Origin of the sequence: Mycobacterium paraffinicum (genome assembly GCF_025822865.1) — a bacterium.
In the GTDB taxonomy this organism is placed as follows: Bacteria; Actinomycetota; Actinomycetes; order Mycobacteriales; family Mycobacteriaceae; genus Mycobacterium; species Mycobacterium paraffinicum.
The window spans coordinates 1-109,697 of record NZ_JACKUR010000031.1 but is presented as its reverse complement, the minus strand read 5'-3'; the positions used below and the strand labels follow the sequence as shown (position 1 = coordinate 109,697).

The following is a 109,697-nucleotide window of genomic DNA, read 5'->3' as shown; positions in this document are numbered from 1 at the left end:
TGGTGTTTGATTTTGGGGCGCTTCCGCCGGAGGTTAATTCGGCGCGGATTTACGCCGGTCCAGGGTCGGGGTCGTTGATGACCGCGGCGTCGGCGTGGAATGCGATTGCCGCGGAGTTGCAGTCGGCGGCGTTGAGCTATCAGAACGTGGTGACTCAGCTTGCCAGTGAGGAGTGGGCGGGCACGGCCTCGGCGACGATGGCGGCCGCGGCGACGCCGTATGCGGAGTGGCTGGCCACCACGGCGGCCCAGGCTGAGCAGGCGGCCGTGCAGGCCAGCTCGGCGGCGGCGGCCTATGAGGCGGCGTTTTCCGCGGTGGTGCCGCCGCCGGTGATCGCGGCCAACCGTGCGCTGGTGCAGCAGTTACAGGCGACCAACGTGATCGGGCAGAACACCGGGGCGATCGCGCAGTTGGAGGCCCAGTACGGCGAGTTTTGGGCGCAGGATGCCGGCGCGATGGCCAACTACTCGGTGCAGTCCACGGCGGCGACCAAGGGCATCACGCAGTTCCAGGCCGCGCCCAAGGTCACCAACGATGCGGGCACGGCCACCCAGTCCAGCACGGTGGCCAACGCGGCGGCCAACACCTCGGCCAGCAACACGGCCAACACCGTGCAAAAGGCGGCCACCACCGCCACCACGACCGCGGCCCCACAGGCCGCGGCGGCCGCGACGACGACCGACCCGCTGCAAGAGCTGTGGTTCCTGCTGACCGGCCAAACCACCATCCCGACCAACCTGGGAGCGGCCGTCAACGGCTACAGCCCGTTCGCCAGCCTGTTCTATAACACCGAGGGTCTGCCCTACTTCAGTACCGGTATGGCCAACACCTTCACCCAGATCTCCAAGACGGTGGGGTTGATCGGCGGTGCGGCTCCCGCGGCGGCCAAGGCCCTGCCCGGCCTGGGTGGACTCGGTGGCCTGCTCGGCGGCGGTGCCGGCGCGGTGCACCCGGCCGCCGCCATCGGCGGCGCGGCCTCCATCGGTGGCAAGTTGTCAGTGCCGGTGGCCTGGACCGGCGGCCCGGCCGTGCCGGCCATGGGACACACCGCCATCCCGGTCAGCGCCATCAGCGCCGCCCCCGAAGGAGCCGGNGCGCGGCCTCCATCGGTGGCAAGTTGTCAGTGCCGGTGGCCTGGACCGGCGGCCCGGCCGTGCCGGCCATGGGACACACCGCCATCCCGGTCAGCGCCATCAGCGCCGCCCCCGAAGGAGCCGGNGGCCCGGGCAACCTGCTCGGCGGCATGCCCCTGGCCGGCATGGGCACCGGCACCCACGCCGGCGCCGGACCCCGCTACGGCTTCCGCCCCACCGTCATGGCCCGACCCCCCTTCGCCGGATAGATCACACGCGGTGGAACCACGGAGCCGGCGTAAGCGACGAATGGACATGGACGCAGTCACGCCCCGCGGTACCGCTCGCCGCCCGCCCATCCCGGCCGAGAGGACCTAATGCCTCCGCTCAAGGGACTCAAAACCCTTTCGGAGAGGCCCGGTCGTCGTGGATGCTGTAGGCGGTCGCCGACCGTGTGGAAGGAGTTTGCGAGCAACGAGATCTTATTGCGAACCGCGGTGCCACAGCGGCTGGGAAAGGTCCACCAGCAACTTTGCCTGCCGGGTCCGTCACAGTTTGCTGTGACGCGACCGAAAGGTGCTGCGATCCAGGTCAGGCGCTGTTACTGTGGCGTTACCAAAAATGAATTCGCCGTACCGTCAAGTGAACAGTTGCAAACAGGCGGCTTCCGAAAGAGCTTCAGGGGTCGCGGTCATCTACTCTCTGCAGAGTCGGGGATTGAACTAGGAGGGAACCAAGTATGTCGTTCGTGACCACACAGCCCGAGGCTCTGGCTGCGGCGGCCGGAAACTTGCAGGCCATTGGCTCAACGCTGAGCGCTCAGAACGCGGCTGCCGCCGCCCCCACGACCGGGGTGGTGCCCGCTGCTGCCGACGAGGTGTCGGCGCTGACGGCGGCGCAGTTCGCGGCGCACGCGCAGATGTACCAGGCGGTTAGCGCGCAGGCCGCCGCCATTCACGAGGCATTCGTGAACACGCTGTCGACAAGTTCTGGCTCGTACGCTGCGACCGAGGCAATCAACGCAGCTGCCACGGGCTAGTCGGTTGGCGGTTGACGGTCTGGGACAGGACGTCTTCGACGTGGAATCCCACCTGACCGCCCAGCTACCGATGATCTCGGGGGCTGACGGCCGGACAACTCAAACGCCGGAGTTCGGGTTTGACGTCCGTCTCACCGTGTTAGTGCAACCGGTGGCCGCCGGCTGACGGGAAGGGGGGATCATCCTTTTGCATTCGGCTCGGCGGCTCGCCAGCGCGTGACCGGTCCGGCCATCGTCGTAACCACCGCAATTATCTGAGTACTCACTTAAAAAGGAGACAGCCACATGGCAACACGTTTTATGACTGACCCGCACGAAATGCGGGCGATGGCGGGCCTGTGGGCGTCCTCGATGAACATCGCCGGCTCCGGCTGGAGCGGTCAGGCCCAGGCCACCTCGTACGACACCATGGGTCAGGTCAACCAGGCCTTCCGCAACATCGTCAACATGCTGCACGGAGTCCGGGACGGACTGATCCGCGACGCGAACAACTACGAGCAGCAAGAGCAGGCCTCGCAGCAAATCCTCGGCAGCTAGCGTTTAAAACCGCGGCTGCGTACCATTCCAGACATTAGGAGAACACCGTTATGACAATCAATTACCAGTTCGGCGATGTCGACGCCCACGGTGCCTTGATCCGCGCCCAGGCCGCGTCTCTGGAGGCTGAGCACCAGGCCATCGTTCGCGATGTGCTTGCTGCGGGTGATCACCCAGTTGGGTCGCAACTTCCAGGTGATCTACGAGCAGGCCAACGCCCACGGGCAGAAGGTGCAGAGCGCCGGCAGCAACATGGCCAGCACCGACAGCGCCGTTGGGTCCAGCTGGGCCTAACCCCAACTTCAGGCGCGGCAGCACACCACAGATCGGTGTGCTGCCGCGTCCTGCGGTTACCGTGCACTTTGAACCCTTGAGGTATTGATGGATCAGCAGACCGCCCGCACCGACATCACCGTTAACGTCGACGGTTTCTGGATGCTCCAGGCCCTCCTGGACATCCGGCACGTCGCGCCCGAATTGCGGTGCCGGCCATTTGTCTCTACCGACTCGAGCGACTGGCTCAACGAGCATCCCGGCATGGCGGTGATGCGCGAGCAGGGCATCGTCGAAAACGATCAGGTGAACGAACATGTGGCCGCTCGGATGAGGGTGCTGGCCGCGCCGGACCTCGAGGTCATCGCCCTGCTGTCGCGGGGCAAGCTGCTTTACGGCGTGGTCGACGACGAGAATCAGCCACCCGGGTCGCGCGACATCCCCGACAACGAGTTCCGGGTGGTGCTGGCCCGACGCGGCCAGCACTGGGTGTCCGCGGTGCGCGTTGGCGGCGACATCACCGTCGACGACGTCGCGATCGCGGACAGCGCCTCGATCGCGTCCCTGGTGCTGGACGCGCTCGAGTCGATACACCACGCCGAGCCCGCGGCGATCAATGCGGTCAATGTGCCGCTGGAGGAAATGCTGGAAGCCACGAAGTCGTGGCAGGAGTCCGGCTTCAACGTGTTTTCCGGCGGCGACCTGCGACGGATGGGCATCAGTGCCGCCACCGTGGCCGCGCTGGGACAGGCCCTTTCCGATCCCGCGGCCGAGGTCGCGGTGTACGCGCGTCAGTACCGGGACGACGCGAAGGGCCCCAGCGCGTCGGTGCTGTCGCTCAAAGACGGTTCCGGCGGCCGCATCGCGCTGTACCAGCAGGCGCGGACGGCCGGGTCGGGGGAGGCCTGGCTGGCCATCTGCCCGGCGACCCCCCAATTGGTGCAGGTGGGCGTCAAGACGGTGCTGGACACCCTTCCCTACGGCGAGTGGAAAACCCACAGCAGGGTCTGACATTCGACGAAACATAAAGTTCACCAATGTCTTTGCACTCAACATGCGGTTGAGAAGCCAACACGGCATACTTCTCTAAGAGATTCAGCAAATCTCAAACCACTGTCACCAAGGTTTTAATCGCGAGGCGGGGTAGATGGAATTCGGATTGGTCGAGCTGCACTTTCCCGGCGGCGGCAGCGCCCCGGAAAGCGGGCCGGCGCAGGCTCCCGCCCGGCTGGCGGCACGGGGTTACACATTCACGACGGTAAGGGGTTCAGGGCGATGACTGCGGTAGTTGAAGCGCTACAGCCTGACGTTGAGGGAATTTCGCAACCTCGGGCGGTCGTGGTCGGCGTTATGGCCGGGGCGGGCGTACAGATCGGCGTCCTGCTGGACGCCAACGCCCCCGTCTCGGTGATGACCGAGCCGCTGCTGAAGGTGGTGAACGGCCGACTCAGGGAGCTCGGCGAGACCCCGCTGGAGGCCACGGGCCGCGGCAGGTGGGCGCTCTGCCTGGTGGACGGCAGCCCGTTGCGGGCCACCCAGTCCCTGACCGAACAGGACGTCTACGACGGCGACCGGCTGTGGATCCGGTTCATCCAGGACACCGAGCATCGCTCGCAGGTCATCGAGCACATCTCCACCGCGGTCGCGGCAAACCTGAGCAAGCGGTTCGCCGCGATCGATCCCGTCGTTGCGGTGCAGGTCGGTGCGTCGATGGTGGCGGCCGGGGTTACGGCCGCGTCCGGCTTGTTGCTCTGGTACCGCTGGCACCACAACTCCTGGCTGCCGACGGCGTACTCCGCGGTGATCGCCGCGGTGGTGCTGGGCGTCTCCCTGATGCTGCAGATGCGGGCCCGCACCCAGCAGGATCGCCGCATCGCCGACATCATGCTGGTGAGCGGCCTGGCGCCGCTCACCGTCGCCGCCGCGGCGGCGCCGCCCGGTGGAGTGGGGTCCCCACACGCGGTGTTGGCCTTCGGCGTGCTCACCATCGCCGCGATGCTCGCCCTGCGTTTCACCGGCCGCCGGCTGGGGCTCTACACCGCGCTCATCACCATCAGCCTGGTCACGGCGATCGCGGCCCTGGCGCGAATGGTCGCGATGACCAGTGCGGTGACGCTGCTGACCAGCGCCGTTCTCGTGTGCGTGCTGGTCTATCACACCGCGCCGGCGCTTTCGCGCCGCCTGGCCGGCATTCGTCTGCCGGTGTTCCCGTCGGCGACCAGCCGGTGGGTGTTCGAGGCCCGGCCGGACCTGCCGACCACCGTGGTGCGCTCCGACGGCGGCCCGCCGGTCCTGGAGGGACCCGCATCCGTGCGCGACGTCTTGGTGCAGGCCGAACGCGCCCGCTCCTTCTTGACCGGCCTGCTGGTCGGGCTGGGCGTCTTGATGATCGTCTCGCTGGCGGCCTTGTCGGATCCGCACACCGGCCAACGCTGGCTGCCGCTGTTGCTGGCCGGCTTCAGCGCCGGGTTCCTGATGCTGCGCGGACGTTCCTACGTCGACCGCTGGCAGGCGATCACCCTGGCCGTGACGGCCGTCCTCATCGTGGGTGCCGTGGTGGCGCGGTACGCGCTCGTGTTGCAGTCGCCCCTGGCCGTGTCGATCAGCGCGGCGATCCTGGTCCTACTGCCGGCGGCCGGCCTCACGTCCGCGGCCGTGGTGCCCAACACCATCTACAGCCCGCTGTTCCGCAAGTTCGTGGAATGGATCGAATACCTCTGCCTGATGCCGATTTTCCCGCTGGCATTGTGGTTGATGAATGTCTATGCAGCAATCCGCTACCGGTAGTAGCAAGGTGTGGCGAGGGCGCGCTTCCGCTGCGGCCCTCGCCGCAATCTTGCTCGCCTCAGGAGCATTGGCCGGGTTACCACCCGCTTATGCGATTTCGCCGCCGACGATTGATCCCGGCGCGGTGCCGCCCGACGGTCCGCCCGGGCCGTCGGCGCCGATGAAGCAGAATTCATACTGCACCGAGGTCGGCGTGCTGCCCGGCACAGATTTCCGGTTGCAGCCGAAGTACATGGACATGCTGAACCTGCAGGAGGCATGGCAGTTCGGCCGCGGCGCCGGCATCAAGGTGGCCGTCATCGACACCGGTGTAAGCCCCCACCCGCGGTTTCCGCGCCTGATCCCCGGCGGTGACTACGTCATGGGCGGCGACGGGCTGTCGGACTGCGACGCCCACGGCACGATCGTGGCCTCGATGATCGGCGCCGCGCCGGCCAACGGCGCCGGAGTGCCACCGGCCGCGCCGCGCCGGCCCGTCACCATCCCCACCACTGAACCGCCACCGAAAGCGCCGCCGCCCCAGACGGTGACGTTGTCGCCCTTGCCCCAGACCGTCACGATGGTTCCGCCTTCGCCGACTGAGCAACAGCCGGCTCCGGGACCGTTCGGGCTGCCACCGCCGCCGCCCGCGCCCGCAGGTCCACCGCCGGGACCGCCGCAGGGCGGCCAGGCCCCGGCCGGCAACCACGGTGGCGGCACGGTGACCATACCCAGCTACTCCGGTGGGAGCCACGTGGTCGGTGTCGACAACTCGCGCGGCCCGCGCCCGCTGGATCCGCCGCCCAGCCCGCCACCTCCACCGCCGGCACCGCCGGCACCGCCCTCGGCTGGTCCGGACGCCTTCAGCGGTGTCGCCCCGGATGTGGACATCATCGGGATCCGCCAGTCGAGCCAGGCCTTCGGCCTCAAGGACGCCTACACCGGCGACGAAGATCCGCAGACTCGCGCGAAGATCGACGGCGTCCAGACGATGGCCCGGGCGATCGTGCACGCCGCCAACATGGGCGCGCAGATCATCAACATCTCGGACGTGACCTGCATGAGCGCGCGCAACATCGTCGACCAGCGCGCGCTGGGTGCCGCGGTGCGTTATGCGGCGGTCGACAAGAACGCCGTGATCGTGGCCGCGGCCGGTGACACGAGCAAGAAGGACTGCAAGCAGAACCCGGCGCATGATCCGTTGCAGCCCAACGATCCTCGCAACTGGAATTCCGTCACCACCGTCGTGACGCCGTCCTGGTTCAGCGACTATGTCCTGACAGTGGGCGCGGTCGACGAGGATGGCCGGCCGATGACCCAGGGCAACCAGGGGCAGGCATCGACGAGCGTGGCCGGTCCCTGGGTGGGCATCGCCGCGCCCGGTACCGACGTCATCGGGCTATCCCCCCGGGACGACGGCGTCATCAACGCGATCGACGGGCCGGACAACACGCTGCTGGTCCCATCCGGCACCAGCTTCTCGGCCGCGATCGTGTCCGGCGTCGCCGCCCTCGTTCGCGCGAAGTTCCCCCAGCTGTCGGCGTACCAGGTCATCAACCGGCTGACCCGAACCGCCCGCGCGCCGGCGCGCGGCGTGGATAACCAGATCGGGCACGGCGTCGTCGACCCGGTGGCGGCACTGACGTGGGACGTCCCCGAAGGGCCGTTGAAGCCGCCGCAGCAACTTTCGGCGCCGCTGAACATACCGAAGCCCGTCCCACCGCGGGATATGGTGCCAGTGTGGGTGGCCGCCGGAGGCTTGCTCGGGGCGTTACTGATCGGTGGGGGCGTGTTTGGAACGGCGATGCTGATGAAGCGATCGCGGAAGCAGCAATAAGGGCGGAGCAGCAACTGTCATGAAAGCTCAGCGCAGGTTCGGTTTGTCATTGTCGTGGCCGCGGGTCACCGCGGTCCTCCTGGTCGACGTCGCCATCTTGGTGGTGGCCAGCCACTGCCCGGAGTCCTGGCAGGGCACCTATCGCATCGCGTTCTGGGTGGGCGTCGGGCTCGCGGCGTTGATCGCCCTGTTCTCGCTGATCACCTACCACGGCGTGACGGTGACATCGGCATTGGCCACCTGGCTGTGGGATTGGTCCGCCGACCCCGGCACCGCGCTGGGCGCCGGCTGCACGCCGGCGCTCGACTACCAGCGCCGCTTCGGGCGCGACAAGGTGGGCGTGCGCGAATACGAGGGCCAGCTGGTCTCGGTCGTCGCGGTGAACGGGGACGACGACGACCAGTCGTCGCGCCACCGGCACCGGACCTCGCCGCCCACCCTGCTGGTGCAGGCGGTGGCTGATGGCTTGCGGCAGTTCGACATTCACCTCGACAACATCGACATCGTGTCGGTGAAGGTGCGCCGCGGCGGCAACGCCGCCGAGCTGTCGAAGCTCGACGACTGGGGCCCCGAGGAGTGGGAGGTGGCGAACGGAGAGCCTTCCTCGTACGTTCGCCGCACCTGGCTGGTGTTGCGGATGAACCCGCAACGCAACATCGCCGCTGTGGCGGTCCGCGATTCGCTGGCTTCGACTTTGGTGGCGGCCACCGAGCGGCTGGCACAGGATCTCGATGGACTCACTTGTGCCGCAAGGCCGTTGACCGCCGAGGAGATCACCGAGGTCGACCGCGCGGTGCTGGCCGACCTGGAGCCCACCTGGAGCCGGCCCGGCTGGCGCCACCTCAAACACTTCAACGGCTTCACCACCAGCTTCTGGGTGACGCCCGCCGACATCACCACCGACACGCTCGACGAGCTGTGGCAGGCGGACACCGTCGCCACCGTGCTGACGGTCCGGCTCACCGCTCGCGCGGGCCGGCCGCAGGTCTCGGCCTGGGTGCGCTACCACACCGAGAGGCGGCTGCCCCGGAACGTTTCGTCCGGCCTGAATCGCCTCACCGGGCGCCAGTTGGCCGCGGTCCGCGCCAGCCTGCCCGCCCCGGCGACGCACGCCTCGCTTGTCTTGCCGTGCCGCGCCGTGCGTGACGACGACGAGCTCACCCTGTCGGTCGGTCAGCTGCGGGAGAGCCCGGCGGGCGTGCCTGTGGCGCAATGACACGGCCCCAATCGACCGCTGAGGGCGCCCGCAACGCGATGGTCGCCGGCCTGCTGGCATCGGGGATATCGGTCAATGGGCTCCAGCCCAGTCACAACCCGCAGGTGGCCTCGCAGATGTTCGCCACGGCCAGCAACCTGGACCCCGGGATGTGTGATGCCTGGCTGGCGCGGTTGCTGGCGGGGGAGCGGAGCATCGAGGTGCTCGCCGGTGCGTGGGCGTCGATCCGCACGTTCGGATGGGAGACCCGCCGGCTAGGGGTCACCGAGTTGCACTTCCGTCCCCAGGTCTCGGATGGCTTGTTCCTGCAGCTGGCCGTCACCAGCGTCGAGTCACTGGCGTGCGCTTACGCGGCCGTGCTGGCCGAGGCCAAACGCTACGAGGAGGCGGCGGAACTACTCGACGGGGTCGAGCCGCGCCAACCCTTCGAGCAGGAGCTGGTCGACTATGTGCGGGGCATCCTGTATTTCCGCACCGGGCGGTGGCCGGATCTGCTCAACCAATTCCCTGAGGGCAAGGTCTGGCGTCAGCCCGAACTGAAGGCCGCTGGAGCGGCCATGGCGACGACGGCGCTGGCGTCGCTCGGCGTCTTCGAGGAGGCGATCCGACGGGGCCAGGACGCGATTGAAGGGGACCGCGTTCCGGGAGCGGCCAATATCGCCCTCTACACCCAGGGGATGTGCTTGCGGCACCTGGGCCGCGAAGAAGAGGCCGTCGAGCTGTTGCGCCGGGTGTATTCGCGGGATCCGAAGTTCAGCCCGGCCCGCGAAGCGCTGGATAACCCGAACTATCGCCTGGTCCTGACCGACCCGGAAACCATTGAGGCGCGCACAGATCCGTGGGACGCGGACAGCGCGCCGACCCGGGAGGAGACGGAGGCCGCGCGCCACGCCGAGGAGGCCGCTAGGTACCTGGCCGAGGGCGACGCCGAGCTCAACGCGATGCTGGGCATGGAACGCGCCAAGCGGGAAATCAAGCTCATCAAGGCGACGACGAAGGTGAACCTGGCCCGCGCCAAGATGGGCCTTCCGGTGCCGGTGACCTCGCGCCACACACTGCTGCTGGGTCCGCCCGGGACCGGTAAGACCTCCGTGGCGCGGGCCTTCAGCAAACAGTTGTGCGGCTTGACGGTGCTGCGTAAACCGGTGGTGGTCGAAACCAGCCGCACCAAGTTGCTGGGCCGGTACATGGCCGACGCGGAGAAGAACACCGAGGAGATGCTCGAGGAAGCCCTCGGCGGGGCGGTCTTCTTCGACGAGATGCACACGTTGCACGAGAAGGGCTACCAGCAAGGTGACCCGTACGGCAACGCGATCATCAACACGTTGCTGTTGTACATGGAGAACCATCGCGACGAGCTCGTCGTCTTCGGTGCCGGTTACGCGAAGGCGATGGAGAAGATGCTGGACGTGAATCAGGGTCTGCGGCGGCGGTTTTCGACCGTGATCGAGTTCTTCAGCTATACGCCCGACGAGCTGGTCGCGTTGACCCGGTTGATGGGCCAGGAGAACGAGGACGTCATCACCGAGGAAGCGGCGCATTCCCTATTGCCTTCGTACACCAGGTTTTATCTCGACGAGAGCTACTCCGAAGACGGCGACCTGATCCGCGGCATCGATACGCTCGGCAATGCCGGTTTCGTGCGCAATGTGGTCGAAAAGGCCCGCGATCACCGCAGTTTCCGTCTGGACGACGACGACCTGGATGCGGTGCTGGCGAGCGACGTCACCGAGTTCAGCGAACGCCAGCTCCTGCGGTTCAAGGAACTGACCCAGGAGGACCTGGCCGAGGGCCTCAGCGCGGCGGTCGCCGAGAACAAGACGACATAGGTCGCGCGGCGAAATCACCTCGGCTTGTTGCTGCCCGGGCCGCGACTGACGCCGAATCAGCCTTCCGCAGGGTTCTGCGGCGGTGTCCGGTTTAGCCGGGTTTCTCCGCCGTGAGCAACCGGCGCGGCAGTGGACCGCGATACGGATGCCATCCGCCCACCCGGCTCGGTGACGGTGGCCCTCCACCGGTTTTCTACTGCAAACTGCCTTTGAAGAAGAGGGCACGTTCAGCAACGTCATAGCCGACGCAGCGGAGTCTCCAAGCGTCGCCCAAACCGTCGATGACCAGGCCAACAGGGCCTCCCAGGAAACTGCCAGCAGCTAATCAGCGGCGCGGCAGAGTAGCCCATCTACCCTTCGTGTGGGTGAACAGTAGGGGAACGCCATGACAATCGGCTATCAGTTCGGCGCAGGTGGGCGTGCAGCCACTTGGCGTCCAGGCGGCGTCGCTGGTGACCGAGCGTCACCCTCGTTCGCGGCGTACCGGCGGCGCGAGGCTGCCGCGACGGTGCGGGCCCGGTGGGCCGCCCCGGTTGGGTCGCAGCTTCGGGGTGATCCAGCAACGGCCAGTGCCTCACGGGCAAACGTTCTCGACCACCGGCAGCAACGCGGCCAGCACCGACAACGCCGTCGGTTTCGGTTGGGCGCAGTTGTGTCCCGATCGGGCTGACACGCTTGCTCTGAGCTTGCTGGTTTAATACGCGGCCGACATCGCGCATATGCTCCATATGCGTATTTCTGCTGTCTTGCCATATGGCGATAGGAGGGATTCAGCGCTTCCAATCCATCCTGCATTCCACTGGAAATCAATTTAGCGCGATCGACAATAACGTCGATCCGGAGGACTTCCATTGCCAGAATTGGCGGTTTGCGCGTGGCGCTAAACCGTTGCCTAGCTGTGCCTTAACGTCGACTACCTGGGTGTATGCAAAATCACATACAGATAGCTGTGCCTTGGAGTTCTCACAACAGCCGATGGCGGCGTGACATTTGCTTTTTACAGTTTGTTACGCGGAGGGAACGCGGCCCGAAATGCGTCACCGACACAATGCTCCTATATTCATGGCGGGTTGAGGCGCGCAATCTTCGCGGGAATTTCAGTTCGGGAAGGAATGGTCTGTTGTTTGAAGTATGTGGAATGAGCTCGTGGCTTCAAAAACGGATCTGATGGATTTCATTAGAACCTTGCCGCGGTTGCGGCCGAGGCAGCAAAGCCGCGCCTACCCTGGCGGCCACCTGAGGGAGGGGAGGTAGTCGATGTTGGACTTCGGAGCGCTTCCGCCGGAGATCAACTCGGGGCGGATGTACGTCGGTGCGGGGTCGGGTCCGCTGCTGGCCGCTGCGGCGGCGTGGGACGAATTGGCCGCGGAGCTGCAGGCCACCAGCGCCTCGTACGGGTCGACCATCGAGACGCTGGCGTCGGGGCCATGGACGGGTCCGTCGTCGATAGCAATGGCCGCCGCCGCCGCGCCATACGTCGCGTGGATGAACGCCACCGGCGCTCAGGCGGAGGAGGCCGGTGCCCAGGCCAAGCTGGCCGCGGGCGCCTACGAGACGGCGTTCGCGGCCACGGTGCCGCCACCGGTGATCGCGGCCAATCGCGCACTGCTGGCAACGCTCATCGCCACCAACATCCTCGGCCAGAACACCCCGGCGATCGCCGCCACCGAAGCCCAATACATGGAGATGTGGGCCCAGGACGCCGCCGCGATGTACGGCTATGCCGCGTCATCGGCGACCGCATCCCAACTGACACCGTTCGCCGAGCCGCCGAGGACCACCAACGAGTCGGCCGGCCCGATGCAGGCGGCCGCAGTCACGCAGTCGGGTGCGCAATCCAGCTCCAATACGGCCTCTCAGCTCAGCACGCTGCAACCCCTGCTGAACGCCGGCAACGTCGCGGCGGCCAACCCTACGACGGGGACTGGAATCACCACTGGAATCGGGCAAAACCTCGACTACTGGAACAACATCTGGTCGGTGCTGACGGGCCCGTATTCGCCCCAGTCATGGAGCAGCGTCCCGGGTGGCCCCTTCCTGTCGTTCGGTCAGGCGTACGCCTGGGGCCAGAACGGCCAGAGCGCCGCGGCCTATTTGTCCGGCCCGAAGGCGATCTCCGGGGCGCTGGCGCCGCTGACCAACGGACCCAGCGCTGTTCGCCCCATGCTGAGTTCCGCCGTCGGACCGGTTTCGGGCTCAATGGGCAAAGCGCCCCTGGTCGGCAGCATGTCGGTACCGCAGGGCTGGACGGAGGCGGCGCCGACCATCCGCACCGTCGCCCAGGTGATGCCGACCAACCTGGCTGCCGCCCCGGCCGCTGCGCTGGCCGGCGAAGAGGGCGTCTTCAGCCAAATGGGTCTGTCCAGCTTGCTCGGGCGGGCCGTCGCCGCGAGCGCAACCCACCCCATGAGCGGAAGTGCCGCCGCAGCGGCCAGCTCGCTGGGCGGTGCCGTAGCCGAGGCCGATCCGGCCGCCGCCACCATCATCGTGATCCCGTGCATCGAGGAGTGACCGCCATGAACACACCGCACCCCGCTCCAGCACCGTCCACCCAGTCGCCAGCCACCAGGTAAGGGGTCACAGATGTTTTACGGAGCCTTTCCGCCGGAGTTCAATTCGGGCCGGATGTATGCCGGTCCGGGACCGGAGTCGTTGGTGGCGGCCGCAACCGCGTGGGAGCATCTGGCCGCGGAGTTGCAGTCCGCGGCGTCGGCCTATTCGTCGGTGGTTTCGGGCCTGGCCACCGGGCCATGGGTGGGCCCCTCATCAATTGCCATGGCCTCGGCGGCAGCACCCTATGTGACCTGGATGCAGCAGGCCGCGACCCAGGCCCAGGAAGCCGCCACTCAGGCCAACGCGGCGGTGGCCGCGTACGAGGCGGCGTTCGCCGCGCACGTGCCGCCGCCGGTGATCGCGGAGAACCGTGCCCTCTTGGCGCAGCTGATGGCGACCAACCTGTTCGGGCAGAACACTGCCGCGATCGCGGCCACCGAGACCCAGTACAGCGAGATGTGGGCCCAGGACGCCGTGGCGATGGACAGCTACGCCACCTCGTCGGAGGCGGCCTCGAGGTTTACGCCGTTCTCGGAGCCGCCCGCGACCACGAACACCGCCGGCACGACCATGCAGGCGGCCGCGATCAGCCAAAGTGCCGGCACCTCCGCCGGCAATGCCGGGTCAACGGTCAGCGCGGCAGCCAACTCGCTGACCACGACCGCGACAGCGGGCAACCCGATACTGGCATGGCTCTCGCAGCTCGCCACCCAGTACAACACCACCATCACCACCTTCTTGAAAGGCTTCGGCACAACTCCAGGCGGCACCCCCTTGATCACGGCCATGTACAACGCGGTCAAGGTGCCACTGGGCCTGACCACACAGTTCAACGACGTCGGACTGCTGATCAACTTCCCCCTGTCGCAGTGGCTCAAGTTCGCCCCACCCGCCGCCTACGGCGCGCTACCGAAGGATGCGCTGGGCGCCGGCCTGGGGGCGCTGGGCTTCGGCCGGGGCACGCTCTACGACGCGATCACCCCGACGGCGGGCTTCGCGCGTGGCACGTTGGTGGGGCAGTTGAGCGTTCCGCCCAGCTGGGCCTCGGCCACCCCGGCCATCCGAACGGTTGCCGCCGCACTGTCGGCCGCGGGACCCGAGGCGGTGCCGGCGGCCGCGCTGGGCGAGGGCAGCCTGTTCAGTTCGATGGGAATGGCGGGGATGTTGGGCAGCGCCCTCGGCGCCGGGGGGCCCACCGTGGTGGGCGCCGGCGTGCGCAACCGGATGAAACCCATCAAGGACCTCAAAGACAAGCAATCGCCGGAACAGCTGAAGCGTCTGGTCGCGCAGATTTCGGAGAAACCCGAAACCGTGCAGCACCACAACGTCGACCAGGAAGGTCTCGACGCCCTGCTCGAGCAGCTGGCGAAGAAACCCGGCATCCACGCCGTGCACCTGAAAAAGGGCGACAAGTCCAAAGTCCTGCCCGCTGATGCCCAATTGGGTTAGCGACCAACATGATTCAACCCTCTGCAGCTACGCGCAAGGAAGGCGAGCAATGAAACGGTTACTGGTTCTACTGGGCTTCCCCGTCATGATCGGCCTGGCAGCACCGGCATACGCCGATCCTCCACCCGTGCCGGACGGCGATGACGGGGCGTTCCTCGCCGCCCTGCATACGGCCGGCTTCGGCTTCGCAAGTCCGGATGCGGCCGTCGGGGCGGGCCGGGCGGTGTGTTCGTGCCTGAACAATGGGGAATCGGGCTTGGAGCTGGTCCATGATGTGAAGATGCACAATCCGGGCATGGACATGGAGATGGCTTCCAACTTCGCCATGATCTCCGCGAAATACTACTGCCCGCACCAGCTCAGCAAGGCCTGATCGGGGCGGGGCCCCCGGCTGTATTGCACTGGACAACAAGCTATTTCGCTAAGACGAGCCAGTGCTGCAGTCGGCGTCACGCCATGAGACAATCACCGGTTATGAGGTTGCTGCTGGCGCTGATCGCCGTTCCGGCCGCGATCATGCTCGCCGCGCCCGCGCACGGCGAGCCGGATGCGGGCGGCGTCGACGAGGCGAGCTTTCTCGCGTCGCTGCGAAGCGCGGGCATCACCTACAAGACGCCGGAGGCGGCGGTCCAGTTCGCCCAAGCGGTGTGCACTGCAATGGGCAACGGCGAGTACGGCCCCCAGATGGTCAACGATTTGAAGGGCCAAAATCCCGGGCTCACTACGGAACACGCCACGTCGTTCCTGGGGATCGCCGCGAAATTCTACTGTCCCCAGCAACTGAACAAGAGCTAGCCTGGCGTCGGCCATAACGGGAACCGTTTGGCGGCGCACGGGTTTCGCACGCATGGACGCAACGCATCCGGTTCGGCTCGGGGCCACCTGCCGTTCACCTGAGAGTGATTAGCTCCGCCGGTGCTGACCCGGGGGAAGGAGTGCCGATGGAGACCACGCTGAGCGTCGCCGACTTCGCGCTTCGGCTGGCCGTCGGCGTGGGATGTGGCGCCCTCATCGGCCTGGAGCGGCAATGGCGGGCGCGCCGGGCCGGCCTGCGCACCAACGCGCTGGTCGCCGGCGGCGCGACGCTGTTCGTCCTCTATGCCGCCGCCACCGCGGACACCAGCCCAACCAGGGTCGCGTCGTACGTGGTGTCCGGCATCGGATTCCTCGGCGGTGGCGTGATCCTGCGCGAGGGCGTCAACGTCCGGGGCCTCAACACCGCGGCCACCCTGTGGTGTTCTGCGGCGATCGGCGTCCTGGCGGCGTCGGGACACCTGGTGTTCGCGCTGATCGGCACCGGGACCGTCATCGCCATTCACGTGTTCGGGCGCCCCCTCGGCCGGCTGATCGACCGCGACAACACCGGCGACGAAGACGAAAGTTTGCGGCCCTACCTGGTGCAGGTGGTCTCCCGCCCGAAACACGAGCAGTACGCGCGCGCTCAGATCGTGCAGCACGCGAGCGGCAACGACATCACGCTGCGCGGCATCCATACCGGGCGGTCCGGCGACGACGAGGTCACGTTGTCCGCGCACCTACTCATGGACGGCGACGCCCCGTCCCGGCTGGAGCGGTTGGTGGCGGAGCTGTCGCTGCAGCCGGGGGTTCGCGCGGTGCAGTGGTACGCCGGCGACGAAGCGCAATCGGACCGTTAGGGGCGTGACTGCAGCTCCGGCGCGGCCGCGGCCAGGAGGTCGGCACGGTTCCCGGTCAGCGGCGGGTAGATGCGCCGGGTGTTGATCGTCCGCTTCGTGGCCTTGGCCCGTTCGCCACTTGACACCAGCAGCCGATCCCAACCTTCGGTGTAAACCGCGCCGGCCGGTCCGAGGTCGAGAACCGTTACATACCAAGGGATTCGGAGAGCCAGCAGCGGCTCGCCGAACAGGTCGCTGATCACGTTGTAGCCGGCGTAGCGTCCCATCGGGCGGCCGTGTTGACACGACATCACCGACAGGTGGTCGTCGTCCATACGGGCGGCGGCGACGTCGCCCGCGGCAAAAATTGCGGGGACGCCGATGACCCGCAGAAAGTCGTCGACGGGCAGCCGCCCCAGGCGGTCGCGCGCCACCGGCAGCTGCTCGGTCAGCGAGCTGGCACACATGCCGGCACACCACACCACCGTGGCCGCCGCCAGGTGTTCACCCGAGCTCAGCGACACGCCGCGCTCGCTGATCGCGGCGACGCCCACGCCCGCCCGGGTCTCGACGCCGTTGGCCTGTAGCGCGGATTCGATCACCGGACGCGCCGAGGTGCCCATGTCGGAACCGATGCGGCTTCGATCCAACAGCACGACTCGGGGAGTGACGTTGCTCCCAGCGAACAGCCGCCGCAACCTGTCCGGTAGCTCGCACGCCACTTCGATGCCGGTCAGACCCGCCCCGACCACGACGACGGTACCCGCCGCTGCCGTCGGGGAACCGTCGGCGAGCCGAAGCAGATGGTCCCGCAACGCGACGGCACCGTCATAGGTGTCGACGTCGAAGCCGAACTCCCGCAGACCCGGTAGAGCGGGTTTGCGGACCTGACTGCCCGAGGCCAGCACCAGGCGGTCGTAGTCGTACGTCACGCCACCCGCTGTGGCGACGGTGCGAGCGTCGGTGTCGATCGCGGTCACCTCGGTGGCGACATGTGCCACACCGACGGGGTCGAGCAGTCCGGCGAGCGGGATGCGGCATGGGCGCAGGTCGGCCTCGTAATTGCGCACGCGGACGTCGTGGAAGGGTTGGGTGGCCAACACGGTGATGGCGACCGCGCCCGTCGGGATCGCCAGCTCGTCGAGGCGGCGGGCTGCGCCGAGCGCCGCCCATAATCCGGCAAAGCCCGAGCCGATCACCACCACAGCGGTCAACTGCTCAACACCTCGCGTCGTTCGGCCCCGTCACCCCAGTGTGGGCCGCATGTCGAACCAAGGCGACGCGCCTGTCCGGCGGGTCGTCGTAGTCTTATGCCTGTGAGTGCGCTCTCAGGTTTCGTGTCCGCGCTGCCCCCGCAGATGCGGGATCCCGTGCTGCTCGCCATTCCCTTCTTCCTGTTGCTGTTGACGCTGGAATGGGCCGCGGCCCGAAAGCTGGAGAGCATCGCCGAAAATGCGCGGCCGGTTTCCGGCGCATACCTCACGCGCGACTCGCTGGCCAGCATTTCGATGGGGCTGGTCTCGGTGGGCACCACCGCCGCCTGGAAAACTCTGGCCCTGTTCGGCTACGCCGCGATCTATGCCTATGTGGCGCCCTGGCACCTTTCGGCGGCCCATTGGTACACCTGGGTCATCGCCATCCTCGGGGTTGACCTGCTGTATTACGCCTATCACCGGATCGCGCACCGGGTGCGGCTGATCTGGGCGACGCACCAGGCCCATCACTCCAGCGAATACTTCAATTTCGCGACCGCGCTGCGCCAGAAGTGGAACAACAGCGGCGAAATCCTGATGTGGGTGCCCCTGCCGCTGCTGGGGATCCCGCCCTGGATGGTGTTCTTCAGTTTCTCGATCAGCCTGATCTACCAGTTCTGGGTGCACACCGAGCGGATCGACAAGCTGCCCCGGCCCTTCGAATTCGTCTTCAACACCCCGTCACATCACCGGGTGCACCACGGGATGGACCAGATCTACCTCGACAAGAACTACGGCGGAATCCTCATCATCTGGGACCGGCTGTTCGGCAGCTTCCAGGCCGAGTTGTTCCGCCCGCACTACGGCCTGACCAAGCAGGTCGACACGTTCAACATCTGGAAGCTGCAGACCCGTGAATACGTCGCGATCGCCCACGACTGGCGTTCCGCGACCCGGCTGCGCGACCGTCTGGGCTACGTCTTCGGCCCGCCGGGCTGGGCCCCGCGCACCGCGGACCGCACCGAGGCCGCCGTTTCCCTGGCGACTTCTCCGTAACGCCCGCGGCGGACGCCGCGAAGACTTCTGCGTAACGGAAAGTCACGCCGTAATCTCAAATCGGTCGAGATTCGGCCCCGGACGGATCGGAGTTGATGGTGCGTCGCCTGGCAATGCGAGCGTTCACCGCGTCGATCACCGTGGCCGCGCTCGCGCACTGGATGCCGCCTGCGCCGGCCAAAGCCGACCCCGTCATGGTCTATCCGGGCATGGAGATCCGCCAGGACAATCGCGTCTGCACGCTGGGCTACGTCGACCCCAACCTCAAGATCGCATTCACCGCTGGGCACTGCCGCGGCGGCGCGGGCGTCGTCACCGACCGGGGCGGGGCCGTCATCGGCCGCCTGGCCGCCTTCCGGGACAACACCCCCAGCGGCACGACGGTGGCCACCGACCAGTTGATCACCGACTACGAGGCGATCGTGCTGGACAACGGCGTGATGGCAAACAACGTCCTGCCGGGCGGGCGTCCACTGATCTCGAATCCGGCGGCGGCGCTCGCCCCCGGACAGGCGATCTGCCACTTCGGCGTCAGCACCGGCGAAACCTGCGGGACGGTGGAGAGCGTGAACAACGGCTGGTTCACCATGTCGCACGGCGTGCAGAGCCACAACGGCGATTCGGGCGGCCCGGTGTACCTGCCTTCCAGCGCCGGTCCGGGGTTGCTCGTGGGGATCTTCAACAGCGTGTGGGGGGATTTCCCGGCGGCGGTGTCGTGGCGCGCCACCTCAGAGGAAGTCCGTGAGGACCTCGCTGTGACGCGCGGGGGCGCCCGCTAGGCGATTCAGCGGGCCTCGTCCGCCCCCGACAGGGCGAAAACCGGGATCGTGGGTGCGACGGCGCGGAACTCCTCGTCGGTGCTGTCCGGGGTCAGCCCGGCAACGTAGTCCTTGACCTGCCAGTACCAGCGTTCCAGATAGCGTCGCAGCAGTTCCGGTTTGGCCGTGTCGGCCACCTCGCTGACCCGTGCGCGGCGGCGGCGCCAGCGCGGGCCGGTTTCGACGATGCCCGCAGCCCGGACGTTGCGGGCCCACTGGGTGTTGCCGCGCGGTGAGACCAGGTAATCCACCCCGTCAACGGTCAGCAGATTGATGACGACCGCCCGCGTCTTCCCACTTTTGCGCCCGCGCACCCGCAGCGCATGGGTGCCGGCGATGCTGACACCCATCTCGGCAAGCCAGCGGATCACCGCGTTGGCGGCCCGCACGACCCCGCTCGGTTCTTCGTATCGGGTGGACATGTCGCATCCTCTCTCGCCAATCGTTGAGAGCAGTGCTCTCTCAACCGGGGACGTTGCCACACTCCTGGCCAGAAAGCAAGAGCGGTGATCTCGGTTGTGCCAGACTGACCGCGTGGGCAAACGCCAGGAGACCCGGCAGCAGATCGAGGCGCGCATCATCCAGCTCGGTCGCCAGCAGCTGGTCGACCGCGGTGCGGCCGGGTTGTCCGTGCGTGCGATCGCCCGCGACCTCGGCATGGTGTCGTCGGCCGTGTACCGCTACGTGTCCAGCCGCGACGAGCTGCTGACCTTGCTGCTGGTCGACGCCTACTCGGACCTGGCCGACGCCGTCGATCGCGCCCGCGAGGCGGTCGGGGACCTTTGGAGCGACGATGTCATCGCCATTTCCCGGGCGACACGGGAGTGGGCCGTCGCGCACCCGGCCCGCTGGGCCCTGTTGTACGGCAGCCCCGTGCCCGGTTATCACGCACCGCCCGAGCGCACCGTGGCCGTGGGAACCCGGGTGGTGGCGGCCTTCTTCGACGCCGTGGCGTCCGGCATCGCGACCGGCGACATCAGGCTGACCGATACCGTTGCGCCCCAACCGATGTCGTCGGACTTCGAGCGGATTCGCCAGGAGTTCGGCTTTCCCGGCGATGATCAGGTGGTCGCCAAGTGCTTCCTGTTGTGGGCGGGGGTGCTGGGTGCGATCAGTCTCGAGGTGTTCGGGCAATACGGCGCCGATACCCTGACCGACCCCGAGGCGGTGTTCGACGCGCAGCTTCGGCTGCTGGTGGACGTGTTGAGCCAACATTGACGGCCGGGCACGGCCGCCGGCCGGAATTAGAACATGTTCACCCAGCCCGCGGAGCGCGGAAGCCGCTCGCCATGGCAAAGTTTTCGCGGGCCTTTCTGGCTGCCGAGCAACTGGACTATCCTGCGAGGCGATGACCCTTCCCGTTCAATCGCCAACGCAGATCGCGTGGGTTACCACCGACCTCGATGCGACCGAAACCGCCCTCACCGGCTTGTTAGGAGTGCGCAAATGGGTCCGCATACCCGACGTGCACTTTGCTCCGGAATCCTGCAGCTACCGTGGCAAGCCAGCCGATTGCGTCGCCAGCATCTCGCTGAGCTATCTCGGCGACATGCAGTTGGAACTGATCCAACCCATCCGCGGGGAGAACATCTATAGTGACTTTCTGCGCGAATCCGGGCCCGGTCTGCACCACATTTGCGTGGAGGCCGAGAACCCCGGTCAGTTCGACGCGGTGTTGGCCGAGGCCGTGGAATTCGGCGCCGCGGTCGTGCAGCAAGGCGTGATGCCCGGCGGGATTCAGTTCGCCTATGTGTCAGCGCCGGAGGCGGCGGTGCCGTTTGTTGAGATCGCCTACATCCCGCCCGAAATGAGGGCGTTTTACGACTACATCAAACAGGAGCAGCGATGAGCCGTCCCAGCGACGATGCAGCACGCAGCGATGAAAAGGAGTGGCGCCAGTGAGCACGGAGATACCGGCAACGGTCAGCGCGGACGACGTGACGTCGTGGTCAGATGACGTCGACGTGGTGGTGATCGGCTTCGGCATTGCGGGCGGCTGCGCCGCCGTCAGTGCGGCGGCCGCCGGGGCGAAGGTGCTCGTCCTGGAGCGCGCCGCGGCGGCGGGCGGCACGACTTCGCTTGCCGGGGGCCACTTCTATTTGGGTGGAGGAACGGCGGTTCAGGAGGCCACGGGCCACGCCGACTCTCCGGAGGAGATGTACAAGTACCTGGTCGCCGTGTCCCGGCAGCCGGATCACGACAAGATCCGCGCCTACTGCGAGGGCAGCGTCGAGCACTTCAATTGGCTGGAAGACTTGGGTTTTCAATTCGAGCGCAGCTACTTTCCGGGCAAGGCGGTCATCCAGCCCAACACCGAGGGCTTGATGTTCACCGGCAACGAGAAGGTCTGGCCCTTCTTGGAGCAGGCGGCGCCGGCGCCGCGCGGCCACAAGGTGCCCGTGCCCGGCGACACCGGTGGCGCCAGCATGGTGATCGATCTGCTGCTGAAGCGCGCCGCGAACCTGGGCGTGCAGATCCGGTACGAGACGGGCGCGACCGAACTCATCGTCGACGGTTCGGGCGCGGTGAGCGGTGTCATGTGGAAGCAATTCTCCGAAACCGGTGCGATCAAGGCAAAGTCGGTGATCGTCGCTGCCGGGGGATTCGTGATGAACCCGGAGATGGTAGCCAAGTACACCCCCAAGCTGGCCGAGAAACCGTTCGTGCTGGGCAACACCTACGACGACGGGCTGGGCATCCGCTTGGGCGTATCGGCCGGCGGCGCAACCGAGCACATGGACCAGATTTTCATCACGGCTCCGCCGTACCCGCCGTCGATCCTGTTGACGGGCATCATCGTGAACAAACTGGGACAGCGCTTCGTCGCCGAGGATTCCTACCATTCCAGGACTTCCGGGTTCATCATGGATCAGCCGGACAGCGCGGCGTTCCTCATCGTCGACGAGGCGCACCTGGAGCACCCCAAGATGCCGCTGGTCCCGCTGATCGACGGATGGGAGACCGTCCCGGAAATGGAAGCCGCACTTGGCATTCCGGAGGGCAACCTGGTCGCGACGCTGGACCGTTACAACGCCAACGCCGCCCGCGGCGAGGACCCCGACTTTCACAAGCAGCCCGAATTCCTTGCGGCGCAGGATCACGGGCCGTGGGGGGCGTTCGACATGTCATTGGGTAAGGCGATGTACGCCGGTTTCACCATCGGCGGGCTCGCCACATCCGTGGACGGCGAGGTGCTGCGCGAGGACGGCACCGTCGTGCCGGGCCTGTACGCGGCCGGGGCGTGCGCGTCCAACATCGCCCAGGACGGTAAGGGCTACGCCAGCGGCACGCAGCTGGGGGAGGGCTCGTTCTTCGGGCGCCGCGCCGGAGCGCACGCGGCCCGAGGGGCTGCGGGAGTGTAGGCGCGCTAAGACCCAGCGCCGGAGCGCACGCGGCCCGGAACCGCTAGACGCGCGCGGGTTCCTTCTTCTCCTCCACGGGTCCCAGCCGCCACGGCCCGCCGCCGAGCAATTGCAGCTCTTGTTCGTGGTGCTGCTCGACGGTGGGCCGATGACTGACGCTGACCACCACACAGTCCGGCAGCTCGGTCCGCACCAGCTGGTACAAGGCGAATTCCAGACCCTCGTCCAGCGCGGAGGTGGCCTCGTCCAGGAAGACCGCTTTGGGTTTGGTGAGCAGGATGCGCGCGAAGGCGACACGTTGCTGCTCGCCCGGGGACAGCACCTTGGCCCAATCCCGCTCTTCGTCGAGCCGGTCCAGCAGTGGCGCCAGCGCGACTTTGGTGAGCACCTCTCGCAGCTCGGCATCGGAGACCTCGTCCGGCGAGTTCGGGTAGCACACCACGGTGCGCAGGCTGCCCAGCGGCACGTACGGCAGCTGCGACAGGAACATCGTCGCGTTGTCGCCCTGCGGACGGCAGAGCGTCCCGGACGCGTACGGCCACAACTCGGCCAGACTGCGCAGCAGCGTGGTCTTGCCGGCACCGGAACGCCCGGTGATCACCAGCGAATCGCCCTCGGCGAGTTGAACATCGAGCGGGTCGATCAGCCGATCGCCGGCGGGCGTGCGCACCTCGATGTCGCGAAGCTCGACGGGCGCCTCCTCGCTCGGCTTGACCAGGATGGTCGGCAGCGCGCGGCCCTTATCGTTGGCGTCGACCAGCCCGTGCAACCGGATGATCGACGCGCGGAAGGCCGCGAACGCGTCGTAGTTGTTGCGGAAGAACGACAGCGAATCCTGAATATTGCCGAAGGCCGTCGCGCTTTGCCCAACGTCGCCGAAATCGATCCGGCCGGCGAACAGGCGCGGCGCCTGAATCACCCACGGCAGCGGAACGATTGCCTGCGACACCGACCAGTTCCAGCCGTTGAAGATGATGGTCCGGCGGACGAACTTGCGGTAGTTGTCGATGATCGGAGTGAAGCGCCGCCACAGTTGCGCGCGCTCCACTCGCTCGCCGCGGTAGAAGCCCACGGCCTCTGCGGCATCGCGCAATCGAACCAGGGCGTACCGGAACGCGGCGTTCAGCTTCTCGTTGTTGAAGCTGAGCCAGATCAGCGGATGGCCGAGCCAGATCGCCACCAGCGTGGCGATCAGCACGTAGATCAGGACGGTCCAGAACATCGCCCGCGGGAGCTCGACGCCCAACACGTTCAGGTTGCCGGACAGATTCCACAGGATCGCCGCGAAGGAGATCACCGAGGCCACCGCGTTCACGGCCCCGAACAGCAGGGTGCTGCCCGTCCCGTTCGAGGGGATGTTCGGCGTACCGCCCGCATTCGCGGTGAAGATGTCGATGTCCTGCTGGATGCGCTGGTCGGGGTTGTCGATGGTGTGGTCGATGAACAGGTCCCGGTAGTAAGCCCGGCCGGCGAGCCAGTCGTCGGTGAGATTGGCCGTCAGCCACATGCGCCAGGCGATGATGAACCGCTGCGTCAGGTAGATGTCCACCATGAACCGGATGACGTACAAGACCGCCAGCACGCTGAAGATCGCGATCGACATCCAAAAGCCGTGTATCCCGGACTGTTTGACGTTTTCGTCGTCGGCCGCGAGGCCCTGCACCGCCTTTTGTACCGCGGTGTACAGGTCGTTGCCCTGGTAGCTGAGCAACACCATCAGCCGCACGGACAGGAGTACGGACAGCAACAGCACGGCCAGCATCGCCCACACCCGCACGCTGTGCGCGCCGACGAAGTAACCGCGCGTGATCCGCCAGAACTGCTGGCCCCAGGGCGTGAGGTACCTGAAGGCGACCAGCACGATGAACAGCACCACCGCGCTGACGACCCACGCGATGGCTACCCACCGCAGGGAATCCACGGTGGCCGTCGACCAGTCGATCGACGGCTTGAACGGCTTCGGGCCCATGGTCGCTATCTCCTCGGGGTCGAGCTGGTGGACGCTGCCGGAACTTCAAATCCTCCGGCGAAGGTACCCGAAGGATCTGGATAGGCTGCGGTTATGAGCACCGACGCCGTCTCCACACAAACATTGCACGCCGGCCGGCTTATCGCGCGGCGCCTGCGCGCCAGCGGTGTCGACACCGTCTTCACCTTGTCGGGTGGCCACCTGTTTTCCGTTTACGACGGCTGCCGCGAGGAAGGGATTCGGCTGATCGATACCCGTCACGAGCAGACCGCGACCTTCGCCGCGGAAGGGTGGTCGAAAGTGATGAGGGTGCCCGGCGTCGCCGCGCTCACCGCGGGGCCGGGCGTCACCAACGGCATGAGCGCGATGGCGGCGGCTCAGCAGAACCAGTCACCCCTGGTCGTTTTGGGCGGCCGCGCGCCCGCGCAGCGGTGGGGCATGGGCTCGCTGCAGGAGATCGATCACGTGCCGTTCGTGGCGCCGCTGGCCCGCTTCGCCGCCACGGCGCAGTCGGCCGGCGACGCCGGCCGGCTCGTCGACGAGGCGTTGCTGGCGGCGGTCGGCGCCCCGTCGGGCGTCGGCTTCGTCGACTTCCCCATGGACCACGTGTTTTCCATGTCCGAGGATCACGGCCGCCCCGGCGCCCTCACCGACCTGGCACCGGGGCCCACTCCCGACGGCGACGCGCTGGGTCGCGCCGCCGGCCTGCTCTCGGCGGCGCAGCGGCCGGTGATCATGGCCGGCACCAACGTCTGGTGGGGACACGGGGAGGCGGCGCTGCTGCGCCTCGCCGAGGAACTGCAGATCCCCGTGCTGATGAACGGCATGGCCCGCGGCGCGGTGCCCGCGGATCACCCGTTGGCCTTCTCCCGGGTGCGCGGAAAAGCGTTGGGGGAGGCCGACGTTGCGCTGATCGTCGGCGTGCCGATGGACTTCCGGCTCGGCTTCGGTGCGGTGTTCGGGCCACAAACCCGGCTCATCGCGGTGGACCGGGCCGAACCCGAGCGCAAACATCCCCGCCCGGTTGAGGCCGAGCTCTACGGCGACCTGCTGTCGACACTTGCGGCGCTGGCCGCCGGCGGCGGGACCGATCACCAAGACTGGATCGACGAACTCCGAACGTCCGAGACGGCGGCACGCGGCAAGGAAAAGGCCGAGCTGGTCGACGACCGCGTCCCGTTGCACCCCATGCGGGTGTATGCGGAGCTGGCGCCGATGCTGGACCGCGATGCGATCGTCGTCATCGACGCCGGCGACTTCGGGTCCTACGCCGGACGGGTGATCGACAGCTACCAACCGGGCTGCTGGCTGGACAGCGGCCCCTTCGGCTGCCTCGGCTCGGGCCCCGGCTACGCCCTGGCCGCCAAGCTCGCCCGCCCGGACCGTCAGGTCGTCCTCCTGCAGGGCGACGGCGCCTTCGGCTTCAGCGGCATGGAATGGGACACCCTGGTTCGGCACAACGTGCCCGTCGTCTCGGTGATCGGCAACAACGGAATCTGGGGGCTGGAAAAGCACCCCATGGAGGCGTTGTACGGCTATTCGGTGGTGGCGGAACTGCGTCCGGGCACCCGCTACGACGAGGTGGTGCGTGCCCTGGGTGGCCACGGCGAGCTGGTCTCCGCGCCGGCCGAGCTGCGGCCCGCGCTGGAACGCGCCTTCACCAGCGGCCTGCCCGCCGTCGTCAACGTCCTCACCGACCCCACCGTCGCCTACCCACGCCGCTCGAACCTGGCCTGAGGGCCGGACGGGCGGCGTGTCGCGCCCCGCGGCGGCGGTCCGCGGTTCGCGTACCGTTGACCTGTGCCAAAGACCTCCCGCGCGCAACCCGGCGGCCTGAGCAGCCGATTTTGGCGACTGCTCGGCGCCAGCACGGAAAAGAACCGCAACCGATCCCTTTCGCAGGTCACCGAGTCGTCCGAGTATGACGAGGAAGCCGCCGGCCTCACCGACGAGCAGCTTCGCAAGGCCGCCGGTCTGCTCAAACTGGGCGATCTCGCGGAGTCCGAGGACATCCCGCAATTCCTCGCGATCGCCAGGGAGGCGGCCGAACGAGCGACCACGCTGCGCCCGTTCGACGTGCAGCTGCTCGGTGCGTTGCGCATGCTCGCCGGCGACGTCATCGAAATGGCCACGGGCGAAGGCAAAACGCTCTCCGGAGCGATCGCGGCTGCGGGCTACGCCCTGGCCGGCCGGCACGTCCACGTGGTGACCATCAACGATTACCTGGCCCGCCGTGACGCGGAGTGGATGGGCTCGCTCATCGAGGCAATGGGGTTGACGGTCGGCTGGATCACGGCCGAGTCGACGAGCGAGGAGCGCCGCGCCGCCTATGGCTGCGACGTCACCTATGCCTCGGTCAACGAGATCGGTTTCGACGTGCTGCGCGATCAACTCGTGGTCGACGTCGACGACCTGGTGTCGCCGAACCCCGACGTGGCCCTGATCGACGAGGCCGACTCGGTGCTCGTCGACGAGGCGTTGGTGCCGCTGGTGCTGGCGGGGACCACGCACCGGGAAACGCCGCGGCTGGAGATCATCAAGCTGGTCGGCCAGCTGAAACCGGACACCGACTTCGAGACCGACGCCGACAGCCGCAACGTCCATCTGACCGACGTCGGGGCGCGCAAGGTCGAGAAGGCGCTCGGCGGCATCGACCTCTACTCCGAGGAGCACGTCGGCACGACCCTAACCGAGGTCAACGTCGCGCTGCACGCGCACGTGCTGCTGCAGCGCGACGTGCACTACATCGTCCGCGATGACGCTGTGCACCTGATCAACGCCGCCCGCGGCCGCATCGCCCAACTGCAGCGCTGGCCGGACGGCCTGCAGGCCGCCGTGGAGGCGAAGGAGGGCATCGAGACCACCGAGACCGGGGAAGTGCTGGACACGATCACGGTGCAGGCACTGATCAACCGCTACGAAACCGTGTGCGGCATGACCGGCACCGCGCTGGCCGCCGGGGAACAGCTGCGTCAGTTCTACAAGCTCGGCGTGTCCCCAATTCCGCCGAATGAGCCCAACATTCGCGAAGACGAGTCCGATCGCGTCTACATCACTGCCGCGGCCAAGAACGACGGAATCGTCGCCCACATCGCCGAGGTGCATGAGACCGGGCAACCGGTACTGGTCGGCACGCGGGACGTGGCCGAATCCGAGGAACTGCACGAACGGCTGCTGCGCCGGGGCGTGCCCGCGGTGGTGCTCAACGCGAAGAACGACGCCGAGGAAGCCGAGGTCATCGCCGAGGCCGGCAAGTACGGGGTGGTGACGGTGTCGACGCAGATGGCGGGGCGCGGCACCGACATTCGGCTCGGCGGCTCGGACGAAGCCGACCACGACAGGGTCGCCGAACTCGGCGGGCTGCACGTGGTCGGCACCGGACGGCATCACACCGAGCGGCTGGACAACCAGTTGCGCGGCCGCGCCGGACGACAGGGCGACCCCGGCTCTTCGGTGTTCTTCTCGAGCTGGGAGGACGACGTCGTGGCGGCCAACCTCGACCACAACAAGCTGCCGATGGAAACCGACGAGGACGGCCGGATCGTCAGCCCCAAGGCGGCCGGGCTGCTCGACCACGCCCAGCGCGTCGCCGAGGGCCGGATGCTCGACGTGCACGCCAATACCTGGCGCTACAACCAGCTGATCGCCCAGCAGCGCGCCATCATCGTCGATCGGCGAAACACGTTGCTGCGCACCGCAAGCGCGCGCGAGGAGCTCGCCGAGCTGGCGCCCAAGCGGTACAAGGAGTTGTCGAAGGACATTCCCGAGGATCGCCTGGAGAGGATCTGCCGGCAGATCATGCTCTATCACCTCGACCGCGGCTGGGCCGATCATCTGGCGTACCTCGCGGATATCCGCGAAAGCATCCACCTGCGGGCGCTGGGCCGGCAGAATCCGCTGGACGAGTTCCACCGGCTGGCGGTCGACGCGTTCGCGTCGCTGGCCGCGGATGCGATCGAGGCCGCGCAGCAGACGTTCGAGACGGCGAACGTCCTCGAGGAGGAACAGGGCCTGGATCTGTCCAAGCTGGCCCGTCCCACCTCGACGTGGACCTACATGGTCAACGACAACCCGTTGTCCGACGACACGCTGTCCACGCTGAGCCTGCCCGGCGTCTTCCGCTAGGTCGTCGACGGCGGGCGCCGAACGTGCGTCCAGCCGCACACCGGGGACCGAGTGTGCGTCCAGCCGCGCACTCGGCGTTCGACTAAGGTCACGGCTTATGGAGCCGGCGCTTCCGCCCAACCGGGTGCTGACGGTCCCCAACGCGCTGAGCGCGATCCGCCTGGTGCTCATCGGAGTGTTCGTCTACGCCCTGCTGGTGGCGCACGCCAATGGGTGGGCGGTCGGGATCTTGATGTTCAGCGGTGCGTCCGACTGGGCCGACGGCAAGATCGCCCGACTGCTCGATCAGTCGTCGCGGCTCGGCGTTCTTCTCGACCCGGCGGTCGACCGCCTCTACATGGTCTGCGTTCCCGTCGTGATGGCGCTGAGCGGGATCGTGCCGTGGTGGTTTGTCGCCATCCTGCTGGTGCGCGACGGGCTGCTGGCCGCGACGCTGCCGCTGCTGTGGAGCCGCGGGCTGTCCGCGCTGCCCGTCACCTACATCGGGAAGGCCGCCACGTTCGCGTTGATGTCCGGTTTTCCGCTGGTGCTGCTCGGGACGTGGGACGCCCTGTGGAGCCGGGTCGTCGGGGCCTGCGGCTGGGCGTTCCTGATCTGGGGCATGTACGGCTACCTGTGGGCGTTCGCGCAGTACGTGGTGCAGATGACGTTGGTGCTGCGCCGGATGCCCCGGGTCAAACACGGCGGACGCCCGCCCGCCGCGCCGAAGGCGGTCGAACATGGCTGACCCGGACCGCCTGCTCGGCGGCTACGACCCCAACGCCGGGCGCAGCGCCCACGTGGCGGCGCGCCCGCAGCTGATCCCGGTGCCGTCCCTGCTGCGCGCCCTACTCTCCGAGCACCTGGACCCCGGGTACGCCGCGGCGGCGGCCAAACGCGGCGACGCCGCGGCGCACGCGCACGGGCGCGACCGCGCCTTCGGCTGGCTGTGGCAGGCGCTGGCGGCGCTGCTGATCGCCATGGTCTTCGCCGCCGCCGTCGCGCAGGCCCGCTCGGTGGCCCCCGGTGTGCGCTCGGCGCAGCAACTGCTGCTCGGCAATGTGCGTTCCACCGAAAAAACTGCGGCCAAACTCGCCCAGCGGCGCACCGAACTGTCCTCCCGGGTGGATGGCGTGCAGCGCCGCGCACTGGCCGACGACGCCGAAGGGCAGCGGCTGCTGGCCCGCCTCGACGCGCTCGGCCTGGCGGCGGCCAGCACGGCGGTCATCGGCCCAGGGCTGAAGGTCACCGTGACCGATCCGGGCGCCAGCCCGAACCTTTCCGACGTTTCCAAGCAGCGGCTCGGCGGCAGCAGGCAGATCATTTTGGACCGGGATCTGCAGCTGGTCGTCAACTCGTTGTGGGCCAGCGGCGCCGAGGCGATTTCGGTCGGTGGGGTCCGCATCGGGCCCAACGTGACCATCCGGCAAGCCGGCGGCGCGATCCTGGTTGACAACAATCCCACCAGCAGCCCGTACACGATTCTCGCGGTGGGGCCGCCCCGCGCGATGCGGGACGTCTTCGACCAGAGCTCCGGCCGACAGCGTCTTAAGCTGCTGGAGGTCTCCTACGGTGTCGTCGTCACCGTGGACGCCGCCGACGGGCTGACGCTGCCCGCGGGATCGATCCGGGATATCAAGTTCGCCAAACAGATTGGGCCACAGTGAGAACAGCCCTCGACAGGCATCTACGGCTTTGCGAGTCGCGGACGGGACGTCAGGCATGATCGGCATCGCGGCGCTGGCGATCGGCATCGTGCTCGGCCTGGTCTTTCACCCCGCCGTGCCCGAGGTCGTCCAGCCCTACCTGCCCATCGCGGTGGTCGCGGCGCTGGACGCGGTGTTCGGCGGGTTGCGCGCCTATCTGGAACGCATCTTCGATCCGAAAGTCTTCGTGATCTCGTTCGTGTTCAACGTTTTCGTGGCCGCACTGATCGTGTACGTCGGCGACCAGCTGGGCGTGGGCACGCAGTTGTCCACCGCGATCATCGTGGTGTTGGGAATCCGCATCTTCGGCAACGCCGCCGCGCTGCGGCGCCGGCTGTTCGGGGCGTGACGGGGCGATGTGGAGGAGCGGCGCCATGACCGGGAGGAGGCCAGCGTGAGCAAGGACCCGCCGGACGGCGCCGCCGAAAGTGGTGACGCGGCAAGCCCTACGCAGCACGGCCGCCACGAACTTCCCGCCAAACGCCCTCGCCCGGAGATCGGGCCGGTGCGCCGCACCGGACTGTCCGCGCTGGTCCGCGGCGGTCGTTCCCGGCTGGCTTTCGGGATGTTGGCGGCCCTGTTGTGTCTGCTGTTGGGCGTCGCCATCGTCACGCAGGTCCGCCAGAACGAGTCGGGCGACTCGCTGGAAACGGCGCGCCCCGCGGACTTGTTGGTGTTGTTGGACTCGCTACGGCAGCGGGAGGCCACCCTCAACGCCGAAGTGAATGAATTGCAGAACACGCTGAATTCGTTGCAGGCGTCCGGCAATAACGACCAGGCCGCGATCCAGGCCGCGCAGGCCAAGCTGGCGGCGCTGTCCATCCTGGCCGGCGCGGTCGGCGCCACCGGGCCGGGCGTCACCGTCACGATCGACGACCCCGGGCCGGGGGTTTCGCCGGAGGTGATACTCGACGTGATCAACGAACTGCGTGCCGCCGGCGCCGAGGCGATCGAAATCAACGACGCGCACCAATCCGTCCGCGTCGGTGTCGACACCTGGGTAGTCGGGATGCCTGGCTCGCTGACGGTCGACACCAAGACGCTGTCGCCCCCGTATTCGATTCTGGCGATTGGCGATCCGCCCACCCTGGCCGCGGCGATGAACATTCCGGGCGGCGCCGAGGACAGCATCAAGCGCGTCGGTGCGCGGATGTCCGTCCGGCAGGCCGACCGGGTGGACGTGACCACCTTGCGACAACCAAAACCGCACCAATACGCTCAGCCCGTCAAGTGAGCAATTCTCCGAACAGAACAGGACGACTTGTGAGCGATATCCCGCCCGATCTGCACTACACCGCCGAACACGAGTGGGTTCGCCGAAGCGGTGAGGACACCGTGCGGGTCGGCATCACCGACTTTGCCCAGTCGGCCCTGGGCGACGTCGTCTTTGTTCAGCTGCCCGAGGTGGGCACCGAAGTGACCGCGGGTGAATCGTTCGGCGAGGTCGAGTCGACGAAATCGGTCTCGGATCTGTACGCCCCGGTGTCGGGCACGGTGTCCGCGGTCAACGCCGATCTGGAAGGCAGCCCGCAGCTGGTCAACTCCGAGCCGTACGGGGGCGGATGGCTGCTGGACGTGCGGGTGTCGGACGTCGCCGCGCTGGAGTCGGCCATTTCGTCGCTGCTTGACGCCGAGGCCTACCGCGGAACGCTGACCGAATGACGATTGCTAATGTGCCTGCCAGCCCCGCGCGGCGACGCGAGCGGTGCGGCGGGCCGACGGGGGGAAGGCGGGCAATCGGTCTTCCGATCGTCGGGTGGGGGGCACATTGCCGACCTATGCGCGGTACCGTCGACACATCGACACTTGAACGCACGAGCCTGAGTAATCGGCAGTACCGGGCGAGAAAACCCAGTGAGCAGCCGGCCGAGCGGCCCGGTCAGACAACGCCACAGCGGCCAGTGAGGAGCAGCGCGTGACGGATATGGACAACGACCAGACCTCTGACGAAGTCACGGTGGAGACGACTTCCGTCTTTCGTGCCGACTTCCTCAACGAACTGGACGCTCCCGCGCAGGCGGGCACCGAGAGCGCGGTCTCCGGGGTGGAAGGCCTCCCGGCAGGCTCCGCGCTGCTGGTCGTCAAACGGGGGCCCAACGCGGGGTCGCGCTTCTTGCTCGACCAGCCCATCACCTCCGCCGGCCGGCATCCCGACAGCGACATTTTTCTGGATGACGTCACCGTCAGTCGCCGCCACGCCGAATTCAGGTTGGAAAACAACGAATTCAGCGTGGTCGATGTCGGTAGCCTGAATGGCACGTACGTCAACCGGGAGCCCGTCGACTCGGCGGTGCTCGCCAACGGCGACGAGGTACAGATCGGCAAGTTCCGCTTGGTATTTTTGACCGGGCCCAAGCAGGGTGAGGACGGAGGATCCGGAGGCTAGTGAGCGCACCCGATAGCCCGGCACTGGCCGGGATGTCGATTGGGGCGGTCCTGGAACTGTTGAGGCCGGACTTTCCCGATGTCACGATCTCCAAGATTCGCTTCCTGGAGGCCGAAGGACTGGTGACGCCGCAGCGCGCCGCGTCGGGCTATCGGAGATTTACCGCATACGACTGCGCCCGGTTGAGGTTCATCCTGACCGCGCAGCGCGATCACTACTTGCCGCTCAAGGTCATCCGGTCGCAGCTGGACGCGCAACCCGACGGCGAACTGCCGCCCTCCGGCTCGCCCTACGCCGGGCCGCGTCTGGTGTCGGTGGCGGGAGTCGGGGAGGTCGGCGCCGAGCCGGGCTCCGGGGCCGGTTCCGACGCGGCCGCGGTGGCGCCGTCGAGCATCCGGCTGAGTCGTGAAGATCTGCTGGAGCGCTCAGGGGTGGCCGACGACCTGTTGACGGCGCTGCTCAAGGCGGGCGTGATCACCACCGGCCCGGGCGGCTTCTTCGACGAACACGCCGTGGTCATCCTGCAATGCGCGCGAGCGTTGTCGGAATACGGTGTGGAGCCGCGGCATCTGCGTGCATTCCGTTCGGCGGCCGACCGGCAATCCGACCTGATCGCCCAAATCGCCGGGCCGCTAGTCAAAGCCGACAAGGCCGGCGCCCGCGATCGCGCCGACGACCTGGCGCGTGAGGTGGCGGCCCTCGCCATCACCTTGCACACGTCGCTGATCAAATCCGCCGTTCGCGACGTTCTGCATCGCTGAGGACTAGACTTCGTCGATAGCTTGGTTTTCAGCGGCATAGCGACGATCCGGCGTCGTCGTTGCGCCAAGAACCGACACGGCGGCATATGCGGAGGGCAGACACAAATGGGTGAAGTTCGTGTTGTCGGCATTCGCGTTGAGCAGCCCCAGAACCAGCCGGTCCTCTTACTGCGCGAGACCGACGGCGACCGATACCTGCCGATCTGGATCGGTCAATCGGAGGCTGCCGCCATCGCGCTAGAGCAGCAAGGCGTCGAGCCTCCCCGCCCCCTGACACACGATCTGATCAGGGATGTCATTGCCGCGCTTGGTCATTCGCTGAAAGAGGTGCGGATCGTCGATCTGCAAGAGGGCACCTTTTACGCCGATCTGGTCTTCGACCGCAACATCACCGTGTCGGCCCGGCCGTCGGATTCGGTGGCGATAGCGCTGCGCGTCGGTGTGCCGATCTACGTCGAGGAGACCGTGCTGGCCCAGGCCGGCCTGCTCATCCCCGACGAGACCGACGAAGAGGGGGGCACCGCCGTCCGCGAGGACGAGGTGGAGAAGTTCAAGGAGTTTCTCGACAGCGTGTCTCCGGACGATTTCAAGGCCACTTAGACAGTTTTAGGGAGCGTCCGAGCGGCTTGGCGCGGCGCGTCGGCCGGGTACTACCCTGGACACCGACATCACGGGTGGATCTCAACTAGCACCGGGATGTCGACACGCCTGGCGGATAGCGCCCTCACTTAGCCCGGCGGCGGCCATACTTTGATCACGACTTAAGGGCGCGGTAGCTATCGAACAGCGTAAGCTCTCTAGCACTCGGGCCTGAGCAAACGTGGCTGCGACGCAGCCAGTGACGCAGCTGGAAACGAAAGCTCGATCGGCGAGAGGAAGCACCGTGAGCGAGCAGCCACGCCAAGAACAGCTGGACCTAGCTGACCACCCGGCCGCCGCACCGGAAGCACCCGTGCAGCCCGGACTGTTCCCCGACGACTCCGTGCCGGACGAGCTGGTCGGGTACCGCGGCCCCAGCGCCTGCCAGATCGCCGGAATCACCTACCGCCAGTTGGACTACTGGGCCCGCACGTCATTGGTGGTGCCCTCGATCCGCAGCGCGGCGGGCTCGGGCAGCCAGCGGCTCTACTCGTTCAAGGACATCCTGGTTCTCAAGATCGTCAAGCGCCTGCTCGACACCGGGATCTCGCTGCACAACATCCGGGTCGCCGTCGATCATCTGCGCCAGCGCGGCGTGCAGGATCTGGCCAACATCACGTTGTTCTCCGACGGCACCACGGTTTACGAATGCACCTCGGCGGAAGAGGTTGTCGACCTACTGCAGGGCGGCCAGGGCGTGTTCGGCATCGCCGTGTCTGGCGCAATGCGCGAGCTGACCGGCGTGATCGCCGACTTCCCCGGTGAGCGGGCCGACGGGGGCGAGTCGATCGCCGCCCCGGAAGACGAGCTGGCGTCCCGGCGCAAGACGCGCGACCGCAAGATCGGTTAAGCGCACTCGCTCGAGCGGGTAAACTGGGTTCCGCATCGCACTCGTGCGGGAGAGTTCCGTGACGGCCAGCCACGGACGCCGAAGGAGCAACACCTCTCCGCTAACCTCTCAGGCACCCGGACCGCCCGAGTTAACGATGCCTCTGGAAAGCGGTGCCGACCCCGGCGGTCGGCACCCGCCGATGGGGAAAGGCGCTCAGACGTCAGCGGGCGCCGAATCTCTCAGGCGCCCGGCGCACGGGTGAAGACAGAGGGAGAGGACCGCTAGTCCTCTCCCTGTCCCTGTCCACCAGGAGTTTCGCCAGTGCCCGAGCAAACAACCTTCGCCGCCCGCCACATCGGCCCGGACGCCCAGGCCGTCGCGGCCATGCTGGCCGTCATCGGAGTCGACTCGCTCGACGAGCTGGCCGCCAAGGCCGTCCCGGCGGGCATCCTCGACAAGCCCACCGGCGGCGGTGCGGCACCCGGTCTGGACGAATTGCCCCCAGCCGTCACCGAGACCGAGGCGCTGGCGGAGCTGCGGGCGCTCGCCGACGCCAACACCGTGGCCGTCTCGATGATCGGGCAGGGCTACTACGACACGCTCACCCCGCCGGTGCTGCTGCGCAACGTGCTGGAAAACCCGGCCTGGTACACCGCCTACACGCCGTACCAGCCCGAGATCAGCCAGGGCCGGCTGGAGGCGCTGCTGAATTTCCAGACCATGGTTGCCGACCTGACCGGACTGGAAGTCGCCAACGCCTCGATGCTCGATGAGGGCACCGCGGCCGCCGAGGCCATGTCGCTGATGCACCGCGCGACCCGCGGCACGTCGAACCGGCTGGCCGTCGACGCCGACCTGTTCGCCCAGACCGCTGCCGTGTTGGCGACGCGGGCCCAGCCGTTGGGCATCGAGATCGTCACCGCCGACCTGCGCGAGGGCCTGCCCGAGGGCGAGTTCTTCGGCGTCATCACCCAGCTGCCCGGCGCCAGCGGCCGCATCACCGACTGGGCCGCCCTGGTGGAGCAGGCCCACGAACGTGGCGCACTGGTCGCGGTCGGCGCCGACCTGCTGGCGTGCACACTGATCACCCCACCCGGCGACATCGGTGCCGACGTCGCGTTCGGAACGACCCAACGATTCGGTGTGCCAATGGGATTCGGCGGTCCGCACGCCGGATACCTCTCGGTGCACTCCAAGCACGCGCGCCAGCTGCCTGGCCGGCTGGTCGGTGTGTCGCTGGACGCCGACGGGTCCCCGGCCTACCGGCTGGCCCTGCAGACGCGCGAGCAGCACATCCGCCGGGACAAGGCGACCAGCAACATATGCACGGCGCAGGTGCTGCTGGCGGTGATGGCCGCGATGTACGCCAGCTACCACGGCGCCGACGGGCTGGTGCAGATCGCCCGCCGCGTGCACGCGCACGCCGCGGCGATTGCCGCCGCACTGGGTGATGCCCTGGTGCACGACGCGTTCTTCGACACCGTGCTGGCGCGGGTTCCGGGACGCGCCGACGAGGTGGTGGCCGCGGCCAAGGCGAACGGCGTCAACGTGTGGCGCGTCGACGCCGACCACGTGTCGGTCGCCTGCGACGAAGCCACCACGGACGCGCACGTGGCGGCGGTTCTGGAAGCCTTCGCCAGGTCGGCGGCCGGCGCCGTCGCGAGCGATATCAAGGACATCGCGACCCGCACCTCGGAATTCCTTTCCCACCCGGCGTTCACGCAGTACCGGACCGAAACGGCGATGATGCGCTATCTGCGCACGCTGGCGGACAAGGATATCGCCTTGGACCGCAGCATGATTCCCCTCGGCTCGTGCACGATGAAGCTCAATGCCGCCGCGGAGATGGAACCGATCACCTGGCCGGAATTCGCGCGTCAGCATCCGTTCGCCCCGGCGTCGGACACCCCCGGCCTGCGCCGGCTCATCAGTGACCTGGAGGGCTGGCTGGTGCAGATCACCGGCTACGACGCCGTCTCGCTGCAGCCCAACGCCGGTTCGCAGGGCGAGTATGCCGGGCTGCTGGCCATCCACGACTACCACGCCAGCCGGGGCGAGCCCCACCGCAACATCTGCCTCATCCCGTCCAGCGCGCACGGCACCAACGCGGCGTCGGCGGCGCTGGCCGGCATGCGGGTGGTGGTGGTGGCCTGCCACGACAACGGGGACGTCGACCTCGACGACCTGCGCGCCAAGGTCGCCGAGCACGGCGACGCGTTGTCGACGCTGATGATCACCTATCCGTCCACCCACGGCGTCTATGAACACGACATCACCGAGATCTGCGCGGCTGTGCACGACGCCGGCGGCCAGGTGTACGTCGACGGCGCCAACCTCAACGCGCTCGTCGGCCTGGCCCGGCCGGGGAAGTTCGGCGGCGACGTCAGCCACCTGAACCTGCACAAGACGTTCTGCATCCCGCATGGGGGCGGAGGACCGGGGGTGGGACCCGTGGCGGTGCGTTCGCACCTGGCGCCGTTCCTGCCCGGGCACCCGCATGCCCCCGAGCTGCCCGAAGGTCATCCGGTGTCGTCGGCGCCCTACGGGTCCGCCTCGATCCTGCCGATCAGCTGGGCCTACATCAGGATGATGGGCGCCGACGGCCTGCGGGCGGCGTCGCTGACCGCGATCGCGTCGGCCAACTACATCGCCCGCCGGCTCGACGAGTACTTCCCCGTGCTCTACACCGGCGAGAACGGCATGGTCGCCCACGAGTGCATCCTGGATCTGCGGCCGATCACCAAGTCGACCGGAGTCACCGTCGACGATGTCGCAAAGCGCTTGGCCGACTATGGTTTTCACGCGCCGACGATGAGCTTCCCGGTGGCCGGCACGCTCATGGTGGAGCCCACCGAGAGCGAGACCCTGACCGAGGTCGACGCCTTCTGCGAAGCCATGATCGCCATCCGCGGGGAGATCGACCGGGTGGGTGCGGGGGAGTGGCCGGTTGACGACAACCCGCTGCGGGGCGCGCCGCACACCGCCGAGTGCCTGTTGGTCGCCGACTGGCAGCACCCGTACACGCGGGAAGAGGCCGCCTATCCGCTCGGGAAGAACTTCCGGCCGAAGGTGTGGCCGCCGGTGCGGCGCATCGACGGCGCCTACGGCGACCGCCACCTGGTCTGCTCGTGCCCGCCCGTAGAGGCGTTCGCTTAACGGGACGCTTGTCAGCCGAAGCGCTCGATGATCGCCGCGGCGATCTGGTCCGGTGCATCCTCCTGGATGAAGTGCTTGGCATGGGGCAGCTCGACGAGGACGTGGTCGGGAAAGGCCGCGCGCATGCGCGGGAGCGTGGGGCCGGGCCGGAACGCGAAATCCTTCATGCCCCAAACGAACAGGGCCGGTTTGGCGCCCAGCTTGGCCGGCACTTCCCGGGCGAGTCGCGCCAGCAGGGGGCCGGCGGCCACGATCTGCTTGGGCATCTCGGCGACGCCTTTGCGGGCCTCGGGGCTGGGCTGCACCGCCCGGTAGTGCCGCATCACCGCGTCGCTCGGGCGGTGCTCGGTCCCGGCGGGGACGAGACGCTCGACGAAGAAATTGCGGTGCAGGATCGCGTATTGCATCGGGGGACTGGACATCACCCGGCTGAACATTTTCGTCGTGAATTCGTCGGTCGGCCAGAACCAGGTGTTGCCCAGGATGACGCCGCGCACCCGCTCGGCGCGCTCCACCGCGACCGCCATGCTGATCGGCCCACCCCAGTCCTGGCCCATCGTCAGGAAGTTCTCGAGGCCGAGATGGTCGACGAACTCACCGACCACCCGGGCGTGCTCCTCGATGGTGTATCCGAACGCAGCGGGGCGGTCCGACAGCCCGAACCCGAGGTAATCCGGTGCGATGCAACGGAACCTGTCGCGCAGCGCGATGACGATGTTGCGATAGAGGAAGCTCCACGTCGGGTTGCCATGGCACAGCAGGATCGGCGGGCCTTCGAACCCGGCGGGGCCTTCGTCGATGTAGTGCATGCGCCCCTGCGAGCTGTCGAACCAGCGCGACTGGAACGGATAGAGCCGGGGGTCCGGCGTGAAGTCGATGCTCATTGCGCTCCTTTCGGTAGCGCCCATGATGCTAGGTCCGGAGTGTGACAACACCGAGCCGGTGCGCGCGGTCGCGTACCAGTACCGGCCGAGGGCCGCGCGTCAGCTCAAGAAGGCGTTCATGGCCGCGGCGAGGTCCGGGGACGCCGATGTGGCGAGGTTCTGGTAGCCGCCACCGCTGAGCTGGGCGACCGCTTCCCACGTCGCGCGGTCCGGGTCGCCGCCGAAGTCGATGACGTTTACCGCGATGGGCTTGGCCGGGTCGGCGCTCTTGCGGATGAAATCCTGCAACCCGGGGCCGTCCAGGCTCTGGTCGGTGTGCGGACCCGCCGTGATGACCAATATCGAATTGGTCTGGCCGGGGTGGTAATTGGCCTGCAGCTCTTGGTAGATCATGCGCAGCGTGGTGAACGACACGGCGCCACCCGGCGACGAGTACTGCTTGTCCAACGCTGCGGTCAGCGCCGCCGAACGCGGCTGGCCGTTCACCGGGTCGCCCAGCGGACCGCCGGGCACCTCCGACCGTCCCTCGTGGCCGTCGAACGTCCACAGCCCCACCACTGAGGTGGGTGGCAGCGCCCTGATCTTGTCCTGCAGTGCGGCGATCACGTTCGCCAGGCGGGACTTCCCGCCCTCCTGGCCGGGCATCGACTGGTCGAGCATGATGGTCGCGGCCAGCCCGCTCGACGGGCTGGCCATCGCCTCGGCCAGGGTCGCGCGCATCGCGTCGTCACCCACCGACACCGTCGCCGGCAGCGCCGGGAACGTGGTGACCGGGCTGCTCGGTGGCTTGACTCCGTTGACCCGGAACCCGGCCTTGGCCAGCTTGGCGAGTTGGTCGGGCTTGTGCATGAAGCGGGCGAACTCGCTGGCCGCCGAGGTCTGGTCCTTCGTCAGCCACGAGCCGCTGAGCAGCACCGTGGGGTAGTCGGCGACCGGCACCGGCCCGGACGGTAGCCAGGACCCCAACATGCCCTTCGCGTCGGGCAACGATTGGCCGCGCTGGAACAGCTGCTGCTCGGTGGTGATCACCGCATGCACTGGGGCGTTTGCCGCATCAGGGGGTCCGAGCAGCGCGTCCATCGCCTCGGTCAGCGACTTGTTCGCCAGTTTGGGTTGCGCGCTCAGCAAGGCGCGCACCGCTCCGGTGCCCTGGGTCGCCGGCGCGCCGGGAGGTGTCGACGCGGCCGCCACCGCTTCTCCGGCCAGGAACGCCGCGTCACCGTTGCCGTTCATCGGCAGGGCCAACCGCAGCGACCCCCACGCCGGCAGATTCACGCCGGCCAAGCCGTTCGGGTTGGTCTGCAGCCCGGGCAGCGCCCCCCAGTTCTGGTTGCCGAGCGCCCGCTGCAGTTCCGGCCGGACGGCAAGCACCACGGGCGACGTCACCAGCGAGCGGCTGTCGGTGATCGTCTTCTGCGCCGTGGCCCCGGCCAGCCGCGCCGCGGAGACCGAGCTGCCCGGAATCCATAACGCTGGCTGCCCGCCCAGCTCGGCGGGCCACTTGCCGATGAAGCCGTTCAGCACCGCGTCGGAGCCGGCCGGCTTGACGCTGACCTCCACGCAGTGGTCGCCGATGGGACCGGCCGAGGAGTTGTAGCTCTCCGCGAACTGCTGCACCGAGTCGGCGATCGACGGGTCGGCGACGACGGCGACCGTTTCCTTACCGCCCACGCAGCGCCCGGCCGCCTGGTGCGAACGGTTGGACAACGCATCGCCGAAGAAGCTCCACAGGATGACGCTGCCCACCACCACGACGACGGCGACGAGGGCCACGATGACGCCGATGCTGACTCCGCGGCGGCCGCCCTCGCTGCGATGGCCGCCCCGCCAATCGCCGAGGCCGCGGTGGCCGCGGCCGAACAGCGACGGCGACGAGGCCGGCGGCTCCGCGCTCGGCGGCCCGGGCTGGCGCGGCGGGAATTCCGGGTAGTCGTCGGCGGTGCCGGCCTCGAACGCGTCCTCGGCGGCGTAGGGGTCTTCGTCGGCGTCGAAGTCGTCCTCGAGCGGATAGTCACCCTCGTCGGCGTAGTTCTCGCTGACGGCGTCCCGGTGACGGTCGTCGGTGTCGCCGTTTTCGTATGGCTCGTCGACGGAGTCCCCAGGGTCGGGCAAACTGTGCCTACCCATAGCGGTGTCCGTCGCCTCTCCGTCGATCCATCCGACTAGTTGTGAACCCGCCGCTGATCTTAGTCGTCAGCGGCACCGATGCTCCGCGAGCCCGATTAAGGCACGAGCTCAATTTGATTGCGCCGCGCGGGCCTTAACTTCGCGCCGGCGGCGATGCAGGATCGGCTCGGTGTAGCCGTTGGGCTGCTGCGTCCCGGTCAGGATCAGGTCCTGGGCGGCCAGGAACGCAATGCTGTCATCGAAGTTGGGTGCCATCGGCAGGTACGCCGCGTCCTTGGCGTTCTGCGCGTCCACCAGTGGCGCCATCCGCTCCAGGCTGGCCCGCACGTCCTCCTCGGTGATCACCCCGTGGCGCAGCCAGTTGGCCAGCAGCTGGCTCGAAATCCGCAGCGTGGCACGGTCTTCCATGAGCGCCACGTCGTGGATGTCGGGCACCTTCGAGCAGCCGACGCCCTGGGCGACCCACCGCACCACGTAGCCGAGGATGGACTGGCAGTTGTTGTCGACCTCCTCGCGGATCTCCTCGGGGGCCCAGGCCAGTTCCTTGGCCAGCGGGACGGTCAACAGTTCCTCGATGGTGGTGCGCTTCTGGCCCGCCAGCTCCTCCTGCACGGCACCCACATCGACGTAGTGGTAGTGCATCGCGTGCAGGGTGGCCGCCGTCGGCGACGGCACCCACGCGGTGGTCGCGCCCGCCTTGGGTTGGCCGATCTTCTGCTCGACCATGTCGGCCATCAGCTCGGTCATCGCCCACATGCCCTTGCCGATCTGCGCCTTGCCCTTGAAGCCGGCGGCCAGGCCGGTGTCGACGTTGGCGTCCTCGTAGGCCTTGATCCACGTGGTGTTCTTCATCGCACCCTTGCGGATCATCGGACCGGCCTCCATCGACGTGTGGATCTCATCGCCGGTGCGGTCCAGGAAGCCGGTGTTGATGAACACCACCCGGTCGGCCGCGGCCTTGATGCACGCCTTGAGGTTGACGGTGGTGCGCCGCTCCTCGTCCATGATGCCGACCTTGAGGGTGGCCTGCGGCAGGCCCAGGACGTCCTCGACGCGGCTGAACAGCTCGCAGGTGAACGCGACCTCGTCGGGCCCGTGCATCTTGGGCTTGACGATGTAGATCGAGCCGGTGCGGCTGTTGACCAGCGGGCCGTTCGCGTCCCCGGTCTTGAGCCCGTGGATCGCCGTCAGGCCGGTGAACAGCGCGTCCATGATGCCCTCGAACACCTCTGTCTCCTCGTCGCCGTCGCCGACGGAGACGATGGCGTCGTTGGTCATCAGGTGGCCGACGTTACGGACGAACAACAGGCTGCGGCCCGGCAGCGTCAGCTCACCCTCGCCGTCGGGCGTGGTGTAGGTGCGGTCCTGGTTCAGCACACGGGTGAAGGTCTTGCCGCCCTTGGCGACCTCCTCGGAGAGGTCGCCCTTGTTCAGCCCCAGCCAGTTGCGGTAACCGAGCACCTTGTCGTCGGCATCGACGGCGGCCACCGAGTCCTCGAAGTCCATGATCGTGGTGACGGCCGATTCCAGGACAACGTCCTTGATGCCGGCGCGGTCGGTCTTGCCGATGGACGACTCGGGGTCGACGAGGATCTCGATGTGCAGGCCGTGGTTCACCAGAAGCACCGACCAGTCGGGGGAGCCGAGCTCGCCGGTGTAGCCGGCGAACTTCTCCGGGCTGGCCAGGCCGACGGATCCGTCGGCGGTCGCGACCTTCAGCTGGCCGTCCTCGACGGACAATCCCGTCGCGTCGGCCCAGGACCCGGATTCCAGCGGCACCGCCTGGTCGAGGAAGTTGCGCGCATAGGCGATGACCTTGTCACCGCGAATCTTGTTGTAGCTGGTGCCCTTTTCGGCACCGTCGCTCTCGGGGATGACGTCGGTGCCGTACAGGGCGTCGTAGAGCGAGCCCCAGCGCGCGTTCGCGGCGTTGAGCGCGAACCGGGCGTTGAGCACCGGCACCACCAGCTGCGGTCCCGCGGTCGTGGTGATCTCGTCGTCGACGCCGGATGTCGTGATCGTGAAATCCTCGGGTTCGGGCAGCAGGTAACCGATTTCGGTGATGAACTGGCGGTACGCCTCGACGTCGAACGGCTCGATCACGCGTTGGCGGTGCCACTTGTCGATCTGCGCCTGCAGCTCATCGCGGCGGTTCAACAGATCCCGGTTCTTCGGCGTGAGGTCGGTGACGACTTTGTCGACTCCGGCCCAGAAGCTGTCCGGGTCGATGTCGGTGCCGGGCAGGGCCTCGTTGTTCACGAAGTCGTAGAGCACTCGGGCGACGCGCAGGTTCCCCGCCGACACGCGATCAGTCATGTTTCTCCTCCATAATGAAGCCTCACCAAGCCGCTATTGGCTCGGAGTGGCAATGTCTTCAGCGTACCGAGCAGCAGCCTGGTGAGCGTATCCGCCCAAACCTGCCACACCAGGTCAGGCCGCGCTGACAGCTGGAAACCACGCCGCTGCGGCGAGCCCGGGGGTCGAATTCCAGCAACGCATCTGTGCGCCTGGCATCCTGCGCCCGCCAGCACTTTCTTGACTGGTAGCCGTTGAAAATCATACGGGCTCGCTACGGCCCCACTCCGCGACCAGTACCCCTATGCGTCGCGCATCGTGCCGACGAGGTCTTCAACCAGGTCTTCCATGGCCACCATCGCGACCACGTCGCCGCCCGCGCCGGTCACCAGCGCGAGATGGCTGTTGCTGCGGCGCATCCGCGACAAAGCGTCGGCCAGCGGCAGTGACTTGGGCAGCCGCGGCAGCGGCCGCACCATCGCCAGGTCGATCACCGTGCCTGGGTCGTCACCGAGGGTGAGCATGTCCTTGATGTGCAGGTAGCCGATGAAGTCGCCGTTGACATTGGCCACCGGGAACCGCGAGTAGCCGGTCTGGGCCAGGGCCTCTTCGACCGCGCCGACCGTCGGGCCGGTGCCCGCCGCGGCCACCCGCACCGCGTGGACGTCGGCCAGCGGGACCGCCACGTCGCCAACGACGCGGGTGCCGATTTGCAGCGCCCGGGTCAGCCTGGTGTGCTCCTCGCGGTCCAGCAGCCCTTCGGATCGCGATTCGGCGATCATCTCGCTCAATTCGATGGGGGAGACGGTGATCTCGAGCTCTTCCTTGGGTTCCACGCCCAGTGCGCGCACCACCACGCTGGCGCACTTGTTGTAGAACACGATGAACGGCCGCGCGGCGCGCACATAGGCCAGGTAGGGCGGCACCAGCAGCATCGCCGTGCGCTCGGGGCCGGCCAGCGCGATGTTCTTGGGCACCATCTCGCCCAGCAGCACATGCAGCGTCACCACGATCGCCAACGCGATCGCGAACGACAACGTGTGCAGCAGCGTTGGGTGAATGGTGGTCAGGCCCAGCGCCGTACGCAGCAGGTCGGCGACCGCCGATTCGCCGATCCGCCCGAGCAGCAGCGAGGCGGCCGTGACTCCGAGCTGCGCCCCGGCCAGCATGGCCGGCAGCTGCTCTCCGGCGCGCATGACCGTGACCGCCCGGGCCTTGCCCTGTTCGGCCAGCGCTTCGAGGCGGTCGCGCCGGGCCGAGATCAACGAGAATTCCGCCCCGACGAAGAAGGCGTTGACACCGATCAGCAGCATCGCCAGGAACACGCCCATGGTGTCGTTCATCGGGCGCCACCTGCCGCCGGGCTGTCGCCGCGCAGCTCGATCAACTCGAGCAGGTCGATCCGGCGCCCCTCCATCCGGATGACGGTCGCCTGCCAGCGCAGCGAAGTGTCCAGCAACCCGTCCGCGTCCAGGGCCGGCAACTTGACCGTTTCACCGGCCACCGGGATGTGGCCGAATTCACGCAACGCCAGTCCGCCGATGGTCTCGTAGGGTCCCTCGGGCGCGCGGAAGCCGGTCGCGGCGGCCACCTCGTCGATGCGCAGCAACCCCGAGACGCGCCAACCGGTTCCGGCCGCCACCACATCCGGGGTGGCGTCGTCGTGTTCGTCGCGGACATCGCCGACGATCTCTTCGATCAGGTCCTCGACCGTCACCATGCCCGCCGTGCCGCCGTATTCGTCGACGACCATCGCGGTCTGCAGGCTGTTGGCGCGGATCTCGCCCATGACGGCGTCGCCGTCCAGCGTCGACGGCACCACCGGAACCGGCTGCGCGACCGTGATCAGGGGCGTGCCCGCCCGCTCGGCCGCCGGGATGGCCAGCACCTGTTTGACGTGCACGATGCCGACGGTTTCGTCGAGGTCGCCGTCGACGATGGGGAAGCGCGAGTACCCCGACTCCGCCGCCGCGGCCACCAGGTCGGCGACCGTGTCGTCGGTCTGCAGCGCCACGATCTTTGACCTGGGCGTCATCAGTTCCTCGGCGGTCAGGGTGCCGAATTGCAGGGAGCGCCGCACCAGCGAGGCGGTGGCCGCATCCAGGGAGCCGCTGCGCGCCGAAGAACGCACCAGCGACAGCAGCTCCTGCGGCGACCGCGCCGACCGCAGCTCTTCGGCCGGCTCGATTCCCAGCTGGCGCACGATCCAGTTCGCCGCGCCGTTCGTGAGCCGGATCGCCGGGGTGAAAAACAGTGAGAACAGCAGCTGGACGCCCACCACGGCCCGCGCCGTGGACAGCGGTCGGGCGACGGCCAGGTATTTCGGGACCAGCTCGCCGAACACCATCGATACCGAGGTGACGATGACCAACGCCAGGACCGCCATGATCGCGTCGGCCACCCGGTCGGATATCCCGATCGCGTCAAACCACGGGTGCGGCAGGTCGGCCAGCATGGGATCGGTCAGATAGCCGGCCGCCAATGTGGTGGCGGAGATGCCCAGTTGGGCGCCGGATAGCTGGAACGACAACTTGTGGTGGGCGCGCCGGATCGCCCGGTCGCGGCGTCCGCCGCCGCGGGCGTTGGCCTCCACGGCGCTGCGGTCCAGCGTGGTGAGCGAGAACTCGGCGGCGACGAAGATCGCGTTGCCGAAGATCAGCACCGCGATGGCCACGACGCTGAGCAGGGTGACGGTCACGTTCATGGATCACGCCGCCCGTGGGCCGATTGCCCGGTGGGACTCGACGGGGAAGGCTCCGCATCGGGCGGCTCGTCCGACGGCTGCCGCACCCGAAATCCCATGGCCTGCACGGGTGCCTGCGGCACGTCAATCCCTTCGCTGCCTGAATCCGGTGCGGACGCGGTCGCCTCCGTCTTTGCTGACTTATGGTAGCCCGGTCCGTCCCACGTCCGGTCAACCACCGTTTTCGTCGGCGCCACTCCGCTGGCGCGGACCCGACTATGGGTTGCCTAACCTTACTCGGTAGGCTATGCGCACTATGGCGTCCGAAGCCCCTCCCGAAACCCAATCCGCGCAAGTACTTCCGCGCGAGCGCTTCGACATCGCCGACGAGATCGCGCGCATCGGCCCGCCGCCGGTCCCGGCCCTCGAGCCGCCGTTCGCGCTGCGGGTCGCTCGACGCGGGGATGCGGGCATGGTGTCGGAGTGGATGAACCGCCCGCAGCTGGCGGCGGCCTGGGAATACGACTGGCCGGCGCCGCAGTGGGAGCGGCATCTCGGCGCACAACTCGACGGAACGTATTCGCTACCGCTGCTGGGGAGCATCCGCGGAAAGGATTGCGCCTATCTCGAATTGTATTGGGGAGCAAAGGATTTGATCTCCCATTACTACGAGGCCGAGGCCTATGACCTGGGGCTGCACGCCGCCATCGCCGACCGGGACCTGGTGAACCGGGGGCTGGGCCCGATGCTGTTGCCGCGCATCGTGGCCAGCGCCTTTTCCATGGAGCCCCGCTGCCGGCGCATCATGTTCGACCCCGATCACCGCAACACCGCGGCGCGCCGGCTGTGCGAGAACGCCGGATGCACGTTCCTCGGGGAGCACGACGAGAGAAACCGGCGGATGTCGCTGTACGCGCTGCAGCGCCCGAGCATCGAGGGATAGCCCTCGCCGTTCCGGCGGAACGGGTCACCAACCCAACGGCAGCGGATGGCCTTCGGCGAAGCCCGCGGTCGACTGCACCCCGACGACGGCGCGCTCATGCAGCTCCGTCAGGTTGGCGGCGCCGACGTACGTGCACGTGCTGCGCACGCCCGAGGTGATGTGGTCGATCAAATCCTCGACGCCGCCGCGGTCGGGGTCCAGTTCCATCCGCGACGTCGAAATGCCTTCCTCGAACAGCGCTTTGCGCGCACGCTCGAATGCGGTGTCGGCGGCGCTGCGGGCGACCACCGCCCGCTTGGACGCCATGCCGTAGCTCTCCTTATAGGGCTGGTCCTCGCGGTCGCGCATCAGGTCCCCGGGCGATTCGTAGGTGCCTGCGAACCACGATCCGATCATCACGTTGGACGCCCCGGCCACCAGCGCCAGCGCCACGTCCCGCGGATGCCGAACGCCGCCGTCGGCCCAGACATGCGCTCCCAATTGTCTTGCCGCCGAGGCGCATTCAACCACGGCGGAGAATTGCGGGCGGCCCACGGCGGTCATCATCCGGGTGGTACACATCGCCCCCGGCCCGACGCCGACCTTGACGATGTCGGCCCCGGCGCCGAGCAGGTCACGGGTGCCTTCCGCCGAGACGACGTTGCCCGCCACCAGCGGAACGCCCAGGTCGAGCGAGGAAACCGTGCGGATCGCGTCGAGCGTCTTCGCCTGATGCCCGTGTGCGGTATCGATGACGAGCACGTCGACACCCGCCTCGGCCAGGGAGCGCGCCCTGGCCCCCACATCGCCGTTGATGCCGACGGCCGCGCCGATCCGCAGCCGCCCGCGCGCGTCGACCGCGGGGGCGTACAGGCCGGTCCGGACGGCACCGGTGCGGGTCAGCACGCCGGCGAGCGTGCCGTCCGCGTTCGTCACCACGGCAACCCCGATCGGGGCGTGCTCGAGCAGGTCGAAGATCTTGCGCGGCTCGGTGCCGACCGGGGCGGTGACGAAGTCGGTGATCGCGACGTCACGCACCCTGGCGAACCGGTCCACGCCGAGGCAGCACGATTCGCTCACCAGCCCCATCGGGCGGCCCTCGAACGCGACGACGGCGACCCCGTGCGCGCGCTTGTGGATCAGCGCGGTCGCATCCGACACCGAATCGTCGGGCGCCAGGACCACCGGGGTGTCGAGAACGAGGTCACGACTCTTGACGAAATCCAACGTCTGCTGCACGGCGGTGATCGGGAGATCCTGCGGCAGGATCACCAGGCCGCCGCGGCGCGCGACCGTCTCGGCCATCCTGCGCCCGGCCACCGCGGTCATGTTGGCCACCACGACGGGGATGGTGGTGCCCGACCCGTCGTTGGTGGACAGGTCGACGTCGAAGCGCGACTCGACCTCCGACCGGCCCGGCATGACGAAGACGTCGTTGTAGGTCAGGTCGTAGCCGGGCCCATGCCCGTCCAGGAATCTCATCGTCGTCGCCGTGCCCCCTCGTGTCCTCCAGTAGTACCCCGCTAGGCGGGCACTTCGCTGCGGTCCCCGCTCCACAGCGTGTGGAACCGCTTGTCCGGGTCGTCGTCGATCCGGCCGTAGGTGTGCGCGCCGAAGAAGTCCCGCAAGCCCTGGGTCAGCGCGGCGGGCAGCCGCTCGGTGCGCAGGGCGTCGTAGTAGGACAGCGCGGAGGAGAAGCCCGGGATCGGGATGCCCAGCTGCGTGGCGGTCACCACGACGCGACGCCAGCCGTCGATCGCGGCCTCGATCGCGCTGCGGAAGTAGGGCGCGACGATCAGCGTCGGCAGGTCGGGATCTTCGTCGAATGCGTCTTTGATGCGGTTGAGGAACTTCGCCCGGATGATGCAGCCGCCGCGCCAGATGGTGGCCAGGTCGCCCGGCGTGACACCCCAGTCGTATTCGGCGCTGCCGGCCTGAATCTGGTTGAAGCCCTGCGCATAAGCGATGATCTTGGACGCGTACAGGGCCTGACGGACGTCCTCGACGAACTGCTGCGCGTCATCCGGCTTGGTTCCCAGCTCGCCCGAGGCCAGCCCCGTGGTGGCCTTGCGCTGCGTTACCGAACCCGACAGCGCGCGGGCGAACACCGCTTCGGCGATGCCGGTCACCGGCACGCCGAGGTCCAAAGCCGACTTCACCGTCCAGCGGCCGGTGCCCTTCTGCTCGGCCTCGTCGAGGATGACGTCGACGAGCGGCTTGCCCGTCTTGGCGTCCTTCTGCCGCAGCACCTGCGCGGTGATTTCGACCAGGAAGCTGTCCAGGTCGCCCTTGTTCCACTCGTCGAACACGTCGGCGATCTGCTCGGCGGTCTTGCCGAGGGCGTCGCGCAGCAGCTGGTAGGCCTCGCCGATCAGCTGCATGTCGGAGTACTCGATGCCGTTGTGCACCATCTTGACGAAGTGACCGGCGCCGTCGGGCCCGATGTGGGTGCAGCACGGGACGCCGTCGACGTGCGCGGAGATCTCCTCGAGCAGCGGGCCCAGGGACTTGTACGACTCGGCGGGGCCGCCCGGCATGATCGACGGACCGTTGAGCGCGCCTTCCTCCCCGCCGGATATTCCGGCGCCGACGAAGTGCAGTCCCCGGTCGCGCATCGCCTTCTCGCGGCGAATGGTGTCGGTGTAGAGGGCGTTGCCGCCGTCGATGATGATGTCGCCTTCTTCCATGGCGTCGGCGAGCTCGTTGATGACGGCGTCGGTGGGGTCACCGGCCTTGACCATGATGAGCACCCGCCGCGGCTTCTCCAAGGCGTCCAGAAATTCTGCGATGGTCTCCGACCGCACGAACTTGCCCTCGTCACCGTGCTCTTCGAGCAGCGCGTCGGTCTTGGCGACCGACCGGTTGTGCAGCGCCACCGTGTAGCCGTGCCGGGCGAAATTGCGCGCGATGTTCGAGCCCATCACCGCCAGGCCGGTGACGCCGATTTGCGCGGTCGCGGTCTTTGCATCCGACGAACCCATGTCTTTGCCTCTCAAGTCGGAGAACCTGCCCAAAAGCTTTCCGTCACACTGTGGCACAGCGGGCATGCGCCCGCCCGGGGTGATGGCTCCGGCGTCGCCTCAGAGGTTGAACAGGCGCCGCAATTCCGTGAGCCACGGGACCGCCAACGCGACGGTGGGCACCACGAACACCGCTGCCGCGGCGAGGTATGCGGCCGCCGACAGCGCCAGGCTGTTGCCCTCCCCGCACAGCCGGCGCACGCGGACCACCGTGCTGGTGCCGCCCGCGGCCAATGCGCCCGAGGGCGCCCGCCCGGACGCGCACGCAACCAAGGCCCGGGCCAGGGGAGCGCGACCCGCCGCGCGCACGGCGGCGTCGTCGGCGAGCAGCTCGACGAGCAGCTGGACCGCGCCGAGGGCGTTCGCGCTGCGCACCAGCCGCGGGAACGCGGCATGCACCGCGGTGAAGGCTTCGAGAACCAGGTCGTGCCGGGCTCGCAGATGGGCCCGCTCGTGCGTGAGGATCGCCGCGACTTCCGCATCGGCGAGCGTGCTCAGCGCCCCCTCGCTGACCACCACCCGGCTGCGCACGCCGGGCAGGCAGTAGGCGAGCGGCTGCGCAACATCCAAGACGCGGAGGTCGCGGGTGTGGGCGCAGGGTTGGGGGAGCGGCGCGTCGTGGCCGACGCCGACCAAATCGACCACCATGCGGTGGTGGGCGCGCCGTCGCCGGTTGGCGATGGCGACCCGCATCACGGCGACCATCAATCGGGCGCCGACCAGCACGGTCAGCGCGAAAACGCCGACGTATGCCGCCCACAGCGGCCAGCCGAGCCGGCCGGCATCGCCGACGATGCTGGCGGTGGGCCGGCCGTCGGGACCGGGCATGAGCAGCCGAGTGGCGATCGCGATGCCGGCGCTGAATGCGGAGAGGACGGCGGCCAGCGCGACGGCCTGCCACAACACCATGGCGGCGCGGGGAGCGCGCAGCGGCCAGCTCGCGCGTGCCAACAAGGCCGGCACCGGACCGACCAGCAGCACCGCGAGGATGGTGAAGGCCAGCGCGGACACGCTGTCAGTCTCCCTCAGTCCTCCGTCAACGCGCCAGCGGATGGCACGTTGTTGCGTTGATTTGCTTCCAATTCGGCGAGCGCTCGCCGCAGGGCGTCCGCCTCGTCGGCGCCCACCCGCTCGACGAAGTGGACCAGAGCGGCCTGCCGGCCGCCGGAATCCTCGGCCTGGGCCAGCGCGTCGACCATGAGCCCGGCCACCAGCTCGTCGCGGCCGTGCACGGGTGCGTATCGGTGCGCTCGGTCGTCCCGGAGCTGGGAGACCAGATTCTTCTTGGCCAGCCGTTGCAGGACGGTCATGATCGTCGTGTAGGCAAGGTCGCGTCGCGCGGACAACGCGTCGTGGACCTGACGGACCGTTTGCGGTTCCGGCGCGGACCACAAGTGGTCCATCACGGCGCGTTCCAGATCCCCGAGCCGGGTCAGTTTCGCCATAGTGCGTTCTCTCCTGAGCGTCGAGCATCATCCTACTCCGGGTTACTACGGACGGTCGTACCGAAGCTTCCCAGGGCGCCGCCGAATTGGTGCTTGCGAAATTAGGGCAGCCTTGCCTATGCTAACCGAGTCGAGCGAACGACGACCGCGGCGCGTCCTGAGGGCTGCAGTGACCCCCGGTCGCCTCGATCGGCGAGCCCCGTGCCCCAGCGGCACGGGGCTCAGCCGTTTCTTGGGCGGGCGTCCCGCCGCGAGCGTCGACTATCGGCCCATGGTGTAGACACAGAACGTGCCTCAGCCTCCGGAAACGACCTTGCCGCCGGATTTCACCGCGCCCTTCGATCAGGAGATCGGGCTGCAATTCACCGAACTCAGCCCCGACGGCGCCCGCGCGCAGCTCGAGGTCACCCCCAAACTGCTGCAGCCGATGGGCCTCGTGCACGGCGGCGTGTACTGCTCGATCATCGAGAGCATGGCCAGCGTGGCCGCCTACACCTGGCTCGCCACCCGCGGCGGCGGGAATGTCGTGGGAGTCAACAACAACACCGACTTTCTGCGTTCCATCGGCTCGGGCATGGTGTATGGCGCCGCCGAACCGATCCACCGCGGCCGACGCCAACAGTTGTGGCTGGTCACCATCACCGACGCCGACGACCGGGTGGTCGCCCGCGGCCAGGTTCGGCTGCAGAACCTGGAGGCCTAGCCCTATCCGAGGCTCAGGCGACGATCATCGGGGCGTGCTGCGCAGATCGATGAAGTACGTTGCGCCGTAATGTCTTTCGTGCACAAAGCAGCGGCGCCGGTTCGGCTCGGTCGCGACCGTTAGCTCGCCCGCCTGGCGGTCGCCGGGCGCTTGGCCTCCGCGGCCAGCACCGCCAGCTGTTCGAGGCGGGTGCGGGCGAAGGCCTGCTGCTCGGTGATGGTCAGCTGGCCGCGCCGCGTGCTCAGGAAGGTCACCGTCCACGACAGCAGCGTGCTGACCTTGGTCTTGAACCCGACCAGGTAGACCAGGTGCAGCACCAGCCACATCAGCCAGGCGATGAAGCCGCTGAACTCCAGCGGGCCGACCTTGGCCACCGCGGAAAACCGCGAAACGGTGGCCATGGAGCCCTTGTCGAAGTACTGGAACGGTTCGCGCTCCGCCGGATTGGCGCCGCCCAGTTCCGCTTTGATCACGCCGGCAACGTACTTGGCGCCCTGAATCGCGCCCTGGGCCACGCCCGGAACGCCCTCGACGGCGGCCATGTCGCCGATCACGAACACGTTCGGTTGCCCCGGGACCGACAGGTCGGGCAGCACCTTGACCCGCCCGGCACGGTCGAGTTCCACCGACGACTGCTCGGCAAGGTCTCGGCCCAGCCCGCTGGCCTGTACACCCGCGGACCACACCTTGCAGGCGGACTCGATGCGCCGGATGGTGCCGTCGGAGTCCTTGACCGTGATGCCGTTGCGGTCGACGTCGGTGACCATCGCCCCCAACTGAATCTCCACGCCCATCTTCTCCAGCCTGGCGCGCGCCCGCGCGCCCAGTTTGTCGCCGAACGGCGGCAATACAGCGGGGGCCGCGTCGAGCAGGATCACTCGCGCCTTGGTGGAGTCGATGCCGCGGAACGAGCCCTTCAGCGTGTGGGCCGCCAATTCCGCGATCTGCCCAGCCATTTCGACGCCGGTCGGCCCGGCGCCGATGACGGTGAACGTCAGCAGCTTGGCGCGTCGTTCCGGATCACGCGACCGCTCGGCTTGTTCGAACGCGCTCAGGATCCGTCCGCGCACCTCCAGTGCGTCGTCGATCGACTTCATGCCGGGCGCGAATTCGGCGAAGTGGTCGTTCCCGAAGTACGACTGTCCCGCACCCGCGGCGATAATCAGGCTGTCGTAAGGGGTTTCGTAGGTGTGGCCGAGCAAATCGGATACGACGTACTTGCCGGCCAGATCGATATGCGTGACGTCACCGAGCAGCACCTGAACGTTGCGCTGCCTGCGCAGGACGACGCGGGTGGGTGGGGCGATGTCGCCTTCGGAGACGATGCCCGTCGCCACCTGGTACAGCAACGGCTGGAACAGGTGGTGAGTGGTGCGCGCGATCAGTTTGATGTCGACATCGGCGTGCTTGAGTTTCTTTGCCGCGTTAAGCCCACCGAATCCCGAACCGATGATGACCACCTGGTGGCGACGCTCGGTTCCAGCTGTGGTTTCTGGTGGGGGGCTCATGTTTCCGCTGCTCCTGACGGGGGCTTTTGGACACGCGACTGCAGTTAGCCACAACGCTAGTCAGGCGGATACCCGGAAACCTAGTTGATACGCATGTGTTGTTTGCAACACTAACGGTGTTGGGGGCCGAAGTGCCTGGTGGGCATCGGGCGGTGTGGCGCAGTTATCAGCTATCGGCGCGAAGCCGACATCACTGGCTGGAGCCCTCGCCCGCGCAGTGGTCGTGGCCCGCCTGGATCGTTCCGCCGGGGGCACGCTCGAGCGCCTGGGCTTCGGCGTCTTCGCGGGTCGGACCCCAGCCGCCGAAGTATCGGGACTTGGCCGCGTTCAAAACGAGCGCCACGCACCCGCCCTGCCCGCTCGCCAGCAGCCGGCAATCGCTGATGCTCTTGCGGCACGTCTCCATCACCGCTTTCTCGGCCGCGCCCTGGCTGGCAGCTCCGTCGGCGATGTTGATGTGGCCGGTGGAGTCCGAGATCGCCATGGCGATCCAGTTGTTGTCGGCATGCGCGATCGGCGGCGCGGCGAACGCTACACCGGCCGCCACCGCCGCCAGGGCTCGTTTCTTCATGGCCGTCCCGGCCCCTTACTTCTGCGCTGCGCCGTTGTGGCGCAGGTAAACGCTGCTACATGGAGTATTACCGCGGCGGCACCAATCCGCGACCCCACATCAGCGGCGTCGGCGGCTACAGGCCGACGACTGGGCGCAGCGCGTCGCCCACGGCGCTGATCACGCCGGGGGTGTAGAAGGGCAGGTTGATGATCACGCCGTCGATGCCCGCGTCCACCACTTTGGTCTTGATCTGGTCGGCGATCGAGTCGGGCCCGCCCACCACCATGCGCTGCCGCATTTCGGCGGGAATCTGGTCGGCCTTCGCGTTCTCGTCGACCAGCACCGTGGTCAGCGTGCTGGTTTCCAAGGTCGCCGGGTCCCGGCCGATGTCCTCGCACCGCCGCCGCACGACGTCCAATTTGCCTGGCAGCTCATCGAATCCGGCGATCACGTTGAGGTGATCGAAGTGGCGCGCGGCCAGCGGGATCGTCTTCTTCTCGCCGCTGCCGCCGATCATCAGCGGAATGTGTTCGCGGAAGCGCGGATTCGCCATAGCCTCGCGGACCCGGTACCACTTGCCCGAGAAGGTTGGCCGCTCGCCCTTGATCATCGGCAGGATGATCTGCAGCGCCTCCTCGAGCCGGTTGAACCTGTCGGTGAAGGTGCCGAATTCGAAGCCCAGTTGGTCGTGTTCGAGTTCGAACCAGCCGGTGCCGATGCCCAGGATCGCGCGGCCCTGGCTCACCACGTCGAGGGTGGTGATGATCTTCGCCAGTAGCGAGGGGCTGCGGTAGGTGTTGCCGGTTACCAAGGTGCCCAACTGAACTCGATCGGTGGCGGTGGCCAGCGCACCCAGGGCGGTGTAGGCCTCCAGCATCGGCTGGTCGGGATCGCCCAGCATGGGAAGTTGGTAGAAGTGGTCCATTACGAAAACCGAGTCGAAACCAGCCGATTCGGCCTCGCGGGCCTGAGCCAGAACAGTGGGGAAGAGTTGTTCAACCCCGGTGCCGTAGGAGAAGTTGGGAATCTGCAGACCGAGTCGAATAGCCACGCGATCTACCGTAGTGCGGGGCCGGGCGGGACGATACCGGTCGGCGGCGGATTACGCCCTCAGCCGAATTGGGTGAGCGCGCCATGGCTGACGTGCAGCGTCTGGCCGGTGATGTGGCGGGCCGCCGGGGTCGTCAGGAACAGCGCCAACCGGGCCACCTCGCCGGCGACCGACGGGGGCGTGCGGGAGAGGCCGTCGTAACCGGGCTGGGCGCTGCGGCCGCTGGCCACGGCGTTGACCGTGATCCCGCGGGTGCCGAAGATGCCCGCCTGGCCCGCGACCCAATTCGACAGGGTCGCTTTGATGGCGGCGTCAACGCTTCCGGCCGGCGGGTTCTCGGGCACCACGCTGATGATGGAACCACCCGAGCGCAGGTGATCACCCACGGTCTGCACCGTCAACACCGCCGACAGCACAGTTGCGTCCAAGGCATTGCGCCAGGCAGTGGCCGTGTCGCCGATCGAGTAGGTGCGCGGGTCGCCGGCTTCCCAGGAGGGCGCCGGCACGTTGACGATGGTGTCCAGATGATGGGGGAACGAAGCACGGGCCTCGGTCAGGCTTGCCGGGTCGGTGGTGTCGCAGACGATCGCGTCCACGTCCAATTCCTTGGCGGCGACCTCCAGGTCGCTGCGCCGCGCACCCACGAGCGTCACCTTGTGACCGGCATCGCGGAAGCCTTCGGCCACTGTGCGCCCCAGTTCGGTGTCTCCACCGGTGACCAGCACCTCCACTGCCATGACCTCCTCGTGTTCAACGTTGAACCCAGACCCGGGCAGTTCCGTGTGGCCATCCACCGGACGCCGGGGGATCTGCCTGGGATCTCAGCGCGTTATGGCATCAATCTGCCTAGATGTTACTGGACAGTAGCTAGTCGGCGAAATTGTTGACGCCGCGACGCGCGGATCAGTTGCGTAACTGTTCCGCGGGCACTTTTTTGCGACGTTTGGGCCCGCAACCGGGCCGCATCCTCGGCGGGTTAGGGTGCACCATGCGGCGGATCGGGATCTTGGCCGGTGTGGCGATGGTCCTGGCGGCGGGCCTGGCCGGGTGCGGTTCGAAACCGTCCCCGCCGGGTTCGGGAAGGCTGGTGGTATTCGCCGCCGCCTCGCTCAAGCCCGCGTTCACTCAGATCAGCGCGCAGTTCAAGGCCCAAAACGCGGGCGCCGATGTGGAAGTCGACTTCGCCGGATCCTCCGAACTGGCCACCCAATTGACGCAGGGCGCGACCGCCGATGTCTTCGCATCGGCGGACACCGCGCAGATGGACACGGTCGCCAAGGCCGGCCTGCTGACGGGCAACCCGACGAACTTCGCCTCGAACACGCTGGTGATCGTCACCGCGCCGGGCAACCCCAAGAAGGTCGGCTCCTTCGCCGACCTCGCGCGGCCGGGGCTGGGAGTCGTGATCTGCCAGAGACCGGTGCCGTGCGGATCGGCGACCCAGCGGGTCGAAGACGGCACCGGCGTCCACCTCAACCCGGTGAGCGAGGAACCGAGCGTGACGGACGTCCTCAACAAGGTCACCACCGGCCAGGCGGATGCCGGGCTGGTGTACGTGACCGACGCGCACAGCGCTGGCAACAAGGTGACCCCCGTCAGCTTTCCGGAGGCCGCCGGCGCGGTGAACGTCTATCCGATCGCCGTGCTGAAGAACGCCCCGCAACCGGCGTTGGCGCAACGGTTCCTGGCCATGGTGACCGGCGGCACCGGTCAGAACATCCTGGCCCAGTACGGCTTCGCCAAACCCTAGAAGTCAGCGGGGCCGTTCGAAATCGGTTCGGATCTTGTCGATTTGGTCATAGGCGTAGGTCACGATGTCGGCCGTGGTCATCACCTCACCCTTGCGGGCGAGCGATTCGTAGGTTTGGTCGCCGAGGACCTTGCGAAGAACGGCGATCATTTCTCCGAGTTCGGGCAAGGTCGTCGCTGCCATCGGACTGACCGCCGCCAACCCGGCGATGGTGGAAGCTGGTTCGTGGCGTCCTAGCCGGTTGAGGAAGACGGCGAAGACGGCGAGCGCGTTGTACATCATGCCGATGTTGCCCGACTCGTGGTTACTGCGAATGGCCACGGCGAGATGATCCAAGGCCGCCCAGGGGCCCCCTTGCTCGGCCATGAGTCCGGCGGCCCAGTACGGGAATTGGGTCTCGTAGAACCGGTTGCCGCTGTCCCGCGCGACGAGCAGGCTACGGTGCAGCGCCGCCAGGGCGCGACCCGGATCGGTGGTCCGGACGGCGTACCCGTACACGAAAAGTACGTAAGCAAGCACCCATGGATTTCCGTTCGCTTCGGCGGCATCGATGAGGCCATCGGCGATTGCCATCGCCTCGTCAGCCGAACCGCAGACGGCCAAAGCGAATGCCAGGTTCGCCCTGCCGAAGGTGTTGGCGTCGCCGCTGCGCCTCACCTGGGCGCGGCACAGTTCGAGATACCGTTCGGGCCGCCCGACGAACAAATACGCACTGCCGAGAAACGCCTCACCGAAGTACGACACCTTGTCGCTGGCGGCGGCGATAACCGTCTGACCGATTTCGCTGTAGCCCACGGCCTCTTGGTACCGGCCGACAAGAACGGACAGCGATGCCCCCACGCATACGGCCGCCAGCCGCGGGTGTTCGACGGCATGAAGGGGTCCGACCATTTCTTCGGCCCATGCGATGGGTTCGTAGTTCTCGAGAAACGGACCAAGCAAGCCCGTATACGCGGCGATGGCGGCGCCCGCATCCAGGTCGCCGTGGTCGGCGGCCCAACGAAAGGCGATGCGCAGGTTGGCCAGCTCGACCGCGAGCCAGCCGTACGCCTCGCGCTGGCGCGGGCTGTCCCACAGCGCCATGAGGTCGGCTTCCCGTCCGGCGAAGTGTCGCGCGTGGGCGGTCCGCGCCTCGGTCGCGCCACCGCTGGCGACGAGTTGTCCTCGGCGAACTGGCGGATTGTCTCCAGCATCGAGAATCTGGTCCGCCCGGCGGCCCGATCGGCTACCACCAAGGATTTGCGCACCAGAGCGTCGAGCACTTCGAGGATGGCGTACTCGTCGAGGTCATCCGATCCGGCTACCGCGCAGGCGCTTTGCACGTCGAATCCCCCCGCGAAAACCGAACAACGTTCCAGCACAGTCTTTTCGATGTCGTCGAGGAGGTCGTAGGACCACGCCACAGCGTGGCGCAGTGTGTGGTGGCGTTCCAGGCCGCGGCGTGCGCCGACCAGCAGCCTGAACCGGTGATCGAGACGATCACGCATCTCGCCGGCCGTCATCGACGCCATCCGTGAGGCGGCCAGTTCGATGGCCAAGGGAATCCCGTCAAGGCGCTGACAGATCTCGGAAACTGCCGCGGCTTCACCGCCGTCGGCCATCGAGAAGCCCGGCGTAATGGCTTGGGCGCGTTCCACGAACAGGGTCACCGCAGCGGAGTCGACGCCCGCTGCTGCGTCCAGCGAGCGCACCGGCCGTACCTGCTCGTCGGGGAGTCCGAGTCCTTCGCGGCTGGTGGCGAGGATTCGTACGGTCGGCGAGCGCGCGAGGATGGCTTCGATGAGGTCGGCGGCCGCGTCGAGAACGTGCTCGCAGTTGTCGAACACCAACAACCGGACCCGCCCCTCCAACGCCGCGGCCACCGATTCGCTGACGGTCTTGCCCGGTTGCTGGGTGATGCCGAGCACCGCCGCCACCGCGTCGGGTACCGCCGCGGGATCGGTCACCACAGCCAGCTCGAACAGCCAAACCCCGTCCGGGAACACATCGGCCAGTTGCGCCGCAACTTCCACCGCGAGGCGGGTCTTGCCGACTCCGCCCACCCCGGTCAGCGTCACCAACCGATGCGCCTTGACCGCCGCTTCAATGTCGGCGACCGCGGCCTCGCGTCCGATCAAGCTGGTGGCGGCAGGCCGCAGGTTTCCCGGACTCGTGTCGAGCGCCCGCAGCGGCGGAAACTCGGCGCGAAGTCCCGCCGCCTGCACTTGAAACACTTCGACCGGCATCGGCACGTCCCGCAACCGTCGCGGCCCGAGATTGACGAGGTCGACTCCGCTGAGCAGACCCGCCGTCGAGTCGGCCAACAGAATCTGACCGCCATGCCCGGCGGCCATCAGTCGCGCCGCGCGGTTCAGCACCGTGCCGAAGTAGTCGCCGTCGCGCAGCTCGGCCTCGCCGGTCGCCAGCCCCATCCGGACCGGCAAGTCGAGGGCGCGCTGCGCGGCCACAGCGGCGTCCACCGCTGAGCGTGGCGAGGCGAACGCGGCGCACACGCCGTCACCGGTGTGCTTGAACAACCAGCCCCCGTGCGCCTCGATCGCCGTGCGCAAGGCGTCGTCGTGGGCCGCGAGGGCGACCCGCATCCCGTCGGCGTCGGCCTCCCACCGACGCGTCGAACCCTCAACGTCGGTGAACAGAAACGTCACGACACCCGAAGGCGCTGGCACCTCAGCAGAATCTCACAACAGACGCGCTCCGAACCCGCACATCGGCGGAACAGCCGCGCGCCGACCGGTTCCCAACACGCCCAGCGCTAGGTTGAGGCGGTGTAGATCTCCCGACCAGGGTTAGGGGAGCACATATCAGAGAGCCTCGCACCGATCTGCCGCGGTGGGTGTACCTCCCCGCAGCGGTGGGGACCGCGTTCGTCGTGCTGCCGTTGCTGGCCATCGCGATCAAGGTCGACTGGCCGAATTTCTGGTCGCTGATCACCAGCCCGTCGTCACGGACGGCCCTGCTGCTCAGCCTCAAGACCGCCGTGGCCAGCACCCTGCTGTGCGTGCTGCTGGGCGTGCCGATGGCGTTGGTGCTGGCCCGCAGCACGGCGCGGCCGGTGCGGCTGTTGCGGCCGCTGATCCTGCTGCCGCTGGTGCTGCCCCCGGTGGTGGGTGGGATCGCCCTGCTCTACGCGTTCGGCCGGCTCGGATTGCTCGGCCGGTACCTGGAAGCCGCCGGCATCAGCATCGCCTTCAGCACCACCGCCGTGGTGCTGGCGCAGACGTTCGTCTCGCTGCCGTTCCTGGTGATTTCCCTAGAGGGGGCCGCGCGTACGGCCGGCGCCGACTTCGAGATCGTGGCGGCGACCCTCGGGGCGCGTCCCAGCACCGTCTGGTGGCGGGTCACCCTCCCGCTGCTGCTGCCGGGCCTGATGTCGGGGACGGTGCTGGCGTTCGCCCGCTCGCTGGGGGAATTCGGCGCGACGCTGACGTTCGCCGGGTCGCGTCAGGGAGTCACCCGCACGCTGCCGCTGGAGATCTACCTGCAGCGGGTCACCGACGCCGACGCGGCGGTGGCGTTGTCGATCCTGTTGGTGGCCGTAGCGGCGGTGGTGGTGTTGGGGTTGGGCGCCCGCCGCCTTCCCGGCACCGAGACGAGGCAGCCGTGAGTGACCTGCAGCTGCGCGCGGTCGTGGCGGACCGCCAGCTGGACGTCGAGTTCTCCGTGTCGGCGGGCGAAGTGCTGGCGATCCTCGGACCCAACGGCGCGGGCAAGTCGACCGCGTTGCACGTCATCGCCGGGCTGATTCGCCCGGACCGCGGGGTGGTGCGGTTGGGGGACCGGGTGCTGACCGACACCGAGGCCCGAGTGGACGTGCCAACCCATGACCGCCGCGTCGGCCTGCTCCTGCAGGACCCGTTGTTGTTCCCGCACATGAGCGTTGCCGCCAACGTGGCGTTCGGGCCGCACAGCCGTCGTGGCCGGCTCCGCCCGGCCCGGGCCGCGGAGAAGGCAACGGCGACGCGCTGGCTGCGCCACGTGGACGCCGAGGCGCTGGCCGACCGGAAGGCGCGCCAGCTGTCCGGCGGTCAGGCCCAGCGGGTGGCGATCGCGCGGGCGCTGGCCGCCGAGCCCGACGTGTTGCTGCTCGACGAGCCGCTGACGGGCCTCGACGTCGCCGCGGCCGCGGGGATCCGCGCGGTTTTGCGCGGCGCGGTCGGTCGCACCGGCTGCGCGGTCGTGCTGATCACGCACGACCTGCTCGACGTGGTCACCCTCGCCGACCGGGTCCTGGTGCTCGAGGCCGGCAAGATCTCCGAGATCGGCCCGGTCTCCGACGTGCTCACGGCGCCGCGCAGCCACTTCGGGGCGCGCATCGCGGGCATCAACCTGGTCAACGGGACCGTCGGCCCCGACGGCTCACTGCACGCGCGCTCGGGCGCCCGCTGGCACGCGGCCCCCACCATCGAGGGCGGCGACGAGCTCGCCGAGGGACGGAACGCCATCGCGGTCTTCCCGCCGACGGCGGTGGCGGTTTATCGGGAGCAGCCGCACGGCAGCCCGCGCAACACGGTCGCGGTGAACGTGGCGGAGATGGACATTCGCGGGCCGGCGGTGCTGGTGCGTGGCGAACAGCAACCAGATGGTGCCCCCGGGCTGGCCGCGGAGATCACCGTCGACGCCGCCTCGGAGCTGCGGCTGGCACCCGGGGAGCAGGTGTGGTTCTCCGTCAAAGCCCATGAGGTGGCGTTGTATCCGGCGCGCAGTGACGGGGGCAATTGAGCGCCCGGCCGCGCGGCGGGTTGCACATCGGCAACTTCGGCAAAACGGCATCGCAATTGTCCGCAAGGCTCCTTGCGTCACAGCGGTAACACGGTAGGTTCGTCGCCATGGACCAGGTGGAACCCAACTCGACACGTCGCAGAGGCCTGTGGGCGACGCTGGCGATAGCCATGGTGACCAGTGCCGGCGCCGTCACGATCGCTTTGCCGGCCACCTCGTACGCCGACCCGGAAGTACCGACTCCAGTCCCGCCGGCGACGACGACCGCCCCACCTCCCGCGGCAGCCCCGGGCGCTCCCGCAACCAATCCAGCGCCGGCCGGTGCGGCGCCCGGCGCTCCTGCGGCACCGGTCGATCCGAACGCGCCCGTGCCCCCGCCACCGCCGCCGGTCGACCCGAATGCGCCGCCGCCCCCGCCGCCGGCTGACCCGAACGCCGGGCGGATCGCCAACGCCGTGGGGGGCTTCAGCTACGTCCTCCCCCCCGGCTGGGTGGAGTCGGACGCGTCGCACCTCGACTACGGCTCGGCGCTGCTGAGCAAGACGACGGGGCAGCCGCCGCTGCCCGACCAGCCGCCCCCGGTGGCCAACGACACCCGCATCGTGATGGGCCGGCTGGACCAGAAGCTTTACGCCAGTGCCGAAGCCAACAACTCCAAGGCCGCCGTGCGGCTGGGCTCGGACATGGGTGAGTTCTTCCTGCCGTATCCGGGCACCCGAATCAACCAGGAAAGCACCCCGCTCACCGGGGCCAACGGCGTCACCGGCAGCGCGTCGTACTACGAGGTCAAGTTCAGCGACGCCTCCAAGCCCAATGGGCAGATTTGGACCGGCGTCGTCGGGCTGCCCGCCGCGAACACGCCGAACGGCGGACCGCCGCAACGCTGGTTCGTGGTGTGGCTCGGCACGGCAAACGACCCCGTCGACAAGGGCGCGGCCAAGGCGCTGGCGGAGTCCATCCAGCCCTGGGCGGGCCCGCCCGCGCCGGCCGCTGGTGCCCAGCCGGCCCCGGGCGCCCAACCCGCCCCGGCACCCGCTCCGGCTCCGGGAGCCCCGGCGCCCTCACCGGCTCCGGCACCGGCGGCGGCGGGAGAGGTCAGCCCCGCCCCAGCGCCGGCACCACAGCGGACGCAATCGACCTGACGTGCGATCGGCGCGTCAGAATGATGCGCTAACCGTCTCCGAAACGGAACCTTTTCCGTTACGCAAAGCGGGTATACCGAGATGATGGCCCAGCATCTCGCTGGGCTTTGCCAGCGATTGCAAGGAGACCCGCATGGACGTCATGGCAGCTACCGAATATCTGGCCCGCTCAACAACGTTCACGAGCGTCGGCATCATTGGATACATCATCATCGGTGGTCTGGCGGGTGCGCTCGCCAGCAAGATCATCAGGGGCAGTGGCGCCGGCATCCTGATGGACATCGTGATCGGCATCATCGGCGCCTTGATCGGCGGCTTCATCCTGAGCTTCTTCGTCAACACCGCGGGTGGTGGCCTGATATTCACCTTCCTCACCGCGCTGCTCGGGTCGCTGATCCTGCTCTGGATCGTCGGCATGGTGCGGCGGACCTGATCAGTTAGCACGTTGCGGCCGTGGTGGTTAGCGGCATGATGGACGAATGGTTCCACCGCTGACCACCACGACCATGCGCGCGTGGCGGGTGCGCCGGCCCGGTCCGATGGACACCGGCCCGCTGGAGCAAATCACCACCGACGTCCCGCGCCCCGGCCCGGCGGAGTTGCTGGTCGCCGTGCGGGCCTGTGGGGTGTGCCGCACCGACCTGCACGTCACCGAGGGCGACCTGCCCGTACACCGCGACCACGTCACGCCCGGCCACGAGGTGGTGGGCGAAGTCGTCGAGGTTGGCCCCGAGGCGGGCGACGGATTTCAGGTGGGCGACCGGGTGGGTATCGCCTGGCTGCGCCACACCTGCGGCGTGTGCAAGTACTGCCGTCGCGGCGACGAGAACCTCTGCCCTCAATCTCGCTACACCGGCTGGGACGCCGACGGCGGCTACGCCGAATTCGCCACGGTTCCAGCCGATTTCGCGCACCCACTGCCGGGCGGTTACAGCGACAGCCAGTTGGCGCCGTTGCTGTGCGCCGGCATCATCGGCTATCGCTCCCTGCTCCGCGCCGACCTGCCCCCGGGCGGACGGCTGGGGCTTTACGGCTTCGGCGGCAGCGCCCACATCACCGCGCAGGTCGCGTTGGCGCAGGGCGCCGAGGTGCACGTGATGACGCGGGGAGCCGAGGCGCGTGAACTGGCGATGCAGCTCGGCGCGGCGTCGGCGCAGGGCGCGGCCGACCCACCTCCGGTTCCGCTGGATGCGGCCATCCTGTTCGCCCCGGTGGGCGAGCTGGTGCTGCCCGCGCTGGAAGCGTTGGACCGCGGCGGCACCCTGGCGATCGCCGGTATCCACCTGTCCGATATCCCGGTGCTCAACTACCAGCGTCACCTGTTCCAGGAACGGCAGGTTCGTTCGGTCACCTCCAACACCCGTGCCGACGCGCGGGCGTTCCTCGACTTCGCGGGTCGGCATCACATCGAGGTGACCACGCCGGAATACCCGCTGGGCCAGGCGGATCGGGCGTTGGCCGATCTCAGCGCCGGCCGTATCGCCGGCGCGGCGGTGCTGCTGGTGTGACCGGCCTCAGGCCGTCAGGTGCCAGACCAGGGCGGCGGCCAGCGCCCCGAGGCCGTTCAGCGACCAGTGCAGCGCGATCGGCGCGATCAGGCTGCCGCTGCGACGGCGCAACCAGCTGAAGACGAATCCCGCCGCTCCGGTGGCCAGCACGGCGCCGGTCACCCCGGCCAGCATCCCGAGGAAGCCGCCGCCGAGAATTCGGGTGAAGCCGACGTTGCTGCTGGTAAGCCCGAGCGACGTCGCGACGTGCCACAGCCCGAACAGCAACGACCCCGCCAGCGCGACGCCGCGGAACCCCCACGCCCGATGCAGCGCGCCGTGCAGCACGCCGCGAAACGCCAGCTCCTCCGGGATCACGGTCTGCAGCGGGATGATGACCATCGAGGCGATCAGGGCGCCGGAGACCGTCGCGTAGCGGTGGTTCAGGAACATCGGCCGGGTCATGGGGAGCAGCACCCCGACGGCGATCACCGCGGCCACGACCAGCACCGCGGCCACCGCGTAGCCCAGCCCCGACTTCCAGTGTTCGCGACCCAAGCCCAGATCGGCCCAGTCCAGACCGTTGGCGCGCATCAGGATTACCAGGCCGACGGCGGCGGCGGGAACGACGGCGATGCCGGCCCACGGGGTGGTGAAGTGCGCGACCAGGTTGGTCAGCACCAAGACCGCGACGACGACGGCGATGTCGAGGTGGATGCGAACCCGGTGCAGCGCCGAGAGCTGCGAGATCACCGGATGGTGAATGTCGGGCGTCTCGGCGGCGTCAAGCATTCATCCAGCTTACCGGTGGCCTGCGCCGCGGCGGCTCAACGAGATTGCCGTCACGGTTGTGATGGGCGCCCCAAGGGCAGCCCTGACGGCAATCTCGCCGCTCACGTCAGCAGGACTCCCCGCCTGATCGGTCGCCTCGCTCCCCATCACTCACTACGTTCGTTCTGCTCGCTCGACTCCCCGCCTGATCGGTCGCCTCGCTCCCATCACTCACTACGTTCGTTCTGCTCGCTCGACTCCCCGCCTGATCGGTCGCCTCGCTCCCATCACTCACTACGTTCGTTCTGCTCGCTCGACTCCCAGGTCCAGCCGGCGATCTGCGGGTCATCCTCGCCATGCTCACGGGTGTAGATGCGCGCGGCGAGCCGGGCGTCGACCATCCGCTGGCGCAGCTCGGCCGCCCGGCTGGCCAGCCCTTCGACCCGGTCGATGACGTCCATCACCAAATGGAAGCGGTCCAGATCGTTCAGCATCACCATGTCGAACGGCGTCGTGGTGGTGCCCCGCTCTTTGAACCCGCGCACGTGGACGTGCGGGTGGTTGGTGCGGCGGTAGGTGAGCCGGTGGATCAGCCAGGGGTAGCCGTGGTAGGCGAAGATGACCGGCTTGTCGCGGGTGAACAGCGCGTCGAACTCCTTGTCCGGCAGGCCGTGCGGGTGCTCGGAATCCGGCTGCAGCCGCATCAGGTCGACGACGTTGACCACCCGGACCGCCAACTCCGGCAGTTCGCGGCGCAGGATGTCGGCGGCGGCCAGGGTCTCCAGCGTCGGGATGTCCCCGGCGCAGGCCAGCACCACGTCGGGTTCCCCGGTGGCGGTGCTCGCCCACGGCCAAATGCCCACGCCGCGCGCGCAGTGCGCGATCGCCTGATCCATGTCCAGGTAGGCCAGCGCCGGCTGCTTGCCGGCGACGATGACGTTGATGTAGTCGCGGCTGCGCAGGCAATGGTCGGCCACCGACAGCAGCGTGTTGCCGTCCGGCGGCAGGTACACCCGGGTCAATTCGGCCCGCTTGTTGGCCACCAGGTCGATGAAGCCGGGATCTTGGTGTGACGCGCCGTTGTGGTCCTGGCGCCACACGTGCGAGGACAGCAGATAGTTCAGCGACGCGATCGGCCGCCGCCACGGCAGCTCGAGGCTGGTGGCGAGCCACTTGGCGTGCTGGTTGAGCATCGAGTCGACGATGTGCACGAACGCCTCGTAGCAGTTGAACAGGCCGTGCCGGCCCGTCAGCAGGTAGCCCTCCAGCCAGCCCTGGCACAAGTGCTCGGAGAGCACCTCCATCACCCGCCCGTCGGCGGCGAGGTTCTCGTCGTCGGCCCCGACCTCGGAAAGCCAGACCTTGGCCGTCGCCCCGTAGACGGCGTCCAGCCGGTTCGAGGCCGTCTCGTCGGGACCCATCAGGCGGAACCGGTCGGAGTTGCGCGCGATCACGTCCCGCAGGAACGTGCCCAGCACCCGAGTGGCCTCGTGCGTCACCGCGGCCGGCCGCGACACCGTGACCGCGTAGTCGCGGAAGTCCGGCAGGTCGAGGTCGTGCAGCAGCAGGCCGCCGTTGGCGTGCGGGTTGGCGCTCATCCGGCGGTCGCCGCGGGGCGCCAGCGCCCGCAGCTCGGCGCGCAGCTTGCCGTCGCCGCCGAAAAGCTCCTCAGGCCGGTAGCTGCGCAGCCACTCCTCGAGCTGCGCCCGGTGCTGGGGATTGTCGTGCGTCTCGGCCAGCGGAACCTGATGCGCTCGCCAGGTGCCCTCGACCTTCTTGCCGTCCACCACCTTCGGGCCCGTCCACCCCTTGGGCGTGCGCAGCACGATCATCGGCCAGACGGGCCGTTCCACCCGGTTCCCGTGCCGCGCGGCGTCCTGGATGGCCGCGATGTCGTCGAAGGCGTCGTCGAGCGCGGCGGCCAGCTGCTGGTGCACGTCGGCCGGGTCGTCACCGGCGACCGTGATGGGCCGGTAGCCGTAGCCGCGCAGCAGCGCCTCGAGTTCGGCGTGGGGGATGCGCGCGAGCACCGTCGGGTTGGCGATCTTGTAGCCGTTGAGCTGCAGGATGGGCAGCACCGCGCCGTCCGTGACCGGGTTGAGGAATTTGTTGGAATGCCAGCTGGCGGCCAGCGGCCCGGTCTCGGCCTCGCCGTCGCCGATCACGCAGGCCACCACCAGATCGGGGTTGTCGAAGGCCGCGCCGTAAGCGTGCACCAGCGCATAGCCGAGTTCACCGCCCTCGTGGATGGAGCCGGGCGTCTGGGCGGCGACGTGGCTGGGGATGCCGCCGGGAAAAGAGAACTGCCGGAACAGCTTTCGCAGCCCTTCGGCGTCCTCCTCGATGCCGGTGTACACCTCGCTGTAGGTGCCTTCGAGATAGGCATTCGCGACCAGCGCGGGGCCGCCGTGGCCGGGCCCGGTGACGTAGATGACGCTGGCGTCCCGGTCGCGGATGATCCGATTCAGGTGCGCATAGATCAGGTTCAGCGCCGGGGTGGTGCCCCAATGGCCCAGCAGCCGCGGTTTGACGTGCTCGGGCGACAGCGGTTCGGTCAGCAGCGGGTTGTCCAGCAGGTAGATCTGTCCGACCGACAGATAGTTGGCGGCGCGCCAGTATGCGTTGATCAGGTCGAGTTCGTCGTCGGCAAGGGGAGCGGTTGTCTGGGTTTCTAGGCTCACCCCGCCGATTGTCCGCGCCCGCGGTGAACGGCGCCCCACGCGGTGCTCACTCCTGATGGCGGCGACCCGCTTCGCCCGGCTCCGCCGCGCTCGCGATCGCCGACTACTCCTCGCCGCGCGCCCGCGACTCGTAGGCCCTGCGCTTTTCGGGGTCGACGTCGTCGGTGAAGACGTGCTCGCCGCCGAGCGCGCGGTTCAGCCCCTCGGACAGTGCACGAGGCATGAACTTCTGCGATGCGATGATCGCGCCGGCCGTCTTCGTGACCCGCACCCGCGGCCGGGGATGCGCCACCAGTTTGACGATCGCCTCCGCGATGTCGGCCGGTTCGGCGTTCTTGATCCCCTTGGCCCCCGAGGTGCCGGCGATCAATTCGGTGTTCACGAAGGTCGGCATGACCACCGAGAACTTCACGCCCGCCGTTCGGCATTCGAGCCGGGCGGTATCGGTGAAGCCGATCACCGCGTGCTTGCTGGCGCAGTAGGTCGCCGCCCCGGCGATGTAGGTCTCCCCGGCGAGCGACGCGACGTTGATGACGTGTCCGGACCGCCGGGGGACCATGCGCTGGGCGGCCAGCTTGCTGCCCAGGATGACGCCGTAGACGTTGATGTCGAGGACCCGGCGGGTGACGGCGTCCGGCTCGTCGACCATCCGGCCGAGCGGCATGATGCCGGCGTTGTTGACCAGCACGTCGATCGGGCCGAGTTGGCGCTCGACCTCGTCCAAGAAGTCCGCGAACGAGTGTGGGTCGGTGACGTCGAGCTTGCCGTACACGTCGAGGCCCAGCGCGGCGCCGGATTCCTTCACCCGCACCTCGTCGATGTCACCGATGGCCACCTTGGCGCCCAGATTGTGCAACGCGGTCGCGGTGGCCAACCCGATGCCCCGGGCGCCGCCGGTGATCACGATTACCTTGCCGCGGACCTTCAGCCCAACGGACGCCGCGTCTGCCATTTTTCCTACCCTCCGGAGGTCTTGACGGGTGTCAACTATGCAATCTGACCCCAGATCGTCGAATACTGCAACGATGACCCAGGTGCGGGCGGCGGTGCCGGCGGACGCCTACGAGGTGGCCTGTTTGCACGTGCGGTCATGGCGGTCGGCCTACCGGGGGCTCATCGCCCGGGACGACCTGGACAGCCTCAACCCGGAGGCATTGGTCGACCGCTACAGCTTCGGCCGCGTGGGGTTGCGGATGCCGTCCACCTTGGTGGCGGTCGACGGGTCCGCGATCCGCGGCTTCGCCACCACGGGCCTGTGCCGCGACAGCGACCCGCCGAACGTCGGTGAGCTGATGGCGCTGTATGTCGACCCGGCCCATCAGGGTGCTGGGGTGGGGAGCTCGCTGATGGCAGCCGCCCGGGCGCGGCTGCGGCAAGTCGGTGTGCCGGGGGCCGTGCTTTGGGCGCTGGAGGGCAACACCGACGCCCGACGATTCTACGAACGTGACGGTTGGCGGCCCGACGGGGCTTGCCGCCCAGCGGTTTTCGGCAATGACACGCGGCGCTTGGTCCGTTACCGGATAGAGCCGGTATAGCGGCGCCATCACCAACCCGTCGAGCCGGGAACGCCTTTGAACGGGCCGGTCACCCAGCTGGTGATCCAGCCGCCGTAGAAGCCCCCGGGTTGGGGCGTGACGACTTCTCCGTTGACCGTGCAGCGGTCGACGTTGGCGGCCATCACCGCGACCGCCCCGGCGATGGCTTCGAATCCGGGCGTCGGACTCAGATAGCTCCAAGCCGATTTCGGGGCGACGACGCCGCCGCCGAACAGGTCGTAATACGTTGCCCGGCCTTTCCATTCACACCAGGAGCTGCCGGACGTCTCACGCAGGGCCGCTTCGGTAAAGGCGTCGCGCGGCAGATAATAGGTCGGCGGATGACTGGTCTCGAGCACCCGCCAGGCCCGACGGGTGGATGCGATGACGACACCGCCCAACTCGACGGTGATGCGACCGGTGAACGGTTCGACGCGGGGCGGGCGCGGATAGTCCCACACCGACTCCTGGCGTGGTCCGGCGCCTTCAGATCCGGAGCGGCTCATGCGCGTTGCCTCGACTCGTCGGTTACTTCGTACCTCCAGCCAGGCTAGGGCCTGTCTAAGGCCAGTATTCGTGCCGATCGTCAACGACAACGTCAGCTGATGGCGAGCCAGACCAGGCTGGCGCCGCCGGCCAGGGCGCAGTAGATGGCAAATGGTGTGAGGGTGCGGGTTTGGAAGTACTGCGTTAAAAACCGCACGGCGAGGTAGGCGCACACGAAGGAGGCGATGCTGCCGGCCAGCACCTGGCCGCCTATCCCGGCCGCTTGGGGTCCGAACAACTCCGGGATCTTGTACACCCCGGCGGCCAGGATGATCGGCGTCGCCAACAAGAAGGAGAACCGGGCGGCGTCCTCGTGGGACAAGCCGCGCCACAGGCCGGCCACCATGGTGATGCCCGAACGGCTGATGCCCGGCAGCAGCGCCAGGATCTGCGCGGCGCCGATCAGGATGCCGCGGCGCAGGGGGAGCTGGGCCAGGCGGTTGTCCACAGCCTCCCCGGTGTGCGCGGGTTGTTCGCCGGCCGGCCGCTTTTGGTCGGGCGCGGGCGCGACGCGCCGGCGAAGAACTTCGCCCGCGTAGAGTGCGATGCCGTTGAGCAGCAGGAAAATCGCCGCCGGGATGGGCTTGCCGAGCGTGGTGCGGAACGTCTTTTCCAGGACCAGCCCCGCCAGCCCGACCGGAATGGTGGCCCCCACGATGAGCCAGGCGAGCCGTTCGTCGGGGGTGTTGATCCGGCGATGCCGCAATGACGACGCAAATCCGGCCACAATGCGCACCCAGTCCCGCCAGAAGAACACCAGCAACGCGGCGGCGGTGGCCACATGCAGGCCGACGATGAACGCCAGGTAGGGCGATTCGGGGGCCGAGACGCTCAGATCTTCGGCCCACCGGCCGCCGACCACCGCGGGCACCAACACCGCATGCCCGAGGCTGGAAACCGGGAACAACTCGGTGACGCCCTGGAACGCGCCGACCACCACCGCCTCGATGTAGGTCAAGTGCGCGCTCATATCAGATGCCTCCGTCGGATCGTTTCGCCCGTGGCCTCGCCGATCGGCCTGTGACGATAGCCGACCGCGAGTTCGCCCTCCCAATCAGCTTGCCTGGTTGGCTTTTTGGCTGGTGGGGCGACCGTCCGCACCGGCGGGTACGGTGTGCTGATGTCCGACGGGTTGCTCGACGCCGTGCGGGTCCTCGACTTGTCGAGCGGCAACGGCGACGCGGTGACGCGCCTGTTCGCCGACCTGGGCGCCGACGTGCTCAAGGTCGAACCCCCCACCGGAAGCCCGGCGCGCGATGCGCGGCCGACGCTGGCCGGTACGAGTATCCCGTTTGCCGTGCACAACGCGAACAAGCGCAGCGTTGTGCTGGACCCGTTCGACGAGGACGACTGCGGCGTGTTCCTCGACCTGGCTGCCCAGGCCGACATCGTCGTCGACGACGGCTTCTACGGGGAGGCGCCGACCTTCGGGACGTCGGTGGAGGAACTGGCCGCCCAGCACCCGCATCTGGTGGTGCTCTCGATCACCGACTTCGGCGCGACGGGGCCGCGGTCGCTGTGGCGGGCCACCGATCCGGTGTTGTACGCGATGTGCGGCTCCCTGTCACGATCTGGCCCCACCACCGGCACCCCCGTGTTGCCCCCGGACGGTATCGCGTCGGCCACCGCCGCCGCCCAGGCGGCGTGGGCAACCCTGGTGGCGTATTACAACCGATTACGTTCCGGCACAGGCGAATACATAGACTTCTCGCGTTTCGACGCCGTGGTCATGTCGCTCGACCCCGCATTCGGTGCGCATGGCCAGGTCGCCGCCGGCATCCGCCGTACCGGGCAGTGGCGGGGCCGCCCTAAGAACCAGGACGCGTACCCGATCTACCCCTGCCAGGACGGTTACGTCCGGCTGTGCGTGATGGCGCCGCGCCAATGGCGGGGCCTGCGTCGCTGGCTGGGCGAACCGGACGATTTCCAGGACCCGAAATACGACGTGATCGGCGCACGCTTCGCCGCGTGGCCCCAGATCAGCGAGCTGGTCCAGGCGCTGTTCGCCGGACAGACCATGAAGGATCTGGTGGCCGCGGGGCAGGCTCATGGCGTGCCGATCGCCGCCGTGCTGACGCCGTCGTGGGCGATGAATTCCGAGCATTTCCAGGCGGTGGGCGCGATCACCGAGGCCGAGCTCGTCCCGGGGGTGCGGACGAGCGTGCCGACCGGCTATTTCGTCGTCGACGGGAGGCACGCGGGTTTCCGCAGCCCGGCCCCGGCCGCGGGGCGGGACGGACCGGGCTGGCGGGGTAACCCGGCCGTCGTGCAATCGCCCTCCGGCCGCGTCGGCGACTATCCCTTTGCGGGCCTTCGCATTCTGGATCTGGGGATCATCGTCGCCGGCGGCGAGCTGAGCCGGCTCTTCGGCGACCTGGGCGCCGAGGTCATCAAAGTCGAAAGCGCCGAATACCCGGACGGGTTGCGGCAGGCCCGTGTCGGGGAGGCCATGAGCGAGTCGTTCGCCTGGACACATCGCAACAACCTGGCGATGGGCCTGGATCTGCGCAGCCCCGCGGGCAAGCAGATCTTCACCCGGCTCGTCGCGGAGTCCGACGCCGTCTTCGCCAACTTCAAGCCGGGAACGCTTACCGCGCTTGGCTTTTCCTACCACGATCTGCGTGCCGTCAACCCGAGGATCGTGCTCGCCGAGAGCAGCGCCTACGGCGACCAGGGCCCGTGGAGCACCAGGATGGGCTACGGGCCCCTGGTGCGCGCCGCGACCGGTGTCACCCGGTTGTGGACGTCCGACGAACCCGAGGACCGGAATCACGCTGGGCGGCATGCGTTTTACGACGCGACGACCATCTTTCCCGACCACGTCGTCGGGCGGATCACCGCGATCGCGGCGCTGGCCGCGCTGATCCACCGCCACCGGACGGGCGGTGGGGCGCACGTGCACATCTCGCAAGCCGAAGCCGTCATCAACCAGCTCGACACCTTGTACGTCACCCAGGCCGCCCTGGCCGGGGGCGTGCCGAGAATCTCCGAGGCCAGCAGCCTGCACGCCGTCTATCCGTGCGCGGGCGACGACGAATGGTGCGTCATCTCGATCGAATCCGACGACGAGTGGCGGTGCGCTGCAGGCGTTTTCCATCACCCGGAATGGGCGGACGATCCGCGCTTCGCGACCGGCGAGGCGCGCCTGGCGAACCGGCGGGAGTTGGTGGAATTGGTGTCGGCCTGGACCCGCACGCGCACCCCGGTCCGGGCCGCCCAGCTGCTGCAATCCTCCGGGGTTGCGGCCGGGCCGATGAACCGGCCGCCGGACATCTTGGAGGACCCCCAGCTGGTCGAGCGGAAACTCTATGCCGAGATGCTGCACCCCCTCGTCGAGCGTCCGCTGCCGGCCGAGACGGGCCCGGCGCCGTTCCAGCACATCCCGCGGGCGCCCCAGCGGCCTGCGCCGCTGCCCGGCCAGGACACCGTCGACGTCTGCCGCAGGCTGCTCGGCATGAGCCCGCCGGATATCGACCGCCTCATCAGCGACGGCGTGCTGTTCGGTCCCCCATAACGCGCGCCGAATCCGGCCCGCGCGACCAGACGGATCGATAGCCACGCTAAATTCGTCCCTATGACCGTGCACCCCAGGACACCGGTGTTGATCGGCTTCGGCCAGGTCAACCACCGCGACGAGATCGACCCGGAGAAGCGGTCCGTCGAGCCGGTGGACCTGATGGCGGCCGCCGCCCGGCGAGCCGCCGATTCGCGGGTGATCGAGGCCGTGGATTCGATCCGCGTGGTGAACATCCTGTCGGCGCACTACCGGGACCCCGGGCTGCTGCTCGGCCAGCGGATCGGGGCGACGGACTTCACCACGTTGTACAGCCCCGTCGGCGGGAACGTGCCGCAGTCGCTGGTCAACCAGGCGTGCCTGGACATCCAGCGGGGCCGCGCCCAGGTGGTCCTGCTGGCCGGCGCCGAGACGTGGCGCACCCGCCGGGGCCTGCGGGCCAAGGGCGGCAAACTCGAGTGGACCGTTCAGGACGAGTCCGTCCCGATGGCCGAGGTCAGCGGCGACGACGTCGCGATGGCCGGCGACGCGGAGATCAGGATCCGGCTGGACCGGCCGGCCTTCGTCTACCCGCTCTTCGAGCAGGCCCTGCGGATTGCGAACGGCGAATCGGTTGAGCACCACCGCAAGCGCATCGGCGAACTGTGGGCCCGCTTCAACGCCGTCGCGGTCGACAATCCGCAGGCATGGATCCGCAAACCGGTGACCGCCGAGCAGATCTGCGAGCCCGGTCCGCAGAACCGGATGATCAGCTGGCCGTACACCAAGCTGATGAACTCCAACAACATGGTCGATCAGGGCGCCGCGCTCGTCTTGACCTCGGTGGAGCAGGCCAGGCGCCTGCAGATCCCCGCCGATCGCTGGATCTACCCGCATGCGGGCACCGACGCGCATGACACTTCCGCCATCGCCGAGCGTGACGAGCTGCATCGCTCTCCGGCCATCCGGATCGGCGGAGCCCGGGCGCTGGAGCTGGCGGGCCTGGGCATCGACGAAGTCGACTACGTCGACCTGTATTCCTGCTTTCCCTCGGCCGTTCAGGTGGCGGCGGCCGAACTGGGCCTGCCCGTCGACGATCCCGCCCGCCCGCTCACCGTCACCGGCGGTTTGACGTTCGCAGGCGGCCCGTGGAGCAACTACGTGATGCACTCGATCGCCACCATGGCGGAGTTGCTGGCGGCCAATCCGGGGCGGCGCGGCCTGATCACCGCCAACGGCGGCTTCCTGACCAAGCACAGCTTCGGCGTTTACAGCACCGAGCCGCCCGCCGAGTTCCGTTGGGAGGACGTGCAACCGGTCGTCGACCGGGAGCCCACCCGGGACGGATTGGTGGAGTGGGAAGGCGTCGGCACGGTGGAAGCGTGGACGACGCCGTTCGATCGCGACGGGCGACCGGAAAAGGCCTTCTTGGCCGTGCGCACGCCCGACGGGGCGCGGACCCTCGCCCTGATCACGGACGGCGCGGCGGCGCAGGTAACCGTTCGCGAAGACATCGGCGGCGCCAAGGTTGCCGTCGCCGCGGACGGCAGCGCCACGCTGCAATAACCCGGCGTAACTTTCCCGCCAGCTCGGGGTGCCGTTTGCCCGGTAACGGTCGCTAGGTCATGCCGTCTTGCCTATTGTTTAGTTTGAGGTCGGGGAGGTGAGACCCAGGTGCAGATCCTGGTTACCGACGCCACCGGCGCACTTGGGCGGCTGGTCGCACGGCAGTTGATGGCTGCCGGGCACACGGTCAGCGGCATTGCTGAGAGGCCGCATCCCTGCCTGGACCGCAACGTCGACCTTGTTTGCGCGTCGCTGCGCAACCCGGTCCTGCGGGAGCTCGCCGACGAAGCCGACGCGGTGATCCACCTCGCCCCCATCGACACCACGGCACCCGGCAGCGCCGATATCGAGGGCCTCGCGCAGGTGACGGATGTGGCCGCCCGCGCCGGCGCCCGGCTGCTGTTCGTGTCCCAGGCAGCGGGACGGCCGGAGCTGTACAAGCCGGCCGAGGAACTGGTGTCCACCAGTTGGGGGCCCAGCCTGGTCGTCCGGATCGCCCCGCCGGTGGGCCGGCAGCTTGACTGGATGGTGTGCCGCACCGTGGCCACGCTGCTGCGCACCAAGGTTTCGGCCGAGCCGATCCGGGTGCTGCACGTCGACGATTTGGTGCGCTTCCTGGTTTCGGCGCTGAACACCGACCGCTCCGGTGTGGTGGACCTCGCCTCCCCGGACACCGTCAACGTGATCACGGCGTGGCGGATGCTGCGATCCGCCGACCCTCGGTCCCGGCTGAATCGGGTGCGCAGCTGGCCCCGGCTCATTCCGGACATAGATATCGCTGCGGTGCAAGAGGATTGGGCATTCGAGTTCGGCTGGCAGGCGCTCGAGGCAGTGGCCGACACCGCCCGGGGCCTGGTCGGCCGCCAGATCACCGCCGTGGGTGCCACCGGCCACGGGCGCCGACTGGCGCTCCCGGTCGAGGTCGCCCCACGCCCCGATCCCTCCGGCGAGGAGCACAGCGCGGCGCCCGAGGGCGTCGAGGGCGAATTCGACGACCGGGTCGATCCGCGCTTTCCGATTTTCAGTGCGGGCAACCTCGGCGAGGCGCTGCCCGGGCCGCTCACCCCGATCACGCTGGACGTTCAGCTGAGCGGATTGCGCGCCGCGAACCGCGTGCTCAGTCACGTGCTGGCGCTGGGCGACGTGGTAGGCGAGGAGTGGGGCAACAGGGCCGTCGCCGTGTTCGGTCATCGGGCCTATGTCGGGGTGTCGGTCAACATGGTTGCTGCCGCGCAGCTGCCCGGCTGGGACCAGGATGCCGTCGCCCGCAACGCTTTCGTCGGCCGGCCGCACGTCGGAGACCCCCTGCCGTTCGGTGAGCCCGCGCTGGCGGGCGGTGCCCTCGGCTACGTTGCAAAAGCCGTCGTCGCGGGGCGGTCGCTGGCCCTGTTGCGCCATCTCAATTCCGACACGCGGGCGTACGGCGCGGCAGCCGAAACCGAACACCTCGACGCGACGCAGTTGGGGTCGCTGCCCGACGCCGGCCTGGAAGTCCGAATTCGCTTGCTGCGGGACCGCATTCACCAAGGCTGGATCCTCACCGCGTTGTGGCTGATCGACTCCGGCGTCACCGCGGCGGCGCTGGAGCGCAGCAAGGCGGCGCGCAGCGTGCCCGGGGTGGACATGATCATGGACAGCACCGTGGTCGCGACCGAGACCGCCGAGCTGGCCGCGGTGCTGCGGGCCGACCCGCCGTTGTGTGCGCTCGCCCAGGAAGGCAACCTCGCCAGCATCCGCGCGTTGTCACCCACCACCGCCGCCGCGGTGGATGCGGTCGTCGCCCGCGTCGCACACCGTGGTCCCGGGGAGGCCGAGCTGGCCAGCCAGACCTATGCCGACGATCCGGCGATGCTGCTGCGCGCGGCCGGGGAAGTCGCGGTGGCCGACGCCGCCTCGACCGACGCGGGGCCGCCGACGCTGGCCCAGCGGCTGGCCACCAGCGCTCGCGACTCCCGCGAGCTGGCCCACGACACCACTCTGCGATTCACCCATGAACTCCGGATAACGTTGCGGGAATTGGGATCTCGTCGAGTCGCGGCGGACCTGATCGACGCCGTCGAAGACGTGTACTACCTGACGTGTGACGAGCTGGTCACCATGCCGGGCGACGCCCGGCTGCGGATCAAACGCCGCCGCGCCGAACGGGAGAGGTTGCAGGTGCAGCGCCCGCCCGACGTGATTGACGGGACGTGGGTGCCCGTTGAACCGTCAGCCCAATAGCTCGGCCAGCGGGACCTCCGCGTCGGCCAGCCTGTCGGGGTCGACGGAATTCCGGGACCTGATCAGCGCTTTGACGTTGTCGAGCACATCCCAGATGTTGACGTTCATCCCGGCCAGCACCCGGTGGTCGCCGTCGAGCCAGAATGCGACGAATTCACGTCCGGCAACGTCGCCCCGGAACACCACGCGCTCGAAGCCGGGCGCGTGCCCGACATACTCCATCCCGAGGTCGTACTGGTCGGTGAAGAAATAGGGCAGCTCGGCGTATTCGCCTGGGTTGCCGAGCATCCCGGCCGCCGCAATCGCGGGTTGCTTGAGCGCATTGGCCCAGTGCTCCGTGCGAATCCGGCAGCCGAACAGGGGGTGCTCTGCGGCGGCGATGTCGCCGACCGCGTAGATGTCCGGATCGCTGGTGCGCAGTGACGCATCGACCAGCACGCCGCCGTCACCCATGGCGAGCCCGGCTTGTTCGGCGAGTTCGACGTTCGGCTGAGCACCCACGGCCACCAACACGGCATCAGCCGGCACCGCCGACCCATCGCGCATCTTCAGTCCGGTGGCTTTGCCGCCGGTTGTCGTGATGTCCTCCACCTGCGCCTCGAGCCGTAGGTCCACCCCGTGATCGCGGTGGAGGCGGGCGAACACTTCACCCACCGTTTCGCCGAGGGCGGCCACCAGCGGTTGCTTGGCCGTCTCGACGACGGTCACGTCGACGCCACGCTGGCGGGCGGCGGCGGCCACCTCCAGGCCGATCCACCCGGCTCCCACCACGGCCAGCGAAGATCCTTCGGTGAGAACCGAATCCAGCGACACAGCATCGTCGTAGGTGCGCAGATAGTAAACGGCGTCGGCGTCGGACCCGGGTATCGAGGGCCGCCGGGAGGCCGATCCCATCGCCAGCAGCAGCTTGTCGTACCGCATCGTGGTGCCGTCGGGAAGCGCGACGGTATGTTCGCCCGCGTTCACGGCCGACACCCGCGAACCGAGCCTCAGGTCGACACCGTGGTCGCGGTACCAGTCGGAGTTCTGCACGGTGAAATCGGTCAGCGACTTCTTCCCAGCCAGATACTCCTTGGAAAGTGGAGGTCGCTCGTAGGGGAGATGGGTCTCTTCAGCAAATAGGCTGAGTTGCCCGTCAAACCCACTGTCGCGCAATGCTTCTACCGCTTTTGCTCCGGCAAGTCCGCCGCCGATGATGACGAATGTGATAGAGCTGGCCATGATTGTCACTCCGTCCTGCAGTCGACATTTCCAGCCTACTCGCGCCGGCTCACCGCAAAAGTTCTTGCAACGTCAGCGCATTGCGCACCGCGTGGCCGCCCAGGTCGTTGTTGAAATACATCCACACGTCCTTGCCGGCGGCGTGCCACGCGGCGATCCGGTCCGCCCACCGCCGCAGCTCGTCGTCCGAGTAACAGCCCGCATAGATCGCGTCCTGATCCGGCCCGTGCATCCGGACGTACACCAGATCGGTGGTCGCCCGCGGCACGCACGCCAGCCCGGCGCCGCTCATGACCACGTAGGCGGCGCGGCGACGGGCCAGCAAGTCGTAGACGGCCTCGTCGTTCCACGACGGATGGCGCAGCTCGACGGCCACCCGGATCGACGCCGGCACGCTACCCAGGAAGGCATCCAGGCGCGCATCGTCGCGCTGCAGCTCGGGATGCAGTTGAACCAGCAACACCCCGGCGCGATCACCCAGCAGTTCCCAACAGCGCTCGAAGCGCTCGATCCACGGCCCGGCGGACGCCAGACGGCGGTAGTGGGTCAATCCTCGATGCGCCTTGACCGACATCCTGAAGCCGTCCGGCAACTGTTGACGCCATCCGGCGAACGTCGAATCCTTCGGCCAGCGGTAGAAACTCGCGTTCAATTCGACGGTGTCGAACACCTCGATGTAGCGGGCCAGTCGGCGCGCGGTGGGTAGGCCAGGTGGGTACAGCACGTCGGCCCAGTGGTTGTAGGACCACCCGGAGGTACCGATCCGCACGGTCAACCGCTCACCCGCCGGCGCAGGTCGTCATCCAGCGACGTCCTGATGAGTGCGGCGGCCAGCCGCGCGTTGCCTTGCGGCGCAAGGGCTCCCAGCTTTGCGGGCTGGGTAGGCAACCCCAGCTGCTTGGCCGCGTCGGTGGCGCGGTCGTCGAAATACGGCCGTACCCAGGTCCACACGTCCTGCACCTCGCGCAGGTAAATGTCGGCCCCGGTATCCCCGATTCCCTTGAACCCCTTGAGTAACCGCTTGGCCGCGGCGACGTCGCGTCCACTTCGGTCCGCGAGTTCCCGCAGATCGCCGGAGTACTCGTCGCGCACGTGTTCGGCCATGCCGGTAAGCCGGGTGGCCGAGCTTTCGTCGTAGCGGACGTAGTGGGCGCGGCCGAAGGCGTCGATCATGGTCTGCCGATCCGAGGCCAGCACCGCCTTGGGCGTGCGCAGGCCCGCCGTGAACAGTTCGCGCCCGGCGCCCATGGCGATGGCGGCATCGATCGGCTTGCTGGCCAGCATGCAGATGACCAGCAGCTGAAACAGCGGCATCGGCTTGTCGGCGAGCTTGATTCGCGCCTCGGCCGCGTAGGTGGTCCCGGCAACGTCGAGCAGCCGCCGCACCAGTTGCTGGCGTTCGGACATACCCGATCACGTACCCGCGCCGAGTGCTAGCAAACCGCGCCGGTCACTTGGCCGGCAGGCTGCGCGCGTAACCGACGCCGCGGGCCACCCAGCCCTCGAGCTGTCGTTTGGTCCGCACCCCGGCGGGCTCCACCCGTACCCAGCCGCGAACGTCGCGGCCCGCCATCACCATCGGGCTGACGTGAGCGCGTCGCAGCACCTTGTCGAGCTCGTCCGCCGGCACCCGGACCAGCAGGCCGCCCTGGCCGCTGACGGCCACGGACATATTGCCGTTCACCAGGAACGCGAGACCGCCGAACATGCGCTTCTCCTCGACGCCGCGCTCGGAGGCGACGAGTTCGCGGACCTCGTCGGCCAGGTTCTCGTCGTAGGCCATCGCGGCGCGTCAGTCCAGATCCACCCGAATGGTCAGCAGGTCGCTACCCATCAGCCGCACCACCGCGCTGTTGAGCCGCGGGAGGTCGCCGAGCCGCCGCAGTGGATCGTCGTCGGGCATCAGGTGAGCGGTGCCGCTGCGCCACCGACCGCCGATGCGCACCCGCACGGCCGGATTCGCCTTGATGTTGTGGACGTAGTCGGAGTGCTCGCCGTGTTCGGAGACCATCCAGAATTGGTTGTCGACCAGGCGTCCGCCCACGGCGGTGCGTCGCGGCTTGCCGCTCTTGCGGCCGGTGGTTTCCAGGATGATCCCCGGCATCTGCCGGCCCACCGGGTTGACGAGCAGCCGCTGCACGCGGTGGACGACTTGGCGTTTGAGAGTCATGGTTTCATTCAACGCCGAGCGTCGCGCCATGTCACCGTGCAGCGAAAACAGCCGCCCCCGAAGGGGCGGCTGCCTCGTAATGCCGGTTTAGGTCCCGGGGTTGACCCCGCCGCTGACCTGGCCTGAACCAGATGTCCCGCCTGCGGGCGTGAACACCTGGAAACCAGCGGACGTGTTGACGCCCCACTGACCCAGCTGCGGGTTGAACACGACGGGAAGTTGGGTCCCGTCGGGGTCACCCACGGGCGGAACCCAGGTGGCCGGGAGCCCGTAGCGGATCGGGTCGTTGTAGTGCCCCGGCGGCGGGAACCCGTTCTGTCCCGGAGGAAGTGGGCTGCCCGGCGCGTTGCAGTTGACGCCCGGCGCACCGGGGTTACAGATGGGCTGTCCCGGTACAAATTGGCCCGGCGCCGGAACATCCCGGTCGCCCCCCGGCACGTTCGGGCCCGGCACGTTCGGACTCGGCACATTCGGGCCATCCGGACCGGCTTGTGCGATACCGGCGCCGATGCCGAAACCCGCGGACGTGATGGTGCCGGCCATGAGCGCGCCGGCTGCGATCTTGTTCAGATTCATAAGTGAACCCCCTTGTCGAACGATTGGCCGCCTGAAGAGCAGCTGATCCAATTGACTTGGTGATTCGCTCACCCCACCGCCCTGACGGGCAGTCGAACCTCCAACACCCCAGATACCCGAGGCGTGGACGACGAAAACCTCTTCGCCCTATTCGCCGGCGTCCGGGCAGGTCAGCCGCTGATTCTCTCCGGGTCGACTTCGGCCCGCGTGCCGGCGGGAAGGGTGCCGATGCGGAGAAATCTGCGCAAGATCACGGCTATCCACGGACCTTAACGCGCGCGGCCGGGATGCCAGCGAGTTTGCTGCGCATCCCGGCCAAGCTCGTGTCAAGCAGCGACCGTAACGGTCTCGGCCGCCGGCTCGAGCGCCTGCGCGACGATGTCGGCGACGTCGGTCATCGGTTTGACCGTCAGCGCGTCGAGCACCTCGGCGGGCACGTCATCCAAGTCGGGCTCGTTGCGCGCCGGAATGAAAACCGTTGCCAGGCCGGCCCGTTGGGCCGCGAGCAGCTTCTGCTTCACGCCGCCGATCGGCAACACCCGCCCGTTAAGCGTGACCTCGCCGGTCATGCCGACATCGGATCGCACCTGACGTCCGGTGGCCATCGAGACCAGCGCGGTCACCATGGTGACACCCGCCGACGGCCCGTCCTTGGGCACCGCTCCCGCGGGGACGTGCACGTGGATGCGCCGGTCGAGGGCCTTGGGATCGACGCCCAACTCGGCGGCGTGGGAGCGCACATAGGACAGTGCGATCTGCGCGGACTCCTTCATCACGTCACCCAGTTGACCGGTGAGCTGCAAGCCCGCCTCACCGTCCGTCGCGCCCGCCTCGATGTAGAGCACATCTCCGCCCAGGCCGGTGACGGCCAGGCCGGTGGCCACGCCGGGCACCGCCGTGCGTTCGGCCGATTCCGGAGTGAACCGCGGACGGCCGAGGTAGTCGACCAGATCCGCCTCGTCGATGGTGATCGGCTCGGCGGCCTCGGCCAGCTTGGTCGTCACCTTGCGCAGCGCCTTCGCCAGCAGCCGCTCGAACTGCCGCACGCCGGGCTCCCGGGTGTAGTCGGCGGCGATCTTGCGCAGAGCGGCGTCGGTCAGCGTGACCTCGTCCTCGGTCAGCGCCGCCCGGTCCCGCTGCCGGGGCAGCAGGTAGTCCCGCGCGATGGCGACCTTGTCGTCCTCGGTGTAGCCGTCGATCTGCACCAGCTCCATGCGGTCCAGCAGGGCGGACGGGATGTTCTCGATGACGTTGGCGGTGGCCAGGAACACCACGTCGGACAGGTCCAGGTCCAGGTCCAGGTAGTGGTCGCGGAACGTGTGGTTTTGCGCCGGGTCGAGCACCTCGAGCAGCGCCGCACTCGGGTCGCCCCGGTAGTCGGAACCGACTTTGTCGATCTCGTCCAGCAGCACGACCGGGTTCATCGACCCCGCCTCGCCGATGGCCCGCACGATCCGCCCCGGCAGCGCGCCCACATAGGTCCGCCGGTGCCCGCGGATCTCGGCCTCGTCGCGCACACCGCCCAGGGCGACGCGCACGAACTTGCGGCCCAGCGCCCGGGCGACGCTCTCGCCCAGCGACGTCTTGCCGACGCCGGGGGGACCGGCCAGCACCATCACCGCACCCGAGCCGCGGCCTCCGACGACCTGCAGACCACGCTGAGCGCGGCGGGCCCGCACGGCCAGGTATTCGACGATGCGGTCCTTGACGTCGTCCAACCCGTGGTGGTCGGCGTCCAACACCCCCCGCGCGGCCTTCAGGTCGGTCGAGTCGTCGGTCCTGACGTTCCAGGGCAGGTCGAGCACCGTGTCCAGCCAGGTGCGGATCCAGCCGCTTTCCGGGCTCTGGTCGCTGGACCGTTCCAGCTTGCCGACCTCGCGCAGCGCGGCCTCGCGCACCTTCTCGGGCAACTCGGCCGCTTCGACGCGGGCCCGGTAGTCATCCGACCCGTCGGGCTCACCCTCACCCAACTCCTTGCGGATGGCGGCCAGCTGTTGGCGCAGCAGGAACTCCTTCTGCGTCTTCTCCATGCCCTCACGCACGTCCTCGGCGATCTTGTCGTTGACCTCGACCTCGGCGAGGTGGTCGCTGGTCCAGTCGATCAGCACCCGCAGCCGCTCGGCGACATCCTCGGTCTCGACCAGTTGCCGCTTCTGCTCGCTGGACAGGTAGGACGCGTAGCCGGAGGTGTCGGCCAACGCCGACGGATCGGACAGCCTGTTGACGTAGTCGACGATCTCCCAGGCCTCGCGCCGTTGCAGCATCGCCAGCAGCAGCTTCTTGTACTCGGCGGTCAGCGCCTTGATCTCGTCGGTCGCCTCGACCTCGGGGACCTCGGTCACCTCGACCCACAGCGCCGCGCCCGGCCCGGACGCCCCCGCCCCGATCTGCGCCCGGCGCTCACCGCGCACGACGGCCGCGGTGCCGCCGCCTGCGATGCGTCCGACCTGCAAGATCTTGGCGATCACACCGTGCGACGGGTACCGGTCATCCAGCCGGGGCGCGATCAGCAGCTGCCCGGATTCACTCGCCTGAGCAGCGTCGATTGCCGCCCGCGCGGCCTCGTCGAGCGCGATCGGAACGACCATTCCGGGCAACACGATGGTGTCGGTGACAAACAGCACCGGCACCGAGTTGGCTTCAGCCATCAATCCTCCAAAAACTGAGTCTGATGCGCTCAACCCAGGCGGGTGCCGGTTTGTTCCCCTACGAAGGGCCGCGGCGGGTAAGTGGTGGCTATCACGTTGGCGGTCTTGGATAATCGGCCCGTGCCGCTGACGCACCCGCCCCGACCGCTCTCGACCCGGATGTCCTGGAATCCGCGGCCAGAGACCTCGCTTCCGTCGGCGCCATCACCTTCCTCGTGGACGACGATGCCGTCACCTATGCCGTCGATGGCCCGACGATCCGCGTCGGCGAGGGGCAGCGCACCGGAGACGCCGTGGTGCGGCTGTCCCGACGGGCGTGGGACGACATGGTTGGCCAGATCCGCACGGTCATCAACCTCCTGCTCAGCGACGAGCTGTCCTTCGAGCGGGGCGGCTTCGACCAGCTGGCCGACTGGGACCCGGCCCTGCGGTACCTGCACGCCGGCGTCCCGCCCTACGATCCGGCCCGCGCCGACCTGAAGGGGCGCGACCCGCTCGCCACGTTCACGCTCGACGCCGACGACACCGAGTTGTCTGCACAGCTGCACACCATGGGCTACCTGCACGTCAGGGGCGTGTTCGACGCCGACGAGATGCGGGCCGCCAACTGCGAGGTCGACCGCCTCGCGGCCCAGGCCCGGCCGGGGGATGACCGTTCGTGGTGGGTCACCGACGAGCACGGCGGCAGCGTGCTGTGCCGGTTGGTATACGCAACGATGCGTTCACCCGTCCTCGCCCTCTTGGAGAACGATCCCAGGGTGTCCAGGCTGGGCACCCTCATCAACCCCGCGCTTCGCCCCGCACCCGACCGGATGGAAGGCAGCGCGGTGTTGCTCAAAGTGCCAGGCAACACCAGCGGGTTGTCCAACATCCCCTGGCATCAGGACTGCGGCATGGGTGGGCACGCTCTCATGTGCCCCGCGGTCAGCATCGGCATTCAGCTGACCGGCTCGGACGCCTCCACCGGCAACCTTCAGGTGGTGCCGGGCAGCCACGGTCAGGCGATTCACTACCGCTGGGAACATCGGTTCCAATGGGTCCCGGTGGTCAGCATCGACACCGCCCCCGGCGACGTGACCGTCCACGTCCAGGACCTGATGCACGCCTCACCCCGGCCGACCGGTGCCGGCGGCCGGCGCACGATGTACGTCACCCACTACCCGCCGCAACTCTTCGAACACGTCGGGCCCGGCGAGGCCTTCAACGACCTGGTTCGCAACCGCACCGAACGGGTCGCCCGCCTGCAGTAGCGCCGTCGAGATTGCCGCCACGGTCGTGCTCCCGGGTCAATTCACAGCCATGCCGGCGATCTCGGCGCTACTGAATGGGCCCGAGCCGCCGAAGTTGGGTCACGTGCTTGGGCGAAAGCTCCTCGAGACAGGTGACACCCAGCAGCCGCATGGTGCGGATCACGCCCTCGGAAAGAATTTCGATCGCGCGGGCGACGCCGGGTTCGCCGCCGGCCATCAGCCCGTACAGGTAGGCCCGTCCGACGAGCGTGCACCGCGCGCCCAGCGCGATCGCCGCCACGATGTCGGCGCCCGACATGATGCCGGTGTCCAGCAGGATCTCGGTGTGCTTGCCGACCTCACGCGAGACCCATGGCAACAGGTGGAACGGCACCGGGGCCCGATCCAGTTGGCGCCCACCGTGATTCGACAACACGATGCCGTCGACGCCGCGATCGACGACGGCGCGGGCGTCGTCGAGCGTCTGGATGCCCTTGACCACCAACTTGCCGGGCCACTGGGCCTTGATCCACTCCAGGTCGTCGAAGGTGAGGCTGGGGTCGAACATGGTGCTCAGATACTCGGCGACGGTTCCCGGCCAGCGGTCCAGCGACGCGAACGCCAGCGGCTCGGTGGTCAACAGGTCGAACCACCATTTCGGGTGTGGCACCGCATCCAGGACGGTGCGCAATGTCAGCGTCGGCGGAATCGTCATCCCGTTTCGGTTGTCGCGCAGCCGGGCGCCGGAGACCGGGACGTCGACAGTGGCCAGCAGGGTGTCGAACCCGGCGTCGGCGGCGCGCTGGACGAGCGCCATCGAGCGTTCCCGGTCGCGCCACATGTAGAGCTGAAACCACTTCCTGCCCTGGGGAACAGCGGTCACCAGGTCCTCGATCGCGCAGGTGCCGAGCGTGGACAGCGAGAACGGAATGCCGGCCTTGGCCGCCGCCGCGGCGCCGGCGATCTCGCCCTCGGTGTGCATCAACCGGGTGAAGCCGGTGGGCGCGATGCCGAACGGCAGGACCACCGGCTGGCCCAGCACATTCCAGCCGGCGGTGACGTTGCTGACGTCACGCAGGATCGTCGGGTGAAACTCGATGTCGCGGAACGCTTGCCGGGCGCGCTGGAGGGAAAGCTCGTCCTCGGCGGCGCCGTCGGTGTAGTCGAACGCCGCCTTCGGCGTGCGGCGTTTGGCGATGCGCCGCAGATCTTCGATGGTGTGCGCGGCGTCGAGGCGGCGCCTGGTCGCGTCGAACTGCGGTCGCTTGAACCGGATCAGCGGCGCGAGGTCGCGCACCCTGGGCACTCGTCGTTTGACCGCCATGTGTGCAACCGTAGTCACATGGAATCGGCGAGCGACCCGTTCGACCTCCAGCGCTTCGTCGAAGCGCAGGCCCCGGTGTACCGAAACGTGGTCGACGAGCTGCGCTCCGGACGTAAACGCAGTCACTGGATGTGGTTTGTCTTCCCGCAGTTGCGCGGCCTGGGTGGCAGCCCGACCGCGGTGCATTACGGCATCTCCTCGCTCGAGGAGGCGCGTGCCTACCTGCGCCATGAGCTGCTCGGCCCGCGGTTGCGGGAGTGCGCCCGGCTGGTCGACGCGGTGCAGGGCCGATCGGTCGCTGACATCTTCGGCTCGCCCGACGACCTCAAGCTGCGCTCGTCGATGACGCTGTTCGCCCGCGCCACGGACGACAACGGGGAATTCCTCGCGGTCCTCGACAAGTACTACGACGGCCGGCAGGACCGGCTGACTCTGGAACGCCTAGGCCGGGCTTAAGATCCGCCACCCGTGCGGTTCCACGACCAGCGCGTCGACCACCTCTTGCGGCGGGGCCGACGAACCGCCGATGACCCGCCGGTGCCGCGTGCCCAGTTCCGGCAGCGCCACGCGCATCGGCTCGTCGTCGATGTTGAGCGCGACCAGCAGCGCGTCGTCGCCGCTGCGGGTCTCGTAGAGGTAGTGCCGGTTTTCCAGCCGCAGCGCGGTGGTCGAGGCCCGGTGCAGCCACGGGTGACGACGGCGCAGCCCGACCAGGAACTGGTGCAGCGCCCACATCTGGGCGCCGAACGCATCCAATTTCAGTGGGGGAGAGTCGAACTCGGGGCGCACCGCGTCGTCGCCGCCGTAGCGCTCCTCCTTGACGCCGCGGAATCCCAGTTCGTCGCCCGCGTACACGCTGGGCACGCCGCCGACGGTCAACAGGATCACCAGCGCGTGCGCCACGTGCTCGGGGCGGTCGAGCCGGCTGGCGATGCGGGTGACGTCGTGGTTGCCGATGAAAGTGAGCGGAGCGAAGCCGGCCAGGAACTCGTCGTGCCGCTGCAGCGCCCAGTCCAGCTCGAAGAAGTTGCCGTCGTTGAGGCTGCTCCAGATCGCCTTCCACAACTCGTACTGGGTGGCCGAGTCGAACGTCGCGGCCTGCACGACGGCGGCGTAGTCGCCGTGGATGAGCTCGCCGACGAACCACGCCTCGGGGAAGCGCTCACGCACCCGCGGGAGTGTTGCGGCCCAAAACCGTTCCGGCACCGTGTAAGCCGCGTCGAGTCGCCAGCCGTCGGCGCCGCGTTCCAGCCAGTGCGCCATCACGTCCGCGGTGTAATCGACCACCTCGGGGTTGTCGTGGTTGAGCGTGATCAGCTCCGAGTGACCCTCGAACGTGTGAAAGCGCCCCTGGCGCCCGCGAAACCAGCGCGCTGCGGCCTCGTCGTTCGGCGCCTCCCGGTGACGGGGGAAATCCACGCCGACGTGATTGAACACGCCGTCGAGCAGGATACGCAGGCCACGGCGACGGGCCTCGGCGACGAGGTAGTCGAAATCGGCGTCGTCACCGAGCCGGGGGTCGATGCGGTAGTGGTCGGTGGTGTCGTAACCATGGGTGCGCGAGGCGAAGATCGGGCCCAGCGCAACGCCGGACGCGCCCAGTGCGATGGCGTGGTCGAACCAGTCGACGAGCCGCCGCAGCCGGTGTTCTTCCGGCTGCGGCGGCTCCGACGAAGGAAAGGCGCCGACGAACCCCAGCGGATAGACCTGCCACCAGATCGCGTGTGCTACCCAGGCTGGTGCCGTCACTGCGTCAGCCGACGGTGGCCAGCGTCTGGGAGGCGACAATCGCTTGTGCCACGCCGGAAATGATGGCCGCGGCCTTCAGCGCCTCCTGGATGGTCTCCCGGGTGACGCCCGCCTCGCGCAGCGTGTGTTCGTGGGAGGCCACGCAGTCCGGGCATCCGTTGATCGATGACACCGCGAAGGACCACAGCTCGAAGTTCGCCTTCTCCACACCGGGATTGGCGATGATGTTCATCCGCAATCCCGCACGCAGGTCGTCGTACTTGCCGTCGAGGAAGCCCCGGCCACGGTAGAACACGTTGTTCATGCCCATGATCGATGCGGCTCCCAGCGCCGCGTTGTACGCCTCGGCGGACAGGATGTCGGCCGCCTCGGCACCGATCTCGGTGATTACCTGAGTGTTTCGCGTCGCCGCGGCGCTCGCCAGCAGGGTACCCCACAGCTGCTCCTCGTTGAGCTCGGTCGTGCGCGTGATCGAGCCGAGGTTGAGCTTGAGGTCCTTGGCGTACTCGGGCAGCGCTTCCTTGAGGTTTTCTACGCTCATCTCGCCTCCCTGTTCAGACCCTACGCGACTAAGCCGATGCCTTGAGCAGCTCGGCGGCATTCAGCGTCGGGTCACCCTTGCGCCAGTTGCAGGCGCACAGCTCGTCGGACTGCAGGGCGTCCAGGACCCGCAGCACTTCCTCGACGTTGCGTCCCACGGATCCGGCGGTGACCGAAACGAATTGGATCTCGTTGTTGGGGTCCACCAGGAAGGTCGCCCGGTCGGCAACGCCGTCGGCGTTGAGAACGCCGGTGGCCAGGCTCAGCTCACGCTTGATGTCCGAGAGCATGGGGAAGAGGAGCTTCTTCAGGTCTTCGTGCTGCGCGCGCCAGTTGAAGTGCACGAACTCGCTGTCGATCGACACACCCAGGACCTGCGCGTCGCGGTCGGAGAACTCGTCGTTGAGCTTTCCGAACGCGGCGATCTCGGTCGGGCATACGAAGGTGAAGTCCTTGGGCCAGAAGAACACAACGCGCCACTTGCCTTCGTGGTCCTCGTTGGTGACAGTGGTGAAATAGTCCTCGGGCTGCTTGGCGTCAACCTTGGACAGATCGCCCGCGATCAGCGCGGTGAGCTCGTAGGCGGGAAACTGGTCGCCGATGGTCAGCAAAGGCATGGCTCTCCTAATTTGGATTCACTCAAGATTAGTAATTTCATTGCCCATGCTGCCCGTTCACCCGACCTGAAGTAAAGGTGATATTTCCCACTACACTTATCGGTATGCCCGATAAGATTTATCAGCCGACGATCGCCGGTCTCCGTGCGTTCGCCGCGATCGCCGAAAAGCGTCAATTTAGCAGCGCCGCAACCACTCTCGGGGTCAGCCAGTCCACGTTGTCGCAGGCGCTTGCCGCGCTGGAGACCGGGCTCGGCACCCAGCTCATCGAGCGCTCCACGCGGCGTGTCCTGTTGACGACGGAGGGCACGGCGCTGCTGCCGCGCGCCCAGACCGTCATCGAGGCGGTGGACGCGTTCACCGCCGCCGCCGCGGGGTCATCCGATCCGCTGCGGGGCGGGATGCGGCTGGGACTGATCCCGACGGTCGCGCCCTACGTCTTGCCGACCGTGCTGGCCGGTCTGGCCGAGCAGTTCCCCGGAATGACGTTGCGGGTGACCGAAGACCAGACCGAACGGCTGATGACGGTATTGCGCGAGGGTGCGCTCGATGCGGCGCTCATCGCCCTGCCCGCCGACGCCGGCGGCGTCACCGCGATCCCGATCTACGACGAGGATTTCGTCCTCGCGCTACCGCCCGGACATCCGCTGTCGGGTAGGCGGCGGGTTCCGGCGACGGCACTGGCCGACCTGCCCCTGCTGCTGCTGGATGAGGGGCACTGCCTGCGCGATCAGGCGCTGGACGTTTGCCACAAGGCGGGCGTGCGGGCGGAACTGGCCAACACCCGGGCGGCGTCGCTGGCCACCGCGGTGCAGTGCGTGACCGGCGGCCTGGGGGTGACGCTGATCCCGCAGAGTGCGGTGCCGGTCGAGGCGACGAGAACCCGCCTGGGCCTGGCGCAGTTCGCCACGCCCCGCCCCGGACGGCGCATCGGGTTGGTGTACCGCTCGTCGAGCGGCCGTGACGAGTCCTACCGGCAATTGGCGGACATGATCGGCAGATTGATCAGCGACGAACACCCCGTCCGGCTGGTCAAATAGCGCGGCCGGCACAGGTAGGTTCTGCCTATGGAAAAGGTCATCGCCGTCCTGATGCGTGCCGATTCGGGCGAGGAGTGGTGCGCCCGCCAGCGGGGCCCGGTCGCCGGCGCCCTGTTGGATTTGGGTCTGCCGGGGTTGTCGGTCAACGTCCGCGACGATGCAGTCCGCCATTCGCTGATGACGCTTACGACGCTGGATCCGCCGGTCGCGGCGGTGGTGAGCATGTGGACCCAGCAGTGCTACGGCGAGCAGATGTCCGCAGCGCTGGCCCTGCTCGAGGCCGAATGCGAACAACTCGCCGCCTATCTGGTGACCGAGTCGGTTCCGCTCGAAGCACCGGTAACCGAATCTGGTACTCGCACAGCGGGATTAGCCAACATCGCGTTGCTGCGCCGGCCCGCCGGCCTGGACCAGGAGAGCTGGCTGACCCGGTGGCAGCGCAACCACACCTCGGTGGCCATCGAGACGCAGGCGACCTTCGGCTACACCCAGAACTGGGTGGTGCGCACCCTCACCCCGGACGCACCGGGAATCGCGGGCATCGTCGAAGAGTTGTTCCCGCAGGAGGCGATCACCGATCTCAAGGCTTTCTTCGGTGCCGCCGACGACAAAGACCTGCAGGACCGACTGGGCCGAATGGTCACCAGCACCACGGCGTTCGGCGCCAACGACAACATCGACACCGTCCCCACCAGCCGCTACGTGTTCAAGACACCGTTCATCGAGGAACCCTTATGACAACTCTGCGCGACGCCGTGGCGTTGGCCGCCGCGGAAAATGGCCTGGCGGTGGTGTCCACCGTTCGGGCCGACGGAACGGTGCAGGCTTCGCTGGTCAACGTCGGACTGTTGCCGCACCCGGAAAGCGGCGAGCAGGTGCTGGGCTTCACCACCTACGGCAAGGTCAAACTGGCCAACCTCCGGGCTCGACCGCAGCTGGCGGTCACCTTCCGCAAGGGATGGCAGTGGGCGACCGTCGAGGGCCGCGCCGAGCTCGTCGGCCCCGACGACACGCGTGCCTGGCTGACCACGGACGACCAGCTGCGGCTGTTGCTGCGCGAGGTTTTCACCGCCGCGGGCGGCACCCACGACGACTGGGACGAATACGACCGCGTCATGGCACGGGAGCGCCGCGCCGTCGTGCTGATCGCGCCCACCCGCGTCTACAGCAACGGCTGACGTCGTTAGGCTGCAGCCGTGACGCTGCAGATCAATGACGAAAAGCGGGTGCGCACCCTCACGCTGAACCGGCCCGAGGCGCTGAACGCATTCAACGAAGCCCTGTACGACGCGACCGCCGAAGCGCTATTGGCCGCCGCCGGCGACCCCGAGGTCGCCGTGGTGCTGCTGACCGGCGCGGGCCGCGGCTTCAGCGCCGGCACCGACCTCGCCGAGATGCAGGCCCGCATCACCGATCCGGAATTCACCCCGGGCAAGCACGGTTTCGTCGGACTGATCGACGCCCTCAGCACGTTCCCCAAGCCGCTCATCTGCGCGGTCAACGGCGTGGGCGTGGGCATCGGCGCCACCATCTTGGGCTACGCCGATCTGGCCTTCATGTCGTCGACGGCCCGCCTCAAGTGTCCGTTCACCAGCCTGGGGGTGGCGCCGGAAGCGGCCTCGTCGTATCTGCTGCCACAGCTGGTGGGCCGGCAGAACGCCGCCTGGCTGTTGATGTCCTCGGAGTGGGTCGACGCGGACGAGGCGCTGCGTATGGGCCTGGTCTGGCGGGTCTGCGATCCCGAGGAGCTATTGCCCGAAGCCCGCCGGCATGCGGAAGTCCTTGCCAGTCGGCCCATTTCGAGCTTAGTGGCGGTCAAGCACACGATGATGGAGCCGGTGCGTCCGGAGATCGCGGCGGCCACCGCGCGAGAAAACGCTCACTTCGCCGAACTGATGGGCGCACAGGCCAACGCGGCGGCTTTGGCGGACTTCAACAAAGCCCGGGGCTAAAGCGACGGAGCGGTCTCGAGATTTGCCGACGCGGCGATGATCGCCCGCAGGGTCCTCTTGCAGCGCCCGCAGTCGCCACCGGCCCCGCACGCTGCCGCGACCTCTTTGGAGGTGGAGGCGCCGCGCGCGACCACTTCGGACACCGTGTGGTTGGTGACGCCGACACACAGGCACACGTACATCAGCGCATCCCCTGCATGCTGGCGACATTCCCTTCGTCGACGGCGTGACCAAGCGAGCGCACTTCGTCCTCCCTCTCGGCGTCCCGTGTCACCGGGATTTGAAGAAGTAGTACCGAACCGAGACGTTATTAGTTGAGTCTAACCTAAGTTCGTTAGCCCAGTCTAACCTTAGTCGCTAGCAACGTGCCCCACCCGGGCCGCAAGCAACACACACTGAGCACAGCCATACCTTGCTGGAAGATTGCCACCCGTCGTGGCAAAGTGCGGGTACGGCCCGGCACGGTGCGGTCAGCCCGCGCACCCGCCCCGGAGCCACGAAATGACCACCGTTTCACGTCACCGTAGGGGAGTGATCATGCAAGGGGATCCGGATGTTTTGCGCCTGCTCAACGAGCAGTTGACCGGCGAGCTCACCGCGATCAACCAATACTTCCTGCACTCCAAGATGCAGGACAACTGGGGATTCACCGAGCTCGCCGAGCACACCCGGGCCGAGTCCTTCGACGAGATGCGGCACGCCGAGGCGATCACCGATCGCATCCTGCTGCTCGACGGGCTGCCCAACTACCAGCGCCTGTTCTCGCTGCGCATCGGCCAGACGCTGCGCGAGCAGTTCGAGGCCGACCTGGCCATCGAGTACGAGGTGATGGACCGGCTCAAGCCCGGCATCATCATGTGCCGCGAGAAGCAGGACAGCACCAGCGCCAATCTGCTGGAAGAGATCGTGGCCGACGAGGAAAAGCACATCGACTACCTCGAGACGCAACTCGAGCTGATGGACAAGCTCGGCGTGGAGCTCTACTCGGCGCAGTGCGTCTCGAGGCCGCCGAGCTAACACCGCTCAGGCCCGGTCGCCGGACGCCCGATCCCGCTAGGACGAGATTGCCGCGCGGCTACCCGAGACGACGGGGCGCGAGATGGCTGCGCGTTCAAACCCGGATGGCAAGGTGGCCAGCGGATTAGTCTCCCGGCATGGATCGAATCTGGCAGTGGGCGTGGGATCGATGCCGGACGCGGTACTCGTGGGCGATCTATGCGGTCAGCGTCGCCGAGTTGCTGTCCATCTACCTCTTCTTTGCGCTTCTCATCGTCGCCTTCGAAAAATCCGATCGCTACTTCGAGGCGGCCGCACTGACCGGCGGCATCGTGCTGGTGATGGTGTACGTGACCAATCTTCCCGGACTGGGCGCGACCCGTCTGGTGGAGCGATGGGCAGCCGGGCGTGAGGTCGATCGGGCCAGGGCGCTGGAGGCCACCTACGCCTGGAGCCGGACGGCCGGGCCGCGAGCGGTGGCGGCCAACGCTGCTTTCATCGCCATGCTGTTCCTGCTGGTGGGCGCGATCGCCGGGGGAACCGGGTCACGACTGGTCCAATACGGGATCCTGGGCTCCGCCACAGGAATTTCGGTGGTGCTGATCGCCGTGCACAGCTACCCGGAAGGGGCGCTGCGGCCCGCCCGGGTCGCCCTCGCCGGTGAGACGGGAATGGGTGAGCTCCTGCCCCGCTCTCGCCCGACTTTCGCCGCGTGGTCGAACCTGACGGTGCTCGCGGCCGCGTTCATCTTCGCTGTCGCGGGCGCGATGTTTGCGGTCGCGATCGACCGAGTTCGGGAGGTCCCCGTGCTGGTGGTCGTAATCGCCTGTGGGTTAGTGCTTTCTTTCGCGGTGCCGATCACTGTCGGCGCCTCGTTCTCACCGTCGCTCCAACCCCTTCGCGATCTTGCCGAAGGAACCGAACGTGTTGCGGCGGGGGACTACAGCCAACGCCTGCCGGTGGTCCAAGACGACGATCTTGGCGCACTGTCGGCGTCGTTCAACCGGATGCAGGCCGGTTTGGCTGAGCGCCAACGACTCCACGCGGCCTTCGGCACTTATGTCGACCCAGCCCTGGCGGCGCGCCTGCTGGAACAGGGCGACGATGTGTTCACCGGAGAACGGCGCCAGGTGACCGTCATGTTCGTCGACATCCGCGACTTCACGCCGTTCGCCGAGGCGAATACCGCCGAAGACACCGTCGCCCGCCTCAACGCGCTGTTCGAGATCGTCGTGCCTGCGGTCGTCGACGCCGGCGGCCACGTCAACAAGTTCCTCGGCGACGGGGCGCTGGCGGTCTTCGGCGTCCCGAACAACCTCGCGGATCACGCCGACGCCGCGCTCACCGCCGCGCTGTTGATCCAACGCCGCGTCGCCGAGCGATTCGCCGGGGAGCTTCGCATCGGCATCGGCATCAATACCGGCGTGGTGATCGCCGGCACCATCGGCGGCGGAGGCAAGCTCGAGTTCACCCTGATCGGTGACACCGTCAACGTCGCCGCCCGCGTGGAGCAGCTCACCAAGACCACCGGCGACGCGATCCTGCTCACCCAGCAGTCCGTCGACGCCTTGAATTCTCGACCACCCGCCCTAATCGATCGCGGATCGCACGCCCTAAAAGGGAAGTCAGCCGCGGTGCAGGTCTTCGCCCTCGAGCAAGAGGCCGGCGTGCGGGTTGATTCGATCGGCTGAGTGAGATGGATCAAGCCCCGGGACCACTTCGCTGCAGCGGTTAGATTGCCTTTGGTTAACCGCGGGCATCCCTGAGCAACGGTTGCCGACGGAAGGCAGGCATGACGAGCCCGACAGCAATTCGCGGCGGTTCATCGACGGACGCCGCGCCCAGCGGCGCGCTGGTCGATCCGCAGCGACGCAATTTCATCTTCGTGGCGATCCTGCTCGGCATGTTGATGGCCGCGCTGGACCAGACGATCGTCGCGACCGCGTTGCCAACCATCGTCGCCAATCTTGGTGGCGCAGGCCATCAATCGTGGGTGGTCACCAGCTACCTGCTCGCCTCGACCATCATCACCGCCCTCGTCGGCAAGTTCGGTGACCTCTTCGGCCGCAAGCGGGTGTTCCAGGCGGCCGTCGTGTTCTTCGTCGCCGGGTCCGTGCTGTGCGGGCTCTCGAGCTCGATGGGCATGCTGGTCGCGTCCCGCGCTTTGCAGGGCATCGGCGGCGGCGGGCTCATGGTGACCGCCATGGCGCTGATCGGCGAGGTGATCCCGCTGCGGGACCGCGGCCGCTACCAGGGCGCGATGGGCGCGGTATTCGGCGTCACCACCGTGATCGGTCCCTTGCTCGGCGGCTACTTCACCGACCACTTCACCTGGCGCTGGGCGTTCTGGATCAACGTGCCGATCTCGGTCGTGGTCTTCTTCGTGGCGGCTGCCGCCATCCCGGCGCTGTCCGACCGCACCAAACCGGTCATCGACTACTTCGGCATCCTGCTCGTCGGCCTGGGCGCATCGGGGCTGACACTGGCCACCAGCTGGGGTGGGACCACCTACCCGTGGGGATCGCCCATGATCATCGGCCTGTTCGTCGGCTCGGTGATCTCGTTGTGCGTCTTCGCCTGGGTGGAAACCCGTGCCGCCGCGCCGATCCTGCCGACCCGGCTGTTCGGCAGTCCGGTGTTCACGGTGTGCTGCGTGCTGTCCTTCGTGGTCGGTTTCGCGATGCTGGGCGCCCTGACGTTCCTGCCGACCTACATGCAGTTCGTCGACGGCGTCTCGGCCACCACATCGGGCCTGCGCACACTACCGATGGTGATCGGGATGCTGACCACCTCGATGGGCAGTGGTGTCATCGTCGGCCGCACGGGCCGGTACAAGGTTTTTCCCGTCGCCGGCACCGCCGTGATGGCGGTGGCGTTCTTTCTGATGTCGCGGATGGACCCGTCGACATCGGTGTTGGTGCAGTCGCTGTTCCTTGTCATCCTCGGCGCCGGCATCGGCATGTGCATGCAGACCCTTGTCCTGATCGTGCAGAACACCGTGGGCTTCGACGACCTCGGCGTCGCGACCTCCGGCGTCACCTTCTTCCGCACGATCGGCAGCTCGTTCGGCGCCGCCATCTTCGGTTCGCTGTTCACGAACTTCCTGCACAGCCGGATCGGCCCGGCGATGGTGGCCAGCCGCGCGCCGGCCGCGGCCGCCGCGTCGCCGGAGGCGTTGCATCGGTTGCCCCGCCAGGCGGCCGCGCCGATCGTCGCCGCGTACTCCGAGTCGCTCACCCACGTCTTCTTCTGGGCGGTTCCGGTCGCGCTGGTCGGGTTCGTCCTGGCGTTGTTCTTGCGTGAGGTCCCGCTGCGGGAAATGCACGACAGCACAATCGATCTCGGCGACGCGTTCGGCATGCCGAACACCGAGACACCGGATCAGATGCTGGAGGGCGCGGTCGAACGCATGCTGCGCGGTGTGCCCGGCATGCGCTTGCGCAGCATCGCGATGCGACCCGACTGCCGACTCGACGTGGCCGGATTGTGGGGCGTCCTGCGCATCAACCGCTACGGGCAGATGTATGGCACGGCCCGGCTGACCGACATCGCCGACTACCTACGGATTCCGTTCGAGGTTTTGGAGCCCACCTTCTCGCGGCTGATCGCGACCGGATACGCGCGGGGTGACGGCGACCAGATGTGGCTGACACCCGCGGGGGCCCAGCAGGTGGACTACGTGCAATCGCTGCTGGTGGGCTGGCTGGTCGACAAGCTCGCCCGGTCACCGGGATTCGACGGACGACCGGATCGTCGGGTGGTCGAAGCGGCGCTGAATCGAGTCGCGGGCCGCGTTCTCGCGCAACGGGACTGGAACGACGACCGTCCCACCACGAAGATCCCGGTGCCCGCGCCCTGAACCGGGCGCTCCGGGCGTACCATCACGCCATGAGCCGAATCGGAACATTTGCCGACGACGACCTGGCCGGCTGGTTTGTTAAATCCCCGGACATCGGTGGCGCGCTCGGCGGTTTCAGCAACGCGGTCTACACCAAGAACCGGCTGCCGCTGCGCACCCGGGAACTGGCCCGCGCGGTGATCGCCCACCGCAACGAATGCGTCGTCTGTGTCAACACCCGCGACGAGGACGGGCCCGCCGCCGGAGTCGACGAAGAGTTGTACGACCACGCCCAGGAGTGGCGCACCTGGCCCGGCTATAGCGAGCAGGAGCGGCTGGCCGCCGAGTTCGCGGACCGTTTCGCCAGCGATCACACCGCCCTGCGCGACGACGAGGACTTCTGGAGCCGTTGCTCCGAGCACTTCTCCGACGAGCTGCTGGCCGACTTGGCCCTGTCGTGCGCGCTGTGGATCGGCATGGGTCGCGTCTTGCGGACCCTCGACATCGGCCAAGCCTGCAAACTGACGATTCCCAGCCGGGCATAAGCTCCCACGCCCCGGCCGATCGGGCCCGCGACACATAAACGTCTGCGACGACACGCCGGAAAACGTCTCAGCGGTTTATGTTTCGCGGGCACAAATGGCCGCACCACCGCGTTGCGCTAGCTGTGAAGATTCGCTTCGGCGTCGGACTCGGTGCGGACACCGCCCCGGATCGGTTGGCTCCCATCGTGGATCGGCTGGAATCCAGCGGGGTGGATTCGCTGTGGTTCTCGGAGCTGGTCTACTCCCCGGCGGTCGATCCGGTGGTCGGCATGGCCTACGCGTTGGCCCGGACGACCCGGTTGAAGGTCGGCACCTCGGTGGCCGTGCTGCCCGGCCGGCACCCGGTATTGGTCGCCAAACAATTGGCCTCGTTGGCGGCCGTTGCGCCGAAGCGGGTGCTTCCCGTCTTCGGCCTGCGGTCGGCGATCCCGGCCGAACGCGAGGTGTTCGTGGTTCCCGACGGCGAGCGGGCCGCCGTCTTCGACGAGTCGCTACGGGTGCTGCGCGCCGCTTTGGTCGAGGATTCGGCCAGCTTCACCGGCCGATATTTCACGGTCAACGAGGCTTCCGTCCTGCCGAGGCCGAACCCGCCGCTGGATATCTGGTTGGCGGGTTCGGCGCCGGGGGCCTTTCGGCGGATCGGCGCGCTCGGCGACGGCTGGCTGGGCAGTTTCCTGACCCCCGAAGAGGCGCGGGCCGGCCGTGCGGCGATCGAACGCGCCGCGGCGCAAGCGGGCCGGCAGATAGACCCCGACCATTTCGGCATCTCATTGGCCGTCGCAGAAGGCGATCTGCCCCCGGAGCTGGCCGCGGCGGCCCGGAAGCGTCGTCCCGACGTTGACCCCGCCGAGCTGATCGCCGCCGGATGGGATCGCCTGCACCGCCAACTCGACGCCTACATCGACGCGGGCTTGACGAAATTCGTCATCCGGCCGGCGGGCCTTGCTCCCATCGACGGGTTCCTCGATCGGTTCGTCACCGAGTTGATCGCCCGCCAGAACTGAATTCGTCAGCCGGGGCGGCTCGAGGCTGCACAATGACTGCCATGACCGGCACACCGCTTGCGGCCGCGGGGATCGCCCAGCTGGAGGCCGAGGGCGTCGACACCGTCATCGGCACCGTCGTGAATCCCGCCGGGCTCACCCTGGCCAAGACGGTCCCGATCCGGCGGACCAACGCGTTCGCGGATCCCGGTCTCGGCGCCAGCCCCTCGTGGCACGCCTTCGCGGTCGACCAGAGCGGCATCGCCTTCACGCCCGATGTCGGCGTCGTCGGGGACCAGCGCCTACGTATCGACGTGTCGGCCCTGCGCATCGTCGGCGACGGGCTGGCGTGGGCGCCCGCCGCGTTTTTCGAGCAAGACGGCACGCCCGTTCCCGCCTGCGCCCGCGGCACGCTGGGCCGGGTCGAAGCCGCGCTCACCGAAGCCGGGATCGAGGCGGTGGTCGGGCACGAAGTGGAATTCCTCTTGGTCGCTCCCGACGGCGGCCGCCTCCCGTCGACGCTGTGGGCGCAGTACGGCCTCGCCGGCATCCTCGAGCATGAAGCGTTCGTCCGGGACGTCACCCGGTCGGCGGGGGCGGCGGGCATCGCGATCGAGCAGTTTCACCCCGAGTACGGCGCCAACCAGTTCGAACTGTCCCTCGCGCCACAATCCCCGGTGGCCGCCGCCGACCAGCTGGTGCTGTTGCGGCTCGTCATCGGGCGGGCAGCCCGCCGCCACGGGGTTCGCATCAGCCTGTCACCCAAGCCCTTCGCGGACGGCGTGGGATCCGGTGCCCACCAACATTTCTCGCTGACATCGCCGGATGGCCCGCTGTTTTCCGACGGCGCCGGCGCCCACGGCATGACGGCGGCGGGGGAGAGCGCGGTGGCGGGGCTAATCGGCGGACTGCCGGCGGCGCAAGGCGTGTTGTGCGGGTCGATCGTGTCCGGTTTGCGGATGCACCCCGGCAACTGGGCCGGCGCGTACGCGTGCTGGGGGACCGAGAACCGCGAGGCGGCGGTGCGGTTCATCACGGGCGGGCCCGGCAATCCGCGCGGCGGGAACGTCGAAGTCAAGATCGTCGACCCCTCCGCCAACCCGTACCTGGCGTCGGCGGCGATCCTGGGGCTGGCGCTCGATGGAATCAAGCGCCAGGCGGCGTTGCCACCGGAGATCACGATCGACCCGGCGACCCTGTCCGATTCCGACCGCGAGCGCGACGATGTCGTCGGCCTAGCCAGGGGCCAGGCCGAAGTGATTGCGGCACTGGATAATTCATTGCTGCTGCGGGGCATTCTCGGCGATCCGGCGGTCGAGATGGTGGTCGCCGTACGCCGCCTGGAACACGAGCGGTACGGCGACCTCGACACCGAGCAGCTGGCGGACAAATTCCGGATGGCCTGGAGCCTGTGACGGGGCACGCGATGACGTCCGACGCCCTGGCGCTGCACATCGGTGAAGTGAGGCTGATCGATCAACACGTCCACGGCTGCTGGTTGACGGCGGGGGATCGGCAACGGTTCGAGAACGCGCTCAACGAGGCCAACACCGAACCCATCGTGGGGCCGGGGTTCGACTCACAACTGGGCTTCGCCGTGCGTGCGCACTGCGGTCCCATCCTCGGTCTGGCCAAACACGTTGACCCACAATCATATTGGGAGCGCCGCGGCCAGTTCAGCGAGGCCGAGCTGGCCCGCATGTTCCTGCCGGCCGCGGGAGTGAGCGACTGGCTGGTGGACACCGGGATCGACGCCGGCACCGCCGGCCCGGCCGGCATGACCGAACTCTCCGGCGGCCGCGCTTACGAGGTGATTCGCCTCGAGCAGGTCGCCGAACAGGCCGCGCAGTCGCTAGGCGACTACGTGACGGCCTTCGAGGACATCCTGCGGCGGCGCGCGGCGACGGCGGTCGGCACCAAGTCGATCCTGGCCTACCGGGGCGGGTTCGACGGCGACCTGAGCGAGCCGTCGCCGTCGCAGGTCGCCGAGGCGGCCGCCCGGTGGCGCGACCGCGGCGGCACCCGGTTACAGGATCGGGTGCTGCTGCGTTTCGGGTTGCATCAGGCCCTGCGGCTGGGCAAACCCCTGCAATTCCACGTCGGCCTCGGCGACCGCGACTGCGATCTGCACAAGACCAACCCACTGCTGTTGCTCGACTTCCTGCGCCAGTCCGGGGACACCCCGATCGTCCTGCTGCACTGCTACCCCTACGAGCGCGAGGCGGGATATCTGGCGCAGGCCTTCAAAACAACGTCTACCTCGACGGTGGGCTGAGTGTGAACCAGCTGGGCGCGCGGTCGGTGGCCTTCATCGCCCGGCTGCTGGAGCTGGCCCCCTTCCGCAAGATCCTCTACTCCTCGGACGGGTTCGGCCCCGCGGAACTGCACTTCCTCGGCGCGGCCCTGTGGCGCACCGGCATTCATCGCGTACTGCGGGACTTCGTGGCCAACGACGACTGGAGCGAGAGCGACGCCATCCGGGTGGTCGACCTGATCGCTCACGACAACGCCGCAGGTCTCTACCGCGTTTGACCCCCGGTGAAGCCGGGGTATACGGCCGGTTATGGCGACCGCGAAGGGCGTCCTGGGGTGGGCCCGCGACAAGGTCGTGTCGTGGGTGCCCAAGGCCGACCTCGACCAGCGCGACCCGGACTACATCCGCGACCAGCTCCCGGGCACCTGGCTGCTCGCGTCGTTCTACTTCCGGGCGGACGTACGGGGCCTGGATCGCATTCCGGCCGAGGGGCCGGTGTTGCTGGTCGGCAATCACAGCGGCGGCAACGTGCCGCCCGACACCTTCGTCTTCACGCTGGCCTTCTGCTCCTACTTCGGCGTCGAGCGGCCCTTCTACCAGTTGGCCCACAACCTCGTGGTGTCCGCTCCGCCGCTGGGCTGGCTGCGCAAATTCGGCACGGTTGCCGCCAACCCCGAAAATGCCCGTCTCGCACTGGATTCCGGCGCCGCGCTGCTGGTCTATCCCGGCGGCGACTACGAGGTGTTCCGGCCCTCGTGGGAACGCCACAAGGTCGACTTCGGCGGGCGCATGGGCTACGTCAAGCTCGCTCGCGAGGCCGGAGTGCCGATCGTGCCCGTCGCCAGCGTCGGCGGGCAGGAAAGCGCGTTGTTCCTCAACCGCGGGCAGTGGTTGGCCAAGCTGCTGATGGCCGACAAGTTGCTCCGGCTCAAGAGCATCCCGATATCGCTGGCGCTGCCCTGGGGTCTCAACGTCAGCGACCTGGCGGGCCATATCCCGTTGCCCACCAAGATCGTGATCGAGGTCCAACACCCGATCGAGGTCGATGGCGACGACCAGGCGGTGCACGACAAGGTGATGGCCAGCCTGCAGGGCGGCGTCGACCGGCTGGCCGGCGAGCGGCGATTCCCGGTGATCGGCTGATGCGCGTCGAACGCCGTTGCGTCATCAACGCCGACCGTTCCGCGGTCTGGAAGATCGTCAGCGACCCGGATTGCTACCCGTCGTTCATGACGAACCTGGAGCGCTGGGAATCCTCGAACGACAAACCGGCCGGGGTCGGTGCGCGCTACACCGTCCACTGGAAGATCGGCTCCGTCCCCGTCGGGGGCCTCATCGAAGTGGTCGAGTTCGACGACGACCGCGACCTGGCCTTCGTGGGTCTCACCGGGATCACCCTGCGCGGGCGGATCCGGCTGCGCGACGCGCGCGACGGCCGTACGAAGGTGACGTTCCGCCTGTCGTATCAGGCACCCGGCGGGCTGCTCGGGTACGTCGCGGACCGGATCGCCGTCCGCCAGGTGGGACGCACGCTCGCCGGGACCCTGAAGCGCCTCAGGACGCTGGCCGAGTCGTAGCCGATTTTTCCAATTTCCGGTGTGATCAACCGCCGCGCGGCTTACGCTCCGATCGACGAATCGGGCAACGTCACCAAATTTCGAAGAGGGAAGGGGTTTGGGAGCATGTTGCTCCGAGCAGCTCTCGTTGCCGCGGTCATCGCGGCCGCCGCCGGTGGTTTCGCCGCACCGGCCTACTCGTCGCCCGGGTGTTACACAGCCAGTTCCGGTGACTGCGTTCCGTATCCGCAGCAGGGCGGCTCGCAGCCGCAGGGCGCCACCGCGCAATGTGCCGATGGAAGCTGGTCTTTCAGCGAACACCCGCACGCCGGCGGCACCTGCCACGGTCACGGCGGCGTCCAACAGTACTTATAGCGGTTGGCGACGTCGGCGCTGCGCAAGGCGGTGTGATGGTCGAATACGAGGGGTGACCATCCAAGCGACGTAAGCGCCGATGTCGCCGAATCCATTGCAGTCCAGAATGTTTCCGACGCCTGACACAGTGCTCGGACCAAGGTTGTCGCGTCGAAGACCAAGGTGACCCTCTCGCTACGCACCGGCATGTGGCGATCTTGGCTCCAGGAGGCGATCGACGTGGCAGTTGTCGCCGCCGTTGTGGCGGATGAGATTCCGCCGCTCTACGAGCGATTCGAAGCAGGCATTGCTACCGAGGAAGACCTAGGCGACTTTCCCGGCACAACCGTTACCGTTCAGCGGTTCAAACACCCAGCATGCGATTCGGTCCGTGCTTCGACGCGTAGGCCGGCGAATGCCCTGGCCTGCGCGACGCCCCTGGACAGGCCCGTCCGTCCGCAGTCCGTCGACAGCAGTTTTAGTCCGCCCGGTGATCGGCTCAACCTAGTTGTCGCCCAATGTGGTTCGGGCAGCAGACTTGTTCCCGAACCGTGAGCGCGTAGGAACGCTCATGCGGCACGACAGCTGCGCACACCAAGAATAGGTGTCGATGGCACCGCGGACCCAAACGTTGCGCGCGGCCGGGTTAGTGTCTCGGGCACCGTAGCCTGATCAGAGGTTTCCGCGTTTTGCTCGCTAGTGAGCGCCGCCGTATGGGCCTCGCCGCGGGCCAGCGCCACTATCGCGACAATCACCACGATCGCCGCCGACGCCAGGACGATCATGCCCACGCCATCGGCGTTGAGGGTCTCGCCGAGCACCACGATGCCCAGAACCGATGCCACCGCCGGTTTGGCCACGGTCACCGACGGCATTGAGGCGGTCAGCGCACCAGCGCGGAACGATGACTGCTGAAAAATCATCCCTGCCAACGCCGCCAGTATCCAGACGTAGAACTCCGGCGCGCACAGCAGCGCCCCGAAACCATGTCCGGCCGCCGCGACGACGGCTTTGGTTAGCACCGCGAACAGGGCCAGCGACGAACCGGCCACCAGCGCCAGCAGTACAGCCGCACGCGGACCGGGCCAAATGCGCGCACCCAGGACACAGAACACCAGTAGCGGACCCAACACCAGGGCCACCACGGTCCAGGTTGTCAGCGACCCCTGCGACTGGCCGGCCTTCGGGTCGCCGACCGTGACGACGACCGCCAAAGCGACGGCGAGCACCGTCGCCCACATCCACTGCCGGCGGGTCACCCGCTGATGGGTCAGCCGCGCATGGACCGGCAGGGCGAATAGCAGCGCCGTCACCTGCAACGCCGTCACCAACATCACCGACCCGGCCGCCAGCGCGGCGGCTTGCAGGCTGTAGTTGGCAACGGCTCCCCCGCCGCCGAGCCACCACCGGGCGTCGTGCAACGACATGCGGAACAACTCCCAGTGGCCGACCGGTTCGTCGGTGACTTCATGCGCGGACTGTTGACGGCTCACTGCGCCGATCGCGGATGCCAGCGCGGCGCACAGGGCGAGCGCAACCGCGATATCCGACTTCAGCATGGGACCTCCTCAAGATGCCGAGCTCACTTCGGGCTAGACCCCGAAGTAGACGCCGTACCTGCTCGTCGCGAGCGCTTTCAACAGCGACAGGACCAGCCCGGTCCCAGCCAAGGTGCCCAGAGTCACGGTCACGATGAAGGCCACGCGGAAGCTCGTGGAGAGCGCCGACCGGAGAGGGTTCTGCTGGTCGACGGCGGTCGACTGGTGGATGTTACGGGCGGTCATGGCATTCTCCTCGTTGACTTCGTTTCGGGTCATGTGCATTGTCGCTGCCAAATTCATGACGAATTCATGAAGGAAATTTTGATAGACAGAGCACTGCTTCCGGAATGACCGGGAAGCCAGATTGGGCTGCCTCTAGGGATAGAGTTTCCTATCCATTTGGCAAGCATCGCGTGATCGAGTGCAACCAGCGTCCCGTTGAGGCGCAGCCTGAAGTCGCCAGACGACTGCACCCGCTGTGGGCAACGATTACGCGTCTAAATCCGGGGCGAGGACGAGTCTGCTAGACCAAGCTTGTCGCGTCGAAGACCCAGCTAGTATCGGCATTTGCGAGGTTCTCGAAGTGATTCGGGGGAGCGAAGGCAACGAGGCTGTTCATGTCCCAATAGTCTTTCCAGACGGTGACCTTGCCGCCCTCGACCTTGTGGACGGTCACGAATCTCAGCACGCCTCGCTCACCCGTGGTGAACGTCCATGTCTCGGAGTGCTCGTACATCACGTCGGCGCCGTTGGACAGCAGCACGCCGTCGTGGTTCTCGTAGCCCGCCAGCGGCTCGAGACCCATCTTCAGCCGCTTGACGATGTCTTCGGGTCCGCGCGCCGACAGCGCCGGAACCGGCATGTCGACGTAGAGGCAGTCATCGGACAAAAACGTCTTGACCGCCTCCCAGTCCCGCCGCGAGAGCGCCTGCCATAGCCCGAGGACGACATCCTCGACCGAGATCATAGAAACGTCTGTCATAGCGCAAATAAACTCGGTCGCCGAGCGGGTGTCAACAGCGCGGGGGTCCTCCCGGCACGCCGCGCTAGCCGTCGACGCGGGCCATCGCCCGTGCCGGCCCCAGCGCGACCGGCAGCGACGACCAGCCCCGCAGCACCCGCGTGTCGCGCCTGCTTCCCACGCCCGCCGCGCGCACCTCGGGGAAGCGGTCGAAGAACGTCCGCAGCCCGACTTCGCCCTCGGCACGCGCCAGCGCCGCGCCCAGGCAGAAGTGCCGGCCCCCGGAGAACGCGAGATGCCTTCCCGCGTTGGGCCGTTCGATGTCGAAGCGGTGCGGATCGTCGAAGACGGACGGGTCGCGGTTGGCGGCGGCCAGATAGACGAGCACCAAGTCGCCACGCTGGAGCTGTTTGCCCGCCAGCTCAACGTCGCCTTGCGCCATCCGCGCGGTCAGCTGCACCGGCGACTCCAGCCGCAGTATCTCCTCAACGGTGTTGGGCCACAGCTCCGGTCGTTCGCGCAGGGTGGCCAGGCGGTCGGGAGCGTCCAGGAGCAGACGGATCCCGTTGCCCAGCAGGTTGACCGTCGTCTCGAACCCCGCCGCCAATACCAGCCCGGCGATCGCTTGCAGTTCGTTCTCGTCCAGATATGTTTCGGCGGAGCCGCTTTCGGCTATTTGGATCAGCTGGCTCATCAGGTTGTCGCTCGGGGTGCGCCGCAACTGGCTGAGATGCTCGCCCAGCCAGGAGCTGAAGCCGGCGAGCCCTCGTTGCACGCTGCGATATTGCCGCCAGGTCAATCCGATGTCCAGGCTCGGCGCGGCGAGCTCACCGAACTCCAGGACGCGCGGCCGGTCACGCTCTGGCACGCCGAGGATGTCGCTGATGATCGCGACCGGCAGCTGCGAGCAATACCGGCCCACGATGTCGACGACCTGCGAGGCGCCGGACTCGGCGGCCAGCTGATCCAATAGGTCAGCGGCGGTCCGCTCGACGCGAGCGCGCAGCGCGGCGACCGCGCGGGGAGTGAAGACCGCGGACACCGTCTTGCGGTAGCGGGTGTGGTCTGGCGGCTCGACGGCGAGCAGTGACGGAGCGCGAAGCGGATGCAGCAGATCGTCGCGGCTGCGGCGCTCCAGCCAGCGCAGCGGCCCGGGCAGATTCGCCCCGAACACCAGCACGCGGAAGTCGTCGGAGCGCAGCAGCTCGTGCGCGAGCGCGTGGTCGGCCGTCAGATAGCTGACGCGACCCTTGAGCAGCGGCCCCGCGGCCCGAAGTTCGTCGTAGAACGGCACCGGATCGGCGGCCACCCCGGGGTCGGCGATCAGCCTGGCGTGCAGGTCACCGCGCCGGACCCCGAGCGTCGCGACGCCCCGGATGAACCCGTGCATCGCCAACCAGTGCAATCGCTCCTTCACCGGCCCCTCCATCGATCGATGTCACCGAGCCTAGGCCCGGACTCCGGACAGCGTCAGCACTCGGCGATGATCTTGAACTCCGTCGTCACCACTTTGTCGGGGTTGCTGCTGTTGATGCCATAGGCGCTGCCGGTGATCGTGTAGGCGTCGTTGGTGACGTCGGCACGCGCGTCGCGCACGCCGCCTTCCCAGAAGCTGCCGGTGAATCCGTCGACGTTGCGAATCTTCACCCACTGGGGCATCACCCGGTAGCCACTGGTCAGCACCACGGCCTCGACGCCGCCGTCGCGGTCCTTGATGTCGATGGTCCGGTACTGCTGGTTTTGGCTGCACGCCGGAGGGCGGGTGGTGTGAGTGGCGCCGTCGATGGTGAGGCGGGCCGCTTTGCGGGGCGTGGTCTGGGCCTGCCCGCACCCCGCGACGCCGACACCGGCGATCAACACGAAAACCACCGCGATCAACCGGTTTCGCACCGGTCCACCTCCTTCACTGCCGCTTCGGCATCAGCGCGGGTAGGGATTTGACGATGCTGCGTCGCACGAGTTCCGGACTCAGGCCCTTGAAGAAGTCGATCAAGCGAATGCTCTTCGGCACGTACCAATGCAACCGCTTCGGGTTGTGGTAAGCCTGCCACGCGGCTTCCGCCACACTGCTCGCCGGCATCAGGCGGAACAACCCCTTCTTGGGCGCGGTGGCCCGCAGCTCGTCGGCTGTCCTCGGCGCGCCGCCGTCGTTGGAGTGATTCGTCGTCGTGGTCAGGATGGCCGTGTCGATCAGGCCGGGCAGCACGTCGGCGACGCGGACCCCGTGCCGGTGCCATTCGACGCTGAGCGCCTCGGTCAAGCCTTTGACGGCGTGCTTGGTCGACGAATAGACGGCGAGCCGCGGCATGCCGTAGGTGCCCGACGACGACGACGTCGAAAACATCAGGCTGCCAGGCGTTTTCTTCAGATACGGCAACGACGCGTAGGCGCCGCTCAGCACCGCTTTGTAGTTGATGTCGACGACGCGCATGGCGGCCTCGTAGGGCACGTCCTCGAACCATCCGCTTTCGCCGATGCCGGCGTTGTTCCACATCATGTCGAGCCCGCCGTCACTGTTGCCGGCGCAAAAGTCGGCGAGGGCGCCCTCGAGGGCCGCCTTGTCCGTCACATCGACTTGGCGGGTCCACAACCGGTCCCCGCCGAGTTCTTCCTGCAGCGTCGCCAAGCCGTCGCCGTTGCGGTCCACGGCGCCGACCCGCCACCCCTTGGCGTGGAACAGCTTTGCCCCCTCCCGGCCCATGCCGCTGCCCGCGCCGGTGATGAAGATCGATTTCACGGCGCGTCAGCCGGCCTCGACCACATCTTTGATGCGGTTCAGGGTTTTGGTCATGTCGCGCACGTTGCGTCGTTTACGCAAGAAACCCCCGAGCAGCCAGTATGAATCGCCCTGGAAATCCCGGAGACTCCTGACCTTGGAAACGAGGATGCAGGGATGTCCACGGAATCGTCATCGGGAAACAAGCCAACCGCCCGTCGTTATAGCCCGGAGGAGAAGGCCGCCGNTGAATCGCCCTGGAAATCCCGGAGACTCCTGACCTTGGAAACGAGGATGCAGGGATGTCCACGGAATCGTCATCGGGAAACAAGCCAACCGCCCGTCGTTATAGCCCGGAGGAGAAGGCCGCCGCGGTGCGGATGGTGCGGGCGCTGCGCGCCGAGCTGGGCACCGATCAGGGCACGGTGTCGCGGGTAGCCCGCCAGCTCGGCTATGGGCTGGAGTCAGTGCGCTCCTGGGTGCGCCAGGCCGACATCGATGACGGGTATGAGCCCGGCGTCACGACTGCGGAGTCCAAGAAGGTCAAAGAACTCGAGCAGGAAATACGAGAACTTAAGCGCGCCAATGAAATTCTGAAACGAGCGGCGAGTTTCTTCGGGGCGGAGCTCGACCGCCAACACAAGAAATAGTCGACTTCATCGACACCCACCGCGACGAATTCGGGGTCGAGCCCATCTGCACCGTCCTGCGCACCGCGGGGGTGTCGGTGGCCCCGAGTACCTACTACGACACCAAGATCCGGGCTCCGTCAACGAGGGCCTGCCGTGACGCCACGCTGGGCCCAGCACTGCGCCAGCTCTGGGAGGACAACTACAGCGTCTACGGTGCCCGCAAGCTGTGGAAGACAGCACGGCGGGCCGGCCATGACGTCGGCCGCGACCAGGTGGCCCGGCTGATGCGCGCCGCCGGGATCCACGGCGTACGGCGCGGCAAACAGGTCCGCACCACCAAAGCTGACCCGGCCGCGCCGCGTCACCCGGATCTGGTCAATCGCAAGTTCACCGCCACCGCACCTAACCACTTATGGGTCACGGATCTGACGTTCGTGCCGACCTGGGCCGGGGTGGCGTATGTCTGCTTCATCGTCGATGCGTACTCCCGGATGATCGTCGGGTGGCGGGTGGCCTCCCACATGCGCACCACTATGGTCCTCGACGCGCTGGAGATGGCTCGATGGTCACGAGGAAACACGTTGCCGGGCTTGACATGTCACTCCGATGCCGGATCGCAGTTCACTTCCATCCGCTACGGCGAGCGGCTGGCTGAAATCGGTGCGGCGCCCTCGATCGGCACCATCGGCGACAGTTTTGATAACGCGCTGGCCGAGACGGTCAATGGCTACTACAAGGCCGAGCTGATCTACGGACCGGCACGCGCCGGACCCTGGAAGACCGTCGAAGACGTCGAGCTGGCCACCCTGAGCTGGGTGTACTGGCACAACACCACCCGCCTGCACAGCTATCTCGGCGACGTTCCACCTACCGAGTTCGAAGCCACGTTCTACGATGCACCAAGGAGCGACCAACCCCTGGTCGGAATCCAATAACCCGAGCCTCCGGCTGAACCAGGGCGATTCA

At 67.9% G+C, this 109,697-nt stretch carries 98 protein-coding genes, 4 pseudogenes, 2 riboswitches and 1 other annotated feature; of the genes and pseudogenes, 60 read left to right on the top strand and 42 right to left on the bottom strand.

From position 1 onward, the window contains the following. Window positions 1-2 precede the first annotated feature (2 nt). The 14 genes and pseudogenes from H7J89_RS21755 to H7J89_RS21685 all read left to right on the top strand — a co-directional run bounded on the left by H7J89_RS21755 (window position 3) and on the right by H7J89_RS21685 (window position 16,227). Window positions 3-1,342: pseudogene (locus H7J89_RS21755) on the top strand (PPE family protein, SVP subgroup). 470 nt (window positions 1,343-1,812) lie between these two features. Beyond that, window positions 1,813-2,112: a PE family protein gene (locus H7J89_RS21745; RefSeq protein ID WP_066957025.1), complete on the top strand. Its 300-nt coding sequence runs from the start codon at window positions 1,813-1,815 to the stop codon at window positions 2,110-2,112. A 285-nt stretch (window positions 2,113-2,397) separates the two neighbouring features. Next, window positions 2,398-2,649: a WXG100 family type VII secretion target gene (locus tag H7J89_RS21740; protein ID WP_264046529.1), complete on the top strand. Its 252-nt coding sequence runs from the start codon at window positions 2,398-2,400 to the stop codon at window positions 2,647-2,649. Between the two features lie 50 nt (window positions 2,650-2,699). Next, window positions 2,700-2,943, top strand: a pseudogene (locus tag H7J89_RS21735) (type VII secretion protein EsxI). An 87-nt stretch (window positions 2,944-3,030) separates the two neighbouring features. Then, the gene (locus tag H7J89_RS21730) at window positions 3,031-3,933 is read left to right on the top strand and encodes an ESX secretion-associated protein EspG (protein ID WP_055405688.1); all 903 of its coding nucleotides are present in this window, start codon (window positions 3,031-3,033) and stop codon (window positions 3,931-3,933) included. Between the two features lie 264 nt (window positions 3,934-4,197). Beyond that, the gene (eccD, locus tag H7J89_RS21725; protein ID WP_264046522.1) at window positions 4,198-5,709 is read left to right on the top strand and encodes a type VII secretion integral membrane protein EccD; all 1,512 of its coding nucleotides are present in this window, start codon (window positions 4,198-4,200) and stop codon (window positions 5,707-5,709) included. After that, a complete protein-coding gene (locus H7J89_RS21720) occupies window positions 5,687-7,525 on the top strand; it encodes a type VII secretion-associated serine protease mycosin (protein ID WP_264046520.1) in 1,839 nt (612 codons plus the stop codon). The genes eccD and H7J89_RS21720 overlap by 23 nt, the downstream gene beginning before the upstream one ends. 19 nt (window positions 7,526-7,544) lie before the next feature. Then, complete coding sequence (gene eccE / locus H7J89_RS21715; protein ID WP_264046519.1) at window positions 7,545-8,741, top strand: type VII secretion protein EccE; 1,197 nt, start codon at window positions 7,545-7,547, stop codon at window positions 8,739-8,741. Beyond that, a complete protein-coding gene (gene eccA, locus H7J89_RS21710; protein WP_264046517.1) occupies window positions 8,738-10,570 on the top strand; it encodes a type VII secretion AAA-ATPase EccA in 1,833 nt (610 codons plus the stop codon). Before eccE ends, eccA begins: the two co-directional genes overlap by 4 nt. Before the next feature lie 1,257 nt (window positions 10,571-11,827). Beyond that, window positions 11,828-13,081 (top strand): PPE family protein, encoded by a 1,254-nt coding sequence (locus H7J89_RS21705; protein ID WP_264046515.1) that lies wholly within the window; start codon window positions 11,828-11,830, stop codon window positions 13,079-13,081. Window positions 13,082-13,153: 72 nt separating this feature from the next. After that, window positions 13,154-14,572 carry a PPE family protein gene (locus H7J89_RS21700; protein WP_264046513.1) on the top strand — a complete coding sequence of 473 codons (1,419 nt, stop codon included), beginning with the start codon at window positions 13,154-13,156 and terminating at the stop codon, window positions 14,570-14,572. Window positions 14,573-14,621: 49 nt separating this feature from the next. After that, window positions 14,622-14,945, top strand: a complete 324-nt coding sequence (locus H7J89_RS21695; protein ID WP_264046511.1) for a DUF732 domain-containing protein — start codon at window positions 14,622-14,624, stop codon at window positions 14,943-14,945. A gap of 101 nt (window positions 14,946-15,046) precedes the next feature. Beyond that, the gene (locus H7J89_RS21690; RefSeq protein ID WP_264046509.1) at window positions 15,047-15,367 is read left to right on the top strand and encodes a DUF732 domain-containing protein; all 321 of its coding nucleotides are present in this window, start codon (window positions 15,047-15,049) and stop codon (window positions 15,365-15,367) included. 146 nt (window positions 15,368-15,513) lie between these two features. Continuing rightward, window positions 15,514-16,227 carry an MgtC/SapB family protein gene (locus tag H7J89_RS21685; protein ID WP_264046507.1) on the top strand — a complete coding sequence of 238 codons (714 nt, stop codon included), beginning with the start codon at window positions 15,514-15,516 and terminating at the stop codon, window positions 16,225-16,227. Here H7J89_RS21685 and H7J89_RS21680 read toward each other — a convergent pair. Then, entirely contained in the window at window positions 16,224-17,420 is a 1,197-nt protein-coding gene (locus H7J89_RS21680; RefSeq protein ID WP_264046505.1) for an NAD(P)/FAD-dependent oxidoreductase, read from the bottom strand. The two genes, H7J89_RS21685 and H7J89_RS21680, sit on opposite strands and share 4 nt — an antisense overlap. 102 nt (window positions 17,421-17,522) lie before the next feature. On the opposite strand from H7J89_RS21680, the gene H7J89_RS21675 reads away from it, so the two are divergent. Both H7J89_RS21675 and H7J89_RS21670 read left to right on the top strand, forming a co-directional pair. Further along, entirely contained in the window at window positions 17,523-18,455 is a 933-nt protein-coding gene (locus H7J89_RS21675) for a sterol desaturase family protein (protein ID WP_264046504.1), read from the top strand. 95 nt (window positions 18,456-18,550) lie between these two features. Next, window positions 18,551-19,234: an Rv1815 family serine proteinase gene (locus H7J89_RS21670; RefSeq protein WP_264046502.1), complete on the top strand. Its 684-nt coding sequence runs from the start codon at window positions 18,551-18,553 to the stop codon at window positions 19,232-19,234. A gap of 5 nt (window positions 19,235-19,239) precedes the next feature. On the opposite strand, the gene H7J89_RS21665 is transcribed toward H7J89_RS21670, so the two are convergent. Then, window positions 19,240-19,695 carry a nitroreductase/quinone reductase family protein gene (locus H7J89_RS21665; RefSeq protein ID WP_264046500.1) on the bottom strand — a complete coding sequence of 152 codons (456 nt, stop codon included), beginning with the start codon at window positions 19,693-19,695 and terminating at the stop codon, window positions 19,240-19,242. Window positions 19,696-19,807: 112 nt separating this feature from the next. Here H7J89_RS21665 and H7J89_RS21660 point away from each other — a divergent pair, with 112 nt between their 5' ends. From H7J89_RS21660 to H7J89_RS21650, 3 genes are all read left to right on the top strand, one after another. Further along, a complete protein-coding gene (locus H7J89_RS21660) occupies window positions 19,808-20,491 on the top strand; it encodes a TetR/AcrR family transcriptional regulator (RefSeq protein WP_067210092.1) in 684 nt (227 codons plus the stop codon). Between the two features lie 130 nt (window positions 20,492-20,621). Then, window positions 20,622-21,122: a VOC family protein gene (locus H7J89_RS21655; protein WP_264046497.1), complete on the top strand. Its 501-nt coding sequence runs from the start codon at window positions 20,622-20,624 to the stop codon at window positions 21,120-21,122. Between the two features lie 49 nt (window positions 21,123-21,171). Then, window positions 21,172-22,635, top strand: a complete 1,464-nt coding sequence (locus tag H7J89_RS21650; protein ID WP_264046495.1) for an FAD-binding protein — start codon at window positions 21,172-21,174, stop codon at window positions 22,633-22,635. Window positions 22,636-22,678: 43 nt separating this feature from the next. On the opposite strand, the gene bacA is transcribed toward H7J89_RS21650, so the two are convergent. Further along, complete coding sequence (bacA, locus tag H7J89_RS21645) at window positions 22,679-24,604, bottom strand: vitamin B12 ABC transporter pemease/ATP-binding protein BacA (RefSeq protein ID WP_264046493.1); 1,926 nt, start codon at window positions 24,602-24,604, stop codon at window positions 22,679-22,681. A 93-nt stretch (window positions 24,605-24,697) separates the two neighbouring features. On the opposite strand from bacA, the gene H7J89_RS21640 reads away from it, so the two are divergent. The 12 genes from H7J89_RS21640 to gcvP all read left to right on the top strand — a co-directional run bounded on the left by H7J89_RS21640 (window position 24,698) and on the right by gcvP (window position 38,188). Continuing rightward, window positions 24,698-26,341, top strand: a complete 1,644-nt coding sequence (locus tag H7J89_RS21640; protein WP_264046491.1) for an acetolactate synthase — start codon at window positions 24,698-24,700, stop codon at window positions 26,339-26,341. Between the two features lie 63 nt (window positions 26,342-26,404). Next, window positions 26,405-28,729 (top strand): accessory Sec system translocase SecA2, encoded by a 2,325-nt coding sequence (gene secA2, locus H7J89_RS21635; protein WP_264046489.1) that lies wholly within the window; start codon window positions 26,405-26,407, stop codon window positions 28,727-28,729. Between the two features lie 97 nt (window positions 28,730-28,826). After that, window positions 28,827-29,456: a CDP-alcohol phosphatidyltransferase family protein gene (locus H7J89_RS21630; RefSeq protein ID WP_264046487.1), complete on the top strand. Its 630-nt coding sequence runs from the start codon at window positions 28,827-28,829 to the stop codon at window positions 29,454-29,456. Further along, window positions 29,449-30,375 (top strand): DUF881 domain-containing protein, encoded by a 927-nt coding sequence (locus tag H7J89_RS21625; protein ID WP_264046485.1) that lies wholly within the window; start codon window positions 29,449-29,451, stop codon window positions 30,373-30,375. Before H7J89_RS21630 ends, H7J89_RS21625 begins: the two co-directional genes overlap by 8 nt. A gap of 55 nt (window positions 30,376-30,430) precedes the next feature. Next, on the top strand, window positions 30,431-30,763 hold the full coding sequence (locus H7J89_RS21620; protein WP_007170008.1) for a small basic family protein: 333 nt from the start codon (window positions 30,431-30,433) through the stop codon (window positions 30,761-30,763). A gap of 45 nt (window positions 30,764-30,808) precedes the next feature. Next, window positions 30,809-31,648 (top strand): DUF881 domain-containing protein, encoded by an 840-nt coding sequence (locus tag H7J89_RS21615; protein WP_372513819.1) that lies wholly within the window; start codon window positions 30,809-30,811, stop codon window positions 31,646-31,648. 29 nt (window positions 31,649-31,677) lie between these two features. Further along, entirely contained in the window at window positions 31,678-32,076 is a 399-nt protein-coding gene (gene gcvH, locus H7J89_RS21610) for a glycine cleavage system protein GcvH (protein ID WP_264046484.1), read from the top strand. A 262-nt stretch (window positions 32,077-32,338) separates the two neighbouring features. Next, a complete protein-coding gene (gene garA / locus H7J89_RS21605) occupies window positions 32,339-32,800 on the top strand; it encodes a glycogen accumulation regulator GarA (protein WP_276042445.1) in 462 nt (153 codons plus the stop codon). Continuing rightward, on the top strand, window positions 32,800-33,561 hold the full coding sequence (gene ftsR / locus H7J89_RS21600) for a transcriptional regulator FtsR (RefSeq protein ID WP_264046480.1): 762 nt from the start codon (window positions 32,800-32,802) through the stop codon (window positions 33,559-33,561). Before garA ends, ftsR begins: the two co-directional genes overlap by 1 nt. Window positions 33,562-33,666: 105 nt before the next feature. Next, entirely contained in the window at window positions 33,667-34,161 is a 495-nt protein-coding gene (locus tag H7J89_RS21595; protein WP_264046540.1) for a bifunctional nuclease family protein, read from the top strand. A gap of 283 nt (window positions 34,162-34,444) precedes the next feature. Next, the gene (locus H7J89_RS21590; protein WP_264046478.1) at window positions 34,445-35,050 is read left to right on the top strand and encodes a MerR family transcriptional regulator; all 606 of its coding nucleotides are present in this window, start codon (window positions 34,445-34,447) and stop codon (window positions 35,048-35,050) included. A 36-nt stretch (window positions 35,051-35,086) separates the two neighbouring features. After that, window positions 35,087-35,184: riboswitch (glycine riboswitch) on the top strand. A 2-nt stretch (window positions 35,185-35,186) separates the two neighbouring features. Continuing rightward, a riboswitch (glycine riboswitch) is annotated at window positions 35,187-35,310 on the top strand. 43 nt (window positions 35,311-35,353) lie between these two features. Beyond that, entirely contained in the window at window positions 35,354-38,188 is a 2,835-nt protein-coding gene (gene gcvP, locus H7J89_RS21585; protein WP_264046476.1) for an aminomethyl-transferring glycine dehydrogenase, read from the top strand. A gap of 11 nt (window positions 38,189-38,199) precedes the next feature. On the opposite strand, the gene H7J89_RS21580 is transcribed toward gcvP, so the two are convergent. The 5 genes from H7J89_RS21580 to H7J89_RS21560 all read right to left on the bottom strand — a co-directional run bounded on the left by H7J89_RS21580 (window position 38,200) and on the right by H7J89_RS21560 (window position 46,198). Next, entirely contained in the window at window positions 38,200-39,072 is an 873-nt protein-coding gene (locus tag H7J89_RS21580; protein WP_264046474.1) for a haloalkane dehalogenase, read from the bottom strand. A 99-nt stretch (window positions 39,073-39,171) separates the two neighbouring features. Then, complete coding sequence (locus H7J89_RS21575) at window positions 39,172-41,199, bottom strand: substrate-binding domain-containing protein (protein ID WP_264046472.1); 2,028 nt, start codon at window positions 41,197-41,199, stop codon at window positions 39,172-39,174. A gap of 108 nt (window positions 41,200-41,307) precedes the next feature. Next, the gene (locus H7J89_RS21570; protein WP_264046470.1) at window positions 41,308-43,515 is read right to left on the bottom strand and encodes a malate synthase G; all 2,208 of its coding nucleotides are present in this window, start codon (window positions 43,513-43,515) and stop codon (window positions 41,308-41,310) included. Between the two features lie 281 nt (window positions 43,516-43,796). Then, window positions 43,797-44,837, bottom strand: a complete 1,041-nt coding sequence (locus tag H7J89_RS21565; RefSeq protein WP_264046468.1) for a hemolysin family protein — start codon at window positions 44,835-44,837, stop codon at window positions 43,797-43,799. Next, window positions 44,834-46,198: a hemolysin family protein gene (locus H7J89_RS21560; protein WP_264046466.1), complete on the bottom strand. Its 1,365-nt coding sequence runs from the start codon at window positions 46,196-46,198 to the stop codon at window positions 44,834-44,836. The genes H7J89_RS21565 and H7J89_RS21560 overlap by 4 nt, the downstream gene beginning before the upstream one ends. 295 nt (window positions 46,199-46,493) lie before the next feature. On the opposite strand from H7J89_RS21560, the gene H7J89_RS21555 reads away from it, so the two are divergent. Then, window positions 46,494-47,120, top strand: a complete 627-nt coding sequence (locus H7J89_RS21555; RefSeq protein ID WP_264046464.1) for a GNAT family N-acetyltransferase — start codon at window positions 46,494-46,496, stop codon at window positions 47,118-47,120. A 24-nt stretch (window positions 47,121-47,144) separates the two neighbouring features. Here H7J89_RS21555 and H7J89_RS21550 read toward each other — a convergent pair whose 3' ends face one another. The 4 genes from H7J89_RS21550 to H7J89_RS21535 form a co-directional block, all read right to left on the bottom strand. Further along, window positions 47,145-48,581 (bottom strand): GuaB1 family IMP dehydrogenase-related protein, encoded by a 1,437-nt coding sequence (locus H7J89_RS21550; RefSeq protein WP_264046461.1) that lies wholly within the window; start codon window positions 48,579-48,581, stop codon window positions 47,145-47,147. Between the two features lie 41 nt (window positions 48,582-48,622). After that, window positions 48,623-50,080 carry an NADP-dependent phosphogluconate dehydrogenase gene (gene gnd, locus H7J89_RS21545; RefSeq protein ID WP_264046459.1) on the bottom strand — a complete coding sequence of 486 codons (1,458 nt, stop codon included), beginning with the start codon at window positions 50,078-50,080 and terminating at the stop codon, window positions 48,623-48,625. Window positions 50,081-50,179: 99 nt separating this feature from the next. After that, window positions 50,180-51,130 (bottom strand): M56 family metallopeptidase, encoded by a 951-nt coding sequence (locus H7J89_RS21540; RefSeq protein ID WP_264046457.1) that lies wholly within the window; start codon window positions 51,128-51,130, stop codon window positions 50,180-50,182. Window positions 51,131-51,144: 14 nt separating this feature from the next. Continuing rightward, complete coding sequence (locus H7J89_RS21535) at window positions 51,145-51,564, bottom strand: BlaI/MecI/CopY family transcriptional regulator (RefSeq protein WP_264046454.1); 420 nt, start codon at window positions 51,562-51,564, stop codon at window positions 51,145-51,147. A 289-nt stretch (window positions 51,565-51,853) separates the two neighbouring features. Between H7J89_RS21535 and H7J89_RS21530 the strand changes: the two genes are divergently transcribed. After that, complete coding sequence (locus H7J89_RS21530) at window positions 51,854-52,267, top strand: PaaI family thioesterase (RefSeq protein ID WP_066954173.1); 414 nt, start codon at window positions 51,854-51,856, stop codon at window positions 52,265-52,267. 119 nt (window positions 52,268-52,386) lie between these two features. On the opposite strand, the gene H7J89_RS21525 is transcribed toward H7J89_RS21530, so the two are convergent. The 4 genes from H7J89_RS21525 to H7J89_RS21510 form a co-directional block, all read right to left on the bottom strand. Beyond that, window positions 52,387-53,775: an NAD(P)/FAD-dependent oxidoreductase gene (locus tag H7J89_RS21525; protein WP_264046451.1), complete on the bottom strand. Its 1,389-nt coding sequence runs from the start codon at window positions 53,773-53,775 to the stop codon at window positions 52,387-52,389. Between the two features lie 190 nt (window positions 53,776-53,965). After that, a complete protein-coding gene (locus tag H7J89_RS21520) occupies window positions 53,966-54,346 on the bottom strand; it encodes a DUF4189 domain-containing protein (protein WP_264046449.1) in 381 nt (126 codons plus the stop codon). 115 nt (window positions 54,347-54,461) lie between these two features. Continuing rightward, the gene (locus H7J89_RS21515) at window positions 54,462-55,379 is read right to left on the bottom strand and encodes an LLM class F420-dependent oxidoreductase (protein WP_264046448.1); all 918 of its coding nucleotides are present in this window, start codon (window positions 55,377-55,379) and stop codon (window positions 54,462-54,464) included. 59 nt (window positions 55,380-55,438) lie between these two features. Then, window positions 55,439-56,116: an SDR family oxidoreductase gene (locus H7J89_RS21510; protein WP_264046446.1), complete on the bottom strand. Its 678-nt coding sequence runs from the start codon at window positions 56,114-56,116 to the stop codon at window positions 55,439-55,441. A 251-nt stretch (window positions 56,117-56,367) separates the two neighbouring features. Between H7J89_RS21510 and modA the strand changes: the two genes are divergently transcribed. Continuing rightward, window positions 56,368-57,129 carry a molybdate ABC transporter substrate-binding protein gene (gene modA / locus H7J89_RS21505; RefSeq protein WP_264046444.1) on the top strand — a complete coding sequence of 254 codons (762 nt, stop codon included), beginning with the start codon at window positions 56,368-56,370 and terminating at the stop codon, window positions 57,127-57,129. Between the two features lie 3 nt (window positions 57,130-57,132). Here the strand turns inward: modA and H7J89_RS25795 are convergent, their stop codons facing one another. Together H7J89_RS25795 and H7J89_RS21500 are read right to left on the bottom strand one after the other, a co-directional pair. Continuing rightward, complete coding sequence (locus H7J89_RS25795; protein ID WP_308205139.1) at window positions 57,133-57,786, bottom strand: hypothetical protein; 654 nt, start codon at window positions 57,784-57,786, stop codon at window positions 57,133-57,135. Continuing rightward, complete coding sequence (locus H7J89_RS21500; protein WP_308205138.1) at window positions 57,783-59,795, bottom strand: ATP-binding protein; 2,013 nt, start codon at window positions 59,793-59,795, stop codon at window positions 57,783-57,785. The genes H7J89_RS25795 and H7J89_RS21500 overlap by 4 nt, the downstream gene beginning before the upstream one ends. A gap of 134 nt (window positions 59,796-59,929) precedes the next feature. Here H7J89_RS21500 and H7J89_RS21495 point away from each other — a divergent pair, with 134 nt between their 5' ends. The 5 genes from H7J89_RS21495 to H7J89_RS21475 all read left to right on the top strand — a co-directional run bounded on the left by H7J89_RS21495 (window position 59,930) and on the right by H7J89_RS21475 (window position 64,498). Beyond that, window positions 59,930-60,733 (top strand): ABC transporter permease, encoded by an 804-nt coding sequence (locus tag H7J89_RS21495; RefSeq protein WP_264046538.1) that lies wholly within the window; start codon window positions 59,930-59,932, stop codon window positions 60,731-60,733. Continuing rightward, window positions 60,730-61,848: a sulfate/molybdate ABC transporter ATP-binding protein gene (locus H7J89_RS21490; protein WP_264046442.1), complete on the top strand. Its 1,119-nt coding sequence runs from the start codon at window positions 60,730-60,732 to the stop codon at window positions 61,846-61,848. The genes H7J89_RS21495 and H7J89_RS21490 overlap by 4 nt, the downstream gene beginning before the upstream one ends. Window positions 61,849-61,955: 107 nt before the next feature. Then, window positions 61,956-62,990 carry an alanine and proline-rich secreted protein Apa gene (locus H7J89_RS21485; RefSeq protein WP_264046440.1) on the top strand — a complete coding sequence of 345 codons (1,035 nt, stop codon included), beginning with the start codon at window positions 61,956-61,958 and terminating at the stop codon, window positions 62,988-62,990. Window positions 62,991-63,123: 133 nt separating this feature from the next. After that, window positions 63,124-63,423, top strand: coding sequence for a GlsB/YeaQ/YmgE family stress response membrane protein (locus tag H7J89_RS21480; protein WP_067743764.1), 300 nt, complete (start codon window positions 63,124-63,126; stop codon window positions 63,421-63,423). A gap of 46 nt (window positions 63,424-63,469) precedes the next feature. Continuing rightward, window positions 63,470-64,498 carry a zinc-binding alcohol dehydrogenase family protein gene (locus tag H7J89_RS21475; RefSeq protein ID WP_264046437.1) on the top strand — a complete coding sequence of 343 codons (1,029 nt, stop codon included), beginning with the start codon at window positions 63,470-63,472 and terminating at the stop codon, window positions 64,496-64,498. Between the two features lie 6 nt (window positions 64,499-64,504). Here the strand turns inward: H7J89_RS21475 and H7J89_RS21470 are convergent, their stop codons facing one another. The 3 genes from H7J89_RS21470 to H7J89_RS21460 all read right to left on the bottom strand — a co-directional run bounded on the left by H7J89_RS21470 (window position 64,505) and on the right by H7J89_RS21460 (window position 68,881). Next, on the bottom strand, window positions 64,505-65,269 hold the full coding sequence (locus tag H7J89_RS21470; protein ID WP_264046435.1) for a CPBP family intramembrane glutamic endopeptidase: 765 nt from the start codon (window positions 65,267-65,269) through the stop codon (window positions 64,505-64,507). A 266-nt stretch (window positions 65,270-65,535) separates the two neighbouring features. Beyond that, window positions 65,536-67,929, bottom strand: a complete 2,394-nt coding sequence (locus tag H7J89_RS21465) for a phosphoketolase family protein (protein WP_264046433.1) — start codon at window positions 67,927-67,929, stop codon at window positions 65,536-65,538. Between the two features lie 103 nt (window positions 67,930-68,032). Further along, window positions 68,033-68,881 (bottom strand): SDR family oxidoreductase, encoded by an 849-nt coding sequence (locus tag H7J89_RS21460; protein ID WP_264046432.1) that lies wholly within the window; start codon window positions 68,879-68,881, stop codon window positions 68,033-68,035. A gap of 73 nt (window positions 68,882-68,954) precedes the next feature. Here H7J89_RS21460 and H7J89_RS21455 point away from each other — a divergent pair, with 73 nt between their 5' ends. Beyond that, window positions 68,955-69,464, top strand: a complete 510-nt coding sequence (locus H7J89_RS21455) for a GNAT family N-acetyltransferase (RefSeq protein ID WP_264046430.1) — start codon at window positions 68,955-68,957, stop codon at window positions 69,462-69,464. Between the two features lie 8 nt (window positions 69,465-69,472). Here H7J89_RS21455 and H7J89_RS21450 read toward each other — a convergent pair whose 3' ends face one another. Both H7J89_RS21450 and H7J89_RS21445 read right to left on the bottom strand, forming a co-directional pair. Continuing rightward, window positions 69,473-69,970 (bottom strand): DUF427 domain-containing protein, encoded by a 498-nt coding sequence (locus H7J89_RS21450; RefSeq protein ID WP_264046428.1) that lies wholly within the window; start codon window positions 69,968-69,970, stop codon window positions 69,473-69,475. A gap of 92 nt (window positions 69,971-70,062) precedes the next feature. Next, window positions 70,063-70,980: an undecaprenyl-diphosphate phosphatase gene (locus H7J89_RS21445; protein ID WP_264046426.1), complete on the bottom strand. Its 918-nt coding sequence runs from the start codon at window positions 70,978-70,980 to the stop codon at window positions 70,063-70,065. A gap of 150 nt (window positions 70,981-71,130) precedes the next feature. On the opposite strand from H7J89_RS21445, the gene H7J89_RS21440 reads away from it, so the two are divergent. The 3 genes from H7J89_RS21440 to H7J89_RS21430 all read left to right on the top strand — a co-directional run bounded on the left by H7J89_RS21440 (window position 71,131) and on the right by H7J89_RS21430 (window position 77,289). Then, complete coding sequence (locus tag H7J89_RS21440; RefSeq protein WP_276042432.1) at window positions 71,131-73,524, top strand: CaiB/BaiF CoA transferase family protein; 2,394 nt, start codon at window positions 71,131-71,133, stop codon at window positions 73,522-73,524. 60 nt (window positions 73,525-73,584) lie between these two features. Further along, window positions 73,585-75,069, top strand: coding sequence for an acetyl-CoA acetyltransferase (locus H7J89_RS21435; RefSeq protein ID WP_264046424.1), 1,485 nt, complete (start codon window positions 73,585-73,587; stop codon window positions 75,067-75,069). A 108-nt stretch (window positions 75,070-75,177) separates the two neighbouring features. Next, window positions 75,178-77,289, top strand: coding sequence for an NAD-dependent epimerase/dehydratase family protein (locus tag H7J89_RS21430; protein ID WP_264046422.1), 2,112 nt, complete (start codon window positions 75,178-75,180; stop codon window positions 77,287-77,289). On the opposite strand, the gene H7J89_RS21425 is transcribed toward H7J89_RS21430, so the two are convergent. From H7J89_RS21425 to lon, 7 genes are all read right to left on the bottom strand, one after another. Then, window positions 77,278-78,510 carry an NAD(P)/FAD-dependent oxidoreductase gene (locus tag H7J89_RS21425; RefSeq protein WP_264046420.1) on the bottom strand — a complete coding sequence of 411 codons (1,233 nt, stop codon included), beginning with the start codon at window positions 78,508-78,510 and terminating at the stop codon, window positions 77,278-77,280. The two genes, H7J89_RS21430 and H7J89_RS21425, sit on opposite strands and share 12 nt — an antisense overlap. Window positions 78,511-78,559: 49 nt before the next feature. Further along, window positions 78,560-79,285 (bottom strand): DUF72 domain-containing protein, encoded by a 726-nt coding sequence (locus H7J89_RS21420; RefSeq protein ID WP_264046418.1) that lies wholly within the window; start codon window positions 79,283-79,285, stop codon window positions 78,560-78,562. Then, window positions 79,282-79,917: an endonuclease gene (locus tag H7J89_RS21415; protein WP_264046416.1), complete on the bottom strand. Its 636-nt coding sequence runs from the start codon at window positions 79,915-79,917 to the stop codon at window positions 79,282-79,284. Before H7J89_RS21415 ends, H7J89_RS21420 begins: the two co-directional genes overlap by 4 nt. A gap of 43 nt (window positions 79,918-79,960) precedes the next feature. After that, a complete protein-coding gene (locus H7J89_RS21410; protein ID WP_264046414.1) occupies window positions 79,961-80,293 on the bottom strand; it encodes a TfoX/Sxy family protein in 333 nt (110 codons plus the stop codon). Between the two features lie 9 nt (window positions 80,294-80,302). Beyond that, window positions 80,303-80,692: a nitroreductase family deazaflavin-dependent oxidoreductase gene (locus H7J89_RS21405; protein WP_264046534.1), complete on the bottom strand. Its 390-nt coding sequence runs from the start codon at window positions 80,690-80,692 to the stop codon at window positions 80,303-80,305. A gap of 75 nt (window positions 80,693-80,767) precedes the next feature. After that, entirely contained in the window at window positions 80,768-81,256 is a 489-nt protein-coding gene (locus H7J89_RS21400; RefSeq protein WP_264046411.1) for a hypothetical protein, read from the bottom strand. 326 nt (window positions 81,257-81,582) lie between these two features. Further along, window positions 81,583-83,904, bottom strand: a complete 2,322-nt coding sequence (lon, locus tag H7J89_RS21395) for an endopeptidase La (RefSeq protein ID WP_264046409.1) — start codon at window positions 83,902-83,904, stop codon at window positions 81,583-81,585. A 215-nt stretch (window positions 83,905-84,119) separates the two neighbouring features. On the opposite strand from lon, the gene H7J89_RS21390 reads away from it, so the two are divergent. Continuing rightward, entirely contained in the window at window positions 84,120-85,154 is a 1,035-nt protein-coding gene (locus tag H7J89_RS21390) for a phytanoyl-CoA dioxygenase family protein (protein ID WP_264046407.1), read from the top strand. Window positions 85,155-85,221: 67 nt separating this feature from the next. Here the strand turns inward: H7J89_RS21390 and H7J89_RS21385 are convergent, their stop codons facing one another. Further along, window positions 85,222-86,457 carry an alpha-hydroxy acid oxidase gene (locus H7J89_RS21385; protein WP_264046405.1) on the bottom strand — a complete coding sequence of 412 codons (1,236 nt, stop codon included), beginning with the start codon at window positions 86,455-86,457 and terminating at the stop codon, window positions 85,222-85,224. An 18-nt stretch (window positions 86,458-86,475) separates the two neighbouring features. Here H7J89_RS21385 and H7J89_RS21380 point away from each other — a divergent pair, with 18 nt between their 5' ends. After that, a complete protein-coding gene (locus H7J89_RS21380) occupies window positions 86,476-86,913 on the top strand; it encodes a DUF1810 domain-containing protein (RefSeq protein ID WP_264046403.1) in 438 nt (145 codons plus the stop codon). Here the strand turns inward: H7J89_RS21380 and H7J89_RS21375 are convergent. From H7J89_RS21375 to H7J89_RS21365, 3 genes are read right to left on the bottom strand one after another with little or no spacing between them, the layout of a single operon-like run. Then, the gene (locus H7J89_RS21375) at window positions 86,899-88,206 is read right to left on the bottom strand and encodes an alpha-amylase family protein (RefSeq protein ID WP_264046401.1); all 1,308 of its coding nucleotides are present in this window, start codon (window positions 88,204-88,206) and stop codon (window positions 86,899-86,901) included. The two genes, H7J89_RS21380 and H7J89_RS21375, sit on opposite strands and share 15 nt — an antisense overlap. 4 nt (window positions 88,207-88,210) lie before the next feature. Further along, complete coding sequence (locus tag H7J89_RS21370; RefSeq protein ID WP_067211146.1) at window positions 88,211-88,747, bottom strand: alkyl hydroperoxide reductase; 537 nt, start codon at window positions 88,745-88,747, stop codon at window positions 88,211-88,213. Window positions 88,748-88,775: 28 nt separating this feature from the next. Then, window positions 88,776-89,363 carry a peroxiredoxin gene (locus H7J89_RS21365; RefSeq protein WP_264046396.1) on the bottom strand — a complete coding sequence of 196 codons (588 nt, stop codon included), beginning with the start codon at window positions 89,361-89,363 and terminating at the stop codon, window positions 88,776-88,778. Window positions 89,364-89,467: 104 nt separating this feature from the next. Here H7J89_RS21365 and H7J89_RS21360 point away from each other — a divergent pair, with 104 nt between their 5' ends. Genes H7J89_RS21360 through H7J89_RS21345 form a run of 4 tightly spaced genes read left to right on the top strand, consistent with a single transcriptional unit; the run spans window position 89,468 to window position 92,355 of the window. Next, the gene (locus H7J89_RS21360) at window positions 89,468-90,403 is read left to right on the top strand and encodes a hydrogen peroxide-inducible genes activator (protein ID WP_264046394.1); all 936 of its coding nucleotides are present in this window, start codon (window positions 89,468-89,470) and stop codon (window positions 90,401-90,403) included. 27 nt (window positions 90,404-90,430) lie between these two features. Next, window positions 90,431-91,141 carry an EthD domain-containing protein gene (locus H7J89_RS21355; RefSeq protein ID WP_264046392.1) on the top strand — a complete coding sequence of 237 codons (711 nt, stop codon included), beginning with the start codon at window positions 90,431-90,433 and terminating at the stop codon, window positions 91,139-91,141. Then, window positions 91,138-91,581 carry a TIGR03618 family F420-dependent PPOX class oxidoreductase gene (locus tag H7J89_RS21350; RefSeq protein WP_264046390.1) on the top strand — a complete coding sequence of 148 codons (444 nt, stop codon included), beginning with the start codon at window positions 91,138-91,140 and terminating at the stop codon, window positions 91,579-91,581. The genes H7J89_RS21355 and H7J89_RS21350 overlap by 4 nt, the downstream gene beginning before the upstream one ends. Window positions 91,582-91,599: 18 nt before the next feature. After that, window positions 91,600-92,355, top strand: a complete 756-nt coding sequence (locus tag H7J89_RS21345) for an enoyl-CoA hydratase/isomerase family protein (RefSeq protein ID WP_264046389.1) — start codon at window positions 91,600-91,602, stop codon at window positions 92,353-92,355. On the opposite strand, the gene H7J89_RS21340 is transcribed toward H7J89_RS21345, so the two are convergent. Further along, window positions 92,352-92,537, bottom strand: a complete 186-nt coding sequence (locus H7J89_RS21340) for a (2Fe-2S)-binding protein (RefSeq protein WP_066954279.1) — start codon at window positions 92,535-92,537, stop codon at window positions 92,352-92,354. The genes H7J89_RS21345 and H7J89_RS21340 overlap by 4 nt on opposite strands. A 355-nt stretch (window positions 92,538-92,892) precedes the next feature. On the opposite strand from H7J89_RS21340, the gene bfr reads away from it, so the two are divergent. From bfr to H7J89_RS21290, 10 genes and pseudogenes are all read left to right on the top strand, one after another. Next, complete coding sequence (gene bfr, locus H7J89_RS21335) at window positions 92,893-93,372, top strand: bacterioferritin (RefSeq protein WP_066954691.1); 480 nt, start codon at window positions 92,893-92,895, stop codon at window positions 93,370-93,372. A 137-nt stretch (window positions 93,373-93,509) separates the two neighbouring features. Continuing rightward, complete coding sequence (locus H7J89_RS21330) at window positions 93,510-95,042, top strand: adenylate/guanylate cyclase domain-containing protein (protein ID WP_264046385.1); 1,533 nt, start codon at window positions 93,510-93,512, stop codon at window positions 95,040-95,042. 101 nt (window positions 95,043-95,143) lie between these two features. After that, complete coding sequence (locus H7J89_RS21325) at window positions 95,144-97,210, top strand: MDR family MFS transporter (protein WP_264046383.1); 2,067 nt, start codon at window positions 95,144-95,146, stop codon at window positions 97,208-97,210. A 29-nt stretch (window positions 97,211-97,239) separates the two neighbouring features. Then, window positions 97,240-97,734 carry a carboxymuconolactone decarboxylase family protein gene (locus H7J89_RS21320; protein WP_264046381.1) on the top strand — a complete coding sequence of 165 codons (495 nt, stop codon included), beginning with the start codon at window positions 97,240-97,242 and terminating at the stop codon, window positions 97,732-97,734. A 122-nt stretch (window positions 97,735-97,856) separates the two neighbouring features. Continuing rightward, complete coding sequence (locus H7J89_RS21315) at window positions 97,857-98,738, top strand: TIGR03854 family LLM class F420-dependent oxidoreductase (RefSeq protein WP_264046379.1); 882 nt, start codon at window positions 97,857-97,859, stop codon at window positions 98,736-98,738. A 41-nt stretch (window positions 98,739-98,779) separates the two neighbouring features. Continuing rightward, a complete protein-coding gene (locus tag H7J89_RS21310; protein WP_264046377.1) occupies window positions 98,780-100,132 on the top strand; it encodes a type I glutamate--ammonia ligase in 1,353 nt (450 codons plus the stop codon). A gap of 11 nt (window positions 100,133-100,143) precedes the next feature. After that, a pseudogene (locus tag H7J89_RS21305) lies at window positions 100,144-101,249 on the top strand (amidohydrolase family protein). A 31-nt stretch (window positions 101,250-101,280) separates the two neighbouring features. Continuing rightward, window positions 101,281-102,114, top strand: a complete 834-nt coding sequence (locus H7J89_RS21300; protein WP_264046376.1) for a lysophospholipid acyltransferase family protein — start codon at window positions 101,281-101,283, stop codon at window positions 102,112-102,114. Next, entirely contained in the window at window positions 102,114-102,548 is a 435-nt protein-coding gene (locus H7J89_RS21295) for an SRPBCC family protein (protein WP_264046374.1), read from the top strand. The genes H7J89_RS21300 and H7J89_RS21295 overlap by 1 nt, the downstream gene beginning before the upstream one ends. Before the next feature lie 105 nt (window positions 102,549-102,653). After that, entirely contained in the window at window positions 102,654-102,902 is a 249-nt protein-coding gene (locus H7J89_RS21290) for a DUF3761 domain-containing protein (RefSeq protein ID WP_264046372.1), read from the top strand. Between the two features lie 548 nt (window positions 102,903-103,450). On the opposite strand, the gene H7J89_RS21285 is transcribed toward H7J89_RS21290, so the two are convergent. The 7 genes and pseudogenes from H7J89_RS21285 to H7J89_RS21255 form a co-directional block, all read right to left on the bottom strand. Next, window positions 103,451-104,440 carry a DMT family transporter gene (locus tag H7J89_RS21285; RefSeq protein ID WP_264046370.1) on the bottom strand — a complete coding sequence of 330 codons (990 nt, stop codon included), beginning with the start codon at window positions 104,438-104,440 and terminating at the stop codon, window positions 103,451-103,453. A gap of 33 nt (window positions 104,441-104,473) precedes the next feature. Next, complete coding sequence (locus tag H7J89_RS21280; RefSeq protein ID WP_264046368.1) at window positions 104,474-104,665, bottom strand: hypothetical protein; 192 nt, start codon at window positions 104,663-104,665, stop codon at window positions 104,474-104,476. 280 nt (window positions 104,666-104,945) lie between these two features. Next, window positions 104,946-105,389 carry a nuclear transport factor 2 family protein gene (locus H7J89_RS21275; protein ID WP_264046532.1) on the bottom strand — a complete coding sequence of 148 codons (444 nt, stop codon included), beginning with the start codon at window positions 105,387-105,389 and terminating at the stop codon, window positions 104,946-104,948. A gap of 79 nt (window positions 105,390-105,468) precedes the next feature. Then, window positions 105,469-106,800, bottom strand: a complete 1,332-nt coding sequence (locus tag H7J89_RS21270) for a cytochrome P450 (protein ID WP_264046366.1) — start codon at window positions 106,798-106,800, stop codon at window positions 105,469-105,471. Window positions 106,801-106,853: 53 nt separating this feature from the next. Continuing rightward, window positions 106,854-107,273 carry a lipoprotein LpqH gene (locus tag H7J89_RS21265; protein ID WP_264046364.1) on the bottom strand — a complete coding sequence of 140 codons (420 nt, stop codon included), beginning with the start codon at window positions 107,271-107,273 and terminating at the stop codon, window positions 106,854-106,856. A 13-nt stretch (window positions 107,274-107,286) separates the two neighbouring features. After that, entirely contained in the window at window positions 107,287-108,120 is an 834-nt protein-coding gene (locus H7J89_RS21260; protein ID WP_264046362.1) for an SDR family oxidoreductase, read from the bottom strand. 6 nt (window positions 108,121-108,126) lie between these two features. Beyond that, window positions 108,127-108,222, bottom strand: a pseudogene (locus H7J89_RS21255) (SRPBCC family protein); the annotation flags it as partial. 179 nt (window positions 108,223-108,401) lie between these two features. Between H7J89_RS21255 and H7J89_RS21250 the strand changes: the two are divergent. Continuing rightward, window positions 108,402-109,666, top strand: a protein-coding gene (locus H7J89_RS21250) for an IS3 family transposase (protein WP_264046360.1) whose coding sequence is annotated in 2 segments (ribosomal slippage) — window positions 108,402-108,708 and window positions 108,708-109,666 — 1,266 coding nt in all. Because the reading frame shifts where the segments join, the coding sequence is not laid out codon by codon here. Beyond that, window positions 108,704-108,835, top strand: a sequence feature (AL1L pseudoknot). Its footprint overlaps the gene before it by 132 nt. Window positions 109,667-109,697: the final 31 nt, after the last annotated feature.

What these genes read in the sequence shown, in the direction of transcription:
- H7J89_RS21745 (WP_066957025.1), top strand. Translation starts at nt 1,813, where the DNA reads ATGTCGTTCGTGACCACACAGCCCGAGGCTCTGGCTGCGGCGGCCGGA.
- H7J89_RS21740 (WP_264046529.1), top strand. Translation starts at nt 2,398, where the DNA reads ATGGCAACACGTTTTATGACTGACCCGCACGAAATGCGGGCGATGGCG.
- H7J89_RS21730 (WP_055405688.1), top strand. Translation starts at nt 3,031, where the DNA reads ATGGATCAGCAGACCGCCCGCACCGACATCACCGTTAACGTCGACGGT.
- eccD (WP_264046522.1), top strand. Translation starts at nt 4,198, where the DNA reads ATGACTGCGGTAGTTGAAGCGCTACAGCCTGACGTTGAGGGAATTTCG.
- H7J89_RS21720 (WP_264046520.1), top strand. Translation starts at nt 5,687, where the DNA reads ATGCAGCAATCCGCTACCGGTAGTAGCAAGGTGTGGCGAGGGCGCGCT.
- eccE (WP_264046519.1), top strand. Translation starts at nt 7,545, where the DNA reads ATGAAAGCTCAGCGCAGGTTCGGTTTGTCATTGTCGTGGCCGCGGGTC.
- eccA (WP_264046517.1), top strand. Translation starts at nt 8,738, where the DNA reads ATGACACGGCCCCAATCGACCGCTGAGGGCGCCCGCAACGCGATGGTC.
- H7J89_RS21705 (WP_264046515.1), top strand. Translation starts at nt 11,828, where the DNA reads ATGTTGGACTTCGGAGCGCTTCCGCCGGAGATCAACTCGGGGCGGATG.
- H7J89_RS21700 (WP_264046513.1), top strand. Translation starts at nt 13,154, where the DNA reads ATGTTTTACGGAGCCTTTCCGCCGGAGTTCAATTCGGGCCGGATGTAT.
- H7J89_RS21695 (WP_264046511.1), top strand. Translation starts at nt 14,622, where the DNA reads ATGAAACGGTTACTGGTTCTACTGGGCTTCCCCGTCATGATCGGCCTG.
- H7J89_RS21690 (WP_264046509.1), top strand. Translation starts at nt 15,047, where the DNA reads ATGAGGTTGCTGCTGGCGCTGATCGCCGTTCCGGCCGCGATCATGCTC.
- H7J89_RS21685 (WP_264046507.1), top strand. Translation starts at nt 15,514, where the DNA reads ATGGAGACCACGCTGAGCGTCGCCGACTTCGCGCTTCGGCTGGCCGTC.
- H7J89_RS21670 (WP_264046502.1), top strand. Translation starts at nt 18,551, where the DNA reads ATGGTGCGTCGCCTGGCAATGCGAGCGTTCACCGCGTCGATCACCGTG.
- H7J89_RS21665 (WP_264046500.1), bottom strand. Translation starts at nt 19,695, where the DNA reads ATGTCCACCCGATACGAAGAACCGAGCGGGGTCGTGCGGGCCGCCAAC.
- H7J89_RS21655 (WP_264046497.1), top strand. Translation starts at nt 20,622, where the DNA reads ATGACCCTTCCCGTTCAATCGCCAACGCAGATCGCGTGGGTTACCACC.
- bacA (WP_264046493.1), bottom strand. Translation starts at nt 24,604, where the DNA reads ATGGGCCCGAAGCCGTTCAAGCCGTCGATCGACTGGTCGACGGCCACC.
- H7J89_RS21640 (WP_264046491.1), top strand. Translation starts at nt 24,698, where the DNA reads ATGAGCACCGACGCCGTCTCCACACAAACATTGCACGCCGGCCGGCTT.
- H7J89_RS21630 (WP_264046487.1), top strand. Translation starts at nt 28,827, where the DNA reads ATGGAGCCGGCGCTTCCGCCCAACCGGGTGCTGACGGTCCCCAACGCG.
- H7J89_RS21625 (WP_264046485.1), top strand. Translation starts at nt 29,449, where the DNA reads ATGGCTGACCCGGACCGCCTGCTCGGCGGCTACGACCCCAACGCCGGG.
- H7J89_RS21620 (WP_007170008.1), top strand. Translation starts at nt 30,431, where the DNA reads ATGATCGGCATCGCGGCGCTGGCGATCGGCATCGTGCTCGGCCTGGTC.
- garA (WP_276042445.1), top strand. Translation starts at nt 32,339, where the DNA reads ATGGACAACGACCAGACCTCTGACGAAGTCACGGTGGAGACGACTTCC.
- H7J89_RS21595 (WP_264046540.1), top strand. Translation starts at nt 33,667, where the DNA reads ATGGGTGAAGTTCGTGTTGTCGGCATTCGCGTTGAGCAGCCCCAGAAC.
- H7J89_RS21580 (WP_264046474.1), bottom strand. Translation starts at nt 39,072, where the DNA reads ATGAGCATCGACTTCACGCCGGACCCCCGGCTCTATCCGTTCCAGTCG.
- H7J89_RS21575 (WP_264046472.1), bottom strand. Translation starts at nt 41,199, where the DNA reads ATGGGTAGGCACAGTTTGCCCGACCCTGGGGACTCCGTCGACGAGCCA.
- H7J89_RS21570 (WP_264046470.1), bottom strand. Translation starts at nt 43,515, where the DNA reads ATGACTGATCGCGTGTCGGCGGGGAACCTGCGCGTCGCCCGAGTGCTC.
- H7J89_RS21565 (WP_264046468.1), bottom strand. Translation starts at nt 44,837, where the DNA reads ATGAACGACACCATGGGCGTGTTCCTGGCGATGCTGCTGATCGGTGTC.
- H7J89_RS21560 (WP_264046466.1), bottom strand. Translation starts at nt 46,198, where the DNA reads ATGAACGTGACCGTCACCCTGCTCAGCGTCGTGGCCATCGCGGTGCTG.
- H7J89_RS21555 (WP_264046464.1), top strand. Translation starts at nt 46,494, where the DNA reads ATGGCGTCCGAAGCCCCTCCCGAAACCCAATCCGCGCAAGTACTTCCG.
- H7J89_RS21550 (WP_264046461.1), bottom strand. Translation starts at nt 48,581, where the DNA reads ATGAGATTCCTGGACGGGCATGGGCCCGGCTACGACCTGACCTACAAC.
- gnd (WP_264046459.1), bottom strand. Translation starts at nt 50,080, where the DNA reads ATGGGTTCGTCGGATGCAAAGACCGCGACCGCGCAAATCGGCGTCACC.
- H7J89_RS21535 (WP_264046454.1), bottom strand. Translation starts at nt 51,564, where the DNA reads ATGGCGAAACTGACCCGGCTCGGGGATCTGGAACGCGCCGTGATGGAC.
- H7J89_RS21525 (WP_264046451.1), bottom strand. Translation starts at nt 53,775, where the DNA reads ATGAGCCCCCCACCAGAAACCACAGCTGGAACCGAGCGTCGCCACCAG.
- H7J89_RS21520 (WP_264046449.1), bottom strand. Translation starts at nt 54,346, where the DNA reads ATGAAGAAACGAGCCCTGGCGGCGGTGGCGGCCGGTGTAGCGTTCGCC.
- H7J89_RS21510 (WP_264046446.1), bottom strand. Translation starts at nt 56,116, where the DNA reads ATGGCAGTGGAGGTGCTGGTCACCGGTGGAGACACCGAACTGGGGCGC.
- modA (WP_264046444.1), top strand. Translation starts at nt 56,368, where the DNA reads ATGCGGCGGATCGGGATCTTGGCCGGTGTGGCGATGGTCCTGGCGGCG.
- H7J89_RS21485 (WP_264046440.1), top strand. Translation starts at nt 61,956, where the DNA reads ATGGACCAGGTGGAACCCAACTCGACACGTCGCAGAGGCCTGTGGGCG.
- H7J89_RS21480 (WP_067743764.1), top strand. Translation starts at nt 63,124, where the DNA reads ATGGACGTCATGGCAGCTACCGAATATCTGGCCCGCTCAACAACGTTC.
- H7J89_RS21475 (WP_264046437.1), top strand. Translation starts at nt 63,470, where the DNA reads ATGGTTCCACCGCTGACCACCACGACCATGCGCGCGTGGCGGGTGCGC.
- H7J89_RS21470 (WP_264046435.1), bottom strand. Translation starts at nt 65,269, where the DNA reads ATGCTTGACGCCGCCGAGACGCCCGACATTCACCATCCGGTGATCTCG.
- H7J89_RS21460 (WP_264046432.1), bottom strand. Translation starts at nt 68,881, where the DNA reads ATGGCAGACGCGGCGTCCGTTGGGCTGAAGGTCCGCGGCAAGGTAATC.
- H7J89_RS21455 (WP_264046430.1), top strand. Translation starts at nt 68,955, where the DNA reads ATGACCCAGGTGCGGGCGGCGGTGCCGGCGGACGCCTACGAGGTGGCC.
- H7J89_RS21450 (WP_264046428.1), bottom strand. Translation starts at nt 69,970, where the DNA reads ATGAGCCGCTCCGGATCTGAAGGCGCCGGACCACGCCAGGAGTCGGTG.
- H7J89_RS21445 (WP_264046426.1), bottom strand. Translation starts at nt 70,980, where the DNA reads ATGAGCGCGCACTTGACCTACATCGAGGCGGTGGTGGTCGGCGCGTTC.
- H7J89_RS21440 (WP_276042432.1), top strand. Translation starts at nt 71,131, where the DNA reads ATGTCCGACGGGTTGCTCGACGCCGTGCGGGTCCTCGACTTGTCGAGC.
- H7J89_RS21435 (WP_264046424.1), top strand. Translation starts at nt 73,585, where the DNA reads ATGACCGTGCACCCCAGGACACCGGTGTTGATCGGCTTCGGCCAGGTC.
- H7J89_RS21425 (WP_264046420.1), bottom strand. Translation starts at nt 78,510, where the DNA reads ATGGCCAGCTCTATCACATTCGTCATCATCGGCGGCGGACTTGCCGGA.
- H7J89_RS21415 (WP_264046416.1), bottom strand. Translation starts at nt 79,917, where the DNA reads ATGTCCGAACGCCAGCAACTGGTGCGGCGGCTGCTCGACGTTGCCGGG.
- H7J89_RS21410 (WP_264046414.1), bottom strand. Translation starts at nt 80,293, where the DNA reads ATGGCCTACGACGAGAACCTGGCCGACGAGGTCCGCGAACTCGTCGCC.
- H7J89_RS21400 (WP_264046411.1), bottom strand. Translation starts at nt 81,256, where the DNA reads ATGAATCTGAACAAGATCGCAGCCGGCGCGCTCATGGCCGGCACCATC.
- lon (WP_264046409.1), bottom strand. Translation starts at nt 83,904, where the DNA reads ATGGCTGAAGCCAACTCGGTGCCGGTGCTGTTTGTCACCGACACCATC.
- H7J89_RS21385 (WP_264046405.1), bottom strand. Translation starts at nt 86,457, where the DNA reads ATGGCGGTCAAACGACGAGTGCCCAGGGTGCGCGACCTCGCGCCGCTG.
- H7J89_RS21380 (WP_264046403.1), top strand. Translation starts at nt 86,476, where the DNA reads ATGGAATCGGCGAGCGACCCGTTCGACCTCCAGCGCTTCGTCGAAGCG.
- H7J89_RS21370 (WP_067211146.1), bottom strand. Translation starts at nt 88,747, where the DNA reads ATGAGCGTAGAAAACCTCAAGGAAGCGCTGCCCGAGTACGCCAAGGAC.
- H7J89_RS21365 (WP_264046396.1), bottom strand. Translation starts at nt 89,363, where the DNA reads ATGCCTTTGCTGACCATCGGCGACCAGTTTCCCGCCTACGAGCTCACC.
- H7J89_RS21360 (WP_264046394.1), top strand. Translation starts at nt 89,468, where the DNA reads ATGCCCGATAAGATTTATCAGCCGACGATCGCCGGTCTCCGTGCGTTC.
- H7J89_RS21355 (WP_264046392.1), top strand. Translation starts at nt 90,431, where the DNA reads ATGGAAAAGGTCATCGCCGTCCTGATGCGTGCCGATTCGGGCGAGGAG.
- H7J89_RS21350 (WP_264046390.1), top strand. Translation starts at nt 91,138, where the DNA reads ATGACAACTCTGCGCGACGCCGTGGCGTTGGCCGCCGCGGAAAATGGC.
- H7J89_RS21340 (WP_066954279.1), bottom strand. Translation starts at nt 92,537, where the DNA reads ATGTACGTGTGCCTGTGTGTCGGCGTCACCAACCACACGGTGTCCGAA.
- bfr (WP_066954691.1), top strand. Translation starts at nt 92,893, where the DNA reads ATGCAAGGGGATCCGGATGTTTTGCGCCTGCTCAACGAGCAGTTGACC.
- H7J89_RS21330 (WP_264046385.1), top strand. Translation starts at nt 93,510, where the DNA reads ATGGATCGAATCTGGCAGTGGGCGTGGGATCGATGCCGGACGCGGTAC.
- H7J89_RS21325 (WP_264046383.1), top strand. Translation starts at nt 95,144, where the DNA reads ATGACGAGCCCGACAGCAATTCGCGGCGGTTCATCGACGGACGCCGCG.
- H7J89_RS21320 (WP_264046381.1), top strand. Translation starts at nt 97,240, where the DNA reads ATGAGCCGAATCGGAACATTTGCCGACGACGACCTGGCCGGCTGGTTT.
- H7J89_RS21310 (WP_264046377.1), top strand. Translation starts at nt 98,780, where the DNA reads ATGACCGGCACACCGCTTGCGGCCGCGGGGATCGCCCAGCTGGAGGCC.
- H7J89_RS21300 (WP_264046376.1), top strand. Translation starts at nt 101,281, where the DNA reads ATGGCGACCGCGAAGGGCGTCCTGGGGTGGGCCCGCGACAAGGTCGTG.
- H7J89_RS21295 (WP_264046374.1), top strand. Translation starts at nt 102,114, where the DNA reads ATGCGCGTCGAACGCCGTTGCGTCATCAACGCCGACCGTTCCGCGGTC.
- H7J89_RS21290 (WP_264046372.1), top strand. Translation starts at nt 102,654, where the DNA reads ATGTTGCTCCGAGCAGCTCTCGTTGCCGCGGTCATCGCGGCCGCCGCC.
- H7J89_RS21285 (WP_264046370.1), bottom strand. Translation starts at nt 104,440, where the DNA reads ATGCTGAAGTCGGATATCGCGGTTGCGCTCGCCCTGTGCGCCGCGCTG.
- H7J89_RS21280 (WP_264046368.1), bottom strand. Translation starts at nt 104,665, where the DNA reads ATGACCGCCCGTAACATCCACCAGTCGACCGCCGTCGACCAGCAGAAC.
- H7J89_RS21275 (WP_264046532.1), bottom strand. Translation starts at nt 105,389, where the DNA reads ATGATCTCGGTCGAGGATGTCGTCCTCGGGCTATGGCAGGCGCTCTCG.